The following is a 115,343-nucleotide window of genomic DNA, read 5'->3' on the forward strand; positions in this document are numbered from 1 at the left end:
TCTTTATCATCCTTTTCGTTTACCCTTCAAGCAGTCCCTCTCGTTCGTTTCACACCAATCACCATGAGAGTGACCGCGCTCGTTACGTTCAATAGGACAGCGATGATTAACAATATCCATTGAATTGTCTTAGGTACCGGGAGTGTGATGGAAAGGACAAGTGCAATTGAACCGATGACGAGCATAGAGATGATCATTGGCATTTTCATTACGTTAACACGCTACTTTCTCACTGTTAGTTCAAGCAACTTACTTTTGTTTTAAATAGTTTTTTGGTGGCACAAGGTTAAAAATATCATGGTCTTCAAACGCATCCACTAAGCGGTCGAGCCATTCAAAGTAATCACGCATATATTCGAGTTTCTCAATATCGATGGCGAGCGTTTCTTTTAATTGTTCATCAAGACCTTCTTCTGCTTGTAATTTTTCCAATTCGCTTAACGATTTTCGGACTGCGACTAAATGGAGGGAGATCGAGCGTCTCCATTTTATTGAAAAAAGATCAATAAAGCTTTGATACCAATCGTCTTTTACTTGATATAAGTCTTTCCGCACTCCGCGTTTCCAAGCACGTTCCACTAACTTCAAGTCTGCCAACGCTCTAACAGAAGTGCTCATACTTGTTTTACTCATTCCTAATTCTTCCGTCATATCATCCAGCGTCAGAGGTTCGTTATGAAAATACATCATACCGAACTGTCTACCGGCAGAAGGTGTGAGGCCATATAGATGTATATTTTGTGCGATCGTTTCAATAATCCGCTCGCGTGCTTTTTCAACTGTCTCTTTACCTTCCATAATACAACTCCTTCTCAATCCTTCACGAGAAATTCCTGTCACTTTCCTAAGCGTATTATAACTACTTCCAAATTGCAATGGAAAGAATAAGTTTGTACAGTTTTTACTGTACAAACAATTAATTTAGAAAAAACGGTTGAAAATGCATAAATGTTATGCATATACTTATACATATTGATTCACAGAGATTAGGGAGTGTGCGCATGAATGACCAGTTGAAGAAAATTGAAGTAAGGCATACAACGAAAATCTTCGGGAAACATAGTAAGCGCGCTGCGCAGTTGTTGAACGAAGGCAAGACGAAAAAAGAAATTCTTCAGATGACGGGGGCTACGGTTGGTGTCAACAACGCAAATTTTGATGTGCTTGATGGTGAGATTTTTGTCATTATGGGACTATCAGGAAGCGGTAAGTCCACGTTAGTTCGGATGTTAAACCGGTTAATTGACCCGACAATGGGCGAGATACGAATCGATGGGCAAAATATTGTCGGTATGAACAAAGAGCAATTGCGTGAGGTGAGAAGAAAGAAGATTGGAATGGTTTTTCAAAACTTCGCGCTCTTTCCGCATAAGACCATTCAGGAAAACACGGAATACGGACTCGAAATCCAAGGTATAGCAAAAGCAGACCGCGCAACGAAAGCGCGTGAATCTCTCCAGCTTGTAGGACTTGCAGGGTATGAAGATCAATTCCCGAGCCAACTAAGTGGTGGTATGCAACAACGTGTCGGCTTGGCGCGAGCACTTGCCAACGATCCGGATGTGTTACTGATGGATGAAGCATTCAGTGCATTGGATCCTCTCATTCGAAAAGATATGCAAGATGAGCTTCTTCAGTTGCATCATGATATGGGGAAAACGATTATCTTCATTACCCATGATTTGGATGAAGCATTGCGAATAGGCGATCGAATCGCATTGATGAAAGACGGGGATATTGTTCAAATTGGAACACCGGAAGAAATTCTTATGAATCCTTCCAATCAGTACGTGGAACGATTTGTTGAGGATGTCGATTTGTCCAAAGTATTGACAGCTGGACACATTATGAAGAAAGCGGATTCAGTACAACTAGATCGTGGGCCAAGAGTGGCATTACGTCTAATGGAACGGCTCAGCATTTCTTCTATCTATGTAGTCGATAAAGGCAATCGGTTGCTTGGTGCTGTAACGGCACAAGATGCTGTACAAGCAACGGACACAGGAAAATCCTTAGATGACGTTTTGGTTAAAGATGTTCTTGTCACTTCACGTGACACAATTTTAACGGAATTGTTCGATACAGTTTCAACCGCATCTATTCCGGTTGCTGTTGTAAATGAAACGAACCAGTTGGAAGGGATTATTATTCGTGGTGCACTAATCGGCGCTTTGGCAGGCGACGGCCAGTTTATTAATAGTGAATTGGATACGCAGGAGACAGAAGTAAAAGAAATCGAGGTGACTGTACATGAATGAATTAATTCCTCGATTGCCATTTGCTGATTGGATTGATACGGGAATTGATTGGCTTGTATCGAATTTTGGGACAGTGTTTGACGGTATTTCCGAATTCCTGAAGGGGATTGTAGATGGTGCTGTAGATGTGATGGCACTCGTTCCTTCTATTGTAATGTCCGTTCTATTCGCTTTACTTGCTTGGTTCATATCGACCCGGCGGATTGCTATTTTTACGTTAGTTGGTTTGCTATTTATTGACTATCTAGGCTATTGGTATTCAATGTTGCAAATGTTATCACTTGTCCTAACATCCGTCATCATTTCACTCGTCATCGGGATTCCGCTTGGCATTTTGGGGTCTCAGAAAGCGACAGTGAAAAAAGTCATCAATCCAGTATTGGACTTGATGCAAACGATGCCGGCATTCGTCTACCTATTGCCAGCCATCTTTTTCTTTAATATCGGTGTCGTACCAGGTGTTGTTGCATCGGTTATTTTCTCGATGCCTCCGACAATCCGTTTAACGATGCTTGGTATTGAACAAGTGCCGAAAGATTTGATTGAAGCGACGGAAGCATTCGGGTCTACTTCATGGCAGCGATTGTTGAAAGTTCAAATTCCATTGGCGAAGCCGACGATTATGGCAGGAGTCAACCAAAGCATTATGTTATCCCTGTCGATGGTCGTGATTGCGTCCATGGTCGGTGCACCAGGACTCGGTGAAGAAGTGTATCGAGCAGTTACACAGTTGAAGACAGGTGTCGGTTTCGAAACCGGTTTGTCAATTGTTATTGTAGCGATTATTCTTGATCGAATTACGCAACATGCAGGAAAGAAAAAACAAGGGGGAGTATCATCATGAAATTGAAAAAGAAATTATTTGGGCTAGGAACAGCAGCGTTACTCGCAGTTGGTTTAGCAGCATGTGGAAATGATGAAGGAGATTCTACTTCAAGTGGCGATGCAGATACAAAATCCGTCGGTGAAGCTGTCGACTACAAAATTACAGGCGTTGATCCGGGCGCTGGCATTATGGAAGCGACGGATAAAGCCATTAAAGAATATGAACTTGAAGGCTGGGACGTTACGACTGGATCAGGTGCTGCGATGACAGCAGCGTTGAAAAAAGCGTATGACAAAGAGGAGCCCATCATCGTGACAGGCTGGACGCCTCACTGGAAATTTGCGAAATTCGATCTAAAATACTTAGAAGATCCTAAAGGTGTGTACGGTGGGGAAGAACAAATCAAAACGATCGCACGCACGGGTCTTGCGGAAGATTTACCGGAAGCATACGAAGTCCTTTCAAAGTTCCATTGGACTGAAGAAGATATGGGTGAAGTAATGGTAGCCATTCAAGAAGGTGAAAAAGAAGCAGTTGCAGCGCAAAATTGGATTGATGCAAATCCCGAGAAAGTTGCAGAGTGGACAGACGGTGTTGCATCCGTAGATGGTGTACCATTTAAACTTGCCTATGTGGCATGGGACAGTGAAATTGCAAGTCATAACGTTGCAAAACTTGTCCTTGAGAGTGTTGGCTATGACGTGACGTTAACTCAAGTGGAAGCAGGACCACTTTGGACAGCGGTTGCAGATGGTAGTGCGGATGCATCTCTTGCAGCATGGTTGCCAGTAACACACAAAACCTATGCTGATAAATTCGATGGACAGTTTGAAGTGTTAGGCACGAACATGGAAGGCGTTAAAATCGGTCTTGTTGTCCCACAATATATGGACATCGATTCCATTGAAGACTTAAAGTAATGGATAAATAGAAAAGAAGTCGGCCGTCATGATGACGAGTCGGCTTCTTTTCCTCTTGTGAAAAGTTGGCGAATCGTGTTTGAAAAACGGATACGAAGTTGGGAGATCAGCATTGACAAAACAAAGGTTTCAACATGCTTGGGGGAAAAGGGTCATAACGGCGTGCACAGATTTACATGTTTAACGCAGGGCAGGAGGTGAAATAGAAGGAGGAAGTGGAATAGATAAAGGGAGTTGAGTCATTTGAGAAACTATGCACGAGTTGTCCCGACTGTGATTCTAGCATTAGGGCTTGCTGCATGTGGGGATGAAAAACCAAAAGTGGATGAAAATGCTGAGACCGGCTTGACTGAAACGGAACCGATGGAAGGTGAATATAGCACTTCCGTTGAGTTGATCGGGAATGAAGGAGAGTCTGTTGGTGCAGTAGAATTAATTCAAAAAGAAAATGGTGTGATGGTAAAGCTACAGGCAGAAGGATTGCCTCCAGGTCCCCATGGCATTCATTTTCACGAAAAAGGTACGTGTGAAACGCCAGATTTTGAATCTGCAGGCGGACATTTTAACCCAACAGATGCTAGCCATGGATTGGAGCATGACGAGGGGCCACACGCAGGCGATTTGCCAAATATCGAAGTAAGTGAGGATGGCACAATTGACACGGAATTTCTTGCGAAGAATGTTACGTTAACATTAGGTGATGATAATTCATTGCTCCAAGAAGGCGGAACAGCGCTTGTCATCCATGCAGGAGAGGATGACGGGAAAAGCCAGCCGTCAGGCGATTCTGGAGAGAGAATTGTTTGTGGTGAAATCAAGTAAACGAAAAACGTTTTTTGCTCGTGTGGTACAGAGCGAAAGGCGTTTTTTTAATGCGTGTAGGAATAATGGAGCGTAGTGATGAATGGAAGAATACTCGTGCTGGTTTCTATCATCAAGGACAATTTGAGGATATAGGTATTAATTCATAAGGATTATTTTAAAAAATTTAATGACGAATGTGGGTAGAAGGTCTATACTAAGAATGGATTAGTTAGCAGTAAGAATAGGTCGAGAATTCTACATCTTGTCGAGTCTAGTGAAAAATTGAGAGTGAAGGAGAATATTTTATGAAATTACTAATGAAGAGTGCTCTTGCTGCTACAATTCTGTTCGGTGCAAAAGTCGAAGCAGCGGAAAAGTCGAAAGTGGAAGCCGAAATAATTAATGAGGATGAACAGAAGTTTGGAGATGAAAACGCAGTTGAACCAGGGATGGCACCCGATCATTTTTTGTATTTCTTAGATCGGTTTACGGAAAAAGTGCAGTTAGCGTTCACCCGTGACGACGAAAAAGAAGCGAAATTATTGATGGATTTTGCAAAAGAACGATTGGCAGAGTCTGACAAGATGGCGGATGCAGAGAAAGATCAGTACATAACGGACTTGATAGATGCTTATGTGGCAAATTTAGAGGCAGCAGAAGAACATGTCGCGCTTGTTGTCATGGATGATGCGAAAGATCAAGTGAGTAAAGAGCAATTGACGGATACTTTGGAAAAAGTGATTACGATGGAGACATCATCTAAAGTAGATGACGTAATCGATGAAGCAAAGAAACAAGAACTTGTTGAGAAAAAACAAGATGCGTACCTCTTAGCAAATAGTTTACGTGATCTCGATCAGGAACAAGTAAAAATGTTGCGTGAACAAGGATTCGGTTTTGGTGAAATCGTCAAAGTGGTGGTCTTTGCGAAAGAAGGGAATAAGACAGAAGCCGAAATTGTGGCGATGTTAAAAGAAGAGAACAAAGGATTTGGTGAAATTGCAAATGAGCTACAGATCAACCCCGCCGATCTCTTAAAGAACATTATGCGGGAGAAAGAAAAGTTCGTTGAGAAAGCGATTGAAGAGGCAGAAGAGAGCGGAAATGTTGAAGCGGTAAATGAACTTGCTAAATCGTTGGAGCGTATTCAGAAAGAGCAAATTGCGCTGTCGATGGCAAAAGAGTTTGGCGATGTTGAACAACGAGTAAATAAAAAACTGCAACGAATTAAAGAAAAAGTAGCTGCCGGCCAAATGAGCCAAGAAGTAGCTGACCGTAAAATAAAGCAAATTCAACAACAAGCAGAAAAGAAAATGGATAAGTTCCACAAAGAAGCAAAAGAGGACGCAGATGAAATTGCGGAAGCGTTAGAAGAGAGCAAGGAAGAAGCGCTGGAAGAACAGCAAGAGCAAGCTAAAAAGGCTGAAAAAGCAGAAAAGAAAGCGCAAGAGAAACTGGAAAAAGAACAAACTAAACAGCAAGAAAAAGAAAAGAAATTGCAGCAAAAGGAAGAAGAACAAGCTGAAAAAGTAGCTGAGAAAGCAAAAGAAGAGCAAGAAAAGGCCGAAGAGAAGGCGAAGAAAGAGCAGGAAAAGGCTGCGGAGAAAGCAAAAGAAGAGCAGGAAAAAGCAGCAGAGAAAGCGAAAAAAGAACAGGAGAAGGCTGCGGAGAAGGCGAAGAAAGAACAGGAAAAGGCTGCAGAGAAAGCAAAGAAAGAACAAGAGAAGGCGGCTGAAAAAGAGCAGCGAAATGACGAGGAAGACGAAGGTGAGGATGACTAACAGTTCGCTGTAAAGGCGAAATGCATTCTTACGAACACTCAGCTGCGCTGCCGCTGAGTGATTTCAGAAGATCGTAATGAATACTTGATTATATAAAATGATAAACCGCTTGACGCCATCTTATTATGGCTTCAAACGGTTTATTTTTTTGATGAGAGGCAAAGGCTTGTCCAACGTTACTGGCCTATTTGCATGCAAATAATTGTCGAGAAAGGGTCAATGATAAATCTGATCAAAATAGCACTTACAAGGAAACATATAAGGAAAAGTTTTCTGTAGATGCATCTTTAGTTCGTATAAAACGGCGCGCTGGTGTTCAATAAATTGAATCAGGCGGGAATAATGAGCAGAATACCTTCTCCCAAAATTATTGAAGGGATGGCCTTCTATATCGGATTCAATAGCAGGGGGATTGTCGTTAAAGAGACGAACATAATTGAAGGTAAAGTTGTAGTATTGCGATGCGACGGGTTAGCGTTGTGATACGAGGAGTTTATGTTGCGATACGAAGCATTAACGTTGTGATGCGGACCGAGCATTGCGATACGAAGGGTTAACGTTGTGATACGAAGCATTAACGTTGTGATACGGACCGAGCATTGCGATGCGAGGGGTTAGCGTTGTGATACGAAGAGTTTACGTTGTGATGCGGATCTAGCATTGCGATGCGAAGAGTTAGCGTTGTGATACGAGGAGCTAACGTTGTGATACGAAGCATTAACGTTGTGATGCGGACCGAGCATTGTGATACGAAGGGTTTACGTTGTGATACGAAGAGTTTACGTTGCGATGCGAAGGGTTACGTTGTGATACGAAGAGTTTACGTTGTGATACGAAGCATTTACGTTGTGATGCGCCGGGGTATATTGCAATCATCCCCCGAAACCTATCTATGACAAGTCATCATTATCAAGCAATTCAATATGCAAAAATAATATTGACAAGTAAAATTCATTATTATATTCTGAATAAAGTGTACTGTATACAGTCGACAACAAGTGAGGTGTTTGGCAATTGTCGAATTTCATCGTGAAAAAAACGACGTTGAAGGAACAGGTGTATGAATATCTGAAAAATGCGATTACAACAGGAGAGATAGGGCCAGGGGATCGCTTAATTGAGGAAAAAGTTTCTGAGACGTTGCAAGTGAGCCGCAGTCCCATCCGCGAAGCGGTTCGGATGTTGGAGAAGGATGGATTGCTGAATGTTCATGGTTCAGGCGGCGTGACGGTTGTGAATCCGACAGTTGAGGATTATCGGAACTTATATGAAACGCGAGTAGAAATGGAGTCTTTGGCAGCGTATTATGCAGCGCAGAGGCGGACAGATAAAGAGTTAGCAGAAATGCAGGAATTTATTGTAGAAATGCAAAAAAATGTGACGGATAACCACAATGTCAAAGGAATGCTTCAAGTCAATTTTAGCTTTCATGAAGCAATTGTAAGAGCCAGCCAAAACCCGTTTTTGATTTCAATGACCTTACAATTGCGTGGGGTGAATAGTTTCTATCGAAAGGCAATCCTTGAAGGCAATCCGTCTCATATGCGAGAAGCATTGCAAGATCATCTAGATATATTTCAGGCGATTGATCGACAGCAACAGGACGAGGCACGTGAATCGATGCGACGTCATATTGAGCGTGACTTTCAATCATTCATGAAAGTGGCATCAAAGTAGGAGGGAAAGCATTGGGAAATAAGAAAAAACCGTTAGCGGGTGTGAAAATATTAGAACTGGGGAACTTGGTGGCAGCGCCTTTTGCAGGAAAACTTTTCTCGGAATTTGGCGCTGAAGTAATTAAAGTTGAAGAACCGAAAAATGGAGACCCGCTGCGTAATTGGCGTGTTATGCACGAAGATACTTCAGTTTGGTGGTATGTGCAAAGTCGCAACAAGAAGTCAATTACAATCAATTTGCGGGAGCCGGAAGGACAGGAAATTGTTAAGAAATTAATCGGTGAAGTCGATGTCGTTCTTGAGAATTTTAAGCCAGGTACGTTGGAGCGATGGGGGCTTGGTTATGAAGAAATGAAAAAGGTGAATGCCTCTATCATTTTGACGAGAATTTCTGGATATGGACAAACAGGGCCTTATAAAGAAAAACCAGGTTTCGGAAGTGTTGCTGAGGCGATAGGAGGACTTCGTTATTTGACCGGTTATCCGGATCGTCCACCTGTCCGGGTCGGCATTGCAATTGGAGATATGATTGCTGGACTTTACGGTGTCATCGGAACGTTACTAGCAATACGCGCGCGTGATATCGATGCGAATAAAGAAGGACAAGTTGTCGATGTGGCTCTCTATGAAGCTGTTTTTAGTTTGCTAGAGGGGATCTTGCCTGAATATGATTTGACGGGACAAGTGAGGGAGCGAACGGGTAGTACTTTGCCTGGTATTGCACCTTCAAATACGTACAAATGTGCAGATGGAAAACATATTGTTATTGGCGGTAATGGCGATCGCATTTTCCAACGATTAATGCGTGCGATTGGAAGGGAAGATTTAGCGAAGAATCCTCTTTATGCGACCAATCAAGGCAGGGCAGATCATGTAGCGTTCATTGACGAGGCGATTGAGCATTGGACGATGCAACATTCTTTGAAAGAAGCACAACGAATACTAGATGAAGCTTCAGTTCCAGTAGGCCCTATTTATGGCATTCATGATATTGTCGCAGATGAACATTACCAAGCACGTGACATGTTAAAAGAGGTCTTGTTGCCAGATGGTGAAAAATTGCTTGTACCAGGGATAGTCCCGAAACTATTAAGAACGCCTGGCTCAATTGAATGGAACGGGCCAGAACTTGGTGCCCATAACAAAGAGGTATATGCGGATTTACTTGGTTTGACGGAGGAAGAATTTAAGGAGTTGAAAGAGAAGGGGGTAGTTTGAATGCCGGATGTGACGATCATTGACGTCAGTCCTCGTGATGGCTTACAAAACGATCCAAAACCTGTGTCTACAGAAGAAAAGCAACAATTGGTACGGATGTTAGTGGATGCGGGTGTTGAAAAAGTGGAAGTGACCTCATTTGTTCACCCGAAAAAGGTGCCACAGATGGCGGATGCAAAGGAATTAGTTCATTCGTTAGCTCACATGGAAGACTTGGAACCTATTGTGCTTATTCCAAATTTAAAAGGATATGAACGCACGAAGGAACTGAGCGTCAGTGAAATAAACTGGGTAAGTGCAGCTACCGAAACATTCAATGCGAAAAATATTGGCATGTCGATTGATGAAAATATGGAGCAATTTCTAAAGGTGTTGGAAGAGGCAAAACAAGATGGGATAAAAACCTGCTTTTCCGTAGCAGTTAGCTTCGGCTGTCCATATGAAGGAGATGTCGATGAGGAGCAAGTGTTACGTATCGTTCGACGGGTCAAGGAGGCAGGGGTTGACCGAATCGGAATTGCTGACACGATTGGCATTGCAACTCCCGACCACGTTGAAAGGTTAATGGGCAAAGTGTTAGAAATTGCAGGAACGACACCTGTTACGATTCATTTGCATGATACGAGAGGACTTGGCTTGGCGAATGCTTATATGGCGTATCGTGCAGGTGTCCGGATTTTTGAAACATCTGCCAGTGGAATAGGAGGTTGTCCATTTGCTCCAGGGGCAGCTGGTAACTTGGCTACAGAGGACTTAGTATATCTGTTTGAAAGAATGAACATTTCGACAGGAATTGATTTTGAAAAACTGTTGGATGCTGCGGATTACGCTGCAATTTTATCATCTAAAAATCCACTCGGAAGAATCCGTCACGTGGAAAGAAAAAAGGAAAAGGGGAATTAGGATGAAAAAATGGATGCTCGGTTTATTGTTAACAGTCGTAAGTATCTTTGCATTGTCCGCTTGCGGCGACGAAGGGGATAAGAAAGCAGATGCGAATACGTCTGGAAGTGAAGACGGTTATGAAAGTACGACAATTCGTTTGGCTTACAATTTACCGCAAGATCACCACATTGCAGTTGGAATTGAAAACTTTGCAAAAGAAGTTGTAAAAAGATCTGATGGAAAAGTAAATGTACAAGTTTACCCAGCTGGACAGTTATTGAGCGATAAGGACATGAACCAATCGATTTTATCCGGTGGAGTCGAAATGGGTGTGAATTCATCTACATTATGGTCGTCAACTGTGCCTGCAATGGGTGTGTTCGATGTTCCATACATGTTTAATGATTATTCGGCTGTTGGAGAAGCGGTAAACGGTGAATTCGGTGACAAACTGCGTGGCGCAATGGAAGAAAAAGGTGCAAAGGTGCTCATGTTTGCCGATTATGGTTATGTTCAATTTGCAAACAACAAGCGTAAGTTGACGAAACCCGAAGACTTCAAAGGGTTAAAGATTCGTAGCATTGGTGATTTACCATCTGAATTAATTCAAGCATATGGCGCTTCCCCTGTATTTATGGGTGGCGGTGAAGTATATATGGCTTTACAACGAAACACAGTTGACGGTGCAACGTCCGGTACAACGGCGATGCTTCAACGTAAATATGATGAAGTTACAAAATATTTGACTGTTAATAACTATGCGTATCTTGAGTTCCTTTTAGCTGTGAATAAAGATTACTGGGATAAACTTCCTGCAAAGACACAAGATTTATTGACGGAAGTTGCTGCTGAAACGGAAACATGGATTCGTGAACAGGCAGAAAAAGAAGATACGGAATCTGCAAAAGCATTAGAAGAAAAAGGTATGGATGTATACTATGTTCCTGAAGAAGAACTCGACGTTTGGAAAGAGGCTGCTGCTCCTGTCCGTGATGTGTTCATTGAAAATGCTGGCGATTTAGGCAAAGAGTTGTTGGATTTGATTGATAAGAAATAATTAGAGACAGGGGGGACCGCACATGAAAAAGGTCTATCAGTTTATGGATCTACTCATACGATGGGGTGCTTATGTGGCAGGGATACTCATTTTACTAACGACTGTCATGACGTTCTACGAAGTGGTTTCTAGGTCGTTTTTCGATGCACCTACTACATGGGCGACTGAGTTATCCATCTATGCAATCATCGGTAGCTGCTTTCTAGGCAGTGCCTATGCGGTTCGGACCTATTCGCATATTACGGTTGATATTTTAATTAATAATGTGAATGACAAGATGAAAACGATATTTGCCTATTTAACGAATACGCTAGGCTTAGTATTCAGTGTCATATTCACAATTTATAGCTATATGCATGTCGTGAAGACATTTAATTTGCAAGTGACATCTGCATCATTGTTGAGGATTCCGATGTATATTCCAGAATCTCTCTTAGTGATCGGTGGGGTGCTGCTTTGTATCGCCTTTGTTTTACAAATTATCGATGGTGGAGTCCATAAAGGAGGGGAGCACCTATGAATTTATTTTTCACCGGTGGGTTAGGGGTTCTTCTCTTAATTGGCTTGCCAGTCGCTTTTACGTTAAGTTTACTCGCGATTGCGGGAATGTATTTCTTTAATGGTGGAACGTTTGCTTTCATGCAAATTCCGATTATTTCCTACAAGTCGTTAGATGATTTCTCTCTGACGGCATTACCGATGTACGTTTTGATGAGTCAAGTGCTCGTCATCAGTGGAGTTGGGCGTGATTTGTATGAAATGGCGAGCCGTTGGTTCCGTCATTTGCCAGGAGGTCTGGCTATCGCGACACTGTTTTGCTGTACGATATTCTCCGCGATTTCCGGGTCAAGTGTCGCCACCGCAGTAACCGTCGGAGCGATCGCACTACCTGAAATGGTGAAGAGAGGCTATGATAAGCGCCATGTATTAGGGCTGCTAGCCGCAGGAGGAACGTTAGGAATTCTTATTCCACCCAGTATTCCAATGATTATATACGGATCAGTCACAGGTGAATCGGTCGGAAAACTTTTCGTTGCTGGTATTGTACCTGGAATTATACTGACGTTAGCATTCATGATTTTCTCTTCTTATCAAACGCGCCATATTAAAGATTTGCCGGCAACTTGGGGAGAACGGTTTGAAGCGTCGAAAAAAGCGATTTGGGGATTATTGTTACCCATCATTATTATTGGAGGCATTTATTCCGGTCAATTTACACCGACGGAAGCCGCTGCAGTAGGGGTTGTCCTTAGCTTTCTCATCGCAATTTTTGTGTACCGAAATTTGACGCTAACGACGATGAAACAGATTTTAATTGGAACCGTAAAAACAAACGCGATGATTTTATTCATCATTGTAGGTGCTATGCTGCTCGGTTATATTCTGACCATCCTACAAATCCCACAAAGCATTGTAAACTTTGCAACAGCTCAAGATATTTCGCCGTGGGTTATCTTTATTTTAATAAATGTTGTCCTGTTAATTCTAGGAATGTTCTTAGAAACCGTTTCGATACTCGTGATTACACTTCCCATTCTTTATCCGATTATCATGGCATTAGGGTTTGACCCAATTTGGTTCGCGATCATCATGGTGATCAACATGGAATTGGCACTCATCTCGCCACCTGTCGGATTGAATTTGTTTGTGTTGAAAGGTTTGAACAAAGAAAATACAATTAGTGAAATCGTTAAAGGTGTTGTTCCATACGCCGTCATCATGGTTGTTTTCATCGTCATTCTCTCGTTCTTCCCAGAAATCGCAACAGGTTTAATTCACAATAATATCAAGTAAAGTGAGCCCACAAGGTAGAGATACTTTGTGGGTTTTTTGGTTGTAATTATTGCGATACGAACGGAAAGTTGAGATACCGTGCAAGAATGCCTTTTCTAATAAAAAAGTTTTCGCTAGAGGATAGCAGCATTTGACAAGAAAAGCTGTCGATGTGAAGTGATTTATTCCATTTCGTGCAAATTAGTTGAGGAATGTAGCGTAAAAAGACGAAATAATTTGATTACATAATAGGTTAATAGCTTGTATAGTTGGAATACAACGATTTGATGGAGTGGGGGATTGGATGAGAAAGGTGTTAGCAATCATTCTGGGGTTGATGGCTGTTGGGTTGAGTTTGTCAATTGTGTGGGCGGTTACACCGATTGTTGAATTACTTGCTATGTTTGAAAGTGAATATGAATTTACCCGGCATTTTAGCACGACTGTAGCAGATAATGTGGGAGGGGAGCTGGTAAATGGAAAATAAATAGTAGAACCTGAAATAGCTGAACTTGTTCAAACCGTACGTGATTTGAAGGTGGAAAAAGATGGTGCACTAATTCCGCTCTCAATGAGTGTAGCTTCGAATCGAAACGGCGAGATAAAGTCCTTTGAAGCATTATTCCACGATGCGGATATGGCGCTGTATGAAGCGAAACAGAATGGGAAAAATCAAATCTATGTGATGAATTGATAGAGGTAGAGAATTCTCCTTTATTCATTAGTGAAATTGAACGAGATATAATATTAAAATGCATGTAGGCAAATCTGCCGCCATGCTTTTTTTCTACTTTCACTATGTTTCTTTTTTCTATTCGTGAGTAGAGCGCGTAGGAATGGTCTATTTAAAGTTTTTTTCCGAGCCTTTTCGATTGATACAAGAGTGGAAAAATGTAAGTATTCGTCATTTTCTTGTACAATGAACAGAAGAAGGGGGAGTGGATGATATGAACGTGTATCAATGGGATACGCCGGAAAAAATGCGGAACTTATTGTGTGAATTGGTCAGTTGGGATAGTCGGACACTGACGGAAGGGGAACGGTTCTTTTCTTCAAAGCTGGCGGCGAAGCTCGAGGAACTCCCCTATTTTAGGAATCATCCGGAGCATTTGAATTTATATGACGCGGGATTAGGAAGAAATGTTGTAACGGCGTTGTACAAGCATCCGCAAGCGACGAAAACAATTGTGCTCATCAGCCACTTTGACACGGTATATACAGAAGAATATGGCATGCTTGAGCCCCTTGCATTTCATCCTGAGGAATTAACGAAAAAATTGCATGAATATAAGGATGAATTAACGGAGGAAGTACGGAACGACTTGGAATCTGGCAACTATTTGTTTGGCAGAGGCACAATGGACATGAAAATGGGATTGGCCTTACATATGCAACTTATTGAAAAGGCGAGTGTAGAGCAATGGCCGATTAACTTGTTGCTCACTACCGTTCCAGATGAAGAAGTCAACTCTGCTGGTATGCGTACGGCTGTGACTGAACTTGTGCATTTACGTGAAGAATTTGGCCTTGACTATACATTATTTTTAAATAGTGAACCATCATTTTCGCAAGGACCTACAGACAATAAAGAGTATATATACTCAGGGACGATTGGCAAAATTATGCCTGCAGCGTTGTTTTACGGGAAAGAGACGCATGTCGGTGAACCGTTGAAAGGGATGACTGCTAATTTCATCGCATCATTTGTAACACAAGAGATGGAATGGAATCCACTTTTCTGTGAGAAGGACAGAGGGGAATCTACGCCACTTCCAGTCTCTTTGCAACAAAAGGATTTGAAGATGCACTATTCCACCCAAACGCCTTACAGGGCGGCTGCATTATACAATGTCTTCCTATTCAAACGGACAGCCGAAGAAGTGATGGAGTTGTTTGTTCAAGTCGCTCAACAAGCTATAGATCGATGCAATGAAACGTACAAGGCGATATGTGACCGTGAACAAATTGACGGTGTAGAGGACGTGCGGGTGTTATTATATGACGAGCTATTGACGTACGCTATCCAAAAGCTCGGGAAAAATGAAGTGTGGCGACTGAAACAAGAAGTTCTCTTGAATGACAGTTGGGATGACCGTGAAAAATCTTTGCGGATTGTTGATAATTTGCTCATCCAATGCCAAGAACTTGCGCCGGCCACTGTCTTGTTGTTTGCACCGCCTTATTATCCAGCTGTCAATTCGTCTGATGATCCGTTAGTTGTCGAATCGATTGCGCTCATGCAAAAGACAGCCAAACAGTTTGACGTCACGCTTGACCAAATCCATTACTTTAACGGCATTTGCGACTTAAGTTATGTGAAGTATAGCGACTATACAAATAGTTGGACAGCGTTTGAACGGAACACGCCAGTATACGGGGACACGTATTGGATTCCGTTTGAAGACATGCAAGCACTCGATGCACCGGTCTTGAACGTAGGACCCTTCGGAAAGGATGCTCATCAAAAGACGGAAAGGCTTCATGTCGACAGTGCATTCAAAGAAATGCCGGTGTTATTGGAAACGTTAGTGAAAAGCATAATGGATAGGCAAGTGAATTAATTCAAGAGACCAGTGCATCGTCAATGGATGCACTGGTCTTTCTTCTATTATAATAGTACCTCGACACCGACTTGTTGCTCGACTGCTTTGCGGTAAACCCCTTGGGCTACTGCCAAATCAAAATAGGCTGCTCCGACTGACTTGAAAAAAGTAATTTCATCAGCATGCTCCCGACCTGGCACGTTGCCAATCACTACATCCATCAGTTCACCATGCAAGTCTTCGTAAGACCAATCATCTTGTTCATTTGCAAAAATGATTTCACCGGCTTCTTCTTTTACGCCTGCTTCATCATCTGTCACGATTTTCGCACATCGGGTAATGAAAGTATGATCCATTTCACGCATATGTGGCAAATACGAACCAACGCCATTCACATGCGTACCTGGACGCACATCATTTCCGTCAAAGACAGGTGTTGTAGAGCGAGTACTGCAACAAATGATATCCGCTTGACGAACTGCAGTTGCAACATCCTCTACAATTTCTATTTGAATCGTAGGATCGATACCAAATTCCAATAACCGTTCTTTAAATGCTTCTGCTTTTGACGTTGTTGGATTCACAAGCATCATTTTTTTAATGGAACGAACGGCCAGTACACCAATCACTTGCTCGAAAGCCATTGCACCCGTTCCAATAACTGTAAGTGTTGTCGCATCGTTGCGTGCTAGGCGATCCGTAGCAAGCCCACTTAATGCACCAGTTCGTAAGCGTGTTAAATAGGAGGCATTCATCATCGCCAGGTGTTCGCCATTTTGTGCGTCTGTTACGAGAATAACACCTTGAGTCGTCGGTTTACCGACAGTTGGATTTTCTGGAAAAATCGATACCGTCTTAATCGTTGACATTTCATTCACCAAATCAGAACTCGGCATGTATAAAACCGATGCACCGTGTTTGGGGAATTCGATAACTGTACGATGTGGATTTTCAATTTGCTTTTCTTCTTTTGCCTTTAGAATTTGTTCAACATCGGCTAGCGCATCTTGCATTTTATAGATCGACTGAATTTCTTGCTCATTAATGAGTAACACATACATCGCTCCTTCAAAATTATTGATCGAGCGCTTGGTTTTTTCGGTCTTTTACAGCCCAAATGGCGATAAGTGATACGACCGCGGTGAACATAATGTAAAGCGCAACCGGAATATAAGAGTTATTGAATTCAGCTAGCAAAGCCGTGGCAACGAGTGGTGCTGTACCGCCAGCAACAGCCGCTCCAATTTGATAACCGAGAGAAATGCCTGTATAACGCACTTCTGCTGAGAAAATCTCGGAAAACATCGTACCGAGTACAGCTGTAATGGGTGCCCAGATGACCCCAAGGCCAATGACTGTAGCAATGACTAATAAAGCGACAGATCCTTGTTGAATCATCCAGAAGTACGGGAATGCAAACAATAACATCGCAATTGTTCCAAATACATATAACGGTTTACGGCCGACTTTGTCAGACAGTTTCCCCATAATTGGTATAAGAATTGTTGTGACAATCGTTGCCACCATGACTGCATTTAAAGTGGCAGTTCTTGAATAATCCAAATAGCTAGTGGCATACGACACGACAAATGTACTGAAAATATAAAACGGAGCCGTCTCAACCACTTTTGCACCAATTGCAATAAGCACTTCACGCCAATGTGTTTTTAACGTTGTGACGATAGGCAGTTTAGCGATTTCCCCACGTTGTTGAACTTCCTTGAAGGAAGGAGTTTCATCAATACCTTTACGAATCCATAGTCCAAATACGACGAGTAAAGCACTTAAAATGAAAGGCACGCGCCAGCCCCACGTCATGAATGAACCTTCAGGTAGCATTGTCATAATGGATAATGCGAGCGTTCCGAGCATCATACCAATCGTAATTCCCATTTGTGGAACGGATCCGAAGAAGCCTCGTTTTTCTGGTGGCGCATATTCAACGGCTAATAGAAGCGCACCGCCCCATTCTCCTCCTATACCTAAGCCTTGTATGAGTCGCAATGTAATTAAAAGAATTGGAGCCCAAATTCCGATTGCTTGATATGTAGGTAAAAGTCCCATACCGAAAGTGGCAATCCCCATTAAACTTAGCGTTAAGATCAGCGTTTTTTTACGCCCAATACGGTCCCCAATATGACTGAAGATAATGCCTCCAAACGGTCTGATGAAGAAAGCGAGTGCAAATGATGCATACGCTAACAATAAACCAACAGTCGGATCTTCATTCACAAAAAACATTTGATTGAATACAAGCGCTGCAACTGTACCATAGAGGAAGTAGTCAAACCATTCGATTGAACTTCCGACAAGACTTGCAATAAGTACTCTGTTTAACTGTTTCTTTTCCAATTCCCATTCCCCCTTAAGTGCTGTAATTTGTAATGAACTGCATATTGACTCCCTTAATTGAAAACGCTTACTATACAAAGTAGAAAAGCGGTTCCTGTTTATAGATAAACCTGAAGAACCTCTCACGGATGTAAACGTTATCAATAGGAAAAATTGAAGTGGTACTTCAATTGTATTATACTAATTATCATAGAGATACGATAAAATTCTGTCAACAATAATTTTTAGGAGATTATAAAAATGCAATTGAATTCCCTAGGTGGAAAAATAAAACAGATACGAATGAATAAAAAGATGACACTAAAAACCCTTGCGGAAAAAACAGGGTTTTCCATCAGTTTTTTATCACAGCTAGAGCGGGGGAAATCGTCGACAACGTTGGAATCACTGAAAAAGATTTCAGTTGCTTTCGGTGTAAACCCAAGCGTCTTTTTTGAGGACGATAAGAAGGAAGACCCTACATCGTTTCAATTGGATAAACGAATGGATGCCCACAGTATTTTCTACGAAGATTTAGGAACGATGGTGACGGAGCGCGACTTTGCCCCATTACTCGTCACGTTACAACCTGGCCAGACAGAAGGAAATCTTATTACACATAATGGACAAGAATTCCTATACGTCATAAAAGGCACTGTCACCGTACAGTTGGAAGATACATTATATGAACTCGGGCCTACAGAGTCCATCATGATCGACTCAACGAAACCTCATTATTGGTACAACTACTCGGAAGAAGAAGTGAAATTGCTATGCGTGTCTTCGGAAGTGAAGGGGGAGTAGGGGAGAAGGGACGTGTGTAACTAGGTATTCATTAAGTAAATATGTTCTAACGATAACAGTGACTGCTATTCTCAAAGATAATAAAGTATCTATGCATATTGAAAAATAATCCTGTTATAAATCCACCTATCACCTTCTGGTTTTAGGTGGATTTCCTTTTAAGAAGACTTTTTGTATTTACGAAAACTAATCAATAATTTTCAAGAAAATCCTTCTTACTGCGTCTTACATGATTGACCATTGCAATTCTAGCTTGTTCCTCATTTTTACTAATAATCGCTTTTATGATTTCATTGTGTTCAGCTACAGATTTAGACATTTGATCTTCTACCATTTCAGCTAAATGTGGCGGAAGCCCATTCCACATTTGATCAAGAAAAGACAATAATCTAGCACTTTTAGCACTTTTCCATATAACTCGGTGGAAGTGTTCATTTGTAATGATATAATCGTTAACATTCTTTTCGGCAACTGCTATCTCAATGTCCTGTTGAATTTCTTTTAATTCTTGTACATCTATCTCAGTCTGGCTTGCTCTAGCAGCGGCTTCTCCTTCCATCATTGCTCGAATGTCATAGTGATCATTAATATCATCTACAGTAAATTCTTTTACAGTCACTCTCCGATTTTGATTCGTAATAAGTAACCCTTCACGTTCTAACGCATAAAAAGCTTCACGGACAGGCATCCTAGAAACGTTTAGTTTTTTTGCGATTTCTTCTTGAATTAATTCTTCACCATCTTTTAAGTCTCCATTAAAAATAGCTTTTCGTAGGGAAGCTATTACTTGATCACGGGTTGATTGTTTTGCTATAGGTTTCATATTATTGACACTCCTTAACTCTTCTTTCCCCATTATATATGAATGTTAAGTGTTTAGGTTAGAAAGATTTGCAATAATTAATTGACAACTTCAATAATAACACATAGAATACTTATAATGTATTCTGTATCCAATATCCATATTGTAATTAAAGGAGGAATTAGTATGTTGCCACTTGAAGGAATTACGGTTGTTTCACTGGAACAGGCCGTTGCAGCTCCTTTTGCTACAAGACAACTTGCTGACTTAGGAGCAAGAGTAATAAAAATTGAAAGGCCAATTGATGGTGATTTTGCAAGGCATTACGATACGACTGTGAATGGAATGTCAAGTCATTTTGTTTGGATAAATCGTTCTAAAGAGTCATTGACCCTTGATTTGAAGAGTAAGGAAGGAAAGGAGATTCTAGAGAAACTTTTAAGTGAAGCAGATATCTTTATTCAAAACCTAGCGCCTGGTGCTATTGATCGATTAGGATTCAGTCCTGAGGTGCTAAATGAGAAGTTTGAAAAGTTGATTGTTTGCGGTATTTCAGGTTATGGAACGTATGGTCCTTATGTTGATAAAAAGGCTTATGATTTATTAATTCAATGTGAAGCAGGTTTAGTATCAATTACTGGTACAGATGATACACCATCAAAAGCGGGCATCTCTGTTGCAGATATAGCAGCTGGAATGTATGCATATTCCGGTATACTTACAGCATTGATTCAACGAAGTAAAACAGCGAAGGGCTCCTATTTTGAAGTCTCTATGTTAGAAGCATTAGGTGAATGGATGGGCTATCCGATGTATTATTCACACTATGGTGGGCGTGAACCGTCACGTACAGGTGCAAGTCACGCAACAATCTTTCCTTACGGGCCATTCCCAGCGAATGATGGTAAATTCGTGTTCTTTTCTATCCAAAATGAAAGAGAATGGAAACGACTTTGTGAAGAAGTGATGGAGAAACCCGAGTACGTAGAGGACTCAAGATTTAACTCTAATTCTTCACGTGTAAATAATAAGAACTTACTCAGAGGGTTAATTGAAAGCGCTTTTATGAATTTCACAGCCAATGAACTCGTTGATCGTTTGGAGTCAGCAAAAATTGCAAATGCAAGGTTGAATTCAATTGAAGAATTTTACCGACATCCCCAATTGGAAGCTAGAAATCGTTTCCGCGAGGTTCAAACACCTAATGGTCCAATTAAAGCATTACTACCACCAGCAACATTTAATAATTTTGAGCCGGTAATGGGTGGAATACCTTCCGTTGGTCAGGATACGGAATTAATACTTAAAGAGATTGGTTATTCAAAGGAATTTGTTAACCAATGCAAAGCGCTAAATATCATTTAAAAGAAGGTGTAACTATTATGCTTTTAAGATCATTGCTATTCGTACCTGGAAACAATGAGAAGTTAATTGCTAAAGCAGAAAATTTATCGGCAGATATTATTATTTATGACTTGGAAGATGCTGTTTCTCTTGAAGAAAAAGAAACAGCTAGAAATCTTGTGAAACAAGCACTGACTAATACTAGTAAATCAATTTTCGTTCGAATCAATGCAATTGGAACGGACTATTTTGAGGAAGATGTACATGCCATCACTCAAGTGAAAACTAGTGCTTTAAAAGGAATAGTATTACCCAAGTCAAATAGAAGTGCAGATGTTGAGACATTGGAAATACTATTACATAAGCTTGAAGCACCTCAGTCAATCGAAATTATTCCATTATTAGAATCTGCTTTAGGTGTGCATAATGCAGTCGAAATTGGGGGCACTTTTGAGCGTGTACAACGACTAGCATTCGGATCTGTTGATTTTGCGTTAGATATTCAAGCAACGTTAACAAAAGAAGGAACAGAACTTCTTTATGCGCGATCCCAAATCGTCATGGCTTCAAGAGTACAAAACTTACAGCCACCAATTGACACGGTGTTTATTGATTTTAAAGATACTGATGGATTGTTAAGTGAATCTCAAATGGTTAAAAATCTTGGATTTGGAAGCAAGCTTGCAATACATCCAGAGCAAATTGAGATTATTAACGAAACATTTTCGCCAAGCCAAGAAGAAATAGAAGAGGCTAAACGTATTATGGAAATAGTAAAGAACAACGGTACAGCTGTTTTTCAATTAGACGGGAAAATGATTGATGAACCAATTATTAAAAAAGCCAAAAGAATATTGAACAAACTACAATAATTTTAAATAGGGATACGAGGGGGAGAAACGATGACAGGTTCCAAACAAAACAATCTATTAAACAAAGAGGTCAAAATATTTAATTTACCTATATTGTGGTTTGTTGGAATATCAATTATTGCAATTTATACTATGTATATGGATCTATTACCTAATGGTTTAATTGGTGCGCTTTTGATAATGGTGGTTCTTGGTGAATTGTTGGGTTGGATTGGGGACCATACGCCTATTGTAAAGAGTTTATTAGGTGGGGGAGCGATTATAGCAATCTTTGGTTCTTCTTACTTGGCATATGCAGGACTTATGCCTGAAGGGACAATAGAGAACATTACTGTGTTTATGAAAGATGGTGACTTTTTAAATTTTTACATTGCGGCTCTAATTACAGGTAGTATTTTGGGAATGAATTCCAAAGTATTAGTTCAAGCAGGATTAAAGTATGCATTTCCTCTACTAGCAGGTATTCTTGGGGCTATCACACTAGCAGGAATTATCGGCCTACTAGTTGGTTTCTCTTTGCAAGACTCAATATTAGTTATGACATTGCCTATCATGGGTGGGGGATTAGGTGCTGGGGCTGTACCGATGGCCCAAGTATACTCAGAACTATTAGGCAAAGATACGAGCTATTACATGTCGCTCTTGATTCCAGCATTGGCTTTGGGAAATGTTTTCGCGATTATTTTTGCTGCAGGATTAAATCAATTAGGTAAGAAGTTTCCTAGTCTTACGGGTAATGGACAATTAATAAAAGGATTTACTTATGTACAAAAAGAAAGTGTTTTAGACTATGGGAAAATGGGTGTTGGATTACTTGCCGCAGTAACGTTCTATATGGTAGGACAAATTCTTGGTCAATTCATTCCAATTCATCCATATGCACTCATGATCATTCTCGTTGCATTGGTTAAAGGATTAAATGTTATGCCGGCAATAATAGAAGAAGGAGCAAGTCAATGGTATCAGTTCGTTGCCAAAAACTTTACACTAGCCCTATTAATTGGTGTAGGCGTTGTTTATACAGACTTAGAAGCAATTATCGCTGCAATGAGTTTCCAATATGTCATTATAGTTATGGCTGTAGTACTAGGAGCAATCATTGGTTCGGCTATTGTTGGCAAGCTAGTTGGTTTTTATCCTATTGAAGCAGCAATTACAGCAGGACTTTGCATGGCGAACATGGGTGGTACTGGAGATGTTGCAGTTCTATCAGCTGCACGAAGAATGGAATTAATGCCTTTTGCTCAAATTTCATCCAGACTAGGCGGAGCTTTAATAATACTATTAGCAGGATTAATCGTTAATTTCTTTGTTTAATAAGTGGAAACTGCCCTTGAAGGAGGGGCAGTTTCCTTGTTTTTTGTCGAATTATTTCTCGGGAAATGAAAGTCGAGAGCTTATTCGACAGAAAAGGACAAAAAAATAAGTGGTAGCTGTAATTGTAAGACTGTTTACAACGTAGAATCACCTGTAAATAAACCGTTAGTTGGTTAAAACCCATTTGGCGCGACAAATATCCAATCTATACATGATTGGTCCACGCTAGTTAGAATTTCATTTTCCATTACACCGCATATTTAAGTAGAACGCGGCATACTTTCAGCAAACGCCGCATACTAGGTGAGAACGCCGCATACTTTCGCCAAACGCCGCATACTAGGCAAGAACGCCGCATATTTCCGCCAAACGCCGCATATTAGGCAAGAACGCCGCATACTTCACCAAAACACCGCATATTCCACCAAAATACCGCGAAACGAAGCTATGTAAAAAGAAACCTCCAAGTCGCGCCAAAAATAAATCTTATCAAATCAAATTGATAACGAGAAAACAGGATTACTTTAAACGAAGTATGCTCTGTTTGAGGAGAATATGCGCCAAATGCTTACCTTATGCGGCAATAGGTGATAGGAATGCCGTGATATTGTAAAATATGAGGTGTTTGCGAGTGTTATGAGGAGTTAGCTACATGTTGTGAGAAATCAAAAAAACTCACCGAAAGAGCGATTTCTCTCGGTGAGTTCATTATCTTTCACAAGCATAGCCGTCTTTGTCACGGTCCATTTTCGATTGGTATGCTGCGTGGCCTTCAGGAACACCATTTGGATACTTCACACGGAGCTCTGTGCAATTTTTGAACCACTCTTGGCCGCCTGCCGTATTTGAAGGTGGTGGAGTAGCATTCGTTTTCGGTGGTGTGACAGGTTGTGTACTTGCTCCGCTTGATCCTGTTGCAGGCTTTGTAGGGACAACGTCGCTAGCAAATCCAGAATCCGTTGCATAGTTTTCAACCGACCAAATGCCTATCCCTTTTTGCTTGGCAACCGTTTGCACTTCTTCAAAAGGTGTCAAATGACGTGTGTTCGGTGGATACACATAAGCGACACGTGCCAACCCTTCAGCTAACAAAGTCTCTTGCACACTTTTACCGTCGACATATACATAGGCAAGTAATCGATCGTATTTGTCAAAACGTTCACCGACGTCAAACTCCAAGGTCAAAGCGCCACTATTCACCAATTGGCGATTACGTTCCTTTGCTTCCTCACCGAAAGGTTGCTTCCCTAAACGGGGATGATTCGTTTCAGGTGTGTCAATTAGTAGATAGCGAACATTCCGCTCTTCGCCATTGTAAAGAACTTTTATCGTATCGCCATCAATCGTCTTCACCAATTTGACGGGAACTTGCGCAGTGGTACCACTTGTTTCAGTCATTTTCGCAGGTTTCTGTTGATTGACAGTTCCGTTTTTGTCTTGTCCATCAACAGTTGTTGGGTTATCGTCACTCGTTGATTTGTCCGTTTCTGTAGCAACAGGAGGTACACCATTCGGCAGCTTGTCACCTTTTTCAGATTGCTGGTCGACGATAGCTGATTCTTTGTGAACGTCTTCTTTTTCGTTCGCTGAAGAGGTCGGTTCCTTCGATTCATCGTCGCTAAATGAACTGACACAGCCTGTTAAAGCGAGCAAAAGCCCGATTGTCAACAGGGCAGGTGCCACTTTTGAAGTCTTCTTTTGTCTCTTTAACTTTTTCATACTTGTAACCCCCCAATAGACAAGGACTAAACCGATAATAAATACCGGCAATTTAATCATTAACAACAAAAACATTAATGCAATAATAACAATCAATACACCATTCACATGCTTTCTTCCCTTCAAATTCAAGGAGGAACAGAGTCGCTGAACTCTATTATTACCTATTCTATGTACTTTAATATTTGAGCCTCAATTACTATAGCAAAAAAATGCTCAACATGCGAGATATTCCATTAAAAGGGTATCTTTCATCCAAAAAAACCACTCACTATACGAGTAGTGGTGGTCGAATACACTTACGTCAAATCTTCTTCATCTTGAATTAACCAGTTTTCAACTTCGCTTTTATCTTTATTCACACCTCTCAAATCAATAATAATTGGCTCGTTTGGCGTTTGTTGCATCGCAGTGTAATGAGTGGATGTAGCAGAGCTTTTCTCCGCTTTTTTGGAAATGGATGAAACTGTAGCTGACGGTTGCAATGAAATGACGTCATCGTTTGTAATATTCAGGATTGAAGCATCAGTATTTCGGAGTTCGGTTTCGTGACGGGTAAACGATTGAAGGGGTTGGTTATCTTGCGCGATCACTTGTCGTTGCTGATGTAAATGAGAGGGGGTAGGGGTTGGCGTGCCTACAGATTCTCCGCCAGCTCTCCCAATGTGACCTTGTTCCTTTCTTCTTATTGAATCATTGTTATCTCCATCCCTACTCGTCATCCTTTCAGACATGCTCGTCGTGTACGCCCGATCTTCAAAGATGACACTATCGCGATACTCATTTTTAGGTAAACCACCCTTGCTTACTCCGACCGAATCATTATCCATCCTATTGAGGCTTTCACCTTCTGCTACAGATCGGTTCAAAGGGTTTTTCTCATTTGAATAGCGTTCCGCATGAATTTCATAGACGGTTTTTTTCGGTTCACCCTCCACATAGAGTAGCCACTTCCCTTGTCTGATTTCAGCTTCGTATTTCCTCAAATTTGCTTCGTCAAAACCGACTTCCACGAGCATGCTCCGTACATGGTTCTCTCCGGAAATAAAACCAATAAACCGATCCAACCAATTCGAGGGGGTAGAATGGATCTCGTCATACGTTCGTTGCCTGAACACCTCTACATCCTCTTCACGTTGCGCAATAATATACATATCTTCAGGCCGAATCCCTTTTTTTCGTAAGTCTTCAAGAGCTGCAATAAGGGTTTCTTCTGTGCCAAATAACCCAACAAAGGTCTTTTCTTGCAAGGCTATCACTCCTATCTGTTTAACAAATCTTACTAAAAACAATACCCGAAAATGCACAAACAGAAACTACTCTACAACATTTCTAATTAATCCGAACCGCATTTTATTGTATGATAGAACGTATGGCTTTCAAATTCAAAACGACAACAAGGGAAGGAGGATGTCATCATGGACAACATGGAAATTATCAGTTGCAGGCTGGAAATGACAAACCGAGCAAAAAAAGAAATTGGCAACTGGGCGATTGATGAACACGCGCTATTTGGCATACAAGATCACTTTACAGTGCACATTGAAAAACAACCGGCCAAACAGGACAACATGACATTCTCCTTCTATTTTGACCCACAAACGAACACGCAGCTATCGAACTTCTTGAATGAACGCGTTGCTGTACTCGAATGTGTCTATAAGAATGAGGGGTTTCTCGCAACAAGCTTTCGAGTGAAAGGAAGGAAAGAACCTGTTCGGACGAATCGCCGAATTGGTGTCCGTTTAACATTCGATCTAAACCGGCGTACGGGCAGTCCCGTGCCGATTGGGCTCTATACCCGCTTACGTGAACTGCCGATTGCACAAGAGCGTTCAGAATATGTCGAAAAACGAATTGCAAGTTGGGAAGGGTACTTGAAAATCGAAGAGAAAAATGCGGACGTTGCCGATGTGACTGCCCAATTCTCCAATCCAATTGTCAATGAATCCTTCACCGAGCTATCGGTTACGTGTAGTGGACTCGACGCGAAAGATTGGCAAGCAATAACAGGTTTCAGTGCAAAATTACAAGGGGCGACAAGTGATTTAGGAACCGTGATTGACGTCCAGCGAGGCAAGCGAATTGTCAAAATCGAGTTGAATAAAAAACAACAAGCGGTTGCGAGGCGTGGTGGTTTATTGCCAAAAGGCGTTCGGGAACTAACGTTCAGCAATTTTGCAGAACTGAGTCAAATCCGACGTTTACGCAAAGGTTTTAAAGACTTGCAAGATGGCTTCGCTGCAAATGCGAACTTGGAAAAGGTACTATTTGAAGAACGTCCCGTTGTACAAATTACGAATAAACGGCTCGCTCTCGATTTTCACCATTCATTAAACGAATTCCAACAGGAAGCAGTCATAGGTGCTCTATCAGCGAACGACTTATTTGTTATTCAAGGGCCGCCTGGTACTGGAAAAACGACGGTTATTTCAGAGCTGTGCCACCAACTGATGAAGGCAGGGAAAAGGACACTCGTTGCCTCTCAATCCAACTTGGCGGTCGATAATGCGCTCGGTCGCTTGCTGTCAGATCCAGGCATCCGGATTTTGCGTTATGGACGAACGGAAAGTATTGAAGAGGAAGGCAAACGGTTCATCGAAGAGAACGTTGCGCTTCATTGGCGGGATGAGACGCTAGCTGCTGTAGATGCGCAACGGATTGAGCATTCGGAACGGGAACAACGATTGAAACAGCAACTGACTGAGTTGAAAGACCAAATCCACCAATTAGAAGTGGAACTTGAAATGGTTGCAGAGCAAATTGTACAAAAGCAGACGGCAAAAGAGGAATACAAGAAACAAAAAGTGACATTAGCTGATAGGGAGCAGCGTATAGCGGCAGTGCAGGCTACATTGGCGGAGCTCCAAATGCAGCAGCAACAGCTAAAAGCGTTGGACGAACAGCTTTTAACACAAAAGAAACAATGTGAGGAACTGCATCAGCAAACAGCACTCGATGAAACTGCAATCGAAGAAATGGCAAAGAAAGCATCTGAAATGAGTTTGCAACAAAAACGGTTGCGGTATTTTCAGACGGTAGAAGCAATTGCCTTTGCAGAGATGGAGATTCGTAAACAAGAAGCGCAACTGAGCAGGTTCGCTGAACAATTGAAGCCGTATCCATCTTTTGTAGATAAACTCGTGACTGTACGGAAATTGCAGGAGCTTGACGAAGTGTTTACTGTACATGGGCTCAAGCCTTCACTGTCTGCAACTCTGGAAATGAATGCACTACGGCGTTTACGTGTAGAAATCGTGAACGGTACGTATCCATATGAATTATTGGAATGGAAAGAAGTGGCTGAACGACTGGCAGCAGGGATCACGTATGCAAAGGAATTGCTGCAAAAACATCATTTTCCGCTCGACACTGTTACGAGCAAAGAGAACCACAACTATACAACACCTGAAGAAATGCATGAAATGCTCGACAAGATGAGTCGATTTTTCGTGTTACCGGCTACGAAAAAGACGTTGTTGATGGTGGGGAGCCCGCAAAAGACCGTTTTGCTGCAAAGACTAGCTGACAACCTTTCGTATCTTCTTGGAAAGCAAAGTGAAGTACGAAAGAATATGTCGATAATAAAAACCGCATCGGATAAAGAGTCCGCTGGGAGATTTGCGGCTTTAATTCAAGAAATCAAGGAAGAAATGCAACTAGCTGCGGATGAATTGAAAAATCAAATGACTGCGTCAGAACAGGCGATTACAGAACATCAAAAGCAACTGCGTCATTTACAGGAAGAAAGCGTGGAGCTCGTGCATGTTGTGGATGAGCAGACGACACGCAATGACGTAGAACACCAACTCATCGAGTTAGAAAAGGAAATGCTTAAATTTGAAACGCGCAAGGCAACGTTCGAACAAGCAGAACGAGCCCTTGATGAATGTATGGAACGACAGAAGGAAACACAACAACAGTTGGAGAAGAATCAGGCAGCACTAACCGCGCAAACGGATGAACAAACACAGTTGAAAGAGGAAATCCGCTCATTGGAACACCAGCTACACGTGTTGGAAGGGATTCTACGAACAGAACCTGAACAACGGAAAGAAGAAATCCGAGAAGAGATTGATGTGCAAGCAGAAGAAGTGGTGAAGCTACAACAGGAAATCGAGCAAATGCCGCTCACAAAAGCGTTGCAAGATGAATGGCGTGAAATGCTTGCAACCGCAAGTGATTATGACTTGGATGAAATCCGTAAATTGTATGTGAAACACGCAAATGTCATCGGCACCACTTGTGTCGCTTCTGCACGCAAAGACTTTATGGACGATTATCCGACATTTGACGTTGTCATCATCGATGAAGTATCTAAAGCGACGCCGCCTGAATTGTTGTTGCCTATGTTGAAAGGCAAGAAAATCATCCTTGTCGGCGATCATCATCAGTTGCCGCCTCTCGTCGGACGCGAAACAATGGAAGAATTCATCGAGGAAATACAAGATGAGAAAGAGAAGAACGTGTTACGTGGCATGCTGAAGGAATCGTTGTTTGAACGGTTGTTCCGCAGTTTGCCGAAGCAGAATAAGACGATGCTCGGTATCCAATACCGTATGCATGAAGACATAATGGAGACGATTACCCCGTTCTATGCAGAAGGGCAATACAGATTACAATGTGGTTTGGCTGATTCAAATACGGCTCGCGATCATCGATTGACATCTCGGTTCATTCAAAAAAACGATCATTTGCTGTGGTTCGATATGCCGAATGAGCCCCCCTATTTTGAAGCGCAAGTAAAAGGCGGCACGAGTTTGTATAATGAATCAGAGTTGGAAATGATACGTGAATTGCTGGTGGACATCGAGTCTGCAACAGATGAGGCGAAACGTGACGGCCGCATGCAAGCGGATGAAGAGAAAAGTGTCGGTGTCATCAGTTTTTACGGAGAACAAGTAAAGCGGATTGACCGTTTGATTGAACAGGAAATCATGCCAAAACACTTGCATTGCCGAACGGGGTCAGTCGATAAATTCCAAGGGATGGAAATGGATATTATCATTTTAAGTTTTGTCCGGAATCATCAGCAACCGAGTGGAACGATTGGCTTTGCAGAAGATTATCGACGCTTGAATGTTGCTTTGTCGCGTGCACGGGAACTGCTCATTATTGTCGGCAGTTCGGACATGTTCATGAAACGACCGAAAAAAGCAGAAACGAGAGAGATGTATACGCGACTCGTTGAAAACGTAAAAACGAAAGGCGGCTTCAAGGAGCTTTCGGTAGAGAGGAATGGCTAAATGAAAGAGCTTGAAAACAAGCTACGTAATGAGTTGTTGCATGATACGAATGTGAAATTGCTAGCGACTGCGACATGGTCATTGCCCGTTCAGTCATTTGACGTCTCATTTGAAACAGTGGAACGAACAAAAATGGATATTTTAATGAAAATGTTGCTCACCGCTTTTCGCACAGGTTCGTTTGCAACGGCAGAGGAAGTAAGCAAACTGTTAGTCGTCGAGCCTTTATTCATACAAGACATGATCGACAAATTTGAGCAAACGGCGATGATTCAAAAAGCAGCAGGCACCTATACATTGACGGAAAAGGGGAGGCAACAGCTGGAGAGTGGCGTATATGTCAGCGTGCCAGAAAATGAGGATGCAACTGTCTATTATAGTGCTTCGCATGTTCAATTCTTCGTAGGCAATGTAGTGGATCACGCGAAAGAAACGTATCGGTATGCGAATAAAACACGTGCGACAACCGCTTTTACAGATGAAGAATGGCGAAATGCATTGGAGACAGTAAGGGTTACGGAATCCGAAAAGGAACATGTTCAAAAAGTCATTCAATCCATTAAGACTGTCACGGAATTGGAACCGAAATTTGTACCATGCATTGAATTTCAGTTGCATAATTTGGGCAATGAACGTTTATATGCACGCGTATGGAATACAATGACGGAGCAGTGGGACGAGCAGTTGGAAGCGCAAATACTGGAACATGAGCTTGCTCAATGGCGCGAACGTTATTTGACTGAATGATGTTTTACGCATTTGTTTATGGATAAACCGCATGACATCAAGTTTGTAGTACTTGATGCCATGCGGTCTTTTTATGCAAACGGTTAAGCTGGATTGATCCCATCGTCAGAGCGGATGCTGAATGTCTGCTACACCAAGTAAAACGTCGGCTCTTTATCCTATTGCTCACCAGCTTCGATTTCATCCAACGGAATCGGGGCATACTGGTCATATGGATGGTCCTCGTCCGCGGAGTATTCTTTAGACAGCCTCCCATTTATATACAAGAGCAATGCGCCTTCTTGGACCGCATCAAAATAATGTTTCGCTTCCGTGTCGGTAAAGCCCGAGTCACGCAACATTTGCCGGACATTTTTTTCCCCTACATGGAACCCCATAAAACGATTAAACAGGTTGTATGGAGAATCTTCACCGTCTTTGTCTGCATGCAAAATTAGTTGCTCCACAGCCTTTTCATCTTTCATGACAATTGACATATCTTCCTCTGCCACGCCATCTATTTTTAGATCAACAATCTTCGCAACTAATCGTTGTTGGTTTGGAAAACTGCCGATAAACGTTTTTTGCAATGATTCCACCTCCTCAAACGTACTTGTCCAAAGAAGATACCCTTGTTTTAGTGATGAGAAACCAACTGTTATTTGCGTAGTATATGGAAAGGGATCAAAATCATGAACAGAAGATACGGTCATATGGTGGAACGGCTTTATTTTTATCGTAGATCTAGACGTATTTAAACGAAGTTTTTATCTTGCAAATAATCGCTTTAAATGAAAGTCTGTAGATGGTCAAGTGCATGCTAGCGCGACTGTGGCCATTTTTACACGATTGGATTTCCGCGAGCTGCTGTGTGGCGTGCAATTGAATGATTTGCGCATAATGCCTTTGACAAAATAGATTTTGGGCTCAGGTTTTCATAGTCTAAAGGTCACGAAATAGTGATAACTTTTCGTATACGATTGATAACTTCCCGTATACAATCGAATAGAATGTGAACTCGAATGATAAAAAATTTCTTTCGTGCGAATACACGTTTGAATGTGATCAAGTTTTTGGAGCGATGCTGTTGTCAATAAAATTACTAAAAAACCGCACTGACCCCATACAAATCAGTTCAGTGCGGTTAATTTCTGGCTAAAGTGAACGCTTAGAAAAAATTATAGTTTAAATCAATCCCATCAACCATGGAGCAGCATAAAGAATCATGAACATAACGCCATAGTTGACGCCGTGCCGATGTAAGAAACCTGCTACCAAGGCAACTAACATGACGCCGAAAATGTTCGCCCATCCTGCATCCATGAATGCGAGCATGACAACAAGTCCAGCAAACAATCCAATCATTGCTTCATGGGGCACCCATTTGAAAACAAATGCACATATTTGATTGGAGTACTTAATCGTAGCGTAAAATGTCAAGACAATTGCGATCGTAGCACCGATGACCGTTGCGATAACAATTTCACTCATTGACATGATATGGTGAATATTGTTTTCAGGTGTGAAAACAGGCGGCGCATTGAATAGTGCGTTTGCGGGTCCAATTGCCATTGGGGACAACGGCAAGCCGATCGCGATTAACGGAATTAACGTTCCTGAAATGTACGATGCGTTAGTCAGTCCGTCCATTGTAGAGATAGCACGTGATGCACGTTGGACGGGGTCTTTAATATGTCTTGTCAAAAATTCGCCCAAGAAAATGGTCATGCCGACAGGAGTTAGGAAAAACGTTAGTGTTCCAAGTGAACTACCAAGGGCTGACGTTGCCACTTCTTGTTTGGTCAGGATTTTAAAAGGATTTGGAAAGCCTTTTTCCTTGCCGTGATTTTTAAAGCTGATTTCTTTTAGGCCAATGATCTGTTCTCGTTCCCGATACTCTTTGCTCATCAATTCAAACAGTTTGAATACGATCGGTCCAATTGTGATGCCGAGGAAGAACGAGACGAAGACAGTTTTTCCTTCCGGTACGATGCCGATGTCCCAGTAGAGATGACGAAGTCCTTGAATGAGTAAGGCAAATGGGACAATCATTAACATAGATAGCAATTTGTTAGCAGAGAGTAATGCCAGGAAAAGTGCACCTAAGAAAAAGATCAGTCCTGCATGCTTGCTGATGGATGAAGCATAAGGCATGATCAAACTCGCGATGAGTAAGCTTAATGGAATGGATACGATTGTCCCAATGACCGATCCGGAAGCCATTTTACGGATACTGACGTCAGGCAAGCCGTGTTGTTTGAGCACCATTGCATGCTCAACCATCGGTGCAGCCATGACGCCACCCGGAATTCCCGCTACGGCGACGGGAATGGAATCCGTCAATTTTTTGGCAACGATTGCAGAGATGAAAAATGAAAGTATGACATACGGTGAGACGTTCAGTAATACAAGTGCCAGTGTCACAGGCGCAAGGACTGCTGTTTCATCAGTACCAGGCGCGATTCCGATAATTGTATAAAGAACAGCACCGCCGACACTTGCCAGTACCATCAATAAGATGATTGTCAAATCCATTAGTCGTTATCCTCCGTTTCTGTTGTAATTTTTCGCTTCGGTTTAATGAGGATACTCGAAATGATAAAGGCGATAATTCCGCCAGTCAGTCCGAAAACAAGCGGCATTGGTGGCTCGTTCGGTGCAATAATATACCCGCCGAGTGTCAACGCAATCGACAAGACAATCGATATGAGTAGATCCTTCAAATTGACGTTATCTCCCCAAATATCGTAGAAAACGCCTTCTTTATTCTTCATAATGAACCTCCTAGTTGTTGGAAATGAATATCGTTAATACTTTCGCTTCCATATCGTTTCCTGGTAAAAAGACGTGTGGAGTCTTCCCTTTGAAATAGGCACTATCTCCAGATTGAAGTATAGTCGTTTTTCCGCCGTATGAAAAGTTGATTTTTCCGGACAGGATGAAAATGAACTCATCCTCTTCATGCGTATAAGGCTGAATCGTATCCGCCCCAGGGATGACAGTGACGACGACAGGCTCTATTTTACTGTTTGTAGATAGATTTGCCAATGATCTATATAAATATAGGTAGCTAATTTGCGAAATGAAAAGCTTTAATTTGTCAAAATCATTTGGCGCGAATAAGATGTGTTTTTTCTAAAAAATCCCCGCGATAACGTCATAAGCATGAGAAACGCCGCATACTTTGCTAGAACGCCGCAAACTCCGCTCAAACGCGGCATAACCCGCCAGATCACCGCAAACTCTGCTCAAACACGGCATAACCAGCTAGAACACCGCATAATCCATCAATTCGCCGCAAACCCCATAAAAAAACACCCACAAATGTGGATGCTTCTCTATTCACCTTCTAATCCTGACACTTTCGAGTCTTCAATCTGCACAGGCTCATACGCTCGATACCCATCATCCCCTACAACAAGTGCTGACATCGGAGGATCATCTAGCGGTGGTCCTTCAATGTAAATAAGCATTGCTCCGTTCATAACTTGCTTGTAATACAAATCAGCTTCTGCTTTTGAAAAGCCGACTTCACCCAGCATGCTACGTACATTGTCTTCTCCTGTTAGAAACCCGAAAAAACGTTTCACCATAGAGGATGGGGAATCTTGGATGTGTTGGGATGTGACGCTTTTCAATTCTTCAACGACAACTTGATCTTTAGCGACAATGTATATATCTTCTGCATGAACGCCTCGCTGTTGCAGCTCTTTTATTTTTGAGAATAACTGATCTCTGAAATGATAAACGCCGATAAAGGTTTTCTTCACAAATGCACCTCCTCGTGTTTTTACAATTACATTACCCTGAAACTGGATAAAGAAAACAAATTTCAGGTAAAAGAGAACATCTAACTGGGTGTTTAACATAGGATAGAAGGAAGAAAAAATAGAGGAGTTCATGCATTTGAAAAAGCCTAACGTTCATTTGCACGAAAAGGTAGATGCTAGCGTGACAAATCAAAAACAGTTTGTTTGGAATCCCCATGTTTCTTTTATGCAAGAACAGCAACAGACGAACGTACACCTTCAAGATGCCGTTGCAAGAGTTGAGGCACTATCGCAAAAGTTGTTGAAAACGGTCCAGCAACAAAAACATGTACAACGCTTTCGACATGACGAAATGGAAGAACGAATGGGCAGCATTTACAACACTTTACTAGAAGCGACTACCCAGCAAGATGCCATTCATCATGAAATTAGCAAGCAAGCCGAAACGGTATTTCGTTTGAGAAGGAGCTTGCAAAATCACCGATTGTCGATGAATGATTTTGCAGTTCATCAATATGATGACTTATACGATATTCTCGACATGTTGGATAAAATCAATGCGCACAATAAAAAAATGGGCGACCTTCAACATGAAGTGTTAGAAAAGCTTACGTTACAAGACGTTCAAAACGTATCTGACGAACTGGATACTTAGGAATTCACAAGCTTTAAATTCTTGAAAAAAGCACCCCTTAAACGTAAACATTCAAGGGTTGCTCCTCTCTGGTTAGTGTGGGAATTCATTGTTTGGACGCTTGGTAACTCGTTCATCAGTAAGTTGTTGTTCTTCAGACAACTGATTAGATGGTGGTTGCTCATTGGTAGTATAATCGGTCCTTTTACTCTCTGCCAGTTGCTCCGTCGTATACGCATCGACCGGGCTTTCAGGGTGGAAATCTTCGAGTGGAACACGGATCGTTTCGTCATCTTTTTGGATTTTCACTTCTTGATCGACAGTGGCTAGTTGTTCAGATTCGCTAAAAGCTCCCTGATTATGAACAACTGTTGCATCTGACGGATGAACGACTTCTTCGTGTAGCGCTTGCTGCCTGTTCACAATCTCTTCATTGATGGCACGCTGTTCTTCAAGCTCCTTTTGTGCTGGATCTTTCGGTAAAAGAGCATCTGGATTCACTAGAGGTGCTTGTGGGACACCAGGTGTGATGGACATTGTTGCTGGATTAAATGTTGACATCGCTTCACCACCTACGCGTCCTAATGGTGCTTGAGGATCAACCATTCTGTTCGTTTCATGCGTAGAAGAAGGCGACTCATAATCTTCAGGAGTCACTCGGTTTGCTCCTAGGTTAGGATCCGTACCTTCGTTCATCATACCGAATTGATTAATCGTTTGAGCATGATACTCGTGCAGTTCGCCTTGATCCACATACAGCAGTTTTCCGCCCTTTTCTATTTCACGATAATAATTGTCCATATCTTCTTCAGGCACACCGACTTCTTGCAACATGCTGCGGACATGGTTTTCTCCAGTTAAGAAATCTAAAAAGCGGTCAAACCATGAATCAGGGGTCGTTTGAACATCTCCATATTTCATTCCTTGGAACATCGTAACATCCGAATCATCTTGTGCAATTAAGTAGATATTTTCACCATCTATGCCTTGCGCTTTCAAGTCATCTATTTTTTTCATCAGTTCCGAGTCGTTGTGGTACATGCCGATAAATACCTTTTTATCCATAGAAATTTTCCTCCTTTAGGTGGTGTATGTATTGCATGATTACCCGTTATACAGAGGATGGAAACTACATGTAAGCTTTATGTTTTGGTGAAAAACGATTCTTGTCAAATAGCAATGAATGCTGTTTTCATTGCGCTCTTCCTATGACCAACAATTGGAGGGATGCTGTGTATATCGATGGCGTGTTTGCGGGTGGTGGATTAAAAGGTTTTGCTTTAGTCGGTGCATACCAAGCGTTGGAAGTGAGAGGTTACCGTTTTCGACGTGTTGCTGGAACGAGCGCGGGTGCGATCGTGGCGAGCTTCATAGCTGCGGGATATACTGCAAAGGAAATCGAGGACATGATGCAAGAAGAAGATTTGCAAAATTTGCTCGATCCACGTAAAACGCTAATTCCGTTTCCGTTCATGAAATGGTTGTTTCTCTATTGGCGAATGGGACTTTATCAGGGGCAAGCATTGGAAGATTGGTTTTTTGAGAAACTATCATTAAAAGGGCTGTACAATTTTTCGGACTTACCGGCGGGTTCATTGAAATTGGTTGCCTCTGATTTGACAAACGGTAAGATGATTGTATTGCCAGATGATCTCGTCCATTACGGAATAGAACCGGGCATGTTTCCGATTGCACGTGCTTTGCGGATGAGCTGTACAATTCCTTTTTTCTTTGAACCGGTGCGGTTAAAAACACCGACAGGAGAGACGATTGTCGTGGATGGGGGTGTGTTAAGCAATTTCCCGATGTGGATTTTTGATGAAGCGGACGGTTTTCGTAAAAGGCCGTTAATTGGCATGAAATTGAGTCACCCAAAAGATAAAATGCCTGGAAGGAAAATTGATAATGCATTGAATTTGTTTGAAGGATTATTTTCCACAATGAAAAATGCACATGATGAGCGCTATATTTCTAGAAAACATGAAAAAGATATTATTTTTATACCGGTAGAGCAATATAGTGCGACACAGTTTGATCTTGAAGATGAAAAAAAAGAAGAAATGATGGAGATTGGTCGCTTGAAGACGATACAATTTCTGCAAACTTGGCCGCATGCGGAAGAAAATCGTACGGTGTTGAAGAAAAACTAGTCAATTACAAAAACCGTGTAAAGCAAGGATTAACTTGCTCTACACGGTTTTTGTGAGACACTAATTCAATTAGAAACGCTTAAAGCTATGGAATTTAGATTTCCAATAGCGATTGTCCAAGCTAACAACTTGAGACTTCTTTCCACCTGCGTGGACAAATTTGTTATTTCCAATATAAATGCCGACGTGAGAGATGCCTGGACGGTATGTGTTTTTGAAAAATACAAGATCACCCGGTTTAGGATTGCTCACTTTTTTCGTTTGTGCATATTGGCCAAGTGTATCTCTTGCAACGGATTTACCGGATTTCTTAAATGCATATTGAACAAAACCGCTGCAGTCGAATCCTCTCGTCGTTGTACCGCCAAAACGATACGGAATGCCTGTCAGTCCTTTTGCTGTTTCTACAACTTTTGAAGAAGGCGCAGCGCTACTTGTTGTGACTGCTTTTTTTGTCAATAAAGAACTAAGTGCCCATCCCGTTTTACCGTTCACTTTCACTTGGAACCAAAGTTGTTTTCCAACTTTTTTCTCTCCAATGACGGAAACCTTCGTGCCTTTTTTCGCTAACGTAACAATTTTATGACCTGTTCCTGCTCCAGAACGGACATTGACATTATATGCAGTTGAGTATGTACTATTTTGTACGGATGCTACTTCTGTTGTATTTGCACTTGCTTGTGAATGTTCAGTTGTAATACCAAATGCCAATGAACCTGCTACGAGTAATGATAAAGCGACTTTCTTCATGCATTTCCCCTATCCACCACTGATCTATATGGCTTTAATTATTTTCTATTTACCGATCAATTATTTTACATTTATCAGTCTACAGGTTAAACATTACAGTTTAGAGGCAGTAAAATTACAGAAATGTTACAAAGGATTACACGTAGTTTACGATGTGATTTTGGAATAAAAACAGAGCCATCTATATAAAACGCACTTGCAGTAGAATGATATTGCAACAGATTGAAGATCGTTTCTACAGTACTTTATTCAATAAATCATATTGTGTCTGAATTATAGATCGCTTTCGAATAATAGTATTTTTACTGGAGTCGTCTCCAATTGAAAAACGCTACATAGTATGAGAAGGGTGATGAAATGGAGGGATGAAAATTGCTACAAAGCATTTATGTGTTGACAGCTATAGCTGAACATGAACGACTGACGATGCGTGCAGGAAAAACGGGTGGAGATGTCCGTGTAAAGGCGATGCAAGAGGAGGAAAAACGACTGAAAGGACGATAAGTCTTTGAGGTCGTTTTTTATTTTTGGTCATGCATGACTGAGCGTTTCCTTTGTGTAGTTTGCTCGTTACGGAGAGGATTGCGTTGTTATGAAGAGTTATGCGGCGATTGAGAGGATTATGCTGCGAACCGGCGAAGTATGCGGCGATTAAGTGGTTTATGCCGCGTACCGATTACAGAGCCACGTTTTACGAAAGTGCTTTGGGAATTCGCGGAGAGGACTATACATAGTTGCTGTTAAACGCGCTGAATGGGTTTTGACAAATTTGGGTCTGGTGTGAAAAGGATGCCGATTTGAATGGATGAAAAAAAATATCGAAAATAATCTATATTTTTAAAAGGTATTTTCATAGAGGTGTCGAACTTTTTATACTAGCAAGCTGTTTGAATAGTCTACATTGAGAGGATGGGTGAGTGAATGAGATTGTGGAAAGTTCTTACTGTCAGTGTATTTGTATGTGCGATGGTACTTCAAGGATGGGGGGCGTCTTTGGCGTCTGCAGGCGAGTCTGCTGAGGAACCGATCATCCGGATTGGGGTCGTGCCGGCTGTTGAGTCTCTAAGTATTGGGGGACAAGGGAATTTTGACATTATTGATAAGCAGACAGGTGAGGTTTTATTCACAGGCGCAAATGCGCAAAGCGTTGTGGCGTTGAGTAGTACGTCGACGGTACAAAGTTTTTTTCGTTTACAAGTAGCGTTCACGACAAGTGATGTGTATGTTGCAGATTGGGTTCGGCGTGCAACCGAGGAGGGTTATGCCACTTATGTAGAAAACTATAACAATGGCTATCGTTTGTACCTCGGTGAATTTGCACCGGATGCTTCGTTTGCTGAACGGGTCGCTTTTAAAAATGAAGTTGTCGCGAAAGGGTTAGCAGCAAATGATGCATTTTGGAAAGTCGTTACGACAGCTGAAGGAGAAAAACGACTGACGATTTCAATGGACGGTGTTGTGAAAGAGACAACGAATGCTGTACGAGTGATTGCTGCATCCGAAATGGTGACGATCAATGGAAAGGCGTATCGAGGTGTGGCAGAAGTAGGCTTCAATAGCAGTGGTACGTTAGCAGGTATTAATGAATTAAGCATCGAACAATATTTGTATGGAGTTGTGCCAAGAGAACTTCCACCAGTTCCATATGGAGAAGTGGAGGCGCAAAAAGCACAAGCGATTGCGGCTCGTACGTATGCACTCTCTAACCTAGGAAAGCGAAGTGCGGATGGGTATGATTTATTGCCGACGACATCTGACCAAGTATATGGAGGATTTACGGCAGAACATCCAATATCCAACGAGGCGGTTGACGGGACAAAAGGGATTGTAGCGACATATGACGGAAAGTTGATCACTGCTGTATTCCATTCGACGAGTGGAGGTTTTACAGCGAGCAATGAAGATGTATGGAACTCAGAAGCAACGCCGTATTTGCGGGCGACACATGTAGCGCAGAAAGGGAATTCATTGAAGTATGTACCTGCGTTGGAAATTTACAAGAAAACCGGGAACTCCGAGTCGCTACGAAAAGTGAAGAATGGAGATTTTGAAGCGGACTGGTCACGGTATTACCGCTGGCATTTCGAGTGGACTGCCGAAGAGATTAGTGACGTTATCGGAAGTTATTTCAATACGGATGTTGGTAGAGTCCTTGAAATTAATGTGACGGAACGTTCGCGATCAGGACGAGCTGCGGTGATTGAGTTCGTTACGGAAAATGGGACGTTCTACGAATATAAAGACCGTATTCGGTGGGCATTGCAATATATTAACGCAAACGGAAGCCCAGCAGTATTGCTGAGTACGCTATTCATCATTGAGCCAGTGAAAGATCAAGAGACAGGCGAAACAATCGGATACAAAGTAGATGGCGGCGGCTGGGGACATGGAGTTGGGATGTCACAAGTCGGTGCTGTCGGCATGGCTGAAAAAGGCTATACGTACGATGTCATCTTAAAGCACTTTTATACAGGAATTGATTTGGAAACTAGATATTAAAAAGGCGGTCGTCGTATCATGTATGTTTTAGGAATAGACGGTGGGGGGACGCGAACAACTGCAGTTGTTGCGGATGAATTTGGGAACGTTTACATGCATGCTGTTGCTGGCAGAAGTAACCCGAACACCCTCACGCAAGAAGCATTTGAAGAAGTGTTAAGTTCTCTATTAGTGGACATAAAAAAACAAAACGACGATGTTTTTCGACAACTTTCCTTATGTTATGCAGGCATAGCAGGTGTTGGCGAAAGTGGTCGTGATGAGGAGGTGGTAACCCTTTTGCGTAAAGGGTTACCGCCACAAACTGTTGTTACAGTACAAAATGATGCGTGGAATGCACTTTACGCAGGCACATTAGGGAAGCCGGGTATTGTGCAAATTGCAGGCACAGGAGCAATCACATTAGGTGTGAATGAAGAAGGCAAAGAGGCTCGAGTAGGTGGTTGGGGTTATTTGTTTGATGATGAAGGTAGCGGCTTCTATTTAGGCAAGCATGCGCTAAAAGCGATCTTTCGTGCGTACGATGGACGTGGTCCAGAGACTTCATTGTCGAACCGTTTTTGCAAGCACTTCCAAATAGCTCATGTTCCTACAATCATTTCAAAAGTCTATGGGAATGAGCATCCGAGATCGGTAATTGCGCCCCTTGCACATATCGTTGTGGAAGAGGCACAACAAGGTGATGCGGTTGCGCTTGCTATTACAAACGAAGCGTGTAAAGAAATGGTGCATGCCATTCACACGTGTCATCGGACTTTATTTGCTAACAATCATGCAACAAACATCGTGTTATCAGGTGGCGTTTTTTCCGAAGGACCATTTTTTATAGAGAAATTTCGCGCACTGTCAAAAGTGTCGTTGCCGTCTGTTACATTTGAATTAACAAAAGTACCACCAGTCGGAGGAGCTGTTTTAGCAGCTTTTGCAAGTGAAGGCATACAAGTAGCAGAGGACTTTTCAGCTCGATTCAATGAAAAGCTTTAGGGGGGTGTACCATTGGAAAAAGTGTACATGGATAAGCTTGATCATTCACAAATTGTTCAACTATGGAATGATACAATCGGAAATCGTTTTCCGATGACAAATGCGTTATGGCATCAAAATACCACCCGTGATTCAAATGTAAATTGGAAAGGATCCGTAGCGATCGTCGAAAATGGTGAGCTACTCGGCTTTGTTGTCACGAAACATTATCAAGAAAAACTCAATGTGCAAATGTCCCTTTCAATCGGATGGCTCCAGTGCTTACTCGTCAAATCCTCTGCACGTCATCGTGGAATCGGGTCGAAGCTCCTTTATCATGCGGAAGAGGCATTAAAGGAAGCAAATGTGCATGAAATTCTTTTAGGGCGTGATCCGTGGCATTACTTTCCAGGTGTGCCGGTAGAAGATCTATCTGCTATTGAATGGTTCAAGGAAAAAGGCTATGAAAAGACTGCTGTCGAAACCGATTTGAAAAAGGATATGAGGAATGCTGAGCTGTACAAATTAACCAATTCAGCCGACCATTTTCGCGTGCTAAGTGATGAGGACGTACCGAACCTCGTCCAATTCCTAAAACACACTTTTCCTGGTCGTTGGCATTATGAAGCGGTTCATTACGAAGAACTGCAAGGGACAGGTCGGGAATTCATAGGTTTATATCAGAAGGATAGATTGAAAGGTTTTTGCCGAATCAATGATGCACAGTCGCCAGTTATTGCGCAAAACGTTTATTGGTCGGGATTAGTACAAGGTGAATTAGGTGGAATTGGCCCGCTAGGAATAGACAAGTCAATACGGGGGAAGCACTTTGGTTTGGATTTAGTAAAGGCGGCAGCCAATGAATTGGCGTCAAGAGGTGTGGATGAAATTGTCATTGACTGGACGCAACTGGATTCATTTTATGAGAAACTTGGTTTCATACCTTGGAAACGCTATCAAGGAATGCGCAAAACGATAGGGGTGAAGTGATTGAGAGAAGCGATACGAGCGTTTTTACAACGAGAAATCGATGAGCAAGTGACACCAGGTGCGGTCATTCGAATACGACATAAAGGTAGAATAGTTGTAGATGAAGCACTCGGAACAAATAGCTTAGAAAATGACAAAGTCCCGATGACGAGTGCTCACGTTTTTGATATGGCGTCCTTAACGAAAGTGATGGTGACGTTGCCGGCAATTTTACAACTTTGTGCCGCAGGCGAAATCCACTTACATGACAAAGTCGCTACATTCATTGATGGTTTTGGCAATAAAGGAAAAGAAGCTATAACCATTCAACAATTGTTAACCCATTCTTCCGGTTTGATTGCGCATAGGCCTTATTTTGAACGAAGGCTGTCAGCGCAAGCAGTATTGGAGGAAATTAAGCGCGATGAGTTGACGTACCAATCAGATACAGCTGTCGTCTATAGTGACTTAGGGTTCATCTTACTAAAGGAGATTATTGAACAAGTAACACAACAACCGCTTGAAGAATATGCAAAGACACATCTATTTGAACCGCTCTCCATGCAGGCTACTTGCTTTAAACCGCAAGTCGCTCGGGATAAGCTTGCTCCAACAGAATATGTTGAGCACTTACAAGGCCGCAAATATGGCATTGTCCATGATGATAATACGGAATTTATGGGCGGTGTGAGTGGGCATGCAGGTTTATTTTCAACAATGGAAGATTTATCACGTTTCACGTCGATGTTGGAGACGGAGGGTGTCTATAATGGAAGGACGATTATTCATCCACAGTGGTTAGCACTTTCTAAAAAGAATTTTACATCGTATTCAACCGAAAGCAGAGGAATTGGCTGGCAGTTGAAAGGAGAAGGTCCAAGTCCAATTGGAGACCTGATGTCTTCAAAAACATATGGTCATACAGGGTTTACGGGCACAAGTTTTTTCATTGACCCGGTGAATGAACTGACTGTCATGTTGTTGACCAACCGAGTCTACTTTGGAAGAACCGCTTCCATGATTCGCTTGCGGCCACGATTACATAACCTCATCATGACAAAACTTTTTCAATAGGAGGTGTTCAAATGCATGTAATGATTGTCGGTGCACATTGCGGTGATGCAGAATTACAAGCCGGTGCAATTGCACATAAATACGCGAAAGCTGGATATCGAGTGACGTTCCTTCACCTCACAGCGGGAGAGAAGGGAGCACCTCCCCATATGGATGTTGGAGACTATCTACAACAGAAAATACAGGAAGCAGAGCAGGCGGCTGCTGTGCTAGGAGGAACAAGTATTACACTTGACTACCGAGATGCTGAGTTGTCGTTTGACGATCAAATTGTAAAAGAAGTAGCGATGATTTTTCGTAAAGAGAAGCCTGAATTTGTCATTACTCATTGGGAGAACAGTATGCATCCTGATCATGCGCTTTGTCAGAAAATCGTACAAGATGCTTGGTTGAAGGCTTCTTTACCTGGATTTGAATTAGGGGGTTACCCTCCACATGGTCTCAAACGCGTCTTTCACAGTGAGAATTGGGAGGATATGGATGGGTATGAACCGGATATTTATGTGGATGTAACTGATTCATTCGATGCCTATTTACAAGCATTGAATTGCTATTGGTTCATCATGAATTCAACAAGTTTTCGCTATTATGAATACTACAAAGCACTCGGGACGTTGCGCGGCTGTTTAGCACGCACGACCTATGCCCAAACATTAAAGAATTCAAGAGGTCTACATGTAAGACGAGAGGGATATATACCTGGATTTCCAGTGTAAAGAGGAGGAGCAAAATGAGTTTGCATAAAAAGGTCGGTCGACTACTTGTAGCCGGATTTAAAGGGATCACGATGTCTGAGGAAATAAAACACTTGATCCATACGTATCACATAGGAGGAATTATACTATTTGGCAGAAACATTGGTACGCCTGCGGAAATCCGCAAGTTGACGAACAGTTTGCAACGTGAAGCGAAAAAAGCAGGGTATACGTCCCCATTGCTCATATGCATCGATCAGGAAAACGGTGTAGTGAGACGTTTGGGAGAAGGGACGACAATTATACCGGGAGCGATGCTATTAGGAGCGACAAAAGATTCTCTTTTAGCACAGCAAGCAGGTTTTTTGACGGGTAAAGAATTGAAAGCGCTCGGCATTAACTGGAACCTTGCTCCGGTCGTGGATGTGAATAATAATCCGGCCAATCCGGTAATCGGTGTACGGTCTTTTGGTGAAAATCCAATGGAAGTCGCAGAAATGGCAAAACATTCAATGATGGGTATGCAAGAAGCAGGGATTGCGACGACATTAAAGCATTTTCCGGGTCATGGCGATACGAGTGTTGATTCTCATCTTGATTTGCCGGTCATTGCACATGACTTGGACCGTTTACATGCGGTGGAATTAGTGCCATTTAAAACATGTATGGGTGCTGGGGCAGATGCGATTATGAGTGCGCACGTTTACTTTCCTGCATTAGAACGTGAAGCAAACGTGCCAGCGACGTTATCTCGTGCGGTCATAACAGGGCTATTGCGAGAACAATTAGGATTTGAAGGTGTCATTACGACAGACTGTATGGAAATGGATGCGATTGCGAAAGGTGTAGGGACAGTGGAGGGATGTGTCCGAGCAGTCGAAGCGGGTGTTGATTTTGTCATGGTTTCCCATTTGCATGACTTGCAAGAGAAAGCAGTCAAGGCGTTGGAACAAGCAGTACGAACGGGAAGAATAGCCGAAGAGCAAATTGACGCCTCAATCGCTAGAATTGAGAAACTTGCCAATTTGTATTCGTCATGGGAGGAAATTGAGACAAACCTAAACGGCTTGGAAGAAGTCGGTTCCCTTCACCACCAACAGCAGATGCAAGAGGTCTACGCAAAAGGGATTACAGAAGTCGTAGGGCCTGGTACAACCATTCAACAAGATGACAATGTCTTACTCGTATATCCGACGAACAACTATGCAACGTTAGTGGAAGATAAACGCTATTCTACGTTATCCATGGCGACGCAATTAAACAAAGTTCACCGACATGTTACTGCAATGGAGATTGCATCGATGCAAGATGAAAACCGTCTTCGTGAAGTGTTAGAAGTTGCTCAAAACGTTGATCACATAGTTGTTCTGACGTTGAATGCAGTCCAACAACTAGAACAACAACAATTTGTACAGCGGTTAGTAGCAAGTGGAAAACCTGTAGACGTAGTGGCAATCCGTTCACCATATGACGCCGGCTGCTTCGTAAACGTCAATCGAATGGTTTGTACGTATGAATTTACAGAAACAGCTTTTGAGGTGGTGGCCAAGTATTTAGTAGGGGAATGCCCTGTTAGTGGTAAGTTGCCTGTAACGATTACGTGATTGAAAATTCTTTTTAGAAAAATAAATTTGTATTGAAATTTAATTTCACAACAGCTAAACTATTGGTAAGCGTTTACAAAGTCTTATGAAGAATGGGGGATGCCTTTGAAGCCTATGCGCGTTTGTGGATTGATGTCTGGCACTTCTTTGGATGGGCTTGATATTGCCATTGTAGATTTTTCGTATGAACAGTCAACGCTGCAACATGCATTGATTGGTTTTACGACAAAGCCCTATGACGAGGTGTTACGCAAAAAGCTTCATGCACTCATGGATCCAAGGACATCTGTCCAAGAAGTTTCATCCATGAATATGTATTTGGGTGAACTGTTTGCGACATACGTAATAGAAGCTTTAGAAGAATTAGAGATTCCTATAGACACCGTTGATGTAATCAGTTCACATGGACAGACAATTTGGCACGAACCGTCTGTAGATGTGGCTGATGTATATGCTCGACCGAATACGCTACAAATTGGAGATATTGCAGTAATTGCTGAAAGAACGGGTCGGACTGTCATCGGAGATTTCAGAACGAGAGATATGGCTGTTGGAGGGCAAGGTGCTCCTTTAGTGCCGTATGCGGATAAGCTATTATTCCAATCAACAACTGGTCGTGTGCTCGTTAACATCGGCGGAATTGCTAATTTGACAGTGTTGCCTCCTATTCATTCAACAGAAAGCATCATTGCCTATGATACGGGGCCCGGCAATATGATCATTGACGCTTGTATCTTGAGGCATTCAAATGGCCAAGTGACATTTGATGAGAATGGAGAAATCGCTAGAAGTGGCAAGGTGCAAAATGCATGGCTGAGCGATTTGTTACAGCATTCGTATTTCAAAGCACCTATTCCCAAAAGCACGGGACGCGAGTTGTTCGGAGAGGCATATGTGAAAGAATTCTGGTATGAAGGGGATGCATACAACTGCACATCCGCCGACAAAATTGCAACCGCCACAATGTTCACCGCATCATCCATCACAGCTGAAATCCTAAAATACCGAGACACACATGACGTACAAGAAGTGATTGTCAGTGGCGGTGGCGCCCACAACAGTACATTAATGGCAATGATCCAACAACTGTTACCAAGCGACATCCGGCTCATCACATCAGCCGAAGCAGGTATTAACGCAGACGCCAAAGAAGCCATCGTCTTCGCACTACTCGGCTACTTAGGAATCCAAAAAACACCAAACTCCCTCCCAGAAGCAACAGGAGCGAGAAAAGAAACCATAATGGGAAAAATCGCATGGGGATCATCAAAAGCGGAGAGTGGCGCTTAGCTGCGACAGGCATAAGGCAAAGACGCGAAGTGGCGCCCTTTGCCACACAGCGGATTTCCTTATGACCCGAGCAGCTGCCACTCGCAGCTGGACGATATCAAAAGCGTAAGGCGCCGCTCTAGATGCGACGGGTATAAGAGGAAGACGTGAAGTGGCGTCCTTTGCCACGCAACGGCTTTCCTTATGACCCTAGCATCTGGCGCCTGAAGCTAGCCGACACCCTGGCGCTTAGCTATCCGTTTCCTGAAAAAAGTAAGACACACTCAAAATGAGTAACAAATAACTGTTAAACAAAAGGGGAAAAAGTTGTAACCATATAATCATTTAAAACTTTGGGGGGTTAAGAGATGAAGAGATTGTGGAAGAAGTCAGCAGCAGCCGTTTTATCATTGGGGTTGGCAGCAACTGTACTTGGGGCTTGTAGTGAGAAAGAAGATGCAGGAAATGCAGAAGAATTTAAAGGGAAAATAACGATTTGGGACGGACCGAGATGGCCAGATGAAGACGACAATAAATTCCATTGGTTAGAAGCGAAAATTAAGGAATACGAAGAAGCGAATGATGGCGTTGAAATCGATTTAGTCCAAGTGCCTTGGGCTGAAATGGGCGATAAACTAGGTGTTGCGATTGCAGGTAAAGCTTGGCCAGATATCGCGCCAGTCGATATTAGTGGGAGCGCTGTAAGTATTGATCATATTGAACAAGGCGTCATCGAATCATTAGATCCGTATTTTGACAAAGACGCGAAAAAAGATTTCTACGAAAACGCGTTAGATGCATACACCCATGATGGGAAATTGTACGGTATTCCAAATAGTATTACGCTACACTCCATGCTTTTGAACTTGGATTTATTTGAAGAAGCAGGCGTTGAGCCTCCGAAAGATGGAAAATGGACATATGATGAGTTTTTGGCAGCTGCTGAGAAACTGACCTTCGACCGTGATGGGGATGGGAAAATTGATGTCCACGGCTTCTCCACATACATTATGCCTGGCTACTATGAAGCATGGCCGTTCTTCTACAAAAACGGAGGTTCACCACTTAATGATGATATGACGGAGTTCACTTTCGATTCACCAGAAACTGTGAAAGCGATTCAAGATTTAGCTGATTTAAAATTGACGCATAAAGTTGCGCCTGAAACACACGGTGGCAATGACGTTGGTGGAACGTTCCAAGCATGGGCGAATGAAGAGCAACGGACAGTCGCAATGCAACCTTGGGCAACATGGGCAATTGGTGCAGCACAAGGTAAATACCCGACAAACTTCATGGTTGCTGATTACCCAACTGGAGAATCAGGGGATCCAGTCACAATCGGTGGTGTTGGTGGATGGGTCATGATGCACCAAAAAGATGTAAATAAGAAAGCTGCCGTTGCAGACTTCATGAAATTCATCTCAACTGCAGAAGAGCAATCTCATATGGCTCAAAATTACGGAATTTTCCCTGCACGCATCAGTGCTGCAGAAATGGATCCATTCAAAGACAATCCTGAAATGACACGCGCGATGGAAATGTCTGACCAAGTCATCATGCTTCCACGTCATCCTGAATGGAGAAAAATCGATGAAGCAATCCAAACAGAGCTACAGCTCGTGTTTAACGGAGAGAAAACCGCCGAGCAGGCAATGGCTGATGCAAAGAAAGCTGTCGATAAAATACTAGAGTAAGATTTCACAAGCAGGCTATGCATCGCGTATGCCTGCTTCACTTTTAGGGGGTGTCCAACATGACGCAAATGCCAATGGGAGCCGTTCCAAAAAAAGAAGAGAAGTTGCGCGTGAAAAAACCGAACAGACATGTGTTTCGGGCAATGAAAAAAAACTATAGTGCCTACCTCTTTCTATTACCTAAACTCATATTGTTTACATTGTTCGTTGCCATCCCAGTTGTATGGGCCTTCGTATTATCCTTTCAAAAATACAAAATTTTTGGTAGTGAATTTGTCGGTTTTGAGAATTACATAGAAGTGTTTCAAAGTGAAGCATTTCGTATCGCTTTAAAAAACACTTTGCTATTTACAGCTGTAACCGTTCCATTCGGTGTCATTAGTGCACTCGTACTCGCGACACTCATATTTGAACTTGGGAAGTTCTCGCAAAGCCTTTTCAGATCTGCATTTTACTTACCGACCGTTACATCCATGGTCATCATAGCGATGGTATGGAGATGGATGTACAACTATGACTTCGGATTATTCAACTATGTTCTAGGGTGGTTCGGCGTAGAACCAATTAATTGGCTCGGTCAATCAAGCACAGCACTATGGGCATTAATTATTATGCAATGTCTCATTCCATTCGGTGTCGGCATTATTTTGTATTTGGCTTCGATGGGCTCGATTTCACAGTCATTGTATGAGGCGGCAAGGATGGATGGAGCAGGGAAGTTTAAGCAATGGATTCATATTACGATTCCGTTACTCAAGCCGACGACGCTATACCTTGTTTTGTTAAGCACAATCGGTTCCTTCCAAGTGTTTACACAAATTATTATGATGACAGGTGGCGGACCGGGAAGTGCAACGGAAACGCTTGTCCACTTAATTTATAAAACCGGTTTCCGCGACTTTGAATTTGGATTGGCTGGGGCACAGTCCGTCGTATTGTTTGTCATTATCCTCATCTTTTCCGTCATCCAATTCCGGATGCTTCGCCACGATGAGTGATTGGGGGATAGGAAATGAAGAAAAAACCGTTAGATCGTATAAATAAATTTATCATATTCGGCTTGCTATTTGTCTTTGCAATCGTCTCATTGCTACCGTTGTATTGGGTGTTTTCCACTTCTTTGCAATTAAGTAGCTATCAATCTCAAGATATGGAGCGGCCAGTCTCTTATGTGGATTCGAATCCACCAAAAATGTATCCGATGGGAATTCCGCTCTACTTAGAGCATTGGGGAGAAGCTAGGGAAGCAGCGAAAGCGGGAGATGTGGAAGAAGAAGCATACCACCGTGAGATGATGGATCATATTGTTTCAAATACGTTTGGTAGTTTTAAAACATTGTTCAAAAAACATGATGTCGGAAAGTGGTTCTTTAATAGTATTTATATCGCCGTCGTTGTAACGATTGGCATATTGCTCATCGACTCGATGGCCGGTTATGTATTGGCGAAAAAGAAGTTCCCAGGACGAAATCTCATCTTCTGGATTATCATTTCAACAATGATGATCCCTGGTCAAGTAACACTCGTGCCGTTATTCATCATGGTCGGGAATCTTGGGTTAATGGATACCCATTGGGCGTTAATCTTACCAGATCTATCAATGGTTTTCGGTGTATTTCTTATGAGGCAATTCATGTATTCCGTTCCGGATGAGTTGCTTGAAGCGGCTAAAATCGACGGAGCAAGTGAATGGCGAACATTTTGGACAGTCGTCCTACCTCTTGCAAAACCGGGCTTGGCAGCACTTGGAATCTTTACATTCATGAATGTGTGGAACTCCTTCCTATGGCCAATTATCGTATTGAACACAGCGGAGCTTTACACGTTACCTGTCGGCTTGAAAACGTTGCAAGATGCCAACTTGGCAAGTTTCAAGCTACTCATGAGTGGAGCAGCCGTAGCAGCCATTCCGATGATTATTGTATTCATTCTATTCCAACGCTATTTTGTTAAAGGTTTAACACTAGGTGGCGTGAAAGAATGATGCGTTCACAACAAGTACAGTTAGGTGTGGATGTGTTTTTTGAACAGGATTTATCATCGCTAAATGGAAAAAGAATTGGTTTATTGACAAATCAAACGGGTGTAAATGCAGAACTTGTCTCAACGATTCGATTAGTCCATGATCATCCCGACTTACATTTGGTGGCATTATTCGCCCCTGAACATGGGCTATTGACAAATGCAAGAGAAGGCGAAAAATTCACAGATGCAGTCCATTGTTCTACAGGTCTTCCGGTATTTAGTTTGTATGGGAAGTCGAAAAAGCCGACGGATGCAATGATGGATGCAGTGGACATTGTCATCTTTGATATGCAAGATATTGGTGCCCGCTATTATACGTACATGTACACGATGGCTTATATGATGCAAGCGTGTGCAAGAAAAGGGAAGCGGATGATTGTACTTGACCGGCCAAATCCGATTGGAGGAGAAGCCGTTGAAGGGAATTTCATAGAGGAAGGCTTTACATCATTTGTCGGATTATACCCGATTCCAAATCGGCACGGCATGACGATTGGGGAATTAGCGACTTATTTTAATGAAGTTTTTGGTATTCATTGTCAATTGGACGTCATTCACATGAAAGGCTGGAATCGCAATTTATACTTTCATGAAACGGGTCTTCCATGGGTGCCACCTTCACCCAATACAACAACCGTTCAGATGATGCTCCTCTACCCTGGTACATGTCTGTTGGAAGGGACGAACCTTTCTGAAGGAAGGGGAACAACTCAACCTTTTGAAGTGATCGGCGCACCTTTCATTGATGGTGAAAAACTGCAAGATCGTGTGAATTCACTAGGTATAGAAACCATTCGGGCACGAGCAACTGCATTTACACCGACTTACCAAAAATACGCAGGAGAACACTGTGAAGGCATTCAATTGCACGTGACAGAACCAAGACGAATACAGCCTTTACATACGTTCGTTACCGTGCTTGCTGAAATTATTGACATGTATCCAAAACAGGTGGATTTTTTGACGTACGGATCGTTGAAACATCCGATGTTTGACTTGCTCGCAGGAAATGCAGAGCTACGCCATGGTCTATTAAGAGGGAGTCTAGGAGATTATCAGGCTAAATGCCAATCGGATACAGCGGTTTTCATGGACAAAAGAGAAAAATACTTATGCTATAGATAGGAAGGCGGACGATGGAAAAGTTACCATTTCTACTCACAGAACAATCAAATGTAAAGACGACGCGATTAGATGAAATGTCAATTCGTGAAATCCTTACGACAATGAACGAAGAAGATGAAACGATTGCCCTTGCAGTTCGCCAAGTATTACCGCAAATCGAAAAAGCGGTCGAGAAAGTTGCCAACGCTTTTAAGGTCGGTGGACGTCTTATTTATGTCGGGGCAGGGACAAGTGGCAGAATAGGTGTGATGGATGCTGTGGAATGCCCGCCGACATTCAGTACGCCACCCGAACAAGTGCAAGCGGTTTTGGCGGGTGGTGCAGGTGCGATGTATGTGGCGGTTGAAGGAGCAGAAGATGATGCAATGCTTGGAGCGAAAGATCTAGAAGCCCTTCGAGTGAATGAAAAAGATGTCATCCTTGGAATCGCTGCGAGTGGCCGCACTCCTTATGTAAAAGGTGCACTCCTTTATGCACAATCATGTGGAGCGGTTACAGTGAGCTTATCGAGTAATGAACGAGCAATTATAAGTGAATGCGCGGATATCCCCATAGAGGTGTTAACAGGTCCAGAAATTTTGACAGGATCGACTCGCCTAAAAGCTGCTACTGCACATAAAATGGTTCTAAATATGATTTCTACGACGGCAATGATTAAGAATGGGAAAGTGTATAAGAATTTGATGGTGGACTTGCACGCAAGTAATTACAAATTGCGTGAACGTGCAAAAAAAATGGTCTGTACACTGACGGACATCGGTTACGAACAAGCGGAAGCAGTATTGGAAGAAACGGACTATAATGTAAAAGTAGCAGTTGTCATGATTTTGGCAGAAACGACAAAGGAACGAGCCCACCAATTACTCCTGGAATCGGACGGATTTGTTGGGAAAGCATTGAAACTGGCGACAAGTGAAGGTGTGTGATGAAGATGTATCGTACGTTTCAAAGTGGAGATGAAGGAAGTATTGTTCAGCTGTGGAATGATGTCATGCCAGCAGATCCAATTAGTCAAGTGCGTTTTCGAAATCAAGTACTATTGGATGTAAACTTTGATCCGGAAGGACTTATAATCGCAGTAGATGGTGAAAAAATCATCGGGGCGATGCTAGCAATTACACGGAAAGTACCGATGCTTGGAGGCAATTTGGAAACTGACAATGGATGGATTACGTTCTTTATGGTGCAACAGGACGTTCAGAATCGAGGCATAGGAAAGGGATTGTTGGACAGAGCGATCTTATATCTTCGAAAACAAGGGGTCAGTAACGTGTATTTTTCATCTTATGCTCCGAATTACTTCTTGCCTGGACTAGATGAAAAAGCTTACCCGAGCGGCTACGCATTTTTGCAAAAAGAAGGTTTTTCCCGACTGTATTCGCCCGTTGCTATGCACCGAACTTTAACCGATTATCACTATCCTGCATCCGTCAACAAAATCCTAAATGAGCGTGTACTAGAAGGGTATATCGTGGAAAGTGTAAAGGATGGGGATTTACATGCACTAATCCAATTTGCCAACGATGCATTTAACCCTGACTGGGGGCGTGCCATACGAGACGGATTATTGCAAGGGATGAATCCAGCTCAAATTGTAGTCGCTAAAAAAGCTGATCGTATTGTCGGTTTTGCGATGTATGGAGGCTATGAAGGAATACTGGAGCGTTTTGGCCCTTTCGGCGTAGATGCTAGTGAACAAGGTAAAGGGTTAGGAAAAGTCTTATTGCATAATACGCTTTTTTTAATGAAACAGCAGTCAATTCAAGGTGCATGGTTCCTCTGGACGAGCGAAACAAGTGCAGCAGGTCATTTATATGCAAAAAATGGATTCTCAACTTATCGTAAATTTCATGTAATGGTTAAAAAGTTGTAAACAAGATTGAAACGGAGGGATGGAGTTGGCTATTGCAAGTGGTGGGTTAATATTACTCAATGAGATGAAACAGATGCTCCCTCCTTCAGAACAGAAAATTGCAGATTATATATTAGGGAACCCAGAAGCAATTGTTACGATGACAGTTACTGAGCTTGGCGAAATGAGTCAAACGAGTGGAGCGGCCGTGACAAGACTTTGCAAGTCATTGAAGTTAAAAGGGTTTCAAGAGTTGAAATTACGCATAAATGGTGATTTAGGGAAAAAACTTGAAATTACAAACCGGGACATTCAACCGAATGAGTCCGTTTCGTCAACGATACAAAAGGTGACGGAGCATGCTGTCCACACATTGCTTGAAACAGCAGAATTATTGGATGCTACTCAGCTTGAATTGGCAGTGGACGCCATTGTCCAGGCTAAAAATGTTCACTTTTTTGGTGTAGGAGCTTCCGGAATTCCAGCAATTGATGCGCAACAGAAATTTTTACGTATCCATAAAGCATCGACTGCAAGTACGGATTTACATATGGGAGCTACCATTATGGCAAACGTAGGAGAAGAAGACGTAGTAGTCGTTATTTCATTCTCTGGAGAAACGTTTGAAGTGCAAAAAATCGTAGAATTGGCCAATTTAAACGGAGCAAAGACGATTAGTCTTACCAAGTACGGTCAAACACCGATTGCCCAAATCGCTGACATACAACTTTTCACTTCTCCTACAAAAGAAGCGAATTTACGAAGTGGTGCAACTTCTTCGAGGCTTGCACAATTGCATGTAATGGATATTCTTTTCATGTCAGTTGCGTCAAAGCAGTTCGATACAACAATCAATTATTTAGATGCTTCTAGAGAAGCGATTGAAACAATTCAAAGTAGCAGGCCGATAAAAACAAAATGACGGATTGAGAGGGTGATCAAGCTGTCTACTCAACTGCATATTCGCAACAGTAAAATTGCATGCGAAGACGGGACAATTATCGAGGGTGAAATGTTAGTGGAAAACGGTGTCATTACCAAGATTTCTCGAAGTCCTATTAAAGACGTGAAAGGAGAAAGTCTTGATGCGCAAGGTTGTCTTGCCTTACCAGGTTTTATTGATATCCACGTCCACGGCGCTGAAGGGGCTGACTTTATGGACGGGACAGATTTGGCCTTTGAGACGATTTCAAGCGCACTCTCAAAAGAAGGAACGACTTCATTTTTGGCAACTACATTAACACAATCAGACAATGACATTGTCCAAACAATTGCTACGGGTCGGCGATTCATGCAAAAGCATATGCCTAAAGCGGAAATGCTTGGCATCCACTTAGAAGGGCCGTTCATCCACGTAGAGCAGGCAGGTGCCCAACCACGTGAATTCATTCGTAAACCGTCTACCGATTTAGTCGAAAGATGGTTCGCTGATGGTTTTGACATATTGAAAGTGGTTACTTTGGCGCCTGAACTTGACGAACAGTACGCATTGACTTCCTTTTTAGCTGAAAAGGCGGTTATTGTCTCAGCTGGACATACGAAAGCGACTTGCGGCGACATTCAACAGGCAATCCAAAAGGGCTTAACGCATTTGACGCATTTTGGCAACGCGATGACTGGCCTCCATCACCGTGAAATCGGAGTTGTTGGGGCAGGCTTTCTGTTTGATCAATTAACGTGTGAAGTAATTGCAGACGGCGTTCATACATCAACGGAAATGTTACAGCTCCTGTTCAAAACAATGGGGTCAGAAAGAATAGTTCTTATTACAGACTCCATGCGCGCAAAAGGGCTCACGGATGGCGAGTATACATTAGGCGGTCAAGAAGTAGCAGTACAAGGGATTAAAGCAACGTTGAAAGATGGTACATTAGCAGGCAGTGTGTTACGAATGGATAATGCTTTGCGAAATATGTTTGAGGTTACAAGTTGTTCAGTACAGGATTTGGTGAACATGACATCTGCCAATGCAGCTAAACGGTTAGGCGTGTTTGAACGAAAAGGAAGCTTGGCAGTTGGGAAAGATGCAGACATTGTGCTATTAGATCATGATTTACAGGTGCATATGACGATCTGTAGGGGAGCAATAGGCTACAGACAAGATGTTGCATGTACAGCAAGTACAATGGAAGGAAAATGAGTAGCAATTGGGGGGAGCATGCATGGCTGAACTGAAGTTAGTGAATTTAACGAAGGAATACGATAAAGGCGTTATCGCAGTAAAAGACTTCAATCTTCATATTGAAGATAAAGAATTTATCGTTTTTGTTGGCCCATCAGGTTGTGGGAAGTCGACAACATTGCGTATGATTGCAGGACTCGAAGAGATTACTGACGGTGATTTTGAAATTGACGGTCAGCGTATGAACGACGTAGCGCCGAAAAATCGGGATATTGCGATGGTTTTTCAAAACTATGCGTTGTATCCTCATATGACAGTCTACGAAAATATGGCGTTCAGTTTGAAGTTGCGGAAAGTGAAGAAGAAAGAGATTGACGAAAAAGTACAGGAAGCAGCGAAAATACTTGGCTTAGAGGACTACTTATCACGTAAGCCAAAAGCATTATCAGGGGGGCAACGGCAACGTGTAGCGTTAGGTCGAGCAATTGTCCGTGATGCGAAAATCTTCTTAATGGATGAACCGTTGTCCAACTTGGACGCAAAATTACGTGTCCAAATGCGTGCTGAAATTCAGAAATTGCATAGACGTTTGCAGACGACGACGATATACGTAACCCATGACCAAACCGAAGCGATGACCATGGCGACAAGGCTCGTTGTGATGAAAGATGGTTTTATCCAACAAGTAGGTACACCGAAAGAAGTTTATGATTTCCCGAGAAATGTTTTTGTTGGTGGTTTCATTGGATCACCTGCTATGAACTTTTTCCATGGCACAATGACAGAAGCTGGTTTTGTCATCGGCGATGTACATGTTTCCATTCCAGAAGGGAAAAGCGCTTTGTTGAAAGAGAAAGGTTACGTCGGAAAAGAGCTGATTCTAGGTGTCCGTCCTGAAGATATTTATACGAAAGCGGCAGACGTGGAGCTCAATGCACAAGCTACATTCCAAGCGACGATTGAAGTCGCTGAACTGATGGGGTCAGAAACGTATTTATATTCTTCTTTGAATGGATCGGATTTCATCGCACGAATTGACTCAGACACGACAATCTCGCCGATGGATCAGATTACGCTCGCATTTGATATGGAAAAAGCACATTTTTTTGACGTGGAAACAGAAGAACGGATTTATTGAATACATTGGAAAAGGGTTGCTCCCATTTTGAGGAGCAACCCTTTGTTTTTTTGTATATTTACTTTTAACTTATTATGTTCATCTAAAAAAATCCAAAGTTGGATGCTGTTAAAATGAGTTGTGCCGCGGTAGTGTTCCACTGGGTGTCTTCTATCCTTAAGCAACGTAAGCCCTACCTTCTCTTACGTCCTTGCGACCCTTTAGCCGCGCCAGTGTGAATAAGTGTCTTCAAAAACAGTACGTAGAATGCCATCTAGTAAAAGTACCTATACGATGTTGTGAAAAAATAGTGTACCATGAATTTATGAAAAAAGCAAGTTGCTGAGATTGTAGTTATGAATGAGGTTAACTAGATAGGCTTGAGAGACGTTGCGTATATTCGGTAATAACAGAGGAATACCACTCTAGTTAGCGAGTTAGTGTGATAAATTTGTCAATGAAAATTCTTGTAAATTGCTGTTCTTTCTATCTTATATTATATATAATGGTTTTATCTTTTTAAAGGAGTTGGGGATGGCTTGAAGCCAAATTCTACATTTGCAACGAAAATTGTCGTCCTAGTCGCCTTAGTCATTGGAGTAGCTACAACTGTTGGATGGTATGTTTCGAATGCAAATAAAGGAATGAATGTCTCGTTTTCTGAATTTGAGAAAACGATACAGGCACAAGAAGGTCAGCAAGTCTCTTTGAAAGAGGCAGCAGATGGCACGCTTTCCCTTAAGACTGCTGAAGGATTGTATGTGACACAAGTCCGTCCGCAAAGTCAGTTGGCAGAACAATTAGTAGAAGAATATAATCTTTCATATAAATATGCAGATAGTGGACAATTCAGTGGTGTAATCTTCGGTGGATTGCTGGTCGCAGCACTTCTCACGTTGTTCATTTTACATCGAAAAGGAAAGTTAGGCGTCGGTGTATCTTCCATGAAAAACAGCGCTTCAAAGTCCACACCTTTACCGGATATAACACTTGACGATATTGGTGGACTTCCTGAAGAGATGAAAGAAGAAATCCACCAAACATTATCCATTTTTAAAGATCCAAAACGCGCTTCACAAGTCGGGATTCAAGCGCCAAAAGGAATTTTGTTATATGGACCACCTGGAACAGGGAAGACGTTGCTCGCTCAAGCAATTGCGAATGAAATAGGCGCTACTTTCTATTCTTCGAGTGGTTCAGCTTTTACCGAGTTATTTGTCGGAGTCGGGGCATCCCGTGTCCGTACTTTATTCCAGAATGCACGCAAGCAACGGCCCGCTGTCATTTTTATTGATGAAGTCGATGCGCTTGCTGGCAAAAGGAAAGAGCATGGCGGCGAAGAGTCAGAGAAAACGTTAACGGAGTTGCTCGTTCAATTGGATGGTGGAAATGACAATGAAGGTATTTTATTCATTGCAGCAACGAACCGAAAAAACATGCTTGATGAAGCGTTTTTGCGTCCTGGACGGATTGACTATACATTTAACGTACCGCTTCCTGATACGAATGGGCGTCGTGAAATCATCGACATCCACACGAAAGGAAGATTGTTGGCGGATGAAGTATATGCATCGTTGGATGTGTTAGCTGAAAGTACATCAGGCTTTTCCGGTGCGGAATTAAGTTCATTGTTTGAAACGGCGAGTAAACGTGCGATTCGTGATGGCCGTGAGGAAATTGGAAAGAGCGACTTAGATTTTGCGATTGACCGTACAATTCTAGGAAGCACTTCCCGAGCGTTAAACGATCCTGAAACGAAAAGACGAGTGGCGATCCATGAAGCAGGCCACGCGCTCATCGCGGCATTGACAAAACCTGGTTCTGTCCGAAAAGCGACAATCATACCGCGCGGTCAAGCGCTTGGTTATGTGGCACCGATTCAAAAAGAGCTGCATCTACAAACTGCAAGCGAACTAATGGATCAAGTGAGCATGATTTTAGCAGGTGGTGTTGCGGAAAGGCTTTATCTCGGCGAGCACAGCATTGGTGTGAGTGGTGATGTTCAACAAGCAAAGGACATCATTGAACGGATGGTAGATACAGGATTGCTTCAAGATCGCTTCGTGTTGACATTCAATAAAGGCGAAAAGGAATTGAAAATGAAAGCCATTTTTGAAGTGACTCTACGCAAAACAGAAGAGCTTATCCGTGAATATGCCCCTCAATTCGAAGAGTTGGTCACTGTCCTCTATCAAAAGGAGACATTGGATGGTACAGAAGTCCAGAAGATTGTCGATGGAAAAGGTGTGAAAACGGAAGAATTGGTTGTTATTTATGAATAAAGTTTAGATGATGCACTTCCTAGTTTGGTTGACTAGGGAGTGTTTTTTAGGTTTTGGGTTAAGGTGTATCACAACGTAGAGCAATCGCATTAGAAAGCTCACGTCGTAACACAACGTAACGTGTTCGTATCGCAACGTACCGCGTTCGCAACACAACGCACGCGCCGTAACACAACGTAACGTGCTCGTATCGCAACGTACCGCGTTCGTATCACAACGTAAAGCGTTTGCATCACAACGCTCGCCCCGTAACACAACGTAAAGTGCTCGTATCGCAACGTACTGCGTTCGTATCACAACGTAAAGCGTTTGCATCACAACGCTCGCGCCGTAACACAACGTAAAGTGCTCGTATCGCAACGTAACCCGTTCGTATCACAACGTAAATCGTTCGCATCACAACGCTCGCGCCGTAACACAACGTAACGTGCTCGTATCGCAACGTACCGCGTTCGTATCACAACGTAAATCGTTTGCAACACAACGCTCGCGTCGTAACACAACGTAACCCGCTCGTATCGCAACGTAATTGTTTCGTATCACAACGTAAATCGTTCGCATCACAACGCTCGCATCGTAACACAACGTAAAGTGTTCGTATCGCAACGTACCGCGTTCGTATCTCAATGTAAAGCATTCGCATCACAACGCTCGCCACGCATCATTTCCGTCAACCAATCCACCCCTTCACTACATCTTCTCCAACTAACCTCACACGCACACTCCAGAAAAACACAACGAAAGCATTATTCGGTAATCGCTAAATATTACAAAAAGTCGCATAGTCATGCTGACAGGGCAGTGATACGATGGTGTTGTAGTCTCTACGACTATGAATCTAGTAAGAGGGGAGCGATTTTTCCTCGCGACGGTAATGCGCAGCACCAAATTTCAAACTCTAGGAGGAGATTGGTTCGATGCGAAGTAAAAGTTGGAAAAAGCGATTAAATGGATTACTGGCTTTGTCATTAGTTGTCAGTATGGTTTTGCCGGTCATGCCAATGGATGTACGGGCAGAGACGGCAGCTTCAGACTTGATTATTTCCGAATATGTTGAAGGCAGTAGTTTTAATAAAGCAATTGAGTTGTATAACGGCACCGCACAGTCAATTGATTTGCAAAATTACGCATTGGAGTTGTATGCGAATGGAGCAACGACCGCTACGAATAAGCTGGGATTGACAGGTTCTTTGCCGGCGGGAGAAACGTTTGTCGTCTACCATCGCGATGCTTCTGCGGCCATAAAGCAGCAAGGAGATCTGGAAAATAGTACGGTTACAAATTTTAATGGGGATGATGCACTCGTTTTAAAGAAAGCGAACAACGTCATTGATTCATTTGGACAAGTCGGTGCACGAAGCAATTGGGGTACGGATGTGACGTTAGTTCGCAAGCCGACAATCGTCTCGGGGGATGCAATTGCAGATGACGCATTTACTCGTGATGCTGAATGGATTGTCTATCCGAAAGATACGTTTGAACATTTAGGGACGCATGAGATGGATGGAGCTGATCCGGGTGAACCGGGGAATCCATCGATTTTGCCAATCGCAGATGCGCGTGCATTGCCTGTTGGTGAAACGGTCACCATTAAAGGAATTGTCGCAGCGAAATTGAAAAATACAATTTCGGTACAAGATGCTTCTGGCGGCATAGCGGTAAGGCCGACAAGTTTGGCTGTCGCTGTTGGTGATGAAGTGACACTACAAGGTACACTTGCAGATTACCGAGGCTTATTACAATTAGACGGAGCGCAACTCGTTGACCGAATGGAAAACGTAGGTGAGCCCACGCCAAAAGTTGTGACGGGAGATGCTGTTGGCGAAGCGAATGAATCCCAACTCGTTACCGTCCATAACGTCGTTCTTACAGACGTTCAATCAGGAAGTAACTGGGCGAATTACATGGCAACGGACGGTCATCCGTTTATGGTTCGTGATGAAACGGCTTCCTTGGGACTAACGGTAGGGACGACGTACGACAGTATAACGGGTATCGTCCAACAATTTGATAACGACTATCAAGTGATTCCACGTTCCGTAGGTGATGTCATTGTTGACAGTACGATTGTACAACCTGTCGTTGCACAACCAGGGAGTGGTACATTTGTTGGAAGTGTCGATGTTTCATTCACAACGGGCACAGCAAATGCAACAATTTTGTATACGTTGGATGGTTCAAATCCAATTGAACATGGCGTGACGTATGCAACACCGATTACGATTCAAGAAGATGCGACAGTGAAAGTGGTCGCGAAAACAGATGATGGACGATATAGTGAGATTTCAACGTTCACTTATACGATTGCGGAGCAACTTGCTATTCACGATATTCAAGGAGATGGTCATACGTCGCCTTTTGTGAATGAAGTCGTAGAAGGTGTAGAAGGGATCGTTACCTATAAATATGAGCTGAATGGTTCCACGTATTACCACATTCAAACACCGGATGCGAAACGCGATGGAAATTTGCATACGTCTGAAGCAATCGTCTTATATAGCGGAAGAGACGTCTGGAATTTGGCGGTAGGCGACCTCGTTTCGGTTACGGGTACGGTAAGTGAGTATGCGATTGACGGTTATGCGGATCGTCAAGAGACAGACTTGAAGACGACGCAAATCAATGTCCGCAATGATCGTGGTGGACATGTCGAGGTTTTAGGACGAAATGTACCTTTACCAACTCCTTTCATGATCAATGAAGAGAACTTACCAAAGGAGCAGATTGCGTCAGAAGGATTTTCAACTTTTGATCCTACGACATATGCAGCGGATTTCTGGGAAAGCCGTGAAGCGATGCTTGTGCAAGTAGGCGATGTAAAAGCGGTTTCACCGCAACAACATGGCGATCTTGTAACCGTGTTTGAATCGGTAGCAACGGACACGTTAAACGGTGGACTCTTGTTAAAAGCCAACGACCAAAATGCGGAGCGAATCCAATTCAGATTGGAACCGAATGGCCCGGCACGTGATTTTGAAGTAGCGACAGGAGATCGATTTACTGGACCGTTAACTGGGGTTGTCGGCTATTCATTCCAAAACTATAAAATCTATGCGTCGTTAGATGAAATGCGTGCAGCTCATGTAAAAGGGGATGCTGTTCCTGAGCAGACGACGATTGTGAAAGCGGAGGATAAACTGACAATCGCATCGTATAACTTGGAGAACTTCTCCAATAACAAAAAGACGACAACTGATGAGAAAGCAAGAAAGCTGGCAAGAGCATTTGCGGTCGATATGCAAAGCCCTGATATTATTGGTGTGACCGAAGTACAAGACAACAATGGTCCAGACGCAGGGGATTCGCGGGCAAATGAAAGTTATGAACGACTTATTCAAGCGATTGTCGATGCAGGTGGTCCTCGTTATGCGTACGTGAATATTGACCCTGTCTACAATGAGGACGGCGGGCAACCGAATGCGAATATCCGCGTTGGATTTTTGTATAATCCTGCACGTGTTTCGTTGACGGAAGGAATGCCTCATGGAGATGCGACGACTGCTGCGGGTTACGTAAACGGCAAGTTAACGCATAACCCGGGACGAATTGATCCGAACAATGGAGCTTTTACGAACAGCCGAAAGCCTCTCGCCGCACAGTTCGACTTCCAAGGTGAGTCTGTGGTCGTCATCGCGAATCATTGGAATTCGAAGAGGGGAGACACACCGTTATTTGGTGCAACACAGCCTCCTGTATATGGCAGTGAAGTACAACGGAAGCAAATTGCCCGTATCGTGTATGACTTCATTTCAGCTATAAAGACGGATAACCCTGAAGCAAATGTCGTGTCACTAGGTGATTTTAATGACTTCCAATTTGCAGAAAGTCTGTTGATTCACGAAGGTGACTTAATGACAAACATGGTCCATCACGTATCTGAAAGCGATCGTTATTCATACGTCTTCCAAGGGAATTCGCAAGTGCTCGATCATATTTTAGTATCCAATAATTTGGTGGAGCAGACTGAAGTGGACATGTTGCACATAAATGCGGATTATACAGATATGGCGGGGCGTGCAAGTGATCATGATCCAGTTATGGTTCAAATCGGTTTTGAAGCACCGGTCATTTGGGAACCTGTTCCGATTCAGAAAGAGTATCGCTTAGTCAACGAACACAAAAAGAAACTAATGATTGCAGAACCAAGTGTTGCGGTCTTCATGGACGGACAATCTTCTCTTAAGGAAGGTGTTTACCTGAAAGGGGATTATGCAGAACTGACTGGAGACGGTTTCAAGACGAACAGAGTCTTTTTACAACCGAAGAAAAAGGGCTTAATTGTCAATATGAAAGGGACCGAAATGGGCCATGTCATTGTGGAAGGCTCACATCCGCTTGAAATCCGCGGAGCTGAAAATATCCGTAAAATCGACTTTGTAAAAGGTGCTGATGCATCGAAAGTCGTTTTCTACAATTCAAAAGGCAAACGGATTTCTGTTCCGGTCATTAATCGAGCGCCTATTGTCGTGAAGCCGATTGCTAACAAAGAGATTCGTGTTGGGGATTCAATCTCTATTCCTCTACCAGAGCATTTTAATGATCCGGATGGAGATCCACTGACGTTTTCCGCAACAAAAGGGACCGTCAATCTCCTCACGGGTGAATTAAGGTTGCAGCTTGAAGAAGGCAATCACATTGTCGGCGTTACAGCAACAGATGGCGATAAATCTGTAACGATCACATTCACGGTCATTGTAACAGCTGAAGAAGTTGAAAACCCTACAGATGATTATTATCGGAATGCTTTAGGCAAAGAGGGGCAAGCATTAAAAGATGCCCTTCACGAAATTATTTCAGACCATCGTCAACTGGCTTATAGTGAAGTGTGGGCTGCTCTAAGGGAAACGGATAGCGATCCGAATAACCCGGACAATGTTATTTTGTTTTATTCCGGTAAGTCTCGTTCAAAAGATCGGAATGGTGGAAATGTTGGTGATTGGAACCGTGAACACGTATGGGCAAAATCGCATGGGGACTTTGGAACAAGCAAAGGCCCTGGAACGGATATCCATCATTTGCGTCCAACTGACGTACAAGTAAATAGTGCACGCGGCAACCTGGATTTTGATAATGGTGGGAGTCCGGTGAACGGCTGTGATGGTTGTTTTAAAACGGCAAACTCCTGGGAACCACCTGATCGAGTTAAAGGTGATGTCGCTCGCATGTTGTTTTACATGGCGACACGGTACGAAGCAGGAGACAGAGTAGACTTGGAGCTGAATGAGCTGCTGAACAATGGAAACAATCCGTATCACGGGAAACTTTCTGTGCTATTGGAATGGCACGAACAAGATCCAGTCGATGCTTTTGAAATGAATCGGAATGATGTAATTGAACAATGGCAAGGGAATCGCAATCCTTTCATCGACCATCCGGAATGGGTGCAGTCAATATGGAAGAAGGCAGGATCGTCTGATCTAAGAAAAGCATCATAGGATATGACTAAGACCAGTAGCGCGATTACTACTGGTTTTTTTGTGCATATAAAAGAGAACAATAACTAGTAAGTGAAAGCAGATCATCTAATCATCTTTACATTTTCTTACACCTATTATTCATGCTTATTGCTAGCGACTAGCTGGGATAGAATCTTTTGTTGTATTTATTGTCATTTAGTTAGTTGGAAAGTGAAAAAAAGAATGCCACGGGGAGCGAATCCGTTGGCATTCTTTTTTACTACCTAGTAGTTCGTATATAAAGTAGAGCTTGGTTAATTATTTCTTCCTGCAATTTAGTTCACTTTCGTATAAGCACCGGAATCAACAGCGTAAAAGAAGTTTTCATCAACAGCAATAAGCAGAAATTCATGCCCTCCTGGATTCAAAAAATAGGAAGAACGATAAATGAGCAGCTGACCGTCTTCGGGGTCTAAAAAGAACTCCGAATCTGAATTCGTATCTTTGTAATGCTCTCCTGTAAATGATTTTTTGACGTTGGCTAGATCACCTGCATTGGCTTTTGCCGTAAGAGCATAAAGTTCGTAATTGTGATACGTAATGAACATGTTGTCCGAAGCATAGTGATGAACAGTTTCATGCTCCATTAAAATGTCATCTTCATTGTTTTCAACAGGATCTGGATTTCCCCAAATTGCTTTTGCATCGGTTGGTGTATTGCCGAATGTCAATCCGTTTATATAAATTCGTCCTTCATCCACCTTGAAAAGGGGAGGGGCCTCTCCATTTTCAGGATTGATATACGTCCCGGTCAATCCTAGTGTTTCATTGCAATCCGTACCTTCCGATTTTGCAAGAAGGGATTTTCCTTCGTGTGTAAGCGTGAGTTGACAGTCTTTGTTTGCAATTTCTAACAGAGCATCTTTATTCGTAATTGCACCGGAGCCTTTTAAGTCCTCTTCAGCAACAACCTCGTTATTCTCATTCGTCTGCTTTAGAACGAGTTGATAAGTAAACTCTTTTTGATCCTGCTCGGAAATTGTGAGCAGGCCGTTAATCGTATCATGTAGATAAACGTATTCACCTTCCCAGTTGTCTGTCTTTTCAGGTTTGTCTGCATCACTTGTTAAGTCTTCACTCGATGTATCAATAGGAACCTCTTTCTCTGCGGCATCTTCTACGTTTTTATCGGTACAAGCCGCAAGGATGAAGAGTAGGAAGATAAACGAGAACGCTAACTTCTTCATGAAAAAATCCCTTCTTTCTAGTTGTGCTATTTTGTTTCTCTACTGTTGTACGAAACTTTCGCTGTTATTGTTTCGAAGAATACGGAAAATTTCTCAAAGATAGGCAAACAAATTCCTCGTTGTGATCGGTCTTCTTTATTCTATAAATCTCATAGCTTCCACCTAATGTGTTTAGTTATGAGCAGTTTACGCTTTTAAAAAGTATAGACATGCATTTTCAGTCTGAATATTTTATACTATTATTGTAGTCTGAAATATTAGTTTAGAGAAAGGGGAGATAAACGATGATCATGACAGATGTTTTACGACAGTATGCAACGAGTCAACCCGACAAAGTCTGTACTACGTATAATGGACGGGAATGGAGCTATGGAGAGTTCTATGAGCAAGTGAGAAAGGTGGCGGGACTTTTTCAGACAAACGATTATCAAAAAGGGGATATTATTGCACTTTATAGTTTGAATTCCGATGCTTTTCTTGTTTATTATTTCGGCATTCAACTTGCTGGACTAACCGTCATGCCAATTAATACGAAGTTAGCACTTCCGGAAGTGGAATATATTTTCGAACACTCCGAAGCGAAAGCGGTTGTGTATGACAAAAGATTGGAAGACATCATTGAGCGATCTCAATATGCATTCAAAGAGAAGTATCCAATTTGTATGGAGGACGGTATAAATATTTCTGAGGACATTTCATTCAATGAAGTCGTTATGAACGCGGAAGATACAGCGGTTGTTATGTATACGTCCGGTACGACGGGTAAGCCAAAAGGTGTCATGTTAACCCATCAAAACATCATCTCCACAGCAGCAATTTGGTCTGAAGCAATGGATATGACAGAAAGTGATCGGATGTTAATATCCACGCCATTGTTCCATTGTGCGGCGTGTCACGTTTTCATGATCCCTACCCTCTACAAAGGGGGGACCGTCATTATCGAGGAAGCTTTTTCACCTACGGGGACATTGGCTTTACTGCAAACGTCCAATGCGACCATTTTCTTCGGTGTTCCGGCGATGTACACAATCTTATTAAATATGCCGGAAATCAAGACAATCAATCTCCCATCACTTCGTCTATTTTGCTATGGTGCCGCCCCGATGCCTTACGAAATGGTCAAGCGATTGAAAGAATCGTTTCCGAATGTGAAGGTCCAAAACTTGTATGGACAGACGGAAAATTCTCCTGCGGCAACGACACTGAAAGATCATTTAGCGTTAAGTAAAATTGGTTCGGTCGGAGAAGCATTGCCGCAAACGGACATCCAAGTGGTAGATGAATTCGGGGAACCTTTACCGATTGGGCAAGTGGGTGAAATCGTGATGCGCGGTCCTCAAGTGATGAAAGGGTATTTAAAAGATGAAGAAGAAACGCGGCGTGCAATTCGAAATGGTTGGCTTTATTCCGGAGATTTAGGAAAAATGGATGAAGATGGATTACTGTATATTGTGGATCGTAAAAAAGACATGATCATTCGAGGGGGAGAGAATGTCTATCCTGTGGAAGTCGAAGAAGTTCTTTATCAAATTCCCGAATTGTTAGAGGCTGCCGTTGTCGGGATTCCCCATGAAGTGTTAGGGGAAGTACCGAAAGCTTATGTTGTTTTAAAAGAAGGAAAGGCATTGTCTGAAGTGGAATTAGTGGCGTTTTGTACAGAACGGTTAGCGAAATACAAAGTGCCTGATGAAGTGGAGTTTATGGAGGTTTTACCGAGAAATGCTTCTGGGAAAGTGTTGAAGCATACGTTACGATCACCTACTCAACAGGTCACTTAACTTGTGAATCAAAAGAATGTTTCAAAAAGGCAGCAAGCCCCTATTGAAAGGAGCTTACTGCCTTTATACATGTAGCAATCTTAATTCATCTGTAAAATATCCTCACGGTAATTCTCTTGCAAATCGTGTTCCAGAAATTCTAGGAAACGTTGAATCATTGCAGACGCTTCAGCTCTTGTTAATTGTTGTTGCGGTTTGAAGCGTTTATGCGCATCGCCTTGCACTAAGCCGAGCTCGTAAGCGACGTATGCACTATCTTTTGCCCAATTTGGAATGAGTCGATCATCAGAAAATTTTGTTTTGTAGCCAGGACTTGGCGCTCTTCCTTCCATTCCAAGTGCTCTTACGAGTACGGCAACTGCTTGTGCACGGGTAATGGGGTCATCCGGTTTGAAGGTATCTGCTGTGATACCGTGAATGATTCCTTGATTCACTGCACTTTCAATATAGCTGTACCCTTTATCCCGTCGATCAATATCTTTAAAAATGGATTTTGTGGAATTCACTTTGCTTTTTGTATCGTAGACACGCATGTCGACCGCTTTTAAAACGCCGATTGTGTATTGATAACGATTCATCGGTGTGTTCGGTGAAAAGAATTGAGAAGTTTCATCGAAAACCCCTATTGAATATAGTTTTTCAATCGCATCTTTTGCCCAATGCTTATTCAAGTCCCTGAACTTTGGAACAATGAGGCGCTCAATCGACGTTGCATTCTTTTGCGACAACTCGATGACACCGGCTCTTGAATAATAAGGATACGCATACGTGTATTTTCCGACCATCTCTGAATTGCTTACAACAATATGACCGCCAGGGAAACTGGAAATCGACGGGTCATGAGGCTGGTATTTCAACGTTTTTGTTTTACTGTCTGACACTTTGCTCGTCACAAATGTCGTCCCGGAATTCGTAATAATTTCATAGTCAATAATTTGTGTCTCGGTTGCACCCCAGAAGTTTTCATAACCCATATTTCGGCCAGTCATATGGACAGTGATGAGTTCTGTGTAATCTTTTGGTGCACCTGGTCGAGTTACTTTATAAATTTTACGACCAACAAGGTCTCCCGAATAAAAGTCGGAAGCAGGACGGTTATCGTTCACTGCCGCTTGGGAAAATTGGAAATCATCCAAAGTGAAAACCGCCTTGCTTGCTGTTGTAATTTTTTCCGAGTAGCTTTTAATAGTCGTTTGGGAAGTCGTCTGTCCCTTATCAGCACGATTTTCAAGCGTTGATTCATAGACGATGGAACGTGTCAGTTTATCGCCACTTTTGCTTGTGAGATTAAATCGATACGTCTTCGTAATTTTGTCTTTTGTCTTACGTTCCGTAATGGTCGGCTTTCCGCTGAACGTAATCGGATAGCTATCCAAAAAGAAAGCTTCTTCGTACGTATACTCATTTGCTACTCCTCCACTGTAATCAGGAGGTGCGGCTTCAACTGGTGTAGATAAAAAGTTTGTTAGTAGAAGTGTTAAGCAAAGAACGAGCATGAATTTGAACTGTTTTATGAATTGTATCATTCGATTGGAATCTCACCTTTTCTAGTTTATTTAATGTACACAACATTCACGTGAGCGATGCCGTCAATCCGATCTGTAATGACATATGCCTTGTCGCCTTTTTCAATGCTAGCAGAGTCGACAATTCGATTATTGCGGATGAAAATTGTACCGTCATGGAAATAATGTTTTCCTGAAGTACGCAAAGTAATGTATGCATAGTTCAAGTCAATGGAAGTGATGTCTTCTTGCAAACTTCCTGAGGTAGATTGTTGAATAATGATTCGTTCAATCACTTCGTTTCCAAATTGCGAAGACGTTACGAAATACACTTCATTGTTTTTGTAGGAACGAAAACTTTCCCTGTCGACTACTTCATCTCCATAATGAATGACTAGATCTTTTGCGAATGGTAACGAACTATTAGAACTGTAGTAGGAAGGGGAACTCCACCAATAGTGAGAGAACTTCATACCGTTTCGCAATTGAAGTTTATTCGTAACTGCATCAAGCTGTTGAATCGTGCCTTTTCTGAACGCTTCTATTTCACGTCCGTGTCCTACAACTTCAATGACATCCATATAGGATGAGTTTGGAACATTCACCGTAACTTTTACTCGATCACCTTCGACTAGATTACTAATACTTCCCTTAACGGAATCTTTCAGGATTTTTGTTTGGCGTGAAACATGATACTTCTCTAAGTTGCCATCATCTCTTTTTAACGTAATCGTTTGTTTATTTACCAAATGAATGGTTCCATATACAATTTGCCCTCGTGTGTCCAATTGCCCGGGAACGGTTCCTGTCTTTCCTTTCATGCTCTTCACTTGCCCATTGGAAATGGAGACTTCTACTGCCATTCCTAGCTTAAAAGCATCCAGTTTTACTGGCAGCGTATCGACCGAAAGCGAGGGGTGTTGAGTAAGTGCAATATGTATTGTCTTCCCTTTTTCTGTTTTGATCGTAATGGATTTCGGTTTTTTCTCAACTGTATGTTTGTTGTTTCCTGCATCCTCAAATTGGACTTTCACAAAAGTTCCTTTCACTGTCGATGCAGCAGCTGCAGGACTTGTCAGCCATGTACTACTCACTAGTAAAAAAAGGATAGCTAACGATAAGATTCTCGAATACAAAATATGCCACCTCCATATGAATTTACAGATATTCTCCTATCCTCTTTATCGGCAATAATTGAAGGAGTATAAGGGAATTCACTGTATTTTTTCGATTTTATCAAAATCTATCTACTACTATATTGTGGGTAAGTGTGCAAGTTAGCTGCTTAAAACATATATACTTAAAGTTAGAATTCCTGTTTTACTATGAATATTATTAACGATGTATTGATTTCAGAAAAATATTACTGTATTATTGTAAAAGTTGTTAGATAAATAGTAGGAAGGATGAATGGTATGAAGTTTAAGAAGTATGGACTATTTTTTGCAAGCGCTTTAATGAGTGCTTCAATCCTTGCAGCTTGTGGGGACTCTGACAAGGACGGGGGTTCGTCAAAAGGGGATGAAAGCGCTGACAGCCTTGAAACAAAGATTGTAACAATCGCAACGGGTGGATCATCTGGCCCATACAACATTATCGGAACGACATTAGCAAATGAGTTTTCAAAAGAATTTGGCGTGAACTCCAAGCCGCAATCGACGGGTGCTTCCGTTGAAAACATTAACTTAATTAAAGAAGGAAAAGTGGAAATGGCGTTTGTCATGAGTGATGTTCTGACAGAGGCTGTTGAAGGAACTGGAAACTTCTCAGAAAAAGTAGAGAACGTACAACAAATCGCAGCACTTTATCCGAACTTCGTTCAAATTGTAACGACAGCCGATTCTGGTATTAAGACAATTGAAGATTTAAAAGGTAAACGTGTCGCTGTTGGCGATCAAAACTCTGGCGTTGAAGTAAACGCAAGAAACTTGCTTGCAGGTTTTGGCATTACATATGATGATTTAAAAGTCGATTATTTAGGGTATGCAGAAGCAGCTGACGGCCTTAAATCCGGTAGTGTCGATGCAGCATTCCTAACAAGTGGACTTCCAAACTCTTCAGTAATGGAGCTTGCAGCGAGTATCGATTTAGCACTAGTTGCAGTAGATCGCGATAAAGTCGAAGAAATTGCAAAAGATCAACCGTATTTCGTTGCAATGGACATCCCTGCAGATACGTATGGCAATGCAGAAGCTGTACCGACAGCGGCAATTATGAATGCACTTGTCGTTAGCAGTGAACTAAGTGAAGAAGATGTGTATAAGTTAACTGAGAAATTCTTTAACAGCTTAGGTGAACTTAGCAACTCTCACCAAGCGGCAGCAGATATTTCACTTGAAGGTGCTCAAAAAGGAATGGTAGCACCTGTTCACCCTGGTGCACAAAAGTACTACGATGAGCAGAAGTAAAATTCTTGTAAGTGGGGGCATAGTCGTTATGCTCCTGCTTTCTCTATTTTTACTACGAATTCCAGCCATACAAGTGGATTACCCGGATGGTCGTTTTTATTTGATGGATACGTCATTTGACATTGGCTGGATTCATTCGGTAGAAAAGGAACCTTGGTTTGAAACGTATGAAAGAGATGGCGATCAGTTAACGTTAACGACGACAAAATTCAAAACGTTTGGCGCGGGCGTTCCAGCTTCAGCTGAATTGATAGAAGCGGATGATGGATTCATTCATATGACGATTAATGAACAAATGAAGGAAATTAATTTAGCTGTTTCAAGCAATGTACAAACAACTTTATACACGAAAAACAACGAAATTCCATTGTATGAACTCGCCGATGAATATGAAACGGTCAACATTCATGCCGAGAAAGTCTCTATTTGGAATTTAGTAAGAGGTGAAAAAATTGACTAAGCTTGAAAATAGGAAAGAGAAGCATGCAGAAATGGACGTTCTGACAGAGGAGCAGCAAGCCGCGTTACTCGAGAAGTTTGACACGGAATCCAAGGTACGAAAGTTTTCAGGGAAGAAAGTGGCGTTCTTCGTCTCAGCAATCGCTATTCTCTACTCCCTCTACCATTTGTACATTACATTTTACCCGATGCCTGCACTGCAACAACGTGCTGTTCACGTGGCCATCGGAATATCCCTCATTTTTCTCATCTATCCAACATACAGTCGTCAAGATCGGAGTAAAGTGGCGATTTTTGATTGGTTGCTGTTCATTTTAGGTTTACTGACAGCAGGGTATTTGATTAAGGAATACACAGCAATCGTCACGACACGAGGTGGAATTCCGAATACGATGGATATCGTCATGGCGATTATGACGGTTGTTCTAATACTGGAAGCAGCACGTAGGGTGACAGGGTGGATATTACCGTTACTCGCGCTTGTTTTCCTGTCGTACCCGTTTTTTAGTCATATGAGTTGGGTACCAACTAAAATGGCAACACGTCCATATGATTTAGGCGACATCTTTGGCCAAATGTATTTGAAGACGGAAGGGTTGTACTCGACAGCAATCGGTGCGTCCGTATCGTTTATCTTCTTATTCATCCTCTTCGGTGCTTTTTTGGCAAAGTCAGGGATGGGCCAATTTTTCAATGATTTAGCCCTTGCTTTAGCAGGGCACAAACAAGGTGGTCCCGCAAAAGTTGCGGTCATTTCCAGTGGATTCATGGGAAGCATTAACGGTGCAGCCGTTGCGAACGTAGTAGGTACAGGTGCATTTACAATCCCTATGATGAAACGAGTTGGCTATTCGAAAAATTTTGCAGGAGCAGTTGAAGCGAGTGCGTCAGTTGGTGGGCAAATCCTTCCTCCGATTATGGGGGCAAGTGCTTTCATCATGGCAGAAACAACAGGTGTGAAATATGGAACGATTGCTTTAGCGGCGTTAATACCTGCTGTCCTCTATTTCCTTGCTGTTATTATGCAAGTGCATTTTCGTGCAGGAAAAGATAATTTAAAAGGAATACCAAAACCGGATCTCCCACGCGTCAAGGAAGTGATGAAAGAGCGAGGACATCTTTTATTGCCTATCATTTTTCTCATTTTCCTTCTGTATCGCAACGTTCCGATTGGTCACGCAGCATTTTACACAATTGTTGCGACAGTCGTTGTGGCGATGCTTCGAAAAACGACGAGAATGTCTTTCAAAGACATTTTAGGAGCATTGGATAGCGGTGCACGTCAATCGCTGTCCGTTATGGTAGCGTGTGCGGTCGTTGGTATTATTATCGGCGTGGTCAGCTTAACGAGTTTCGGGAACGTGATGACATCATCCATTGCGAGTCTTGGTGCAGGTTCTTTATTCCTAACGCTGTTCTTTACAATGTTGGCTTCAATGGTGTTAGGGATGGGCCTTCCGTCGATTCCTGCATATATCATTACCGCTACAATGGCTGCGCCAGCATTAGCAGAATTTGATATTCCAATTCTCGTTGCACATATGTTTGTCTTCTATTTCGGTATTTTTGCAAACATTACGCCTCCAGTGGCACTGGCTGCGTTTGCAGGTGCGGGCATCTCAGGTGGAGATCCGATGAAAACCGGATTCACTGCACTGAAACTATCAGCTGCAGGGTTCCTAATTCCGTACATGTTCGTTTATAATCCAGCGATGCTCATGATCGATACAACCGGGGTTGCGATGAATGCACGTGAATTCCCTGTAGCATCTACAGTGGACATTGTGATAATCACCATCACTGCTATCATCGGTGTAATTGGATTAAGTGCAGCTATTGAAGGATATTTCAAAACGGCCTATCATCCGATTTGGCGGATTGTGCTTGCTGCAGGTGCACTCATGATGATTATTCCAGAAACCATTACCGACATCGTAGGGGTACTAATTGTCGGCGCAATGTTTGCTCAAAACTATCTGCAAAATAGAAAAGAGCAACAAGCAGTATAGTCTCAGCAATTAGGGATAATTGTGTGATTCACTATGCATAATTGCTGCTCAACGTTCAGGCAGCAACAAAAACCGCGTAAAGCCAAGCATCATAGCACTTGGCTTACGCGGTTTATTTTCTATTACGGCAAAGCGATAGTAGTTGGCAATAAAAAAAGACGAAGGTTTGTCTTAGGTCGCCTTCATCTTGATCCAACAATCTATACGCATGTAGTTATCTGAATGACAATGAACCATTGCTTGTCCATTTTACATCGGCGTCTTTTTTTTGTTGTTACAAGAATTTGTACAGCGTGGTTGCAAAGAGCGACGATGAATTTCAGTTTCTAATAGTTGTATGAATTTCGGACAAAGCTTCAAGGCTTTTGCTTTTTGATAGGAATCCATCAATAAATCGTCCGATAATCTTGTCAATTTTACACACCTCCTTTGCATAAGTTCATTCGTCAATGCATACGTTATAAGTTTGTACTTATACATTACCAAATAAAAGGAGGAAGAACAACTGTTCCGTTATCCACAACTACACGTGGATAAGTTGTGGTTAACTTGTTTGTAACAGTGGAAATCCAAGTGTTTCAAAGTGGAGTATGTGGACAAAGTTATCCACAGATTGTGAGTGCGCGAAAAATGTCGAAAGATTCTTCTGAAAATAATGAGAGATGATTGATTCAAATAAGAAAATGCTTGTCATTTCTTATTTTTTACCAGACAAATCGTTTTGAATGAACCATTCGACAAATCGCGACATTGGAATGAATATTTTCAGAATGCTGTCGCTTAGAAATCGACAAATAAGCGTCATTGACGGGCGTATTGCGTAAGTGATCGATAGATCGATCAATCCACTTTGTGGAAAGATGGGTGTAACGTAGTCCGCGGATACGAAGGAGTATGCTTGTAGAGATATGAATGATAAACATGCTTTGTCTAGTTTCTGTTTGTGACATACATAATCTATCGTTATACTAATGGTAATTGTTTGTATTAATAAGAATATTGAGGAGGTTGTTCATTGGAAAAACAAGTGAAGGAACAGTTAATTGCCATAATAGGTTCTGCATATGCAAAGACGTCAACAGCACAGTTACTGGCATATTCCTACGATGCGACTGCTAATTTCCAAGCGTTACCTGACATCGTTTTATCTCCGTCGTCGATTGAAGAGGTGCAAGAGATTGTCAGAGTTTGTTCAGCACATCGAATTCCAATTGTTTCACGTGGTTCAGGAACGAACTTGGCGGCAGGTACAACACCGACTTCGGGAGGGGTTGTCATCTTATTTAATCGGATGAATCAAATTTTAGAACTGGATGAAGAGAATTTGACGATAACTGTTCAACCCGGTGTGATTACGCAGGAGATAAATGAAAGAGTAGCTGAACGGGGGTTATTTTATCCGCCAGATCCTAGCTCAATGAGTATTTCCACAATTGGTGGAAATGTAAGTGAGAATTCAGGTGGATTACGTGGATTAAAATACGGCGTAACGCGTGACTATGTGAAATCGTTAACAGTCGTTTTGCCGAGTGGTGAGTTGCTTGAGACGGGTGGAAAACTGGCTAAGGATGTTGCAGGATACGACTTGACGAGCTTATTTGTTGGATCTGAAGGAACACTTGGGATCATTGTGGAAATTACGCTAGGCTTGCTTCCTGCGCCAATAACGAAAAAGACACTCGTCGTTTTTTATGACAAACTTGAGCGGGCTGCAGAAACGGTTTCATCGATTATTGCGGCAAAAATTGTGCCGGCAACACTTGAGTTCATGGACCAAGGAACAATTACGGCTGTAGAAGAATTCATGCAAATTGGTCTTCCGACAAATTGTGAGGCGATGCTTTTAATTGAACAAGATGGCGATCCGACAGTTGTCGAACGGGATATGGAATTTGTACATACATTATGCATGAAGCAAGGCGCGATTTCGACTCAGCTTGCTCAAACGAAAGAAGAGGCAGATCGTTTAAGTTTGGCGAGAAGAGTTGCTTTGTCTGCACTTGCCCGAAAACGTCCTACGACAATATTGGAAGATGCGACCGTTCCCCGTTCTGAAATTGCAAAGATGGTGAAGGCAATTCAAGAAATTGCGGTAAAACATAACTTGCTCATTTGTACGTTTGGACATGCTGGTGACGGAAATTTACATCCGACCATTCTTACAGATACGCGTGATGAAGAGGAAATGGCGCGAGTAGAGATGGCTTTCGCTGACATTTTCGACTATGCGATTTCGTTAGGAGGCACAATTACAGGCGAACACGGAGTAGGGGAGATGAAAGCCCCCTATTTAGAATGGAAAATAGGCAAGGCGGGTATTGCAACGATGAAAGGGATCAAGCAGGCAATTGATCCATTAAACATCATGAATCCAGGAAAGATATTCGCCAAATCAACGAAAAAAAGAGTGGTTGTGCACAATGAATAACAGCAAAGCGAAACAATACAAGCAAGCATTTGTCACACATGTAGATGAAAATCGGTTAATGGATTGCATGCGTTGCGGTTTTTGTTTACCGGCTTGCCCGACATATATCCATTCGGATTTTGATGAAACACAGTCGCCGCGTGGTCGAATTGCATTAATGAAAGCGGTACGAGATGGACTTGTGCAATGGGATGGTTCCATTGAGGAGGCTTTTGACTTGTGTTTAGGCTGCCGCGCTTGTGAGCCAGCTTGTCCAGCAGGTGTGCAATATGGAACGTTGATTGAGGAAACGCGAGAGGCGATCTTAGATGTGAAAGCTCAATCAGTGAAAGAGAAAGCCATTAGAAAAGGTGCATTTGATCATCTCTTTGCAGATCAAAGGAAAATGAAAACAGCGGTAAAACTACTAACCTTTTACCAACAGTCAGGTTTGCAGAAAGTCATTCGTAAAGTCGGGTTCATGGAACTGTTCCCCCCATTTATGAAAGATATGGAAAAGGCATTGCCTGCGCCTTCTAAATCAGAAGGGATACGATTGTCCAAAAGGGTAGGAACGACAAAAGTTGCGTTTTTTACAGGTTGTCTCATGGATACGATGTTCCAAGAAACGAACCGTCATACGATTGAACTACTGCAATATCTTGGATGTGAAGTTGTCATTCCCAAAGGCCAACAATGTTGTGGAGCGTTGCAAGGGCATAGTGGGGAGATGGAGCGTGCTAAACGGAATGCTGAAAAGAATCTCAATGCTTTTGACGTGTCTTCTGTCGATTATATTGTAAATAATGCAGGAGGATGTGGTGCGTTTCTGTATGAGTATGACCGATTGGTGACGTCGGATTCTCCCTATTACGAACAAGCGAAAGCGTTTGTGGCGAAGCAAATTGACATTACGACATTGCTCGTCAAACTTGGCATTATTAATGAATTAGAAGGAATTGAACCGTCTTCCGAAATTGTTACGTATCAAGATTCTTGTCACTTACGCAATGTAAACGGTGTAAAAGCGGAACCCCGAGCGATCGTAAAAGCACTAAGTGGTAAGTACTTCATAGAAATGCCTAGCGCACATCTTTGTTGTGGATCAGCTGGTATTTATAATCTACTTCAACCTGAAATGGCCTCAACAATTTTGAGGTCGAAAATGGAAGAAATCAAGGGGATAAAAGCTACCACCATTGTGACGACAAATCCAGGTTGCTTACTTCAGATGAAAGTAGGTGTTGAGCGAGCGGGACTTTCGAAAACTTCCCGAGCCATGCATATTGTAGACTTTATACATGAGAAGGTATATAACAAAATGTAAACGGACTACCTAGTTTGTCGGGATGGAATTATAAAAAATCATTTAAATACACCTGGACAGCATTATCAATAAGCCGCTGCAACGTATCCTGCTTATGGAAATGTGTGATGAGAACCTTAATCCTCCGATAAGGTAAATGTTCTTCTGTGAATTTTTATACAAAGTGTATGCGCGCATTGTCCGTCTCATACGCTAATGTATGAGCAAGACAGGGGGCGATGGTATTGAGGAAGGTCTGTACGATAGGGGTGGTCATTCTCCTTTTCCTGTTGACTGCCTGTGGAAGTGGAACGAAAAGGGATCCGATTGCTCTAACACCAAAAGATGCGGTAGAGTTGGCGACTACATGGGCAGAAACGGGTAATACCCTACTCGCTGGCGGTACGTACGAAGAAGGGGAGTACAAAACGTTTACCCATAATGGGATCGAATATCGCTATTTAGCGGAGCATGTGAATACAAAAAAGAAGTTGAAATCCGAATTACACAAATACGTCACAAAGAAAAAAGCAAAACGTTTTATGAGAGAGAACGGATTTATTAAACACGAAGGGATTTTGGCGCAACCTGTTGTTGAAATTAGTTCTGTATTGCAGTGGGAAATCGCTACAGCGAGCGTATTGAAGAGCAAGAAGAAAAAGATGACGTTTGAACTGACGGTGCCGATTGGAGAAACACGTACCGCGGAAACATTTCAAGTCACCTACAAGTATGTTAAGAAAGCAGGGTGGCGGATAGACGCGTTCACTGAGTAAATATTCTTGTCCGATTCATGCTTCATTTACCATGTAAAAATTGGTGAATGGAGTTTTTTCTGTTTTGCAGACTGTTCGAGATTACTTTATTTTATACCAAATAATTGTTAATTGATGAGTTGAAATTGTTTTTACGTGACCATTGAAAAAAATATTTTTAAATGGTCATATTTTTTATGATATGCAATATATCGCAGATGTAAGCGGATACATTTTTTATTATAATTCGTAATTGAGAAATAATTAAAAATAGACGGTTGACTCCAGTTGCGTTCCGATATATGATAGCAACAATCTATTTTGATATGTGAGTTGATTCTCATATTTCTATTAGTTTTGTGAAAGCTGATAGATGAGCGGACTAGGAGAGATATTATGAGAAGTGACATGATTAAAAAAGGTGTCGATCGAGCACCACATAGAAGTCTACTATATGCGACAGGCATTAAGACGAGAGATTTGGAAAAACCTTTCATCGGTGTGTGCAATTCGTATATTGATATTATTCCAGGTCATAAACATTTGAATAAATTTGCCGAGATTGTAAAAGAAGCAATTTGGGAAGCGGGTGGTGTTCCGTTTGAATTCAACACGATTGGTGTCGATGACGGAATCGCGATGGGCCATATCGGAATGCGGTATTCACTTCCGAGCCGTGAATTAATTGCCGATTCTGCTGAAACGGTCATTAACGCTCACTGGTTTGACGGCGTGTTCTACATTCCGAACTGTGACAAAATTACACCCGGAATGCTAATGGCAGCAGTTCGGACGAATGTTCCTTCTGTTTTTGTCTCAGGTGGTCCAATGGAAGCTGGCGTATCAGCTACTGGTGCTCAACTTTCACTGACTTCTGTATTTGAAGGAGTTGGCGCATTTAAATCAGGTAAGATGTCTGCTGAAGAGTTGCTCGACATTGAAAACAATGCTTGCCCAACTTGTGGTTCCTGTTCAGGCATGTTTACAGCAAACTCCATGAACTGTCTTATGGAAATGCTTGGATTGGCTTTACCGGGTAACGGAACAATCGTCGCAACCTCAGATGAACGCCATAAGTTGATTAAAGATGCTGCAAAACATTTAGTACGAATGGTAAAAGAAAATGTGAAACCGCGTGACATTGTCACAAAAGAAGCAATTGATGATGCGTTTGCACTTGATATGGCAATGGGTGGATCGACAAATACGGTCCTTCATACATTAGCGATCGCGCACGAAGCAGAAATTGAGTATAGTGTCCAAGATATTAATAAAGTTGCCGAGCGTGTGCCGTATTTAGCGAAGATCATGCCAGCGTCGGATATTTCGATGGATGATATTTTTAAAGCAGGTGGGGTCAGTGCAATTATTAACGAACTGACGAAAATACCAGGTGCGATTCATCCAAACAGATTGACGATTACAGGTAAGACAATCGGTGAAGACGTCCAAGATTACAAGATTACGAACGAGCAAGTCATCCGGACGAAAGACAATCCATATAGTCCTGTTGGAGGGTTATCCGTCTTATTCGGTAATATCGCTCCTGAAGGTGGCGTTATCAAAGTCGGTGCAGTTGACCCGTCGATTAAAGAATTTACAGGCGAAGCGATTGTCTTTGATTCGCAAGAGGCTGCTCAAGAGAACATTGATAATGGCACAGTGAAAGAAGGCCATGTCGTCGTTATTCGTTATGAAGGTCCAAAAGGTGGACCGGGTATGCCTGAAATGCTAGCACCAACTTCCGCAATTCAAGGAAGAGGTTTAGGTACGAAGGTAGCACTCATTACGGACGGTCGTTTTTCAGGAGCGTCACGAGGCATTTCGATCGGACATATTTCTCCTGAAGCGGCAGAAGGTGGTCCAATTGCGTTAGTGCAAAATGGAGACATCATTGCAATTGATTTGACGAATCGGACGATTGAACTGCAAGTTTCAGATGAGGAATTGGCAAGTCGTAGAGAAACGCTACAGCCTTTTGAACCGAAGATTAAAAAAGGCTACTTAGCAAGGTATTCAAAACTTGTAACGTCCGCAAGCACTGGCGGCGTGATGAAAATATAACAACTCGATGATGAGGCAAAAGGGAATAGAGTCTTGCATTTACCAGAGAGCCGGTCGTGCTGGAAGCCGGCGATGCAACTATTCGCGATATCACCTCGGAGTGGATGGCTGAACAGGAAACTAAGTAGGCGATTCCGGGCTAGCATAAAAGCCCGTTAGCAAAGAATGGATCGTATCGATCTGTGAAATTAGGCTGTGTCATCTACTGACAGCTGCCTTACAGTTTCACGATTGCTATCCATTCATGAGGCGGCGCAAGTCGTAAACAAGGGTGGTACCATGAAAAGCTTTTTCATCCCTTACACAGAGAGTAGGTCTTTTTGTGTGGGGAGAAAAAGCTTTTCTTTTTTTATAGACGGTAGAACAAATCAGTTAGGAGGAGTTTGTAAATGAGTGCGGAAGTTCAAACGAAGCAAGCAGTTGCGGAAATGGCGCCTGAGCCCATGGAAGAGCAACAAAAAAATCAACCGATGGATGGATCTGCAGTCTTGATTCAAGGATTGAAAGATCAAGGTGTCGAAGTCATTTTCGGTTATCCCGGGGGTGCAGTCTTACCAATTTACGATGCATTGTACAAGGATCCGATTCCCCATGTGCTTGCACGTCATGAACAGGGAGCAATTCATGCAGCGGAAGGCTATGCGCGCGTCTCTGGCAAACCGGGTGTTGTCATTGCGACATCAGGACCTGGAGCGACAAACCTTGTCACCGGCATTACCGATGCAATGATGGATTCATTGCCGCTCGTCGTATTTACCGGCCAAGTAGCAACGACAGTCATCGGAACGGATGCTTTTCAAGAAGCAGATATTATCGGTATTACAACGCCAATTACAAAACATAACTACCAAGTGCAACATGTGGCGGACTTGCCGAGAATTATTAAAGAGGCATTTCATATTGCTTCGACGGGTAGACGTGGTCCGGTAGTCGTCGATATTCCTAAAAACGTTGCGACTGAAATCTTTGTGACGGAAGAAGAACGTCGCGCAGAAGTGAATTTGCCAGGTTACCAACCGACGACAACTCCTAACTACTTACAAATACAAAAAGCGGTCGAAGCAATTTCGGCAGCGAAGAAACCGTTAATTCTAGCAGGCGCTGGTGTATTGCACGGTCAGGCAATGGAAGAATTGAAAACTTTTGTAGAAACAAATAAGATTCCAGTTACCAATACATTGCTTGGTTTAGGCAGTATTGCAGGCGATCATGAGCTGTTTCTAGGGATGGCCGGTATGCATGGAACTTACACAGCCAATATGGCGATTAGTGAATGTGACGTACTCGTCAATATTGGGGCGCGATTTGATGATCGGTTGACAGGAAACTTGAATCACTTCGCTTTGAACGCAAAAGTCATCCATATTGACATCGATCCTGCAGAAATCGGCAAAAACGTACCGACAGCGATTCCAATCGTGGCGGACGCAAAAGAAGCATTGCAAGCATTGCTTCAACAAGACATGAAAGCACCTGATACAGCTGACTGGATTGCACACTTGGCTGCATTAACCGAAGAAGCACCATTGTGGTACAACGAAGATGAGCATGAAATCTTGCCACAAGAAGCCATTCAAATGGTGCACCGAATTACGGAAGGAAATGCTATTGTTACGACGGACGTCGGGCAACATCAAATGTGGGCAGCCCAATATTACAAGTTGAACAATCCAGATCATTGGGTCACTTCTGGGGGACTCGGGACAATGGGATTCGGTTTCCCAGCGGCGATTGGGGCACAACTCGCAAAGCCGGATAAAAGAGTTATCGCATTCGTCGGAGATGGTGGTTTCCAAATGACCGCTCAAGAACTTTCTTTACTGCAAGAAATGAGAATTCCAGTGAAAATTGTCATTCTAAACAACGGTGCACTTGGAATGGTTCGTCAATGGCAGCAGACATTTTACGACGAACGGTATTCTCAATCATTGATTCCTGTACAACCGGATTTTGTTAAACTAGCAGGCGCATACGACATTAAAGGGTACCGCATTACGAAAAAAGACAATGCAGAAGAATTATTCCGTGAAGCGTTGTTGTCGGATGAACCTGTCCTCATTGATTGCAGAGTGAAGATGATGGAAAACGTCTATCCGATGATTGCACCAGGTAAAGGCATTCATGAAATGATCGGGGTGAAAAATGTATGAAGAGAGTTATTTCCGTAACGGTCATTAACCAAAGCGGTGTATTGAACCGCGTCACAGGCTTATTAATGAAACGCCAGTTCAATATTGAAAACATTACGGTCGGCCATACCGAACAAGCGGGCATGTCGAAAATGACGTTTATCGTCCATGTGGAAGATGAGCGGAAAATCGAACAGTTGGTGAAACAGCTGCAGAAACAAATCGATGTCATAAAAGTGAATGACATTACCGATAAAGCGATTGTTATGCGGGAATTGGCGCTTGTGAAAGTCGTTTCACCTCCTCATGCACGTGCAGAAATTAATAGCATCGTAGAGCCATTCCGTGCAACCATTATCGACTCAGGAAAAAATGTCGTCACGTATCAAGTGACGGGAACACCTGAGAAAATCGAGGCATTCATCGATCTCGTCAAACCTTACGGCATTAAAGAATTGGCAAGAACCGGGGCGACAGCATTTACAAGAGAAAACCAAAAAGCCCCATCACCACAACTTTCTATTTTGAAATAGGCATTGTGAACGAATTACGGCTAGTCAGTAGCGGAACGAAAGGTTTGCGAATCAAGTGAAATAGGCGATCAAATTATGCAGATATGTCAGAATTAATACTCATTTGAAAGCTAACCTGCTGTTCATTGCAAAGAGTAGTCAGATTCATAACGAGCCTTTCTATAAAAAAACTAAACCCAAAACCCAAGGAGGAACTACCAATGGCTAAAATGTATTATAACCAAGATATCAACGAAGGACTTTTACAAGGAAAGACGATTGCAGTTGTAGGATACGGTTCACAAGGTCACGCGCACGCGCAGAACTTGAAAGATTCAGGATTCAATGTCGTAGTTGGTGTACGCCCAGGTAAATCGTTCGACCAAGCAAAAGAAGACGGACTTGAAGTGAAAACAGTTGCTGAAGCGGCTGAACAAGCGGATATCATTATGATTCTTCTTCCGGATGAAAGACAGAAGAAAGTATATGACGAAGAAATCAAACCGGCATTAACAGCAGGAAAATCACTCGTATTCGCACATGGTTTCAATGTACACTTCGGTCAAATCGTTCCTCCAGCAGATGTGGATGTATTCCTCGTTGCACCTAAAGGGCCAGGACACCTTGTACGTAGAACATACGAAGCAGGTGCAGGTGTACCAGCATTGTTTGCGGTCTATCAAGACGTATCGGGCCAAGCGAAAGATGTAGCACTTGCATATGCGAAAGGAATCGGTTCAGCACGTGCAGGCGTTCTTGAAACATCTTTCAAAGAAGAGACAGAAACGGATCTATTCGGAGAGCAAGCAGTACTTTGTGGTGGATTAACTTCACTTGTAAAAGCAGGTTTCGAAACATTAGTAGAAGCGGGCTATCAACCAGAATTAGCGTATTTTGAAACAATGCATGAATTAAAATTGATTGTTGATTTGATGTATGAAGGCGGAATGTCAGGTATGCGTTATTCTATCTCTGACACTGCTGAGTGGGGTGATTTCGTTTCAGGTCCACGCGTTGTCGATGCAGATACGAAAGCACGCATGAAAGACATCTTGACAGATATCCAAGAAGGGAAGTTCGCGAAAGGGTGGATCGACGAAAACGAAAACGGTCGTCCGAACTTCAACGCCTATGAAGAATCAGAAGCGAAGCACCAAATTGAAGTGGTCGGTGAAAAACTTCGTGCAATGATGCCTTTCGTAAACGATGGTAAGAAAACAAAACAGGAAGAAGTGGTGGGTAGTGCGCAAAATTGACATCTTTGATACAACCCTTCGAGACGGTGAACAATCCGCTGGCATTAACTTAAATACAGCAGAAAAGATGGAAATTGCCCGCCAACTTGAACGTTTTGGTGCTACGGTGATTGAAGCAGGATTCCCTGCTTCTTCACCTGGTGATTTCGAAGCAGTACAGAGAATCGCAAATACCGTGAAAAACTCAACAGTGACAGGGCTTGCAAGAGCGATGAAAAGTGACATCGATACATCTTGGGAAGCGTTAAAAGGCGGTCAACAGCCACATCTCCATGTTTTTTTGGCAACTTCGCCAATCCATATGGAATACAAACTCAAAAAGACACCCGATCAAGTCGTTGATATCGCAGTGGAAGCAGTAAAATATGCAAAAAAATTCTTTCCGCTTGTTCAATGGTCTGCAGAAGATGCATTTCGATCCGATCCAGCTTTCTTAGTTCGTATTATTAATCAAGTGATCCAAGCAGGCGCTACGACAATTAATATTCCTGATACCGTCGGTTATGCAACTCCGCAGGAATACGGTGCGTTATTTAAATTCTTGAAAGAGAATGTGACAGGCATTGATCGAGTAAAACTGTCTGCACATTGTCATAACGACTTAGGGATGGCCGTTGCGAATTCCATAGCGGCAATCGAAAACGGAGCCGATCAAGTTGAAGGGACGATTAATGGAATTGGTGAGCGTGCTGGTAATGCAGCGCTTGAGGAAATTGCTGTTGCACTCCATATTCGAAAAGATTTCTATGGACTAGAAACAGGCATTAATCTTCAGGAAATCAAGCGCACAAGCCAGTTGGTAAGTCAGCTTACAGGTGTCGTCATTCAACCGAACAAAGCGGTTGTCGGGAAAAATGCATTTGCCCATGAATCAGGAATTCATCAAGATGGTATGTTGAAAAATCGTGAAACGTATGAAATCATTACACCGGAGTTGATCGGTGAAACGACAGCACCGCTTGCACTTGGCAAGCATTCAGGCCGTCATGCATTTAAAGATCGTGCAATTACAATGGGCTTTGATTTGACTGAAAATCAATTGAACGAAGCATTCAGTGCGTTCAAGAAACTTGCTGATCGTAAAAAAGAAATTACGGAAGATGATTTGTTTGTTCTCTTCACCGGTAAGCAAATTGAAAACGCGAATGCGGACATTTATGAATTGACGAATGTGCAAGTCCAATATGGAACGTCAAATGTACCGACTGCCACAGTATCTGCGAATGTACCAACAGGTGAGAATGTTGTTATTGCAACAACTGGCGCCGGTTCAGTAGAGGCGATATTCAATGCATTGGAGCTACTTGTCAAAGGGCAAGTGAACATTATGGATTACCGTGTCACGTCAATCGGTAAAGGTCGAGACGCACTTGGGGAAGCAGTCGTCAACTTACGTTTTAACGGAGAGACTTATACAGGAAGAGATATTTCACAAGATGTACTTGAAGCATCTGCAAAAGCTTATTTGAACGCGATTAATCGAAAGTTAGTGAAGGACTCAGTGAAAGTGGCTGAGCCGGTCAGTCAGGTGTAAAATACAAAGATTTCTAAGTAGTTAAGACTGAAAATTATGTTTTTTTGTAATGGAAAGGCTGTACACATTTAAAAGGAGGAGAAGAACAATGGAAAAAAGAGTAGCTGTATTACAAGGCGATGGTATCGGACCGGAAGTGACTGAGGCGGCTGTCAGAGTTCTCGAAGTTGTGGCAAGACGATTTAATCATAATTTCCATTTCAATTACGGTTCAATTGGCGGAGCAGCGATTGATGAATTCAATCATCCGCTTCCTGAGGAAACAATCGCTCTCTGTGAATCGAGTGATGCAATACTCTTAGGGGCAGTCGGTGGACCTAAGTGGGATCAAAACCCTTCTGAGCTGAGACCAGAAAAAGGACTTTTAGCCATCAGAAAGCATTTTGACCTATTTGCCAACTTGCGTCCTGTGAAAGCTGTCCCCTCCTTGCTTCATGCTTCTCCTTTAAAGGAAGAAGTCGTTCAAGCAGTCGATATGATGATTGTGCGAGAACTAACAGGCGGCCTTTATTTCGGTGAACCGAGTCGCAAAACGGATAAGGCAGCAGTGGACACACTTGTTTATACACGCGAGGAAATTGAACGTATTGTAGAAAAAGCTTTTGAACTTGCTCGTTTACGCAGAGGGAAAGTGACTTCAGTTGATAAAGCAAACGTACTTGAATCGAGCAAGCTTTGGCGAGAGATTGTCGATGAAAAGCGGAAGAGCTATCCAGATATTGAATTGGAACATCAACTTGTCGATTCAGCTGCCATGAAGCTTATTACAAATCCTGGAGCGTTCGATGTCATCGTGACGGAAAATATGTTCGGCGACATTTTAAGTGATGAAGCGTCTGTTATTACGGGTTCGCTCGGTTTATTGCCATCAGCGAGTGTGCGATCAGATGGGTTCGGGTTATATGAACCGGTACACGGCTCAGCACCTGATGTTGCAGGTAAAGGCATTGCCAATCCAGCAGCGACCATCTTATCTGCAGCGATGATGTTACGTTATTCGTTCGGGCTAGAAACAGAAGCCGCAACAATCGAAAAAGCGATTGATACCGTTTTTGAGGACGGACATTACACAGCAGATTTGTCCGGTGGCAGCGATCGGGTTCTATCTACAAAAGAGTGGACGGATAAAGTAATTGAAGAATTGGATCTACAATCTGTTTCAAATAGCATTATGTTTTCTTACGTGTAAATGGAAGGGGAAGCGCAAATGGCAAAGACGATTATTGAGAAGGTTTGGGACCGACATATTGTATATGAAGAACAGGGGAAACCGGATCTGTTATATATCGACCTTCATTTATTGCATGAAGTAACCTCTCCACAGGCATTCGAAGGATTACGACTGGCAGGTCGGAAAGTGAGGCGGCCGGATCTTAGTTTCGCGACGATGGATCATAACGTGCCGACAAAGAACTTACCGATCATCCAAGATCCGATTGCTAAAAAGCAAATCACGACGTTGGAGCGGAACTGTCAGGAGTTCGGTATTGAGCTGGCGCATATGGAGCATCCGGACCAAGGAATTGTACACATTATCGGTCCTGAGCTTGGCTTGACACAACCCGGCAAAACGATTGTTTGCGGTGATAGCCACACATCTACACACGGTGCTTTTGGTGCAATCGCATTCGGTATTGGTACGAGTGAAGTTGAGCATGTCTTGTCGACGCAAACGTTATGGCAATCAAAACCGAAGACGATGGAAATCCGCATCAACGGTAAACTTGGATTTGGAGTAACTGCGAAAGATGTCATCTTAGCAATCATTGCGAAATTCGGTATCGATGTTGGAACAGGCCATATCGTGGAATTTACAGGGGAAGCAATTCGTTCGATGACGATGGAAGAGCGGATGACGATTTGCAACATGTCCATTGAAGCGGGAGCGAAAGCGGGGTTGATTAGCCCGGACCAAACGACAGTGGACTACTTGAGAGATCGACGGTACGTTCCTAAAGGAGCTGCTTTTGAGGAAGCGGCTGCGGAATGGCTTGCTTTGGCGACAGATGAAGGGGCGGTTTACGACACGACGCTGGAAATAGATGCAGCGGCTATCGAACCGTTCGTCACATGGGGAACGAATCCGTCAATGGGATCAGGCATTAGCGCAAATGTACCTTCAGCAGATGATTTTGCGAATGAATCTGACAAAGAAGCGCTAAAGAAAGCACTTGCCTACATGGGCCTTTCTGAAGGGACACCACTTACGCAAATTGACATTCAACATGTATTCATCGGTTCTTGTACAAATGCCCGACTAAGCGATTTACGGAATGCAGCGGAAGTAATTGCCGGACAAAAAGTGCATCCTTCCGTGACAGCAATTGTCGTACCTGGCTCCCGCACCGTCAAAAAGCAAGCGGAAGAAGAAGGATTGGATAAAATCTTTACGGAAGCTGGTTTTGAATGGCGGGAATCAGGCTGTAGCATGTGCTTAGCGATGAATGATGATGTCGTACCGGCAGGAGAAAGATGTGCATCGACATCCAACCGGAACTTTGAAGGACGCCAAGGCGCAGGATCTCGCACGCACTTAATGAGTCCAGCAATGGCTGCAGCTGCAGCCATCAAAGGACGATTCGTAGATGTCCGTGAAATGAAACTTGCCCATGCATGATGAAAGGATGATTGTATGAAACCGATTAATGAAGTACGCAGTGTACTCACTCCGTTAGATCATAAAAATGTCGACACGGACCAAATCATTTCAAAAGAGTTTCTAAAAAGGATTGAGCGTACCGGCTTCGGAAAATACCTTTTCCATCATTGGCGATACAATGCAGACGGTTCGGTGAATGAAAAGTTCGTATTGAACGATGAACGCTTTAAAGAATCGACAATTCTCGTTGCCCACGATAACTTCGGTTGTGGATCTTCAAGAGAACACGCTCCATGGGCCATCTTGGACTATGGTTTCCAAGTCGTCATCGCACCATCTTTTGCAGACATCTTCCACAACAACTGCTTTAAAAACGGCATCTTACCTATCCGCCTTTCGGTAGGAGAAGTTGAAGAACTGCTTGCAAAAGGGAAAGCTGCCCCTTACGCTCTAGAAGTAAACTTGGAACAACAAACCGTACGCGGTGAAGATGGCAAGACGTATAGTTTTACAATTGACCCGTATTACAAGCAAATGCTCTTAAACGGCTGGGACGAAATATCCTTAACATTTCAGTACGAAGAGCACATTGCTGCGTATGAGCAGCAGCATGCGTAATCGATTAAATGGAATGAAAACTGCCCGGAAAGTGAGTGAGAACTTACTTTCCGGGTAGTTTTTTTTATTTGGGAACTGGATGAGAGGGATTTTTGTTGTAATGCGTGACGGTTATGCGCCGATAGTATTGCGATGCGAGGGTTGAGTGTTGTAATACGAGCAGTTTACGTTGCGATGCGAGACGTTTATGTTGTGATACGGCGCGAGTATTGCGATGCGAGGGTTGAGTGTTGTGATACGAGCCGTTTACGTTGTGATGCGAGACGTTTATGTTGTGATACGGCGCGAGTATTGTGATGTGAGGGTTGAGTGTTGTGATACGAGCAGTTTACGTTGCGATGCGGGGCGTTTATGTTGTGATACGCCAAGATAAACAAGCCCCTGTACAATCTGTATTGCTTCGGAGCAATGCAGATTGTACAGAGACTATTTCTTGAGGACTTTAGCCGATATGGAACGAAAACGGTGTAACGATCGCTCATCTTTTCATGCCCATTTGTAGGGACTTTATTACACTCCAACTGTTCATACATACAATAGGTTCCTATTACTATCGTTAAAACCCCAACACACACCGCACTTCATTTACGTATTTTTGACTGATTGGTAGCTCTGTACCATCGGTGATGATTACTTGCAAGTTCGAAGAAAAGTCTCTTGAAATACGTTCGATGCATGCGGTATTTACGATATAGGATCGGTGTATTCTCAAAAATGAAGGCGGTAGTTTCTTTTCTAATTCTTTTAATGTGTTTGCAATGCTGTATTGTCCGTCTTCGGTGTAGAAGAAGGTTTTCTTTTGGAAGCTTTCGAGATGGGTGATTCGATCAGTTTGAATGGGAAACCACTCATTATCTGCTTTGCCCGTTAAGAGACGGACAGGTTGTGGATTCGATAGTTCGCTGGTTTGCGTACGGTAGACGACAAGAGCGCCTTGCATGCCATCCAGTTCAATTGGATAGCCATTGCCATACTTTGGTTCGTTATAGGATGAATGATCTAAGAAGTTTTCCACTTTCCGTCGTTCTTGCAGGACGAGTTGGGCGATGCTGCCTGTTGCAACCTGTTTTCCTTTTAAATTCTCCTCTTTTCCATTGTGATACAAGTAGTGACCCTCACAAGCAATCGCAAACGTTGCGTCTCTCGGAATCCAATCTTCTAGTAAACTTCTATACTGTTGCACAAACTCCCATGTTCGCTCTGTGTTTCCTAACGTCATTCATCGTTCCCCCCAGCTAAGTTATCGAGCTTATTCTTCATTCATCCGTAAAAAAGCACCTTTTGTCGGAAAGCACTGACAGTTTAGAATTTCTGTTATATATTAATGTATAACAAGTTTAGCTGTTATGGAACAGTAAGAAAGTCATTTACTGGAGAGCTAAACAAAATTTATTGGAAGGTGTGGATTGTATTGAAGAATCGTCAAGAACAAGTGGAGCAATTGGAGCGCGCGTGGGGGACTGCGGAACGTTGGAAGGGAATTGAGCGGACGTATTCGGCAGAGGAAGTTGTTAAGCTTCGAGGATCTGTGCAAATTCAACATACATTAGCGCAAAGAGGTGCCGAACGTCTTTGGCGATCGCTCCATGAAATGGACTTTGTCAATGCACTAGGGGCACTCACTGGTAATCAAGCCGTACAACAAGTGAAAGCTGGACTGCAAGCAATTTACCTAAGTGGTTGGCAAGTGGCGGCAGATGCCAATATGGCAGGGCACATGTATCCTGACCAAAGCCTTTACCCGGTAAACAGTGTACCGAATGTCGTCAAACGGATTAACCAAGCACTACAGCGGGCGGACCAAATCGATCACGCCGAAGGAAGAACTGATGGTTTTGATTGGTTCGCACCGATTGTGGCGGATGCTGAAGCAGGTTTTGGCGGACCGCTGAATGTTTTCGAATTAATGAAAGCGATGATTGAAGCAGGGGCGGCAGGTGTTCATTTTGAAGATCAATTAGCTTCTGAGAAAAAATGCGGTCACCTTGGCGGGAAGGTTTTATTGCCAACACAAAATGCTGTCAGGAATTTAATCTCTGCTCGGTTGGCAGCTGATGTGCTAGGTGTGGACACGATTATCATTGCGAGAACAGATGCAGATGCAGCGGATTTAATAACGAGTGATATCGATGAGCGGGATCATGCGTTCATTACAGGAGAGCGGACGCCTGAAGGGTTTTATCGTTCGCGGGCCGGTATCGATCAAGCGATTGCTAGGGGGCTTGCTTATGCACCTTATGCAGATCTTGTTTGGTGTGAAACGTCAACGCCGAACTTGGATGAAGCAAAACGATTTGCTGACGCGATTCATGAAAAATTCCCTGGAAAGATGCTGGCGTATAATTGTTCGCCTTCCTTCAACTGGAAAGCAAATTTGGATGATGAGACGATTGCGAAATACCAACGAGAACTCGGGAAGATGGGGTACAAATTCCAGTTCGTCACGTTAGCGGGCTTCCATTCGTTGAACCATAGCATGTTTGAGTTGGCACACGGTTACAAAGACCACGGAATGGCAGCGTATTCGAAGTTGCAGCAAGCGGAATTTGCGAATGAATCCAAGGGGTATACGGCGACACGCCACCAGCGGGAAGTAGGTACAGGGTATTTTGACGAAGTGGCACAAGTCATTTCTGGCGGAACGTCCTCCACTACAGCGATGAAAGGATCAACGGAAGAAGCACAATTCGTTTGAGGCATACAGTTTTAAAATAAAGAGAGGGTGGTTTTTCTGACCATGCAACAAGCACGTTTCAATATGGATATTGTCGGTGAAATGACGGCTGGAACGGAAGAGTTGTTAACACCAGAAGCATTGGAATTCCTCTATAGTTTGCATGAGAATTTTAATGAACAGCGAAAGAAATTGCTGGAAATTCGGAAACAACGGCAAGTGCAATTCAATGCAGGAGAAACACCTCGGTTTTTGGAAGAGACCCGATCCATTCGGGAGGGGGATTGGACAGTGGCGCCAATTCCTCCTGATTTACAGGACCGTCGAGTTGAAATTACAGGCCCGGTAGACCGGAAAATGATCATCAATGCGCTAAACTGTGGTGCAAAAGCATTTATGGCGGATTTTGAAGATGCGACTTCTCCGACATGGTCGAATCTAATTGAAGGGCAAATCAATTTGAAAGATGCAGTGCGCAAAACCATTGAATACGAGCATCCTGTAACGGGAAAGAAGTATCGCTTGAATGAAGAGACGGCTGTTTTAATTGTCCGCACACGGGGGTTGCATTTGGATGAAAAGCACATTGTCATAAATGGCGAACCGATGGCAGGAGCATTTTTCGATTTCGGATTGTATTTTTTCCATAATGCGCAAGCGTTGATTGCACGCGATACAGGACCGTATTTTTACTTGCCAAAGCTGGAAAGTCATTTGGAAGCAAGACTGTGGAATGATGTTTTCAAGTTTTCACAAGAACGACTCGGGATTCCATATGGAACGATTCGTGCAACGATGCTTATTGAAACAATTACGGCTGCGTTTGAGATGGATGAAATTTTATACGAATTGCGTGATCATGCAGCAGGTTTGAACTGTGGTCGCTGGGATTACATTTTTAGTTTCATTAAACGGCTACGCGAACACCCGGAAGTCATTTTACCGGATCGAGCACAAGTGACGATGGCATCCCCTTTCATGCGCGCATATACGCAACTTTGCATTCAAACGTGTCATAGACGAAATGCATTTGCAATGGGAGGAATGGCTGCACAAATTCCAATCCGTGATGATCAGGCTGCAAATGAACGGGCATTTCAGAAAGTGGCCGAAGATAAACGGAGAGAAGTGACCGATGGACATGATGGCACGTGGGTAGCACATCCTGGCCTTGTAGCGGTCGCCATGGATGCGTTTACTAACGAGATGAAAACATCGAATCAGCTCCATCGAAAACGGGAAGACGTCCAAGTAACTGCGGCAGACTTGCTGGAAGTTCCAACAGGGACGATTACAGAAGAAGGTTTGCGAATGAATTGCAGTGTCGGTGTTCAATATATCGCATCTTGGCTAAGTGGAAATGGTGCCGCACCGATTAATCATTTAATGGAAGATGCTGCGACAGCAGAAATTTCAAGGTCACAAGTGTGGCAATGGATCCGCCATCCGAAAGGACAATTAGAAGACGGACGTGACATTACGACCGAGCTGTTTAAGGAAGTTTTTCAAGAAGAGATGGAGCAATTGAAAGCGCGTGTTGGCGAAAGTACGTATCGAATCGGTCGTTTTCAAGAAGCGGCAGAGCTATTTGTTCAATTAACAGTACAAGAGGAATTTGAAGAATTTTTAACAATCCCTGGTTACTTAAAAATCTAAATAAGAGTGGAGGAGATTCGAATGAGGAAAGTCGAAGAGCCAAAGACGATGAAAATTTGCCGGGAATGTGGATGTGAAATCGTGGAGCAGGTTGAGTCACTCCTATATGAATGTGAACGTTGCATTGGCAAACATAAAGAGTAGATGAGCCTTTCTAGCAAGTACGAAATTGGACAGCGTGTGATAGACAGTTTGGCTGTCTGTTGCACGCTGATTCACTTATGGAGTAGGTTTGAAAATGACGTGTGGAAGAAAAGTCAGTTGCACAGGTTGTTAACCGTGGAGCAATTAAGGTTTTTGCTTGTAAGGATTTTACTGAGTGAATGCTTTTATTACAAAGAACCGCTATTTTGTAAGTGACGAATGATAGGCTCGACATTCATTGGACAAAAAGAGGGCTTTCAAGACGTCAAGTCGAATCCTATAAGGTGACTAACAATTATGAAACATAGGGGGATGTCAGATGAGGAATGAAGAAATGTTGCTAATACCAGGACCGACACCGGTTGTCGATTCAATTTACGATGCGATGGCTAGTGAAACGAGGGGGCATACAGACCCGCGTTTTGTAGCGCAATACAAAGCGTCGATCGAGAAGACACGAGAGTTGTTCAATACGGATGGAGAAGTGTTTGTCGTTGCGGGTTCAGGAACAATTGCAATGGAAATGGCCCTTGTTAACACAGTGGCTGCAGGTGAACGTTTGCTCATTATTAGTCAAGGCTATTTTGGTGACCGTTTCATTCAACTGGGGAAAGCGTTTGGCATTGAAATGGATGTATTACAAGCGGAATGGGGGAAACAAGTAGCAGCTGAAGAGGTCGAGCGTATGATGAAAGAGCATACATACAAAGCGGTGACGATTACGCATGCTGATACATCAACCGGTGTCGCGGCAGACTTGGAGACGCTTGTCCCAATCGTTAAACAACATGGCGCGCTCGTTATTGTGGACGGCGTTTGTGCAACGGCGGCGATGGAAGAGGATATGCAGAAGGAATATGGGGGTGCAGGACATACAATCGATGTCGTACTGACCGGTTCCCAAAAAGCAATCGGGGTCCCACCAGGTTTGGCGATTGTAGCGTTCAATCAAACTGCATTAGCGGCAAGGGAGAAAATCGAAAGAGTCCCTGCATATTATTGCGACATTGCAAATTGGATACCAATTATGCAAGATCCGTCTAAGTATTTTGCAACGCCGCCAGTCAACTTGATTTATGCGTATGATGAAGGCATGAAACTCGTATTGGATGAAGGTTTGACGAAACGGTATGCAAGACATACATCATTCGGTCGCGCAGTACGTGCTGCATTGAAAGTTTACGGCATGCAACCATTAGCGGATGAAACAGTTGCAGCATCCACACTCAGTTGTATCCTCTATCCTGAAGGGGTCGATGATGCAGCATTCCGAAGTGCATTAGCGAAGAAAGGCATCATTGTCGCGGGAGCGTTAGCACATTTAGCGGGCAAAGCGTTCCGCATCGGCCATATGGGCAACACGACAGAAGACATGTTAGCAACCGCAGTAGAACAAATTGGAAACACATTAGTCGAGTTAGGTCATGAAGTATCCGTCGATGAGGCAGTCCGTCGTTTTAAAGAAGAAGTTTCAGCAGTTGTCTAAATAGAAGTAGAAGTTCATCGTTATTTGAGAGTACGTCTAGTTTGCGAATTAACGATCATCCTTTGCAGCGAATCAACCTATCATAAATGTCGATAGGTTGATTCTTTTTTCATGGGAGAGGAGTTTACCACCGATACGTGCGAGTTTACCACCGATTCGCCAGTTATCACCGATTCTCAAGGGTTTATCACCGAATCTCTGGTAGTTATCACCGATACTCGGAGGTTTATCACCGAATCTCGGAAGTTTATCACCGAATCTCGGAAGTTTATCACCGATTCGCCAGTTACCACCGATACTCAGGGTGTTACCACCGTTTCGTGCGAGTTTACCACCGATTCAGGTCGCTTTACCACCGATACTAGCGAGTTTACCACCGATTCAGGTCGCTTTACCACCGTTACTAGCGAGTTTACCACCGATTCGCCAGTTATCACCGATACTCGGGTAGTTATCACCGATTCTCAGAGGTTTATCACCGATACTCGGGTAGTTATCACCGATACTGGGGTGTTTATCACCGATACTCAGGGTGTTATCACCGATTCAGGTTGCTTTACTACCGATTCACAAGACTTCACCACCAATTCACCAGTTCCCACCATTTCTCAAAAGATTACCACCATAACGCTAGCTATCCTCCAATGCTTTCTCGCTACGTCTTCCAACAGTTCACTCCACATTCATCTCTTTTAATACCTCAACTGCCACATCAGGGACATCGGTAAAAATGCCGTTCACTTGCAGCTCAATCATTCGGCGGATGGCATCTTTATCGTTTACCGTGAAAGGGTGAACGTGCAACCCCGCTGCGTGCGCTCGATCGACCAATTCTTTTGTGACGATTTTTTCGTCAACGCCGATGCCTGATGCGTACTTTGCAACTTTGCGTAAATGCGATTTTGTTAGCATCGATTCGTTTTTTTCGGAATACAGTTGAATAAGTGGGATGGAAGGCTCTTCCTTATGAATTTCCTTAAGAGCATCACCATCGAATGATTGCAAAATGACGGTTGGAAACCCGTTGCCTTGTTGTAGCAAGTTATTGTCTCGTAATTGCTGTAACAAAGTCTTCTCGATACCGGGATAGGTGGAAGGTGTTTTTAATTCAATATAGTAATTCACGTCATCTTTAAAATGGGAAAAAACTTCTTCTGTACTTACGATTCGCAGTGGGTCAATGTCTGTTTGCATCGTCACAGGTATTTTCTTTCGTTGACTCGCTTTGCGTTGGATTGCCTTTAATTGCTTGAACGTCGTATCAGCGATTGCTTGTTTGTCATTGCCTAGTTCGATGAAACGGTCGTGCAGTGCTACGAGCTCTTTGTCTTGTGTTCGATGCACATCCAATTCAATATAGTCCGCTTGCATTTGGACAGCAAGTTCATAGGAAAGTAATGAATGCTCCGGTGCATAAGCGGATGCGCCGCGATGGGCAATGATGAGAAATTCATTGTCTGGCAAGGACGCAACCTTGTCCTGTTGTGCACATGAAACTAGCAGGATGAGAAGGAACAACAAAACGAGTTTTTTCATTCGCGAGTACCTCCTATGTAAAGTAATTGTAAAATAGCGAAAAATAGAAGGATTCATTCGCCCAAATGTCGAAGTGTGTCAGTAGGAAAATTTAGTCATAGATAAAAAAGGAAGGAATTTGATTGAATGAAAAAAGTGGAACTGATCGACGTATCAAAATCGTATGATAAGCAAGTTGATGTTATATCCAATATAAACGTAACAATCGAGCCAGGCGAGTTTTTTGTTCTCGTCGGTCCTTCAGGTTGTGGGAAGAGTACGATGTTACGAATGATTGCAGGGCTCGAGGAAATTACCGGAGGAACGTTAAAAATTGGCGATCAAGTGGCCAATCATTTGACGCCGAACAAACGTGATTTGTCGATGGTGTTTCAAAATTATGCACTCTACCCGCATTTGACTGTCCAGCAAAACATTACGTTTGGGCTCGATGTGAAGCGGATGAAGAAGGACGAGCAACGGCAAAAAGCACAAGAAGTTGCAGAAATGCTTGGTTTGCAAGCGTACTTAGATCGCAAACCACGAGAATTATCAGGAGGGCAACGGCAACGTGTCGCACTGGCAAGATCCATCGTTAGTGAAACACCGATCTGTTTGATGGATGAACCGCTATCAAACTTGGACGCTAAGCTTCGTGCGCATATGCGCTCGGAAATTCGACGAATTCAACGCAAACTTGGCATTACGATGATTTATGTCACCCACGACCAAGTCGAAGCAATGACGATGGGGGATCGAATCATGATTCTGCATGAAGGCAAAATTCAGCAAATCGGTAAACCGATTGATATTTACAATTACCCTGCCAATCCGTTTGTCGCAACGTTCATCGGTGCACCGCCTATGAATTTAGCAAAAGCCGAACTTGACAAGCAGACGTCACACCTTGTTATTGGACAAACGATTCGCCTACCGATTCCAGCTGATCAGCTTGATATGCTGCCACAGAAGATGACAATTGGTGTACGGCCGGAAAATCTTCATTCAGAAGCACAAGCGGAAGACCATACGATAGCTTTTCAAGTAGAGGTAACAAATGTTGAGATTTTAGGGAATGAAACCGTCTTTTCTTTCAATATTGGGGAGGAGGAATGGATGGCGAAATGGACTGGGCAATGGCATATTGGCATTGGCGACCGTCTTTCAATCTACTTGAATTTTGATACACTCTCAATCTTTGATGAGCATAGTGGCGAGTTGATCAAAAAAACAATCGATAACGGAAATTATGTTGCTGATAAAGAGGTGTCTCCATGAACCGATCCTTGAAGTGGCGGAAAACACTAGATGTCAGCACAGCGCTGCTCTACTTATTACCGTCAATCATTCTATTTGCGGTGTTCATCTTTTATCCAATGTTTCGCACGATCTATTTAAGTTTTTTTCTAACGGATCAAGCAGGTAATGCGGCGCTTAACGTCGGATTTGAGAACTATCAATACTTGTTAAGTTCGTCTGAATTTCAAAATAGCATGAAAGCGACAGCTTTATTTGTCCTCTATACGGTTCCGATCGGTATCATTTTAGCATTGTTTTTTGCTTTATTGGCGAATGAGAAGTTAAAAGGGATTGGTTTTTTCAGAACGATGTATTCTTCAACGATGGGCATATCGGTTGCTGCATCTTCTGTCATTTGGCTTTTCATGTTCAACCCGAGTATTGGGATGTTTAACCGGTTGTTAAGTGTGTTCAATCTTCCACAAATTCAATGGTTATTGGATCCTGAGTGGGCTTTGATTTCCGTAGCGGTTTCAACGATCTGGATGAATACAGGATTTTCCTTCTTAATTCTTTTAGGTGGTTTGCAAAATATTGATGAACATCTGTATGAAAGTTCAAGAATTGATGGTGCGTGGTATTTTTATCGCCTCAGAAGAATTACGATTCCAATGTTATCACCAACGCTGTTTTTCATTATTACGATATCTCTTATCAACGCATTCCAGACATTCGGACAAATTGATATTTTAACAAAAGGCGGGCCTTCTCAATCTACGAATCTCATCGTCTATTCGATTTACCGGGAAGCGTTCATTAATTATCAATTTGGAACTGCCAGTGCACAAGCGGTCATATTATTTGTCATCATATTAATTGTGACCATTCTCCAATTTAAGCTAGTGGAGAGGAAGGTGCACTATCAATGAAAATGGGATTGCCGCAAAAAATATGGATCTATTTCTTACTCATCGTCACATCGGCATTCGTCTTTTTCCCTGTCGCTTATGCATTTATGATTTCATTTATGACAGGTCCTGAAATTATCCAAGGGAAATTCATCCCACAATCGATCACGTTCGAAAACTACTTGAAAGTATTCGAGCGACTGCCGTTACTAAACTATTTACTCAATAGTTTTGTCGTATCAGTTAGTGTGATGCTCGGACAGCTTATCGTTTGTAGTTTGGCAGCATATGCATTCGTATTCTTTACATTTAAAGGGCGCGATTTTATCTTCTTCCTGTTCATATCAACGATGATGATTCCATGGGAAGCGACGATGATTCCAAACGTATTTACGATTCGATCACTCGATTGGCTCAATACATACCAAGGTTTGACAGTTCCTTTTTTCGCCTTGGCCTTTGGGACATTTTTGCTTCGACAACATTTCCTTACCATCCCGAAAGAGTTGCATGAAGCATCGCAAATTGCGGGAGTTGGCCGGTTTAAGTTTTTCTGGAAAGTCGTGTTACCCATCTCCAAAACTAGCCTTGTCACACTAGGTGCATACGGATTTTTGACAACGTGGAATATGTATTTGTGGCCGTTATTAATTACAACAGATAAATCCGTCAGAACGGTCCAAATTGGTTTGAAACAATTGCAATCTCAAGAAATTGCAACCGAATGGGGGGTGGTCATGGCAGGGGTTATCGTCGTAATTATACCGACATTGCTATTGCTATTTATCGGTCAGAAACAATTGCAAAAAGGTCTTTCCAAAGGTGCGTTGAAGTAAACCAATTTTAGAGGGGTGCATGAGAGATGAAGAAAATGATGAAGTCGTCGTTGTTTTGGCTGTTGCTCGTAACGATTGGACTGCTAGCTGCATGTACAAACAGTGACAAAGAAGATGCGACTGAACGAGAAGTAACGAAGACAGAAGACGGCAAAGTTTCGATTGAATTTTGGCATGCGATGTCAGGCACAGGACAGGAATCGATTGATGCAATCGTAAAAGGCTTTAATGAGTCGCAGGATAAATATGAAGTAAAAGCGGAATTCCAAGGTTCTTATGAAGAATCTCTGACGAAGTTGCGCGGCGTAGGCGGGACGAAAGATGCGCCTGCAATTACACAAGTGTTTGAAGTTGGAACAAAATATATGATTGAGAGTGGCTATATCGAGCCGATGCAGTCTTTCATTGACAAAGATAATTATGATCTTTCGCAGCTCGAAGAAAACATTTTAAACTATTACAAAGTGGATGGTAAATTGTACTCGATGCCATTTAACTCATCAACACCAGTCATGATGTACAACAAAGATGCATTTAAAGCAGCAGGGCTAGATCCTGAAAAAGCACCTGCTACTTTTTCAGAAGTCATTGAGGCAGCAGAGAAATTGACGAAAGATGATATGAAAGGTTTCTCCATGTTAACGTACGGCTGGTTCTTCGAGCAACTCGTCGCCACACAAGGCGGCTTATATGTGAATGAAGACAATGGCCGCTCGGGTGATGCAACAGAAGTATTATTTAACGGGCCGGAAGGGTTAAACGTATTTAACTTCCTTGACGCGATGAACAAAGCAGGCACGTTCGGTAACTTTGGTACGAATTGGGATGACATCCGTGCAGCATTTGCTACGGAAAAAGTCGCGATGTACATGGACTCCTCAGCAGGTGTTGCGGGTGCCATTGCAAATGCACCGTTTGAAGTAGGAGTAGCGTATATTCCACATGCTGACGAAGTGAAACGAAACGGAGTTGTCATCGGCGGCGCTTCATTATGGATGTCTAAAGGCATTGCGGAAGAAGAGCAAGAAGCGGCTTGGGAATTCATGAAGTATATGACGACACCAGAAGTACAGGCAAAATGGCACCTTGATACAGGTTATTTTGCCATCAACCCAGCAGCTTACGAGGAAGAAAGCGTGAAAGCAAAGTGGGCGGAATATCCACAATTCAAAGTGACAGTCGATCAGTTGCAAGATACAGTACCGGGCCTTGCGACACAAGGAGCGCTCATCTCCGTTTTCCCGGAATCCAGACAGCAAATTGTTACTGCATTGGAAGAACTGTACCAAGGAAAAGACCCGCAAGAAGTGCTAGACAAAGCGGCTGAAGGTACAAACCGTGCAATAGAAATTGCTAACAAAACGAAAAAATGATAAGAAAACTGCCGAATGGTCAATCGACCGCGGCAGTTTTTTCTTGCAAGCGAGTACTTATAACAATTCCTCTATTTTGCTTATTTTATGAAATCTGAATAGTAACCTCTTCCCTCTATTGTATAGTTAAGAAGTAGTGGTATACTAAAGTATAGTTTGACAATTTTATGAGTCTATCGACTTGTGAACGCGTGCAATTATACATATTCAGTCACGGGTAAAATGGGGGGATGTACAATGAGAAAGTCTGTTTCTAAAAAAATGTGGGGTGGGTTTGGAGCAATTTTGTTATTGCTAATCATTGTGGGGGCTTTAAGTTTATGGATTACAATTGATGTCAATCAAAAATACGAAATGTTGCTTCAAGATGAAGTGAAAAAAGTGGATTTGGTCAATGAATTCATTCTGAAACAAAAAGAGATCCAAAGTGAAGTAAGAGGGTATATGTTGTATAAAGATGAGCAGTTTTTGACGAATCGCGAAGCCTACTTGGAGCGGTCGGATGCCCTTATACAAGAACTAGGTTCCATTATTTCAGGCGACCAAATGCAAACGCACTTTGAGGCGTTACAAGAATCCAATAAAGCATTTGTTGAGTTACAAGATGTAATCGTGTCCAACACGAAAGCTGGGAAAGACGGGCTTGCGATTACAATTGGAAAATCCTCATCGAATGTTGGCAATATCGTGTTGGATCGTGCAGAGATGATCAAGCAAGTTCAATACGATTCAATGGATAAAAAACTTGTTGAGATTGAGGAGAGAATGTTTGGCGCTATCATTTTCAGTGTATCTCTCATCGGGCTTTCCGTTATTATCGGGTTAACGATTTCGACGTTCATCAGTAGAAGTATTTCGAGACCAGTGCAAGTTGTAACGGACGGCCTGGATGCCATAGCAAAAGGAGATTTCTCCATTGATCCTCTTGTCGTCAAAAATAAAGATGAAATTGGTCTAATGGCGTCAGCCTTTAACAAAATGGGGGCAGATGTCGCCAACATGATCAGAAGAATTAATGATTCTTCCATGCAACTCGCAGCTCAATCTGAACAACTTTCGGCAAGTTCAGAAGAGAGCTTAGCATCATCTGAAATCGTTTCCCAGACAGCAGAGCGCCAATTTGCAAGTAGTGAGCAACAGAAACAGATTACTGAACAAACTGCTTCATCAATGAATGAATTGACGATAGGTGTTTCTGAAATTGCAGCGAATAATGAACAGATGCTCCAGTCCGCTGAACAAGCTTCACAACTTGTCGTGAGAGGTTCGCAAAGAATTATGGGTGTGTCGGATCAAATGAACACAATTCATGCAACGATTCGTGAATCTTCAGCTATTATGGAAGAGATGGCAATACACTCAAATGAAATCCAAAAAATTACGACGTTAATTACTTCCATAGCGGATCAAACAAACTTATTAGCTTTAAATGCAGCAATTGAAGCTGCGCGGGCAGGCGAGCACGGCAAAGGGTTTGCGGTAGTAGCAGAAGAGGTAAGGCACCTAGCAGAACAGTCAAAGTCCTCAGCTGCTGAAATTGGAAAGATGGTTGAAAGAATTCAACATGCATCTACTCGTGCAGTTCAATCGATCAGCTCTGGAAGTGAACGAGTCGACGCAGGCATTGAAGCGTCCAAGCAATCCAATACAGTATTCAACGAAATTCAAAGCTCGGTCGGAGACGTCGTGGCAAAAATTGAAACAGTTTCTGCAGCGATCGAACAAATCCAGGCGATGGCAGAAGAAGTGATGAACGGTTCTTCGGAAATTCGTACGTTAAGTTTACAGACGACAAGTACAGCGAGTGAAACAAGTGCGGCAACGATTGAACAATTAGCCGTCAGCCACGAAATCTCCGAAAGTGCTCAAAGTCTTGCAAAGCTTGCAGAAGACCTCCAGCACGAACTTCAGCATTTTAAAGTCTAATAGGAAACTCTAGAGCAGGGAAAGAATACACCATTCTTTCCCTGTTTTTTGCCTTATGATTGGGAGTCTCTGGACGATTTACAGTTGTCTAGTGGAGTGTGAAATGGAGAGATTCGCGATTTGGCAGAATGAAGCGCGTTGTTAACGTGAGTCGAAGGTCACGAAATGGCGATAACTTTGTGAATTCGATTGATAACTTCCTTTATGTAATCGAATAGATTGTGAACTCGATCGATAACGCTACTTATACAATCGAATACATTGTGAACGCAATGAATAACTCGAATCCCTCTTCGAATGTCGGTAGGTAAGACGTCAAAAATGCAATTCCTACATACATCTGGTCAATCAGGGTATCTTGAAAGAGAGGGCAAAATTGAAAGGAGTTGAGAACCTTGAAGAAAAACGAGGAAAATGGCTCATCCAATCAACAAGTAACGAACGAATTTACGGGAATGCCACAAGCAAAACCTTTTCCAGATTTCGAACCAAAGCAAAGTGCGGAGAAGCAAATAGCTCAATTTCAACAAACAGTAAAGAGTAAGAATGAACGAAATAAATCGGATAAATAAAGGGGGAGTGTCCGGACGACCCATAACTGTGCCTCTCTTCTTGCCGAACATGCAGAAACTTGAAAAACTGCGTACAGTAAATAAAAAACTTGACTGTACGCAGTTTCTTAACCTGTTCAACTTCATTTAACTTAAATTCGTGTGTTTAAAAAGAATTTCCTGAAGTATACTGAGACATATAGAGTCTAGTAGACAGGGGATAGTTGATTGAAGCAATTGGTACTACTATTTAGTATAGCTGTTACGAGCTGTTTGGTAGCTGGAGCGGGATATAAAAATGTTACTCAGTATTCTCACCGTGTAAGTGATTTTGCGTTTATACAATGTCATCCCTCTATGCTAACTATGGAAGTACAAACTTCGAGACTAACGATTGGAATGACGGGGGATATTCTGTTACATCATCCTTTATATACATACAGTTCGTATGAAGAATCGTTCCGGCTTGTTAGCGAAGAGATGAAAAATATCGATTTTTTACTAGCAAACCAGGAGTCGATGCCAGGAGGAACAGAACTCGGCTTATCGGGTTATCCATTATTTAATAGTCCGAAGCATATCATAAGAGACTTGCAATTAGCGGGTGTTGACATGTTGTCAATTGCAAACAACCATACGATGGATCGATCAGAAACAGGTCTGTTAAACACGATAAAGCATATGAAAGAATATGGGATGCCGTATGTAGGCGCGTATGAATCTCTAGAAGATCGAGAGATGAAAAGGATTGTGGAAATAGCAGGCGTGCGAATAGGAATCCTCGCTTACACGTATGGGTTAAATGGATTGCCGGTTCCTAAAGGAAAAGAATACATCGTTTCCTTATTGGATAAAGTGGGTATGGAAAAAGATATACAGGGAATTAAGGATGAAGTCGACGTAGTAATTGTTTCCGTGCACTGGGGTGAAGAATATTCATTACAACCTTCAGCAACACAAGAGGAGTTGGCACATTGGTTTGCTGAACAGGGTGTCGATATTGTATTTGGACACCATCCTCACGTATTGCAACCCTTTACCCAAATTGAAAACACGAAGATTTTCTATTCACTCGGAAACTTTTATTCTGCCCAGCAATTTGACTCCACGTTTGTTGGCGGTATTGGTAAGGTACAAGTTGCTCGTCATGAGATTGCGGGCAAAAGGTTCGTTGAAATAGGAGAAGCATCTTTTTACCCGACGGCTGTCCTAAAGCAAGAAGCGAAAGGTCCGTTTATTGTAGCACCTCTCCAACATGCTAGTTCTCAGTATGACGAACAGTGGGTGGAAAGAATTGTAGGGCTCACTTTGTATCAATAAAAAACAAGCACCCGTTGCAAGAGTGCTTGTTTAGCTATACATTATTTTGTTAAACGGCTCATGAAGATTTTAAATTCATTTGCTGTCACTTTTTTGTTAGTACCGAATGTTCCATCTGTGTAACCGGAAGTAATGCCGTTTTTGTAAAGTGTGTTAATGTAATTATTTGCCCAGTTGGAGTGTGCCACATCTTTAAATGGCGTTTGACCTGCAATAATCGGCATGTCGTATGCTTCAACTAATACTTTTGCCAATTGGCTACGTGTCAAATAATCGTCCGGCATGAATTCACCAGCTGAATTTCCGGAGAAAATGCCCGCTTCTGCCGCTGCAGCAATTACTTTGTATTGCGGGTGAGATGTTGTTACATCTTTGAATGCAGGACCATCAGTTGGTACTGACAAATTCAATTCTTCAACTAAAATTTGCGCGATTTCAGCACGTGTTGCATAGTCGACTTCAGGTGCAGAAGCGATTGTTGTTTCTGCTTGGAAGTTGTTTACACGACGAGCGCCAATGTAGCGGCTTCCCCAATATGCAGGATCGTTGATGGATGAAACCATAACGCCTCTGCTTGTTGAAGCGTGAATGAATTTACTGGAGCCAACATAAATACCGACGTGGGAAGCCCCTTTGCCAAATGTATTAAAAAATACGAGATCGCCTGTTTTTAAATTGCTTTTAGATATTACTTTTCCAGAAGCATATTGACTTTTCGTGTCTCTCGGAATGGAGACGCCTTCTTTTTTAAACACAAATTGCGTGTAACCTGAGCAGTCAAATCCTGCTGTAGTTGTTCCGCCGTATCGATAAGGTGTACCTTTATATGCACTTGCAGTCTGTATAAGTGAAGTTGCCGAACTCGCTGATGCCATGGCTGGAGTGGACGTTGAGAGTAAAAGACATGCAAAAACTAAAAACATCATTCTCTTCATAATCGCTTCTCAAATTCCCCTTTCGCACATTCTTTTGTCGTGTGCTTTATCTGTTGAGATAATCCTAACATAGCTAAACCTTCATTTCGGTTACAGAAACATTACAGAAACGTTACATTGTGCAAGATTGTGAGAAAACCTCTATTTTCGTAGCATGCAAGACTAGTTTTTATGTAATTCCCCATTCATTCGACAAGAAAAACTGGAATTCATGCTGGATTTTCGATAAATTGGTGGATGAATGTAACATAATCGTAATATTCGTTCCTATGCAACACACCCGAAGGACAAAAGCATCTATGATACAATTTAAAAGATACAATTTAAAAGAAGAACGAGCTAACAGTAGATAGGAATGAATACATACATGAAAAAAGTAACCGTATTGAGCAATATGTATCCGTCGAATGAACATCCGACATACGGAATTTTCGTCAAGAATCAAGTGGAACTTCTGAAGTCTAAAGGAATAGACGTAGACGTCGTTGCCATTCAGGACCCTGCAAAAGGGAAAGTAGCGAATGTGAAAAAATACGCGAAATGGTTTATGAAGTCCTTGTTTCATCTAATGAAAAACAAGCGGAATATTGCTTTGACGCACGCGCATTATGCGTTTCCGACAGGTTTTATTTCAATGATGGGCAAGAAGCTTTTCAACTTGCCGTATATCGTAACTGTACACGGTGGAGACATTGACAAAATGGCTTCCAAAAATGCGAGAATTGCAGCGATGACAAAGAAAATCTTACTGGCTGCAGATGCGGTTATCGTAGTAGGCGAACGTTTAAAAAAGGACGTCATCGAGCGTTTTAATGTGCCTGAAGAGAACGTTCAAGTCATGAGTATGGGCGTCGATACGTCTGTTTTTGTCCCACTGGAAAAATCGGAAGCGAGAAAAGAATTAGGCATTCCCTCTGAGCAAAAGATGGTGCTCTATGTCGGGAATATGATAGAGGCAAAAGGGATTTTAGAGTTGCTCGAAGCAAGTGCCATCTTGCAGAAGGAAGATCCCAACATTACGTTATACTTGATCGGTTCGGATAAAGACAAAGGATTTATGGAGAAGTTTCAGGAGAAAACAGCTTCCACAGCAGTTCCTGTCGTTCATCAGCTACCGATGCAACAACGAGAAGTTGCCAAATGGATTGCAGCAGCAGATTTGTTTGTCTTACCTTCACACCATGAAGGTTTTGGACTCGTTGCACTTGAAGCGATGGCAATTGGTACACCGGTCGTTGGAACTGATGTCGGAGGGTTGTCTTATTTGTTAGCGGATAATACAGGAATTCTTGTGGAACCGAGAAATGCGGTAGCGCTTGCGAAAGGGATGAGACAAGCCCTTACAGAGGTGGATGAAGATCGAAAACTCAAAATGGAAGCGGCCGTCAGCATGCATTCATATGATGTCATCGCAAAAAGATTACTAGCACTTTATGAAGGTATTGGGAAGAAATAATGAAACAAAGTGGCAACATTGAATACAACTTCGTCTAGTAAAAAAGCGTCCAAACCGTAGTACGTCTGCTTGTGAATGATCGTTTTATTCATATCTACTCACAAGTAAATCAATGAATAGCTTCAGTTACGTCAAATACGTATCAAGTCAATGTAGGAATCATTAAAAGCCGTCCAATAAACGGCTTTTTTTCTTTGTTCACATCAGTTATTCTAAAGGAAGAAGAGATTTGGATTGGAGTGAGTTCATTGAGTATTCATACACAAATTGGGGACTGGTTTGACCATTTCCACGCGTACCCTGAAGTGAGCTGGAAAGAAGTTGAAACAACGAAGAAAATTTCAGAGATATTAACAGCGATGAATGTGAAACACCATACGTTCGATGATGTAACGGGTGTAATAGCAGAAATTGGTGAAGGAGAACGGATCATTGCCGTTCGAGCTGATATTGATGCTTTATGGCAAGAAGTCGATGGGACTTACCAAGCGAATCACTCATGTGGGCATGACGCAAATATTTCAATGGTGTTAGGTGCTCTTGCTTACTTACAGGAACAAGAACTTGGGTGCCGAATCCGCTTCATTTTTCAGCCAGCAGAGGAAAAAGGGAATGGGGCTAATTCGATGATCGAACGCGGAGCGGTTGATGGTGTATCCCATTTGTTTGGTGTACATCTACGACCAAAAGAAGAAATTCCATTCGGTAAAATTTCACCTGCTATTCATCACGGAGCCGCAATCTTTTTAGAAGGAAAAGTGAACGGAATAGACGCACACGGTGCACGACCACATCAAGGGAAAAATGCACTCGATCCGATTTTTGCAATTGCAGATTACATAAAGACGATTCATTTCTCTCCTTATGAAGCGTATTCAGCCAAATTGACAAAGGTCCAAGCGGGTGGCGAAAGCTTGAATATCATTCCAGGAACAGCAACTTTCGGGATTGACGTTCGCGCACAATCTAATACAGTATTAAAAGAATTAAGAGACCGCATTGAGCAAGGCATCCATTCAATTGGACAGCTTCATTCGGTTGCTATTGAATTGGAGTGGTCGGACTATACCCCGGCAGCAGAAGTGGCCGACGAAGCGATGGAATTAGCAAAGGAAGGCATTTTGGAGACGTTTGGTGAAGAGGCGTTTGCACCAGCAATTGTTACTTCCGGAAGTGATGATTTTCATTTTTACACAATCCATCGTCCGGACTTGAAAGCGGCGATGATCGGCATTGGTGCAGATCTGGGTCCCGGGCTTCATCATCCAAAAATGACGTTCAACCATGACGCACTTGATATGGGTGCGAAAGTACTTGCTACTACTTTACGAAAAGCATCTTATCAATCTTAATCAGTAATCATCCATGCGGCATAAGGCTGTGTGGATGATTTTTATCGTTAAAGGAATGAAGAAGTAACAAATCAACAATCAGAATAAAGTGAAAATTGATTGATTTTTTAAGAGATTTTAGTATACTAGTAAGTAGATTCCATTTTTCATAGCGCAAGCACCTCTGAATAGGCTTGTATTGAACAAACGGTAGCTCGGTTTTTATCATACTTGTTTTCAATACGATGGATAGCTTCTTTTAACAACCACTTTTGTAAGCGCTTACGAAATGATGGGGAACAAACAGAAGGGGGAACTACTGTGAAGAAGACTCGACTACAAAGTTTCGTACTCGTATTACTTGGAGCGCTACTCGTATTATCTGCATGTGGCGGTGGTAAGAAAAATATTGCAATTGGCCCGCCTGCTAGTGAAACAAACAACGTATCGAAAATTATTTTAGGGGCATACGGCATTGAGGATGGGGATTACAAGGCATTCCAAGAAGGTTTTGGAGCAGCTGCAGATGGTGTACAAGACGGGAATATTGACATTTCAATCGGTATTTTAGGACTTCCTGCAGCGAGTATCGAGAGCCTCCAAGCTTCTGCGGGAGATGTCAAAATGCTAAGTCTATCGGATGACGCGATTAAAAAAATCGAAGAACAATCAGGTTACAAGCGTTTTACAATACCAAAAGAGTCATATGATTTCTTAACAGAAGATGTGGAGACGGTGACAGCCTACGCAATCTTAATGGGAAATACGGATACGATTGATGAAGAGCTCGGTTACGAATTGGCGAAAAGTATGATTGAGAATGCGAGTGAAAATACGCATGCACAAGCAAAACAGATGATTCTTGAAAATGCATTGAATGGAGCGGAAGGGTTACTAATTCATCCAGGTGCGAAAAAATATTATGAAGAGCAGGGGTTAACTGTGGAGAATGAAGTGGCGACTGTTTCTGCTGACAAAGGGGATCGAAAAGCAGAATTTACGCTTGGTACAGGCAGTCAAGGTGGGACATATTATCCGCTTGGTGGAGAAATGGCAAACTTATGGAACAAATACATTGAAGGTATCAATGTAACGAATATGGAAACAGGGGCTTCGGTTGAGAATCTTTCGTCCATCAGCAAAGGACAGATGGATTTAGGGATGACGGTTCACGTACCAGCTTTAAATGCATTGAATGGTAAAGCGGACTTTGAAGGCAATCCGGTCACCAATGCAGCTTTCATCGGTCATATTTATCCTGAAGTTGTTCAAATTGTCACGAGAGAAAAGACAGAGATCAGTAGTTTCGATGACCTGAAATAAATTCATCAGCGTAGAAAGGCGGCAATTTATGAAAGAACAAAAGGTGGTAGATGCACAAGATATTCTTGAAAAGTACGACAAGGAAAGTCAGTTTCGAACGGAAATTGGTAAGTGGAAGTGGGTCGTTTCATTTCTCGCGATTGCTTTAACCGTTTTTCATTTGTATACGGGTGCGACGAGTGTATTGCCTTCTCAACAGCAGGGGGCAATCCATTTGGGCACCGCATTAGGCATTGTCTTTCTATTGTATCCGGCAAAGAAGGCGTGGCGGTCAACCCAGAAACATGTTCCTTGGTATGATGTACTACTGGCTTTCACTGCTATGTATGTGTCTTATCATAAAATCATCTTTCTTGACGCCATTCAGCAAAGTATCGTATCAGGATACAGCTTGCTAGACATCATCATTTCAATAGTGGGTGTGCTTCTTGTTCTCGAAGCAGCAAGGCGGACGATCGGATTGCCGATTGTCATCGTGGCGTCAGTGGCAATTTTATATGCTGTATTGGGGAATTATGTTCCAACAAAAATCTTGTCCCATGCCGGATTTTCAGTAGACCGAACGATGGCGACACTTTGGTTCCGGGAAAGCGGTGTTTTCGGCACGCCACTACAGATTTCCGCGAAATTCATCTTTTTGTTCCTGTTTTTTGGTGTGTTGCTTGTCAATACACCTATTGGGAAATTCTTTAATAACTTAGCTTTTTCACTTACAGGTCGCTATACTGGCGGAACTGCCAAAGCAGCAGTGGTTGCGAGTGCATTACAAGGAACTGTTTCAGGAAGTTCTGTCGGGAATACAGTTGCTACGGGAAGTTTTACGATTCCGATGATGAAAAGAGCCGGTTTTAAACCAGAATTTTCTGCAGCGACAGAAGCTTCTGCGTCAACAGGCGGACAAATCATGCCGCCAATGATGGGTGCAGCAGCATTCATTATGATGGAATATCTCGGAGTCAGCTATGCCACAATAATGTTAGCCGCGCTTATTCCAGCGATTTTGTACTTCACAGGCATTTTCATCGGCACGCATTTTGAGGCGAAAAGATTGAAAATACTTGGATTACCAAAGTCGGAGTTGCCTGTCTTTAAGAAAATTTTTGTGCGGGATGGCTATATGATTGTGCCATTGCTCGTTATTATTGTGACGATTATGTCTGGTTTCACTCCGCAGCGAGCAGCTTTATTCGGGATCCTTTCAGCGTTCATCATCTGGCTATTCAATGCATTGATCCGGAAAGAATCGGAATTCAATTTTAAGCGGATCTTGTACGTGTTGGAGCAAGGTGGTAGAGTGGCGCTTCCTGTTATTGCCGCGGTTGCTACGGCAGGAATCATTGCAGGTGTGGTCAGTATGACAGGACTAGGGGCTAAATTTGCTGCAGGCATTATTGCATTATCAAATGGGTATCTCATTTTAGCATTATTTTTTACGATGATTGCTTGTATCATTTTAGGAATGGGCTTGCCGACTACTGCAAATTATGTTGTGACAGCAACGATTGCCGCGCCTGCTCTTATTAATGAATTCGGCATTGCCCCGATTGCTGCGCATATGTTTGTATTCTACTTTGGTATCGTAGCAGATATTACGCCGCCTGTTTGTTTAGCTGCGTATGCAGGAGCAGGAATTGCGAAGGCCAATCCATTTAAAACAGGTACAACCGCCGTAAAATTAGCCATCGCAGCTTTCATTATTCCCTATATCTTCATCTACAACCCGATTCTTGTCTTTGTAGATGTCACGCCGGTAAAACTTATTTTAGGTTTGTTAACGGCACTCATCGGCATGATGGGGGTGAGTAGCGCTGTTATCGGTTATTTCATACGGAATTGTCGAATGATTGAAAGGTTATTCCTTTTTACAGGCGGTTTACTGTTAATCATCCCTGAACTGACGACAAGTACAATAGGGCTCTTGCTCATTACAATCGTCTGGTTCATTCAACGCAGAAGACCAAAAGAACAAGGAGCTGTCCAGCAAGAAATAACGGTTTAATCGTATACTACATCATTAAATAGTTAATAAAGGTAGTCGGAAGATGAATTCCTGCTGCCTTTTTATTTTTGCTAGTAACAAACTTGCATCAGAATGGTCTTAATGGCATTGGACTGATTATTGCTAATAATTTATTAAAATTTTGAGTGAATAATTAGCTCTTTACCTGTACATAACAAGCATCGACAAACAAATGACAATTTCTTCGATTCGAGTCTTTACGGTTGAGTTTCATTGTAAAAAGGATTATTATTTAAGTGTTAAATTAAATTGAGAATTGGAGCGGTAAACATGAACAGATTCCAAGATAAAGTTGTATTTATTACAGGTGGCGCATCCGGTATGGGTGAGAAAATGGTGAAATTGTACGCTGCTGAAGGCGCGAAAGTTGTAGCTGCTGATATTAACGAAGCTGCCTTGACTGAAAAATGGGGTTCTTATGATAACGTAATGACGGTTGTGCTAAATGTTACAGACGACGCACAATGGGCAGAAGCGATGAAAAAAGCAGTCGATTCTCTTGGCAAAATTGATATCCTCGTTAACAACGCTGGTATCTCTACTGAAAAAGGAATGAATGACATTACAATCGAAGACTGGCGTCGCCTGTCTGACATCAATGGATTCGGTACATTCCTCGGAATGAAACACGCATCTCAATACATGAAAGAAGCAAAAAAAGGTTCAATCGTGAACATTTCTTCTTACACGGCTTTAATCGGCATGGGACTTAACCCATATTCAGCATCTAAAGGGTCAGTTCGTGCTATTTCTAAAGCAGCTGCAGCAGAGTTTGGACAACATGGAATTCGGGTTAATACGATTTTCCCAGGCATTATTGAAACTCCTATGACTAAATCTCTTGAAGACACGAAAGATGTTGTCAATGCACTTATCCGTATGACACCATTACAACGTCTAGGTCAACCAGAAGATGTTGCGAATGCAGTTCTTTTCTTGTCATCTGATGAAGCATCATATATTTCTGGTGCGGAATTAGTTATTGATGGTGGATACTCAGCACGATAATTACCTTCTAACAGCCACACCACCTCGATTTAGTGGATGTGGCTGTTTTTTGCTATTATTTTCTTCTACTACAATAGACATTTGTATACCTTTTCTGAAGTGCATTTATTGGCTAAAGGCATGCGGCGCGTCTCACTAACTTCGCTTCTCAAAATCTCCGCGTCCATAAGCAAACGCCGCATAACTCGCTCAAACGCGGCAAACTCCTCAGAAACGCGGCATAACTCGCCCTAACGCGGCAAACTCCCACGAAACGCGGCATAACTCGCCCGAACGCGGCAAACTTCCGCGAAACGCCGCATAACCCGCCCGAACGCGGCAAACTCCCACGAAACGCGGCATAACTCGCCCTAACGCGGCAAACTCCCCCGAAACGCCGCATAACTCGCTCAAACACGGCAAAACTCCCCCAAATCACCGCATAACCAGCCCCAAATCCCACCAAACCGCACAAAAAATCTACCTGCATTCAAACAAAATTTCTTCCTCTTTCAAAACCACTTCATTGTACCCGAGTGAATTCACAATTTGAGTAATCATCGGTTGCTCAACATTTGCAAGGGTTAATCGCTCTTGATCCGCAAATGCTTCTCGTGTTGGCCCGTCAAATAGAACGCTTCCCGCGTGGAAAATAATCGTCCGATTAAACGTCGAGGCTACAAAATCCATATCGTGTAAAATGCAAATAACGAGTTTTCCGCTTTCTTGTAAAGAATGTATGATCTTTTTTATTTGCTGTTTCCCTTGATAGTCTTGCCCAATCGTCGGTTCATCGAAAATGATAATCGGTGGATCCATTGCCAAAATGGAAGCGATTGTAACCATTTTTCGTTCCGCTAGGCTGAGATCATAGGGGTGCTCCTGTGCTTTATGTTGCAAGCCGACGAGCTCTAATGCGTTCTCAGCATTGGCATACGCAACATCTTTTGAAACACCAATTGTTAACGGACCAAATAGTACTTCTTCCCATACAGTACTTTTAAAGATTTGATCGTTGGGATTCTGAAAGATGAGGCCAACAGTTTTGGCGAGTGACGCTGTTGTTTCATCACGTGTATGTTTTCCGTCAATCAGTATATGTCCTGAATCAGGAGTGAGCAAAGCCTTTAACAATTTAACAAAAGTTGTTTTGCCGGCTCCGTTTTCACCAATAATGGCAATTGGCTCACCACTTAACGTCAAATTGATCTGCTGAAGGATCTCATTATTAGCATATCGATAAGCAAGTTCACGGACCTCAATTACCGGTGTTTTCGGTTGTCTCGTGGATGTAATCACTTCATCAAACGAAAAACGCAATGTTTTTGTCGGACTCCAAATGTTTTGAACATGTGCATCATCACCAACCCGAACAGATTGAGGTTGAGAGCAAAACCGTTTAAGTTTTTCGGTCATTGGTAACTCCACACCGTACGCTTCCAAGTCATCTCTAGCAAACAACTCTTCCGGTTTGCTAGCCTGCAATAATTGTCCTTCATGCATGAATAAAATTCGATCAGCATGAGTCGATAATTTTTCAATATTTTGTTCAATCATAATAATGGTCATACCACTATCTGCTAACCTTCTGGCAATCCGAAAGACATCAGCCGCTCCCTTCGGATCAAGTTGAGACGTCGGTTCATCCAAAATGAGTACATCGGGTTGCATCGCGAGTATACTAGCAAGCGCAACACGCTGCATCTGTCCACCAGACAAGGAAAATGGGTTTCTTGCGTGCAAGTTTTCTATGTCGAGCAAACGCATACACTCTGAAATTCGCTGTTGCATTTGTTTTCGAGAGACCCCCATGTTCTCTAAACCAAAAGCAATCTCTTCATAGACAGTCGTTTTCGCCCCTGTCATCTGCGCAAAAGGATTGTCGAATACAACTCCGACTTTTGACATGATGTCACACAAATCATTGGCAAGTATTTCCTCGTTATCAATCATTACTTTTCCGCCGTATGCTCCTTTAAAGAAATGGGGAACAAGACCGGACAATGCGTACGCTAATGTCGTCTTTCCAGCTGTATTCATTCCGACAATGCCAATAAATTCTCCTTTATCAATTGAAAATGAAAGATCTTCTAACGCAAATTTTGTACTGTTTGGGTATTTATACTTCAACTGTTGCGCACGTATGAAACTCATACAAATAACCTCCAAAAGACGACACTCA

At 42.5% G+C, this 115,343-nt stretch carries 96 protein-coding genes (1 of these 96 running past the window's edge); 73 read left to right on the forward strand and 23 right to left on the reverse strand.

All coding sequences use genetic code 11. The annotated features are described in order from the left end of the window. Positions 1 to 26 precede the first annotated feature (26 nt). Positions 27 to 209 carry a hypothetical protein gene (locus NRI27_RS00005; RefSeq protein ID WP_317942352.1) on the reverse strand — a complete coding sequence of 61 codons (183 nt, stop codon included), beginning with the start codon at positions 207 to 209 and terminating at the stop codon, positions 27 to 29. 40 nt (positions 210 to 249) lie between these two features. Beyond that, complete coding sequence (locus NRI27_RS00010) at positions 250 to 798, reverse strand: GbsR/MarR family transcriptional regulator (RefSeq protein ID WP_371389037.1); 549 nt, start codon at positions 796 to 798, stop codon at positions 250 to 252. A 203-nt stretch (positions 799 to 1,001) separates the two neighbouring features. On the opposite strand from NRI27_RS00010, the gene NRI27_RS00015 reads away from it, so the two are divergent. From NRI27_RS00015 to NRI27_RS00080, 14 genes are all read left to right on the forward strand, one after another. Further along, positions 1,002 to 2,258 carry a quaternary amine ABC transporter ATP-binding protein gene (locus NRI27_RS00015; RefSeq protein WP_371389038.1) on the forward strand — a complete coding sequence of 419 codons (1,257 nt, stop codon included), beginning with the start codon at positions 1,002 to 1,004 and terminating at the stop codon, positions 2,256 to 2,258. Then, positions 2,251 to 3,102 (forward strand): ABC transporter permease, encoded by an 852-nt coding sequence (locus NRI27_RS00020; RefSeq protein WP_371389039.1) that lies wholly within the window; start codon positions 2,251 to 2,253, stop codon positions 3,100 to 3,102. Before NRI27_RS00015 ends, NRI27_RS00020 begins: the two co-directional genes overlap by 8 nt. 2 nt (positions 3,103 to 3,104) lie before the next feature. Then, complete coding sequence (locus tag NRI27_RS00025) at positions 3,105 to 4,004, forward strand: glycine betaine ABC transporter substrate-binding protein (protein WP_371389644.1); 900 nt, start codon at positions 3,105 to 3,107, stop codon at positions 4,002 to 4,004. A gap of 243 nt (positions 4,005 to 4,247) precedes the next feature. Then, the gene (locus NRI27_RS00030) at positions 4,248 to 4,826 is read left to right on the forward strand and encodes a superoxide dismutase family protein (protein ID WP_371389040.1); all 579 of its coding nucleotides are present in this window, start codon (positions 4,248 to 4,250) and stop codon (positions 4,824 to 4,826) included. A 287-nt stretch (positions 4,827 to 5,113) separates the two neighbouring features. Then, entirely contained in the window at positions 5,114 to 6,589 is a 1,476-nt protein-coding gene (locus tag NRI27_RS00035) for a DUF5667 domain-containing protein (protein WP_371389041.1), read from the forward strand. Positions 6,590 to 7,603: 1,014 nt separating this feature from the next. Next, a complete protein-coding gene (locus NRI27_RS00040) occupies positions 7,604 to 8,266 on the forward strand; it encodes a GntR family transcriptional regulator (RefSeq protein ID WP_317942358.1) in 663 nt (220 codons plus the stop codon). Between the two features lie 11 nt (positions 8,267 to 8,277). Continuing rightward, positions 8,278 to 9,483, forward strand: coding sequence for a CaiB/BaiF CoA transferase family protein (locus NRI27_RS00045; RefSeq protein WP_371389042.1), 1,206 nt, complete (start codon positions 8,278 to 8,280; stop codon positions 9,481 to 9,483). Then, positions 9,484 to 10,386, forward strand: a complete 903-nt coding sequence (locus tag NRI27_RS00050) for a hydroxymethylglutaryl-CoA lyase (protein WP_371389043.1) — start codon at positions 9,484 to 9,486, stop codon at positions 10,384 to 10,386. A gap of 1 nt (position 10,387) precedes the next feature. Beyond that, on the forward strand, positions 10,388 to 11,425 hold the full coding sequence (locus NRI27_RS00055) for a TRAP transporter substrate-binding protein (RefSeq protein WP_371389044.1): 1,038 nt from the start codon (positions 10,388 to 10,390) through the stop codon (positions 11,423 to 11,425). Between the two features lie 22 nt (positions 11,426 to 11,447). Continuing rightward, positions 11,448 to 11,945, forward strand: coding sequence for a TRAP transporter small permease (locus NRI27_RS00060; protein ID WP_371389045.1), 498 nt, complete (start codon positions 11,448 to 11,450; stop codon positions 11,943 to 11,945). After that, positions 11,942 to 13,219, forward strand: a complete 1,278-nt coding sequence (locus tag NRI27_RS00065; protein ID WP_371389046.1) for a TRAP transporter large permease — start codon at positions 11,942 to 11,944, stop codon at positions 13,217 to 13,219. The genes NRI27_RS00060 and NRI27_RS00065 overlap by 4 nt, the downstream gene beginning before the upstream one ends. Positions 13,220 to 13,502: 283 nt before the next feature. After that, positions 13,503 to 13,685 carry a hypothetical protein gene (locus NRI27_RS00070; RefSeq protein ID WP_371389047.1) on the forward strand — a complete coding sequence of 61 codons (183 nt, stop codon included), beginning with the start codon at positions 13,503 to 13,505 and terminating at the stop codon, positions 13,683 to 13,685. Between the two features lie 15 nt (positions 13,686 to 13,700). After that, on the forward strand, positions 13,701 to 13,892 hold the full coding sequence (locus NRI27_RS00075; protein ID WP_317942603.1) for a diguanylate cyclase domain-containing protein: 192 nt from the start codon (positions 13,701 to 13,703) through the stop codon (positions 13,890 to 13,892). Between the two features lie 253 nt (positions 13,893 to 14,145). After that, positions 14,146 to 15,759, forward strand: coding sequence for a M20/M25/M40 family metallo-hydrolase (locus NRI27_RS00080; RefSeq protein ID WP_371389048.1), 1,614 nt, complete (start codon positions 14,146 to 14,148; stop codon positions 15,757 to 15,759). A 47-nt stretch (positions 15,760 to 15,806) separates the two neighbouring features. Here the strand turns inward: NRI27_RS00080 and NRI27_RS00085 are convergent, their stop codons facing one another. Together NRI27_RS00085 and NRI27_RS00090 are read right to left on the reverse strand one after the other, a co-directional pair. Next, positions 15,807 to 16,796 (reverse strand): ornithine cyclodeaminase family protein, encoded by a 990-nt coding sequence (locus NRI27_RS00085; protein ID WP_371389049.1) that lies wholly within the window; start codon positions 16,794 to 16,796, stop codon positions 15,807 to 15,809. Between the two features lie 19 nt (positions 16,797 to 16,815). Further along, complete coding sequence (locus NRI27_RS00090; protein ID WP_371389050.1) at positions 16,816 to 18,093, reverse strand: MFS transporter; 1,278 nt, start codon at positions 18,091 to 18,093, stop codon at positions 16,816 to 16,818. Positions 18,094 to 18,333: 240 nt separating this feature from the next. Between NRI27_RS00090 and NRI27_RS00095 the strand changes: the two genes are divergently transcribed. Next, the gene (locus NRI27_RS00095) at positions 18,334 to 18,876 is read left to right on the forward strand and encodes a helix-turn-helix domain-containing protein (protein ID WP_371389051.1); all 543 of its coding nucleotides are present in this window, start codon (positions 18,334 to 18,336) and stop codon (positions 18,874 to 18,876) included. A gap of 190 nt (positions 18,877 to 19,066) precedes the next feature. Here NRI27_RS00095 and NRI27_RS00100 read toward each other — a convergent pair whose 3' ends face one another. Next, positions 19,067 to 19,699 (reverse strand): GntR family transcriptional regulator, encoded by a 633-nt coding sequence (locus tag NRI27_RS00100; protein ID WP_371389052.1) that lies wholly within the window; start codon positions 19,697 to 19,699, stop codon positions 19,067 to 19,069. Between the two features lie 165 nt (positions 19,700 to 19,864). On the opposite strand from NRI27_RS00100, the gene NRI27_RS00105 reads away from it, so the two are divergent. From NRI27_RS00105 to NRI27_RS00115, 3 genes are read left to right on the forward strand one after another with little or no spacing between them, the layout of a single operon-like run. After that, entirely contained in the window at positions 19,865 to 21,043 is a 1,179-nt protein-coding gene (locus NRI27_RS00105; RefSeq protein ID WP_371389053.1) for a CaiB/BaiF CoA transferase family protein, read from the forward strand. Further along, positions 21,019 to 21,894, forward strand: a complete 876-nt coding sequence (locus NRI27_RS00110; protein WP_371389054.1) for an HpcH/HpaI aldolase/citrate lyase family protein — start codon at positions 21,019 to 21,021, stop codon at positions 21,892 to 21,894. The genes NRI27_RS00105 and NRI27_RS00110 overlap by 25 nt, the downstream gene beginning before the upstream one ends. A 30-nt stretch (positions 21,895 to 21,924) precedes the next feature. After that, entirely contained in the window at positions 21,925 to 23,211 is a 1,287-nt protein-coding gene (locus tag NRI27_RS00115) for a 2-hydroxycarboxylate transporter family protein (protein WP_371389055.1), read from the forward strand. 708 nt (positions 23,212 to 23,919) lie between these two features. Here the strand turns inward: NRI27_RS00115 and NRI27_RS00120 are convergent. Next, the gene (locus tag NRI27_RS00120) at positions 23,920 to 24,930 is read right to left on the reverse strand and encodes a thermonuclease family protein (protein WP_483316074.1); all 1,011 of its coding nucleotides are present in this window, start codon (positions 24,928 to 24,930) and stop codon (positions 23,920 to 23,922) included. A 299-nt stretch (positions 24,931 to 25,229) separates the two neighbouring features. After that, positions 25,230 to 26,180, reverse strand: coding sequence for a YflT domain-containing protein (locus NRI27_RS00125; protein ID WP_371389057.1), 951 nt, complete (start codon positions 26,178 to 26,180; stop codon positions 25,230 to 25,232). A gap of 168 nt (positions 26,181 to 26,348) precedes the next feature. Here NRI27_RS00125 and NRI27_RS00130 point away from each other — a divergent pair, with 168 nt between their 5' ends. Both NRI27_RS00130 and NRI27_RS00135 read left to right on the forward strand, forming a co-directional pair. Then, positions 26,349 to 30,176: an AAA domain-containing protein gene (locus NRI27_RS00130; protein WP_371389058.1), complete on the forward strand. Its 3,828-nt coding sequence runs from the start codon at positions 26,349 to 26,351 to the stop codon at positions 30,174 to 30,176. Continuing rightward, positions 30,177 to 30,923, forward strand: a complete 747-nt coding sequence (locus tag NRI27_RS00135) for a hypothetical protein (protein WP_371389059.1) — start codon at positions 30,177 to 30,179, stop codon at positions 30,921 to 30,923. Positions 30,924 to 31,081: 158 nt separating this feature from the next. On the opposite strand, the gene NRI27_RS00140 is transcribed toward NRI27_RS00135, so the two are convergent. The 5 genes from NRI27_RS00140 to NRI27_RS00160 all read right to left on the reverse strand — a co-directional run bounded on the left by NRI27_RS00140 (position 31,082) and on the right by NRI27_RS00160 (position 34,672). Beyond that, entirely contained in the window at positions 31,082 to 31,492 is a 411-nt protein-coding gene (locus NRI27_RS00140) for a general stress protein (protein ID WP_371389060.1), read from the reverse strand. Positions 31,493 to 32,087: 595 nt separating this feature from the next. Beyond that, on the reverse strand, positions 32,088 to 33,437 hold the full coding sequence (locus NRI27_RS00145) for a tripartite tricarboxylate transporter permease (protein ID WP_371389061.1): 1,350 nt from the start codon (positions 33,435 to 33,437) through the stop codon (positions 32,088 to 32,090). Continuing rightward, positions 33,437 to 33,676: a hypothetical protein gene (locus NRI27_RS00150; RefSeq protein ID WP_371389062.1), complete on the reverse strand. Its 240-nt coding sequence runs from the start codon at positions 33,674 to 33,676 to the stop codon at positions 33,437 to 33,439. The genes NRI27_RS00145 and NRI27_RS00150 overlap by 1 nt, the downstream gene beginning before the upstream one ends. A 10-nt stretch (positions 33,677 to 33,686) precedes the next feature. Further along, positions 33,687 to 33,950, reverse strand: coding sequence for a cupin domain-containing protein (locus NRI27_RS00155; protein WP_371389063.1), 264 nt, complete (start codon positions 33,948 to 33,950; stop codon positions 33,687 to 33,689). 290 nt (positions 33,951 to 34,240) lie between these two features. After that, entirely contained in the window at positions 34,241 to 34,672 is a 432-nt protein-coding gene (locus NRI27_RS00160; protein ID WP_371389064.1) for a YflT domain-containing protein, read from the reverse strand. A 136-nt stretch (positions 34,673 to 34,808) separates the two neighbouring features. Here NRI27_RS00160 and NRI27_RS00165 point away from each other — a divergent pair, with 136 nt between their 5' ends. Continuing rightward, positions 34,809 to 35,327: a hypothetical protein gene (locus NRI27_RS00165; protein WP_371389065.1), complete on the forward strand. Its 519-nt coding sequence runs from the start codon at positions 34,809 to 34,811 to the stop codon at positions 35,325 to 35,327. Positions 35,328 to 35,399: 72 nt separating this feature from the next. On the opposite strand, the gene NRI27_RS00170 is transcribed toward NRI27_RS00165, so the two are convergent. Next, positions 35,400 to 36,371, reverse strand: a complete 972-nt coding sequence (locus tag NRI27_RS00170) for a YflT domain-containing protein (RefSeq protein WP_371389066.1) — start codon at positions 36,369 to 36,371, stop codon at positions 35,400 to 35,402. Positions 36,372 to 36,538: 167 nt separating this feature from the next. On the opposite strand from NRI27_RS00170, the gene NRI27_RS00175 reads away from it, so the two are divergent. After that, the gene (locus tag NRI27_RS00175; RefSeq protein ID WP_371389067.1) at positions 36,539 to 37,456 is read left to right on the forward strand and encodes a patatin-like phospholipase family protein; all 918 of its coding nucleotides are present in this window, start codon (positions 36,539 to 36,541) and stop codon (positions 37,454 to 37,456) included. Positions 37,457 to 37,525: 69 nt separating this feature from the next. On the opposite strand, the gene NRI27_RS00180 is transcribed toward NRI27_RS00175, so the two are convergent. Continuing rightward, positions 37,526 to 38,206, reverse strand: coding sequence for a C40 family peptidase (locus NRI27_RS00180; RefSeq protein WP_371389068.1), 681 nt, complete (start codon positions 38,204 to 38,206; stop codon positions 37,526 to 37,528). A 372-nt stretch (positions 38,207 to 38,578) separates the two neighbouring features. Between NRI27_RS00180 and NRI27_RS00185 the strand changes: the two genes are divergently transcribed. From NRI27_RS00185 to NRI27_RS00275, 19 genes are all read left to right on the forward strand, one after another. Further along, complete coding sequence (locus tag NRI27_RS00185) at positions 38,579 to 38,710, forward strand: hypothetical protein (protein ID WP_317942380.1); 132 nt, start codon at positions 38,579 to 38,581, stop codon at positions 38,708 to 38,710. Positions 38,711 to 39,127: 417 nt separating this feature from the next. Further along, entirely contained in the window at positions 39,128 to 40,705 is a 1,578-nt protein-coding gene (locus NRI27_RS00190; protein ID WP_371389069.1) for a SpoIID/LytB domain-containing protein, read from the forward strand. A gap of 18 nt (positions 40,706 to 40,723) precedes the next feature. Further along, positions 40,724 to 41,689, forward strand: a complete 966-nt coding sequence (locus NRI27_RS00195; RefSeq protein ID WP_371389070.1) for an N-acetylglucosamine kinase — start codon at positions 40,724 to 40,726, stop codon at positions 41,687 to 41,689. A 21-nt stretch (positions 41,690 to 41,710) separates the two neighbouring features. Beyond that, positions 41,711 to 42,658 (forward strand): GNAT family N-acetyltransferase, encoded by a 948-nt coding sequence (locus NRI27_RS00200; protein WP_371389645.1) that lies wholly within the window; start codon positions 41,711 to 41,713, stop codon positions 42,656 to 42,658. Beyond that, entirely contained in the window at positions 42,659 to 43,711 is a 1,053-nt protein-coding gene (locus NRI27_RS00205; RefSeq protein WP_371389071.1) for a serine hydrolase domain-containing protein, read from the forward strand. A gap of 11 nt (positions 43,712 to 43,722) precedes the next feature. Further along, positions 43,723 to 44,427, forward strand: coding sequence for a PIG-L deacetylase family protein (locus NRI27_RS00210; RefSeq protein WP_371389072.1), 705 nt, complete (start codon positions 43,723 to 43,725; stop codon positions 44,425 to 44,427). Between the two features lie 14 nt (positions 44,428 to 44,441). After that, positions 44,442 to 46,010, forward strand: a complete 1,569-nt coding sequence (gene nagZ / locus NRI27_RS00215) for a beta-N-acetylhexosaminidase (RefSeq protein ID WP_371389073.1) — start codon at positions 44,442 to 44,444, stop codon at positions 46,008 to 46,010. 114 nt (positions 46,011 to 46,124) lie between these two features. Next, positions 46,125 to 47,300: an anhydro-N-acetylmuramic acid kinase gene (locus NRI27_RS00220; protein ID WP_371389646.1), complete on the forward strand. Its 1,176-nt coding sequence runs from the start codon at positions 46,125 to 46,127 to the stop codon at positions 47,298 to 47,300. A gap of 347 nt (positions 47,301 to 47,647) precedes the next feature. Then, positions 47,648 to 48,976 carry an extracellular solute-binding protein gene (locus tag NRI27_RS00225; protein WP_317942386.1) on the forward strand — a complete coding sequence of 443 codons (1,329 nt, stop codon included), beginning with the start codon at positions 47,648 to 47,650 and terminating at the stop codon, positions 48,974 to 48,976. A gap of 59 nt (positions 48,977 to 49,035) precedes the next feature. Continuing rightward, a complete protein-coding gene (locus NRI27_RS00230; protein WP_317942387.1) occupies positions 49,036 to 49,974 on the forward strand; it encodes a carbohydrate ABC transporter permease in 939 nt (312 codons plus the stop codon). A 14-nt stretch (positions 49,975 to 49,988) separates the two neighbouring features. Further along, positions 49,989 to 50,960, forward strand: coding sequence for a carbohydrate ABC transporter permease (locus NRI27_RS00235; RefSeq protein ID WP_371389074.1), 972 nt, complete (start codon positions 49,989 to 49,991; stop codon positions 50,958 to 50,960). Further along, the gene (locus NRI27_RS00240; protein ID WP_371389075.1) at positions 50,957 to 52,126 is read left to right on the forward strand and encodes an exo-beta-N-acetylmuramidase NamZ family protein; all 1,170 of its coding nucleotides are present in this window, start codon (positions 50,957 to 50,959) and stop codon (positions 52,124 to 52,126) included. The genes NRI27_RS00235 and NRI27_RS00240 overlap by 4 nt, the downstream gene beginning before the upstream one ends. 11 nt (positions 52,127 to 52,137) lie before the next feature. Next, a complete protein-coding gene (gene murQ, locus NRI27_RS00245) occupies positions 52,138 to 53,052 on the forward strand; it encodes an N-acetylmuramic acid 6-phosphate etherase (protein ID WP_371389076.1) in 915 nt (304 codons plus the stop codon). A gap of 5 nt (positions 53,053 to 53,057) precedes the next feature. Then, positions 53,058 to 53,999, forward strand: coding sequence for a GNAT family N-acetyltransferase (locus NRI27_RS00250; RefSeq protein ID WP_371389077.1), 942 nt, complete (start codon positions 53,058 to 53,060; stop codon positions 53,997 to 53,999). A gap of 25 nt (positions 54,000 to 54,024) precedes the next feature. Then, positions 54,025 to 54,900, forward strand: coding sequence for a MurR/RpiR family transcriptional regulator (locus tag NRI27_RS00255; protein ID WP_371389078.1), 876 nt, complete (start codon positions 54,025 to 54,027; stop codon positions 54,898 to 54,900). Between the two features lie 12 nt (positions 54,901 to 54,912). Further along, complete coding sequence (gene nagA / locus NRI27_RS00260) at positions 54,913 to 56,118, forward strand: N-acetylglucosamine-6-phosphate deacetylase (RefSeq protein ID WP_317942392.1); 1,206 nt, start codon at positions 54,913 to 54,915, stop codon at positions 56,116 to 56,118. A 22-nt stretch (positions 56,119 to 56,140) separates the two neighbouring features. Beyond that, on the forward strand, positions 56,141 to 57,238 hold the full coding sequence (locus NRI27_RS00265) for an ABC transporter ATP-binding protein (protein ID WP_371389079.1): 1,098 nt from the start codon (positions 56,141 to 56,143) through the stop codon (positions 57,236 to 57,238). Between the two features lie 518 nt (positions 57,239 to 57,756). Further along, on the forward strand, positions 57,757 to 59,499 hold the full coding sequence (locus NRI27_RS00270; protein ID WP_371389080.1) for an AAA family ATPase: 1,743 nt from the start codon (positions 57,757 to 57,759) through the stop codon (positions 59,497 to 59,499). Between the two features lie 917 nt (positions 59,500 to 60,416). Then, complete coding sequence (locus NRI27_RS00275) at positions 60,417 to 64,934, forward strand: endonuclease (protein ID WP_371389081.1); 4,518 nt, start codon at positions 60,417 to 60,419, stop codon at positions 64,932 to 64,934. A gap of 296 nt (positions 64,935 to 65,230) precedes the next feature. On the opposite strand, the gene NRI27_RS00280 is transcribed toward NRI27_RS00275, so the two are convergent. After that, positions 65,231 to 66,142 (reverse strand): hypothetical protein, encoded by a 912-nt coding sequence (locus tag NRI27_RS00280; RefSeq protein ID WP_371389082.1) that lies wholly within the window; start codon positions 66,140 to 66,142, stop codon positions 65,231 to 65,233. A 284-nt stretch (positions 66,143 to 66,426) separates the two neighbouring features. On the opposite strand from NRI27_RS00280, the gene NRI27_RS00285 reads away from it, so the two are divergent. Continuing rightward, positions 66,427 to 67,920 carry a class I adenylate-forming enzyme family protein gene (locus NRI27_RS00285; RefSeq protein ID WP_371389083.1) on the forward strand — a complete coding sequence of 498 codons (1,494 nt, stop codon included), beginning with the start codon at positions 66,427 to 66,429 and terminating at the stop codon, positions 67,918 to 67,920. 80 nt (positions 67,921 to 68,000) lie between these two features. On the opposite strand, the gene NRI27_RS00290 is transcribed toward NRI27_RS00285, so the two are convergent. Then, positions 68,001 to 69,446, reverse strand: coding sequence for an S-layer homology domain-containing protein (locus NRI27_RS00290; RefSeq protein WP_371389084.1), 1,446 nt, complete (start codon positions 69,444 to 69,446; stop codon positions 68,001 to 68,003). A 26-nt stretch (positions 69,447 to 69,472) separates the two neighbouring features. Then, positions 69,473 to 70,561, reverse strand: coding sequence for a hypothetical protein (locus NRI27_RS00295; protein WP_371389085.1), 1,089 nt, complete (start codon positions 70,559 to 70,561; stop codon positions 69,473 to 69,475). Positions 70,562 to 70,840: 279 nt separating this feature from the next. On the opposite strand from NRI27_RS00295, the gene NRI27_RS00300 reads away from it, so the two are divergent. The 3 genes from NRI27_RS00300 to NRI27_RS00310 are packed head-to-tail and all read left to right on the forward strand — an operon-like array spanning position 70,841 to position 74,301. After that, positions 70,841 to 71,833 (forward strand): TAXI family TRAP transporter solute-binding subunit, encoded by a 993-nt coding sequence (locus tag NRI27_RS00300; RefSeq protein WP_371389086.1) that lies wholly within the window; start codon positions 70,841 to 70,843, stop codon positions 71,831 to 71,833. Then, the gene (locus tag NRI27_RS00305) at positions 71,820 to 72,293 is read left to right on the forward strand and encodes a DUF1850 domain-containing protein (protein ID WP_371389087.1); all 474 of its coding nucleotides are present in this window, start codon (positions 71,820 to 71,822) and stop codon (positions 72,291 to 72,293) included. The genes NRI27_RS00300 and NRI27_RS00305 overlap by 14 nt, the downstream gene beginning before the upstream one ends. Before the next feature lie 31 nt (positions 72,294 to 72,324). Then, positions 72,325 to 74,301, forward strand: coding sequence for a TRAP transporter permease (locus NRI27_RS00310; RefSeq protein ID WP_371389647.1), 1,977 nt, complete (start codon positions 72,325 to 72,327; stop codon positions 74,299 to 74,301). Between the two features lie 249 nt (positions 74,302 to 74,550). Here NRI27_RS00310 and sda read toward each other — a convergent pair whose 3' ends face one another. Then, positions 74,551 to 74,715: a sporulation histidine kinase inhibitor Sda gene (gene sda, locus NRI27_RS00315; protein WP_317942403.1), complete on the reverse strand. Its 165-nt coding sequence runs from the start codon at positions 74,713 to 74,715 to the stop codon at positions 74,551 to 74,553. A 601-nt stretch (positions 74,716 to 75,316) separates the two neighbouring features. Here sda and NRI27_RS00320 point away from each other — a divergent pair. The 11 genes from NRI27_RS00320 (at position 75,317) to leuD (ending at position 89,481) form a co-directional block, all read left to right on the forward strand. Next, positions 75,317 to 76,729: an FAD-linked oxidase C-terminal domain-containing protein gene (locus NRI27_RS00320; RefSeq protein WP_371389088.1), complete on the forward strand. Its 1,413-nt coding sequence runs from the start codon at positions 75,317 to 75,319 to the stop codon at positions 76,727 to 76,729. After that, positions 76,722 to 78,035 (forward strand): (Fe-S)-binding protein, encoded by a 1,314-nt coding sequence (locus tag NRI27_RS00325; protein WP_371389089.1) that lies wholly within the window; start codon positions 76,722 to 76,724, stop codon positions 78,033 to 78,035. The genes NRI27_RS00320 and NRI27_RS00325 overlap by 8 nt, the downstream gene beginning before the upstream one ends. Positions 78,036 to 78,259: 224 nt before the next feature. Next, positions 78,260 to 78,790 carry a DL-endopeptidase inhibitor IseA family protein gene (locus NRI27_RS00330; protein ID WP_371389090.1) on the forward strand — a complete coding sequence of 177 codons (531 nt, stop codon included), beginning with the start codon at positions 78,260 to 78,262 and terminating at the stop codon, positions 78,788 to 78,790. A gap of 375 nt (positions 78,791 to 79,165) precedes the next feature. Continuing rightward, positions 79,166 to 80,833: a dihydroxy-acid dehydratase gene (gene ilvD / locus NRI27_RS00335; RefSeq protein WP_371389091.1), complete on the forward strand. Its 1,668-nt coding sequence runs from the start codon at positions 79,166 to 79,168 to the stop codon at positions 80,831 to 80,833. Positions 80,834 to 81,222: 389 nt separating this feature from the next. Continuing rightward, entirely contained in the window at positions 81,223 to 82,983 is a 1,761-nt protein-coding gene (gene ilvB, locus NRI27_RS00340; RefSeq protein ID WP_371389092.1) for an acetolactate synthase large subunit, read from the forward strand. Then, positions 82,980 to 83,495, forward strand: a complete 516-nt coding sequence (ilvN, locus tag NRI27_RS00345) for an acetolactate synthase small subunit (protein WP_317942408.1) — start codon at positions 82,980 to 82,982, stop codon at positions 83,493 to 83,495. Before ilvB ends, ilvN begins: the two co-directional genes overlap by 4 nt. Positions 83,496 to 83,695: 200 nt before the next feature. Beyond that, entirely contained in the window at positions 83,696 to 84,730 is a 1,035-nt protein-coding gene (gene ilvC / locus NRI27_RS00350; RefSeq protein WP_317942409.1) for a ketol-acid reductoisomerase, read from the forward strand. Then, a complete protein-coding gene (locus NRI27_RS00355) occupies positions 84,717 to 86,264 on the forward strand; it encodes a 2-isopropylmalate synthase (RefSeq protein ID WP_317942611.1) in 1,548 nt (515 codons plus the stop codon). The genes ilvC and NRI27_RS00355 overlap by 14 nt, the downstream gene beginning before the upstream one ends. Before the next feature lie 88 nt (positions 86,265 to 86,352). Next, on the forward strand, positions 86,353 to 87,453 hold the full coding sequence (gene leuB, locus NRI27_RS00360) for a 3-isopropylmalate dehydrogenase (RefSeq protein ID WP_371389093.1): 1,101 nt from the start codon (positions 86,353 to 86,355) through the stop codon (positions 87,451 to 87,453). A gap of 18 nt (positions 87,454 to 87,471) precedes the next feature. Continuing rightward, entirely contained in the window at positions 87,472 to 88,881 is a 1,410-nt protein-coding gene (gene leuC / locus NRI27_RS00365; protein WP_371389094.1) for a 3-isopropylmalate dehydratase large subunit, read from the forward strand. Positions 88,882 to 88,896: 15 nt separating this feature from the next. Further along, on the forward strand, positions 88,897 to 89,481 hold the full coding sequence (leuD, locus tag NRI27_RS00370; RefSeq protein ID WP_371389095.1) for a 3-isopropylmalate dehydratase small subunit: 585 nt from the start codon (positions 88,897 to 88,899) through the stop codon (positions 89,479 to 89,481). Positions 89,482 to 90,037: 556 nt separating this feature from the next. Here the strand turns inward: leuD and NRI27_RS00375 are convergent. Continuing rightward, positions 90,038 to 90,700, reverse strand: a complete 663-nt coding sequence (locus NRI27_RS00375) for a LytR/AlgR family response regulator transcription factor (protein ID WP_371389096.1) — start codon at positions 90,698 to 90,700, stop codon at positions 90,038 to 90,040. Positions 90,701 to 90,892: 192 nt separating this feature from the next. Here NRI27_RS00375 and aceA point away from each other — a divergent pair, with 192 nt between their 5' ends. The 5 genes from aceA to NRI27_RS00400 all read left to right on the forward strand — a co-directional run bounded on the left by aceA (position 90,893) and on the right by NRI27_RS00400 (position 96,137). Further along, positions 90,893 to 92,176, forward strand: a complete 1,284-nt coding sequence (gene aceA / locus NRI27_RS00380; protein ID WP_371389097.1) for an isocitrate lyase — start codon at positions 90,893 to 90,895, stop codon at positions 92,174 to 92,176. Positions 92,177 to 92,218: 42 nt separating this feature from the next. Next, positions 92,219 to 93,811 carry a malate synthase A gene (gene aceB, locus NRI27_RS00385; protein ID WP_371389098.1) on the forward strand — a complete coding sequence of 531 codons (1,593 nt, stop codon included), beginning with the start codon at positions 92,219 to 92,221 and terminating at the stop codon, positions 93,809 to 93,811. A gap of 21 nt (positions 93,812 to 93,832) precedes the next feature. Further along, positions 93,833 to 93,955 (forward strand): YhfH family protein, encoded by a 123-nt coding sequence (locus tag NRI27_RS00390; protein ID WP_317942417.1) that lies wholly within the window; start codon positions 93,833 to 93,835, stop codon positions 93,953 to 93,955. A gap of 319 nt (positions 93,956 to 94,274) precedes the next feature. Further along, on the forward strand, positions 94,275 to 95,441 hold the full coding sequence (locus tag NRI27_RS00395; protein WP_371389099.1) for a pyridoxal-phosphate-dependent aminotransferase family protein: 1,167 nt from the start codon (positions 94,275 to 94,277) through the stop codon (positions 95,439 to 95,441). A gap of 111 nt (positions 95,442 to 95,552) precedes the next feature. Continuing rightward, on the forward strand, positions 95,553 to 96,137 hold the full coding sequence (locus NRI27_RS00400) for a hypothetical protein (protein WP_371389100.1): 585 nt from the start codon (positions 95,553 to 95,555) through the stop codon (positions 96,135 to 96,137). On the opposite strand, the gene NRI27_RS00405 is transcribed toward NRI27_RS00400, so the two are convergent. Next, entirely contained in the window at positions 96,114 to 96,977 is an 864-nt protein-coding gene (locus tag NRI27_RS00405) for a glycerophosphodiester phosphodiesterase (protein ID WP_317942420.1), read from the reverse strand. The two genes, NRI27_RS00400 and NRI27_RS00405, sit on opposite strands and share 24 nt — an antisense overlap. A 126-nt stretch (positions 96,978 to 97,103) precedes the next feature. Here NRI27_RS00405 and NRI27_RS00410 point away from each other — a divergent pair, with 126 nt between their 5' ends. From NRI27_RS00410 to NRI27_RS00440, 7 genes are all read left to right on the forward strand, one after another. After that, positions 97,104 to 98,234, forward strand: coding sequence for an ABC transporter ATP-binding protein (locus NRI27_RS00410; protein ID WP_371389101.1), 1,131 nt, complete (start codon positions 97,104 to 97,106; stop codon positions 98,232 to 98,234). Continuing rightward, entirely contained in the window at positions 98,231 to 99,124 is an 894-nt protein-coding gene (locus tag NRI27_RS00415) for a carbohydrate ABC transporter permease (protein ID WP_371389102.1), read from the forward strand. Before NRI27_RS00410 ends, NRI27_RS00415 begins: the two co-directional genes overlap by 4 nt. A 2-nt stretch (positions 99,125 to 99,126) precedes the next feature. Beyond that, positions 99,127 to 99,939 (forward strand): carbohydrate ABC transporter permease, encoded by an 813-nt coding sequence (locus NRI27_RS00420; protein ID WP_371389648.1) that lies wholly within the window; start codon positions 99,127 to 99,129, stop codon positions 99,937 to 99,939. Positions 99,940 to 99,977: 38 nt separating this feature from the next. Further along, positions 99,978 to 101,312, forward strand: coding sequence for an ABC transporter substrate-binding protein (locus tag NRI27_RS00425; protein WP_371389649.1), 1,335 nt, complete (start codon positions 99,978 to 99,980; stop codon positions 101,310 to 101,312). Positions 101,313 to 101,549: 237 nt separating this feature from the next. Continuing rightward, positions 101,550 to 103,238: a methyl-accepting chemotaxis protein gene (locus NRI27_RS00430; protein ID WP_371389103.1), complete on the forward strand. Its 1,689-nt coding sequence runs from the start codon at positions 101,550 to 101,552 to the stop codon at positions 103,236 to 103,238. Between the two features lie 395 nt (positions 103,239 to 103,633). After that, a complete protein-coding gene (locus NRI27_RS00435) occupies positions 103,634 to 103,810 on the forward strand; it encodes a hypothetical protein (protein ID WP_371389104.1) in 177 nt (58 codons plus the stop codon). Positions 103,811 to 104,017: 207 nt separating this feature from the next. After that, the gene (locus NRI27_RS00440) at positions 104,018 to 105,109 is read left to right on the forward strand and encodes a CapA family protein (RefSeq protein ID WP_371389105.1); all 1,092 of its coding nucleotides are present in this window, start codon (positions 104,018 to 104,020) and stop codon (positions 105,107 to 105,109) included. Between the two features lie 41 nt (positions 105,110 to 105,150). Here the strand turns inward: NRI27_RS00440 and NRI27_RS00445 are convergent, their stop codons facing one another. Next, a complete protein-coding gene (locus NRI27_RS00445) occupies positions 105,151 to 106,044 on the reverse strand; it encodes a C40 family peptidase (RefSeq protein WP_371389106.1) in 894 nt (297 codons plus the stop codon). Positions 106,045 to 106,411: 367 nt separating this feature from the next. Between NRI27_RS00445 and NRI27_RS00450 the strand changes: the two genes are divergently transcribed. The 5 genes from NRI27_RS00450 to NRI27_RS00470 all read left to right on the forward strand — a co-directional run bounded on the left by NRI27_RS00450 (position 106,412) and on the right by NRI27_RS00470 (position 113,182). Beyond that, positions 106,412 to 107,500 carry a glycosyltransferase gene (locus NRI27_RS00450; protein WP_371389107.1) on the forward strand — a complete coding sequence of 363 codons (1,089 nt, stop codon included), beginning with the start codon at positions 106,412 to 106,414 and terminating at the stop codon, positions 107,498 to 107,500. Between the two features lie 248 nt (positions 107,501 to 107,748). After that, positions 107,749 to 108,852, forward strand: a complete 1,104-nt coding sequence (locus tag NRI27_RS00455) for an amidohydrolase (RefSeq protein WP_371389108.1) — start codon at positions 107,749 to 107,751, stop codon at positions 108,850 to 108,852. Between the two features lie 300 nt (positions 108,853 to 109,152). Continuing rightward, complete coding sequence (locus NRI27_RS00460) at positions 109,153 to 110,154, forward strand: TAXI family TRAP transporter solute-binding subunit (RefSeq protein WP_371389109.1); 1,002 nt, start codon at positions 109,153 to 109,155, stop codon at positions 110,152 to 110,154. A 28-nt stretch (positions 110,155 to 110,182) separates the two neighbouring features. Then, complete coding sequence (locus NRI27_RS00465; RefSeq protein ID WP_371389110.1) at positions 110,183 to 112,153, forward strand: TRAP transporter permease; 1,971 nt, start codon at positions 110,183 to 110,185, stop codon at positions 112,151 to 112,153. Positions 112,154 to 112,444: 291 nt separating this feature from the next. Next, positions 112,445 to 113,182 carry an SDR family NAD(P)-dependent oxidoreductase gene (locus tag NRI27_RS00470; protein ID WP_317942432.1) on the forward strand — a complete coding sequence of 246 codons (738 nt, stop codon included), beginning with the start codon at positions 112,445 to 112,447 and terminating at the stop codon, positions 113,180 to 113,182. 459 nt (positions 113,183 to 113,641) lie between these two features. Here NRI27_RS00470 and NRI27_RS00475 read toward each other — a convergent pair whose 3' ends face one another. Together NRI27_RS00475 and NRI27_RS00480 are read right to left on the reverse strand one after the other, a co-directional pair. Next, positions 113,642 to 115,315, reverse strand: coding sequence for an ABC transporter ATP-binding protein (locus NRI27_RS00475; protein WP_371389111.1), 1,674 nt, complete (start codon positions 115,313 to 115,315; stop codon positions 113,642 to 113,644). After that, positions 115,312 to 115,343, reverse strand: partial view of an energy-coupling factor transporter transmembrane component T family protein gene (locus NRI27_RS00480; protein WP_371389112.1) — the 3' end only. The gene runs 739 nt beyond the window's last position; only the last 32 of its 771 coding nucleotides appear in the window; its start codon lies off the right edge, out of view — the gene reads right to left on this strand; its stop codon occupies positions 115,312 to 115,314. Before NRI27_RS00480 ends, NRI27_RS00475 begins: the two co-directional genes overlap by 4 nt.

Origin of the sequence: Sporosarcina sp. OR05 (assembly GCF_041414805.1) — a bacterium.
Classification (GTDB): Bacteria; Bacillota; Bacilli; order Bacillales_A; family Planococcaceae; genus Sporosarcina; species Sporosarcina saromensis.

Coding starts and splice junctions, on each gene's coding strand:
- NRI27_RS00005 (WP_317942352.1), bottom strand. CDS start 209: ATGAAAATGCCAATGATCATCTCTATGCTCGTCATCGGTTCAATTGCA.
- NRI27_RS00010 (WP_371389037.1), bottom strand. CDS start 798: ATGGAAGGTAAAGAGACAGTTGAAAAAGCACGCGAGCGGATTATTGAA.
- NRI27_RS00015 (WP_371389038.1), top strand. CDS start 1,002: ATGAATGACCAGTTGAAGAAAATTGAAGTAAGGCATACAACGAAAATC.
- NRI27_RS00020 (WP_371389039.1), top strand. CDS start 2,251: ATGAATGAATTAATTCCTCGATTGCCATTTGCTGATTGGATTGATACG.
- NRI27_RS00035 (WP_371389041.1), top strand. CDS start 5,114: ATGAAATTACTAATGAAGAGTGCTCTTGCTGCTACAATTCTGTTCGGT.
- NRI27_RS00050 (WP_371389043.1), top strand. CDS start 9,484: ATGCCGGATGTGACGATCATTGACGTCAGTCCTCGTGATGGCTTACAA.
- NRI27_RS00055 (WP_371389044.1), top strand. CDS start 10,388: ATGAAAAAATGGATGCTCGGTTTATTGTTAACAGTCGTAAGTATCTTT.
- NRI27_RS00060 (WP_371389045.1), top strand. CDS start 11,448: ATGAAAAAGGTCTATCAGTTTATGGATCTACTCATACGATGGGGTGCT.
- NRI27_RS00065 (WP_371389046.1), top strand. CDS start 11,942: ATGAATTTATTTTTCACCGGTGGGTTAGGGGTTCTTCTCTTAATTGGC.
- NRI27_RS00070 (WP_371389047.1), top strand. CDS start 13,503: ATGAGAAAGGTGTTAGCAATCATTCTGGGGTTGATGGCTGTTGGGTTG.
- NRI27_RS00080 (WP_371389048.1), top strand. CDS start 14,146: ATGAACGTGTATCAATGGGATACGCCGGAAAAAATGCGGAACTTATTG.
- NRI27_RS00095 (WP_371389051.1), top strand. CDS start 18,334: ATGCAATTGAATTCCCTAGGTGGAAAAATAAAACAGATACGAATGAAT.
- NRI27_RS00100 (WP_371389052.1), bottom strand. CDS start 19,699: ATGAAACCTATAGCAAAACAATCAACCCGTGATCAAGTAATAGCTTCC.
- NRI27_RS00105 (WP_371389053.1), top strand. CDS start 19,865: ATGTTGCCACTTGAAGGAATTACGGTTGTTTCACTGGAACAGGCCGTT.
- NRI27_RS00110 (WP_371389054.1), top strand. CDS start 21,019: ATGCAAAGCGCTAAATATCATTTAAAAGAAGGTGTAACTATTATGCTT.
- NRI27_RS00115 (WP_371389055.1), top strand. CDS start 21,925: ATGACAGGTTCCAAACAAAACAATCTATTAAACAAAGAGGTCAAAATA.
- NRI27_RS00120 (WP_483316074.1), bottom strand. CDS start 24,930: ATGAAAAAGTTAAAGAGACAAAAGAAGACTTCAAAAGTGGCACCTGCC.
- NRI27_RS00130 (WP_371389058.1), top strand. CDS start 26,349: ATGGACAACATGGAAATTATCAGTTGCAGGCTGGAAATGACAAACCGA.
- NRI27_RS00135 (WP_371389059.1), top strand. CDS start 30,177: ATGAAAGAGCTTGAAAACAAGCTACGTAATGAGTTGTTGCATGATACG.
- NRI27_RS00145 (WP_371389061.1), bottom strand. CDS start 33,437: ATGGATTTGACAATCATCTTATTGATGGTACTGGCAAGTGTCGGCGGT.
- NRI27_RS00150 (WP_371389062.1), bottom strand. CDS start 33,676: ATGAAGAATAAAGAAGGCGTTTTCTACGATATTTGGGGAGATAACGTC.
- NRI27_RS00170 (WP_371389066.1), bottom strand. CDS start 36,371: ATGGATAAAAAGGTATTTATCGGCATGTACCACAACGACTCGGAACTG.
- NRI27_RS00180 (WP_371389068.1), bottom strand. CDS start 38,206: ATGAAGAAAGTCGCTTTATCATTACTCGTAGCAGGTTCATTGGCATTT.
- NRI27_RS00190 (WP_371389069.1), top strand. CDS start 39,128: ATGAGATTGTGGAAAGTTCTTACTGTCAGTGTATTTGTATGTGCGATG.
- NRI27_RS00195 (WP_371389070.1), top strand. CDS start 40,724: ATGTATGTTTTAGGAATAGACGGTGGGGGGACGCGAACAACTGCAGTT.
- NRI27_RS00210 (WP_371389072.1), top strand. CDS start 43,723: ATGCATGTAATGATTGTCGGTGCACATTGCGGTGATGCAGAATTACAA.
- nagZ (WP_371389073.1), top strand. CDS start 44,442: ATGAGTTTGCATAAAAAGGTCGGTCGACTACTTGTAGCCGGATTTAAA.
- NRI27_RS00220 (WP_371389646.1), top strand. CDS start 46,125: ATGCGCGTTTGTGGATTGATGTCTGGCACTTCTTTGGATGGGCTTGAT.
- NRI27_RS00225 (WP_317942386.1), top strand. CDS start 47,648: ATGAAGAGATTGTGGAAGAAGTCAGCAGCAGCCGTTTTATCATTGGGG.
- NRI27_RS00230 (WP_317942387.1), top strand. CDS start 49,036: ATGACGCAAATGCCAATGGGAGCCGTTCCAAAAAAAGAAGAGAAGTTG.
- NRI27_RS00235 (WP_371389074.1), top strand. CDS start 49,989: ATGAAGAAAAAACCGTTAGATCGTATAAATAAATTTATCATATTCGGC.
- NRI27_RS00240 (WP_371389075.1), top strand. CDS start 50,957: ATGATGCGTTCACAACAAGTACAGTTAGGTGTGGATGTGTTTTTTGAA.
- murQ (WP_371389076.1), top strand. CDS start 52,138: ATGGAAAAGTTACCATTTCTACTCACAGAACAATCAAATGTAAAGACG.
- NRI27_RS00250 (WP_371389077.1), top strand. CDS start 53,058: ATGTATCGTACGTTTCAAAGTGGAGATGAAGGAAGTATTGTTCAGCTG.
- NRI27_RS00265 (WP_371389079.1), top strand. CDS start 56,141: ATGGCTGAACTGAAGTTAGTGAATTTAACGAAGGAATACGATAAAGGC.
- NRI27_RS00275 (WP_371389081.1), top strand. CDS start 60,417: ATGCGAAGTAAAAGTTGGAAAAAGCGATTAAATGGATTACTGGCTTTG.
- NRI27_RS00280 (WP_371389082.1), bottom strand. CDS start 66,142: ATGAAGAAGTTAGCGTTCTCGTTTATCTTCCTACTCTTCATCCTTGCG.
- NRI27_RS00285 (WP_371389083.1), top strand. CDS start 66,427: ATGATCATGACAGATGTTTTACGACAGTATGCAACGAGTCAACCCGAC.
- NRI27_RS00290 (WP_371389084.1), bottom strand. CDS start 69,446: ATGATACAATTCATAAAACAGTTCAAATTCATGCTCGTTCTTTGCTTA.
- NRI27_RS00300 (WP_371389086.1), top strand. CDS start 70,841: ATGAAGTTTAAGAAGTATGGACTATTTTTTGCAAGCGCTTTAATGAGT.
- NRI27_RS00305 (WP_371389087.1), top strand. CDS start 71,820: ATGAGCAGAAGTAAAATTCTTGTAAGTGGGGGCATAGTCGTTATGCTC.
- NRI27_RS00310 (WP_371389647.1), top strand. CDS start 72,325: ATGGACGTTCTGACAGAGGAGCAGCAAGCCGCGTTACTCGAGAAGTTT.
- NRI27_RS00325 (WP_371389089.1), top strand. CDS start 76,722: ATGAATAACAGCAAAGCGAAACAATACAAGCAAGCATTTGTCACACAT.
- ilvD (WP_371389091.1), top strand. CDS start 79,166: ATGAGAAGTGACATGATTAAAAAAGGTGTCGATCGAGCACCACATAGA.
- ilvB (WP_371389092.1), top strand. CDS start 81,223: ATGAGTGCGGAAGTTCAAACGAAGCAAGCAGTTGCGGAAATGGCGCCT.
- ilvN (WP_317942408.1), top strand. CDS start 82,980: ATGAAGAGAGTTATTTCCGTAACGGTCATTAACCAAAGCGGTGTATTG.
- ilvC (WP_317942409.1), top strand. CDS start 83,696: ATGGCTAAAATGTATTATAACCAAGATATCAACGAAGGACTTTTACAA.
- leuB (WP_371389093.1), top strand. CDS start 86,353: ATGGAAAAAAGAGTAGCTGTATTACAAGGCGATGGTATCGGACCGGAA.
- leuC (WP_371389094.1), top strand. CDS start 87,472: ATGGCAAAGACGATTATTGAGAAGGTTTGGGACCGACATATTGTATAT.
- leuD (WP_371389095.1), top strand. CDS start 88,897: ATGAAACCGATTAATGAAGTACGCAGTGTACTCACTCCGTTAGATCAT.
- NRI27_RS00375 (WP_371389096.1), bottom strand. CDS start 90,700: ATGACGTTAGGAAACACAGAGCGAACATGGGAGTTTGTGCAACAGTAT.
- aceB (WP_371389098.1), top strand. CDS start 92,219: ATGCAACAAGCACGTTTCAATATGGATATTGTCGGTGAAATGACGGCT.
- NRI27_RS00390 (WP_317942417.1), top strand. CDS start 93,833: ATGAGGAAAGTCGAAGAGCCAAAGACGATGAAAATTTGCCGGGAATGT.
- NRI27_RS00395 (WP_371389099.1), top strand. CDS start 94,275: ATGAGGAATGAAGAAATGTTGCTAATACCAGGACCGACACCGGTTGTC.
- NRI27_RS00400 (WP_371389100.1), top strand. CDS start 95,553: ATGGGAGAGGAGTTTACCACCGATACGTGCGAGTTTACCACCGATTCG.
- NRI27_RS00405 (WP_317942420.1), bottom strand. CDS start 96,977: ATGAAAAAACTCGTTTTGTTGTTCCTTCTCATCCTGCTAGTTTCATGT.
- NRI27_RS00410 (WP_371389101.1), top strand. CDS start 97,104: ATGAAAAAAGTGGAACTGATCGACGTATCAAAATCGTATGATAAGCAA.
- NRI27_RS00415 (WP_371389102.1), top strand. CDS start 98,231: ATGAACCGATCCTTGAAGTGGCGGAAAACACTAGATGTCAGCACAGCG.
- NRI27_RS00420 (WP_371389648.1), top strand. CDS start 99,127: ATGGGATTGCCGCAAAAAATATGGATCTATTTCTTACTCATCGTCACA.
- NRI27_RS00425 (WP_371389649.1), top strand. CDS start 99,978: ATGAAGTCGTCGTTGTTTTGGCTGTTGCTCGTAACGATTGGACTGCTA.
- NRI27_RS00430 (WP_371389103.1), top strand. CDS start 101,550: ATGAGAAAGTCTGTTTCTAAAAAAATGTGGGGTGGGTTTGGAGCAATT.
- NRI27_RS00445 (WP_371389106.1), bottom strand. CDS start 106,044: ATGAAGAGAATGATGTTTTTAGTTTTTGCATGTCTTTTACTCTCAACG.
- NRI27_RS00450 (WP_371389107.1), top strand. CDS start 106,412: ATGAAAAAAGTAACCGTATTGAGCAATATGTATCCGTCGAATGAACAT.
- NRI27_RS00465 (WP_371389110.1), top strand. CDS start 110,183: ATGAAAGAACAAAAGGTGGTAGATGCACAAGATATTCTTGAAAAGTAC.
- NRI27_RS00470 (WP_317942432.1), top strand. CDS start 112,445: ATGAACAGATTCCAAGATAAAGTTGTATTTATTACAGGTGGCGCATCC.
- NRI27_RS00475 (WP_371389111.1), bottom strand. CDS start 115,315: ATGAGTTTCATACGTGCGCAACAGTTGAAGTATAAATACCCAAACAGT.